Origin of the sequence: Janthinobacterium lividum, from assembly GCF_011601275.1 — a bacterium.
Taxonomy (GTDB): Bacteria; Pseudomonadota; Gammaproteobacteria; order Burkholderiales; family Burkholderiaceae_D; genus Janthinobacterium; species Janthinobacterium lividum_E.
Genome location: NZ_JAAOLY010000010.1, coordinates 115,344 through 230,686, shown reverse-complemented (window position 1 = coordinate 230,686; position 115,343 = coordinate 115,344). Strand labels below are relative to the sequence as shown.

82 protein-coding genes and 1 pseudogene (2 of these 83 cut by a window edge) are annotated in these 115,343 nt (G+C 64.9%); 33 read left to right on the top strand and 50 right to left on the bottom strand.

Features of this window, described 5'->3' with window-relative positions; all coding sequences use genetic code 11:
• The 3 genes in view from GYK42_RS17035 to GYK42_RS17025 are tightly spaced (at most 3 nt apart) and all read right to left on the bottom strand, a layout consistent with a single transcriptional unit that may run on beyond the window.
• Positions 1-1,572, bottom strand: partial view of a glycoside hydrolase family 15 protein gene (locus tag GYK42_RS17035; RefSeq protein WP_166448448.1) — the 5' portion only. It extends 270 nt beyond the left edge of the window; the window shows 1,572 of its 1,842 coding nt (coding positions 1-1,572); it begins with the start codon at positions 1,570-1,572; its stop codon lies off the left edge, out of view.
• Between the two features lie 3 nt (positions 1,573-1,575).
• Positions 1,576-2,337 carry a trehalose-phosphatase gene (gene otsB / locus GYK42_RS17030; protein WP_166448447.1) on the bottom strand — a complete coding sequence of 254 codons (762 nt, stop codon included), beginning with the start codon at positions 2,335-2,337 and terminating at the stop codon, positions 1,576-1,578.
• Entirely contained in the window at positions 2,337-4,622 is a 2,286-nt protein-coding gene (locus GYK42_RS17025) for an alpha,alpha-trehalose-phosphate synthase (UDP-forming) (RefSeq protein ID WP_166448446.1), read from the bottom strand. Before GYK42_RS17025 ends, otsB begins: the two co-directional genes overlap by 1 nt.
• A 237-nt stretch (positions 4,623-4,859) precedes the next feature.
• Between GYK42_RS17025 and GYK42_RS17020 the strand changes: the two genes are divergently transcribed.
• From GYK42_RS17020 to GYK42_RS17005, 4 genes are all read left to right on the top strand, one after another.
• Positions 4,860-5,987 (top strand): mechanosensitive ion channel family protein, encoded by a 1,128-nt coding sequence (locus tag GYK42_RS17020; RefSeq protein ID WP_166448445.1) that lies wholly within the window; start codon positions 4,860-4,862, stop codon positions 5,985-5,987.
• Between the two features lie 50 nt (positions 5,988-6,037).
• Positions 6,038-7,333, top strand: a complete 1,296-nt coding sequence (locus tag GYK42_RS17015; RefSeq protein ID WP_166448444.1) for a cation:proton antiporter — start codon at positions 6,038-6,040, stop codon at positions 7,331-7,333.
• A 108-nt stretch (positions 7,334-7,441) separates the two neighbouring features.
• Positions 7,442-8,623 carry a serine hydrolase domain-containing protein gene (locus GYK42_RS17010; protein WP_166448443.1) on the top strand — a complete coding sequence of 394 codons (1,182 nt, stop codon included), beginning with the start codon at positions 7,442-7,444 and terminating at the stop codon, positions 8,621-8,623.
• A gap of 91 nt (positions 8,624-8,714) precedes the next feature.
• Positions 8,715-8,894 (top strand): hypothetical protein, encoded by a 180-nt coding sequence (locus GYK42_RS17005; protein ID WP_166448442.1) that lies wholly within the window; start codon positions 8,715-8,717, stop codon positions 8,892-8,894.
• Here GYK42_RS17005 and GYK42_RS17000 read toward each other — a convergent pair.
• A complete protein-coding gene (locus GYK42_RS17000; RefSeq protein ID WP_046685558.1) occupies positions 8,891-9,274 on the bottom strand; it encodes a YkvA family protein in 384 nt (127 codons plus the stop codon). The two genes, GYK42_RS17005 and GYK42_RS17000, sit on opposite strands and share 4 nt — an antisense overlap.
• 92 nt (positions 9,275-9,366) lie before the next feature.
• Here GYK42_RS17000 and GYK42_RS16995 point away from each other — a divergent pair, with 92 nt between their 5' ends.
• Positions 9,367-10,464 carry a DNA topoisomerase IB gene (locus GYK42_RS16995; protein WP_166448441.1) on the top strand — a complete coding sequence of 366 codons (1,098 nt, stop codon included), beginning with the start codon at positions 9,367-9,369 and terminating at the stop codon, positions 10,462-10,464.
• Here the strand turns inward: GYK42_RS16995 and GYK42_RS16990 are convergent.
• The 3 genes from GYK42_RS16990 to GYK42_RS16980 form a co-directional block, all read right to left on the bottom strand.
• A complete protein-coding gene (locus GYK42_RS16990; RefSeq protein ID WP_166448440.1) occupies positions 10,418-10,648 on the bottom strand; it encodes a hypothetical protein in 231 nt (76 codons plus the stop codon). The two genes, GYK42_RS16995 and GYK42_RS16990, sit on opposite strands and share 47 nt — an antisense overlap.
• A 425-nt stretch (positions 10,649-11,073) precedes the next feature.
• Positions 11,074-11,517, bottom strand: coding sequence for an RICIN domain-containing protein (locus tag GYK42_RS16985; RefSeq protein ID WP_058050424.1), 444 nt, complete (start codon positions 11,515-11,517; stop codon positions 11,074-11,076).
• 158 nt (positions 11,518-11,675) lie between these two features.
• Positions 11,676-11,888, bottom strand: a complete 213-nt coding sequence (locus GYK42_RS16980; protein ID WP_166448439.1) for a hypothetical protein — start codon at positions 11,886-11,888, stop codon at positions 11,676-11,678.
• Between GYK42_RS16980 and GYK42_RS29300 the strand changes: the two genes are divergently transcribed.
• Positions 11,887-15,261 (top strand): hypothetical protein, encoded by a 3,375-nt coding sequence (locus GYK42_RS29300; RefSeq protein WP_240943624.1) that lies wholly within the window; start codon positions 11,887-11,889, stop codon positions 15,259-15,261. The two genes, GYK42_RS16980 and GYK42_RS29300, sit on opposite strands and share 2 nt — an antisense overlap.
• 6 nt (positions 15,262-15,267) lie before the next feature.
• Here the strand turns inward: GYK42_RS29300 and GYK42_RS16970 are convergent, their stop codons facing one another.
• The 3 genes from GYK42_RS16970 to GYK42_RS16960 are packed head-to-tail and all read right to left on the bottom strand — an operon-like array spanning position 15,268 to position 18,381.
• A complete protein-coding gene (locus tag GYK42_RS16970; protein WP_166448438.1) occupies positions 15,268-16,083 on the bottom strand; it encodes a ferritin-like domain-containing protein in 816 nt (271 codons plus the stop codon).
• Positions 16,084-16,126: 43 nt separating this feature from the next.
• On the bottom strand, positions 16,127-17,029 hold the full coding sequence (dsdC, locus tag GYK42_RS16965; protein ID WP_166448437.1) for a DNA-binding transcriptional regulator DsdC: 903 nt from the start codon (positions 17,027-17,029) through the stop codon (positions 16,127-16,129).
• Between the two features lie 20 nt (positions 17,030-17,049).
• Complete coding sequence (locus GYK42_RS16960; RefSeq protein ID WP_166448436.1) at positions 17,050-18,381, bottom strand: D-serine ammonia-lyase; 1,332 nt, start codon at positions 18,379-18,381, stop codon at positions 17,050-17,052.
• A gap of 264 nt (positions 18,382-18,645) precedes the next feature.
• On the opposite strand from GYK42_RS16960, the gene GYK42_RS16955 reads away from it, so the two are divergent.
• Positions 18,646-18,870, top strand: a complete 225-nt coding sequence (locus tag GYK42_RS16955; protein ID WP_092716366.1) for a hypothetical protein — start codon at positions 18,646-18,648, stop codon at positions 18,868-18,870.
• An 82-nt stretch (positions 18,871-18,952) separates the two neighbouring features.
• On the opposite strand, the gene GYK42_RS16950 is transcribed toward GYK42_RS16955, so the two are convergent.
• From GYK42_RS16950 to GYK42_RS16935, 4 genes are all read right to left on the bottom strand, one after another.
• On the bottom strand, positions 18,953-19,498 hold the full coding sequence (locus GYK42_RS16950) for a hypothetical protein (RefSeq protein ID WP_166448435.1): 546 nt from the start codon (positions 19,496-19,498) through the stop codon (positions 18,953-18,955).
• An 84-nt stretch (positions 19,499-19,582) separates the two neighbouring features.
• Positions 19,583-21,661: a TonB-dependent receptor gene (locus GYK42_RS16945; RefSeq protein ID WP_166448434.1), complete on the bottom strand. Its 2,079-nt coding sequence runs from the start codon at positions 21,659-21,661 to the stop codon at positions 19,583-19,585.
• 94 nt (positions 21,662-21,755) lie between these two features.
• Positions 21,756-22,151 carry a DUF2946 domain-containing protein gene (locus GYK42_RS16940; RefSeq protein WP_166448433.1) on the bottom strand — a complete coding sequence of 132 codons (396 nt, stop codon included), beginning with the start codon at positions 22,149-22,151 and terminating at the stop codon, positions 21,756-21,758.
• A gap of 56 nt (positions 22,152-22,207) precedes the next feature.
• Positions 22,208-24,352: a TonB-dependent siderophore receptor gene (locus GYK42_RS16935; RefSeq protein ID WP_166448432.1), complete on the bottom strand. Its 2,145-nt coding sequence runs from the start codon at positions 24,350-24,352 to the stop codon at positions 22,208-22,210.
• A gap of 245 nt (positions 24,353-24,597) precedes the next feature.
• Here GYK42_RS16935 and GYK42_RS16930 point away from each other — a divergent pair, with 245 nt between their 5' ends.
• A complete protein-coding gene (locus GYK42_RS16930; RefSeq protein WP_346768107.1) occupies positions 24,598-28,047 on the top strand; it encodes a DUF748 domain-containing protein in 3,450 nt (1,149 codons plus the stop codon).
• 66 nt (positions 28,048-28,113) lie between these two features.
• Here the strand turns inward: GYK42_RS16930 and GYK42_RS16925 are convergent, their stop codons facing one another.
• Complete coding sequence (locus GYK42_RS16925; protein WP_166448431.1) at positions 28,114-28,470, bottom strand: hypothetical protein; 357 nt, start codon at positions 28,468-28,470, stop codon at positions 28,114-28,116.
• 97 nt (positions 28,471-28,567) lie between these two features.
• Positions 28,568-31,018: a membrane-bound PQQ-dependent dehydrogenase, glucose/quinate/shikimate family gene (locus GYK42_RS16920; RefSeq protein ID WP_166448430.1), complete on the bottom strand. Its 2,451-nt coding sequence runs from the start codon at positions 31,016-31,018 to the stop codon at positions 28,568-28,570.
• Positions 31,019-31,345: 327 nt separating this feature from the next.
• On the opposite strand from GYK42_RS16920, the gene GYK42_RS16915 reads away from it, so the two are divergent.
• The 7 genes from GYK42_RS16915 (at position 31,346) to GYK42_RS29575 (ending at position 38,912) form a co-directional block, all read left to right on the top strand.
• Entirely contained in the window at positions 31,346-31,978 is a 633-nt protein-coding gene (locus GYK42_RS16915) for a hypothetical protein (protein ID WP_166448429.1), read from the top strand.
• A gap of 127 nt (positions 31,979-32,105) precedes the next feature.
• Complete coding sequence (locus GYK42_RS16910) at positions 32,106-32,732, top strand: response regulator (protein WP_058050435.1); 627 nt, start codon at positions 32,106-32,108, stop codon at positions 32,730-32,732.
• Between the two features lie 33 nt (positions 32,733-32,765).
• Entirely contained in the window at positions 32,766-33,128 is a 363-nt protein-coding gene (locus tag GYK42_RS16905) for an Hpt domain-containing protein (RefSeq protein ID WP_166448428.1), read from the top strand.
• Positions 33,125-33,559 carry a response regulator gene (locus tag GYK42_RS16900; RefSeq protein ID WP_240943623.1) on the top strand — a complete coding sequence of 145 codons (435 nt, stop codon included), beginning with the start codon at positions 33,125-33,127 and terminating at the stop codon, positions 33,557-33,559. The genes GYK42_RS16905 and GYK42_RS16900 overlap by 4 nt, the downstream gene beginning before the upstream one ends.
• A gap of 51 nt (positions 33,560-33,610) precedes the next feature.
• Complete coding sequence (locus tag GYK42_RS16895; RefSeq protein ID WP_166448427.1) at positions 33,611-35,329, top strand: sensor histidine kinase; 1,719 nt, start codon at positions 33,611-33,613, stop codon at positions 35,327-35,329.
• A gap of 48 nt (positions 35,330-35,377) precedes the next feature.
• Positions 35,378-38,770, top strand: coding sequence for a response regulator (locus tag GYK42_RS16890; protein ID WP_166448426.1), 3,393 nt, complete (start codon positions 35,378-35,380; stop codon positions 38,768-38,770).
• Between the two features lie 16 nt (positions 38,771-38,786).
• The gene (locus tag GYK42_RS29575; RefSeq protein ID WP_260687154.1) at positions 38,787-38,912 is read left to right on the top strand and encodes a hypothetical protein; all 126 of its coding nucleotides are present in this window, start codon (positions 38,787-38,789) and stop codon (positions 38,910-38,912) included.
• A gap of 7 nt (positions 38,913-38,919) precedes the next feature.
• Here GYK42_RS29575 and GYK42_RS16885 read toward each other — a convergent pair whose 3' ends face one another.
• The 9 genes from GYK42_RS16885 to GYK42_RS16845 all read right to left on the bottom strand — a co-directional run bounded on the left by GYK42_RS16885 (position 38,920) and on the right by GYK42_RS16845 (position 51,334).
• Positions 38,920-40,131, bottom strand: coding sequence for an NnrS family protein (locus tag GYK42_RS16885; protein WP_166448425.1), 1,212 nt, complete (start codon positions 40,129-40,131; stop codon positions 38,920-38,922).
• Positions 40,132-40,224: 93 nt separating this feature from the next.
• Positions 40,225-40,887: a response regulator gene (locus GYK42_RS16880; RefSeq protein WP_166448424.1), complete on the bottom strand. Its 663-nt coding sequence runs from the start codon at positions 40,885-40,887 to the stop codon at positions 40,225-40,227.
• A 22-nt stretch (positions 40,888-40,909) separates the two neighbouring features.
• Positions 40,910-42,796 carry a type IV pili methyl-accepting chemotaxis transducer N-terminal domain-containing protein gene (locus tag GYK42_RS16875; RefSeq protein ID WP_346768106.1) on the bottom strand — a complete coding sequence of 629 codons (1,887 nt, stop codon included), beginning with the start codon at positions 42,794-42,796 and terminating at the stop codon, positions 40,910-40,912.
• Between the two features lie 44 nt (positions 42,797-42,840).
• Positions 42,841-43,827, bottom strand: a complete 987-nt coding sequence (gene moaA / locus GYK42_RS16870; protein ID WP_166448422.1) for a GTP 3',8-cyclase MoaA — start codon at positions 43,825-43,827, stop codon at positions 42,841-42,843.
• Between the two features lie 102 nt (positions 43,828-43,929).
• Positions 43,930-44,676 carry a peptidylprolyl isomerase gene (locus GYK42_RS16865; RefSeq protein ID WP_166448421.1) on the bottom strand — a complete coding sequence of 249 codons (747 nt, stop codon included), beginning with the start codon at positions 44,674-44,676 and terminating at the stop codon, positions 43,930-43,932.
• A gap of 15 nt (positions 44,677-44,691) precedes the next feature.
• Positions 44,692-45,378 carry a respiratory nitrate reductase subunit gamma gene (gene narI / locus GYK42_RS16860; protein ID WP_166448420.1) on the bottom strand — a complete coding sequence of 229 codons (687 nt, stop codon included), beginning with the start codon at positions 45,376-45,378 and terminating at the stop codon, positions 44,692-44,694.
• Between the two features lie 27 nt (positions 45,379-45,405).
• The gene (gene narJ / locus GYK42_RS16855; RefSeq protein WP_166448419.1) at positions 45,406-46,062 is read right to left on the bottom strand and encodes a nitrate reductase molybdenum cofactor assembly chaperone; all 657 of its coding nucleotides are present in this window, start codon (positions 46,060-46,062) and stop codon (positions 45,406-45,408) included.
• A gap of 21 nt (positions 46,063-46,083) precedes the next feature.
• Positions 46,084-47,634, bottom strand: a complete 1,551-nt coding sequence (narH, locus tag GYK42_RS16850; protein WP_046685048.1) for a nitrate reductase subunit beta — start codon at positions 47,632-47,634, stop codon at positions 46,084-46,086.
• Between the two features lies 1 nt (position 47,635).
• Positions 47,636-51,334 (bottom strand): nitrate reductase subunit alpha, encoded by a 3,699-nt coding sequence (locus GYK42_RS16845; protein ID WP_166448418.1) that lies wholly within the window; start codon positions 51,332-51,334, stop codon positions 47,636-47,638.
• A gap of 241 nt (positions 51,335-51,575) precedes the next feature.
• On the opposite strand from GYK42_RS16845, the gene GYK42_RS16840 reads away from it, so the two are divergent.
• Positions 51,576-51,947, top strand: a complete 372-nt coding sequence (locus tag GYK42_RS16840) for a ribonucleotide reductase subunit alpha (protein WP_092716324.1) — start codon at positions 51,576-51,578, stop codon at positions 51,945-51,947.
• Positions 51,948-52,038: 91 nt separating this feature from the next.
• Here the strand turns inward: GYK42_RS16840 and GYK42_RS16835 are convergent, their stop codons facing one another.
• The 3 genes from GYK42_RS16835 to GYK42_RS16825 all read right to left on the bottom strand — a co-directional run bounded on the left by GYK42_RS16835 (position 52,039) and on the right by GYK42_RS16825 (position 55,488).
• Positions 52,039-52,731, bottom strand: a complete 693-nt coding sequence (locus GYK42_RS16835) for a carbonic anhydrase (protein WP_166448417.1) — start codon at positions 52,729-52,731, stop codon at positions 52,039-52,041.
• 61 nt (positions 52,732-52,792) lie between these two features.
• A complete protein-coding gene (locus GYK42_RS16830) occupies positions 52,793-54,190 on the bottom strand; it encodes a NarK family nitrate/nitrite MFS transporter (RefSeq protein ID WP_166448416.1) in 1,398 nt (465 codons plus the stop codon).
• Positions 54,187-55,488 (bottom strand): MFS transporter, encoded by a 1,302-nt coding sequence (locus tag GYK42_RS16825; RefSeq protein WP_431190177.1) that lies wholly within the window; start codon positions 55,486-55,488, stop codon positions 54,187-54,189. The genes GYK42_RS16830 and GYK42_RS16825 overlap by 4 nt, the downstream gene beginning before the upstream one ends.
• Positions 55,489-55,713: 225 nt before the next feature.
• On the opposite strand from GYK42_RS16825, the gene GYK42_RS16820 reads away from it, so the two are divergent.
• Entirely contained in the window at positions 55,714-56,160 is a 447-nt protein-coding gene (locus GYK42_RS16820; RefSeq protein WP_166448415.1) for a GNAT family N-acetyltransferase, read from the top strand.
• An 87-nt stretch (positions 56,161-56,247) separates the two neighbouring features.
• On the top strand, positions 56,248-56,625 hold the full coding sequence (locus GYK42_RS16815; RefSeq protein WP_166448414.1) for a SirB2 family protein: 378 nt from the start codon (positions 56,248-56,250) through the stop codon (positions 56,623-56,625).
• A gap of 15 nt (positions 56,626-56,640) precedes the next feature.
• Here GYK42_RS16815 and GYK42_RS16810 read toward each other — a convergent pair whose 3' ends face one another.
• The 4 genes from GYK42_RS16810 to GYK42_RS16795 form a co-directional block, all read right to left on the bottom strand.
• A complete protein-coding gene (locus GYK42_RS16810; RefSeq protein WP_166448413.1) occupies positions 56,641-59,103 on the bottom strand; it encodes a TonB-dependent siderophore receptor in 2,463 nt (820 codons plus the stop codon).
• An 85-nt stretch (positions 59,104-59,188) separates the two neighbouring features.
• Positions 59,189-60,163, bottom strand: a complete 975-nt coding sequence (locus tag GYK42_RS16805; RefSeq protein ID WP_166448412.1) for a FecR domain-containing protein — start codon at positions 60,161-60,163, stop codon at positions 59,189-59,191.
• Positions 60,163-60,675, bottom strand: coding sequence for a sigma-70 family RNA polymerase sigma factor (locus GYK42_RS16800; protein WP_166448411.1), 513 nt, complete (start codon positions 60,673-60,675; stop codon positions 60,163-60,165). The genes GYK42_RS16805 and GYK42_RS16800 overlap by 1 nt, the downstream gene beginning before the upstream one ends.
• Before the next feature lie 103 nt (positions 60,676-60,778).
• Positions 60,779-61,420: a hypothetical protein gene (locus GYK42_RS16795; protein ID WP_166448410.1), complete on the bottom strand. Its 642-nt coding sequence runs from the start codon at positions 61,418-61,420 to the stop codon at positions 60,779-60,781.
• 268 nt (positions 61,421-61,688) lie between these two features.
• Between GYK42_RS16795 and GYK42_RS16790 the strand changes: the two genes are divergently transcribed.
• On the top strand, positions 61,689-62,201 hold the full coding sequence (locus GYK42_RS16790; RefSeq protein ID WP_166448409.1) for a hypothetical protein: 513 nt from the start codon (positions 61,689-61,691) through the stop codon (positions 62,199-62,201).
• Between the two features lie 3 nt (positions 62,202-62,204).
• Here the strand turns inward: GYK42_RS16790 and GYK42_RS16785 are convergent, their stop codons facing one another.
• The 3 genes from GYK42_RS16785 to GYK42_RS16775 form a co-directional block, all read right to left on the bottom strand.
• A complete protein-coding gene (locus tag GYK42_RS16785; RefSeq protein ID WP_240943622.1) occupies positions 62,205-63,512 on the bottom strand; it encodes a DUF3472 domain-containing protein in 1,308 nt (435 codons plus the stop codon).
• A gap of 128 nt (positions 63,513-63,640) precedes the next feature.
• Entirely contained in the window at positions 63,641-65,032 is a 1,392-nt protein-coding gene (locus tag GYK42_RS16780; RefSeq protein ID WP_166448408.1) for a Gfo/Idh/MocA family protein, read from the bottom strand.
• A 66-nt stretch (positions 65,033-65,098) separates the two neighbouring features.
• The gene (locus GYK42_RS16775) at positions 65,099-68,140 is read right to left on the bottom strand and encodes a TonB-dependent receptor (RefSeq protein WP_166448407.1); all 3,042 of its coding nucleotides are present in this window, start codon (positions 68,138-68,140) and stop codon (positions 65,099-65,101) included.
• A 27-nt stretch (positions 68,141-68,167) separates the two neighbouring features.
• On the opposite strand from GYK42_RS16775, the gene GYK42_RS16770 reads away from it, so the two are divergent.
• The gene (locus GYK42_RS16770) at positions 68,168-68,458 is read left to right on the top strand and encodes a hypothetical protein (protein WP_166448406.1); all 291 of its coding nucleotides are present in this window, start codon (positions 68,168-68,170) and stop codon (positions 68,456-68,458) included.
• Between the two features lie 175 nt (positions 68,459-68,633).
• Here the strand turns inward: GYK42_RS16770 and GYK42_RS16765 are convergent, their stop codons facing one another.
• Positions 68,634-71,594, bottom strand: a complete 2,961-nt coding sequence (locus GYK42_RS16765; protein WP_166448405.1) for a TonB-dependent receptor plug domain-containing protein — start codon at positions 71,592-71,594, stop codon at positions 68,634-68,636.
• Positions 71,595-71,693: 99 nt separating this feature from the next.
• Positions 71,694-75,044, bottom strand: a complete 3,351-nt coding sequence (locus GYK42_RS16760; protein WP_166448404.1) for a TIM-barrel domain-containing protein — start codon at positions 75,042-75,044, stop codon at positions 71,694-71,696.
• Between the two features lie 348 nt (positions 75,045-75,392).
• On the opposite strand from GYK42_RS16760, the gene GYK42_RS16755 reads away from it, so the two are divergent.
• The 9 genes and pseudogenes from GYK42_RS16755 to GYK42_RS16715 all read left to right on the top strand — a co-directional run.
• Entirely contained in the window at positions 75,393-76,529 is a 1,137-nt protein-coding gene (locus GYK42_RS16755) for an SIS domain-containing protein (RefSeq protein ID WP_166448403.1), read from the top strand.
• A complete protein-coding gene (locus tag GYK42_RS16750) occupies positions 76,516-77,463 on the top strand; it encodes an ROK family protein (protein ID WP_166448402.1) in 948 nt (315 codons plus the stop codon). The genes GYK42_RS16755 and GYK42_RS16750 overlap by 14 nt, the downstream gene beginning before the upstream one ends.
• Before the next feature lie 5 nt (positions 77,464-77,468).
• Positions 77,469-78,812 (top strand): D-tagatose-bisphosphate aldolase, class II, non-catalytic subunit, encoded by a 1,344-nt coding sequence (locus tag GYK42_RS16745; protein WP_205711433.1) that lies wholly within the window; start codon positions 77,469-77,471, stop codon positions 78,810-78,812.
• Between the two features lie 35 nt (positions 78,813-78,847).
• A complete protein-coding gene (locus tag GYK42_RS16740; protein ID WP_034781637.1) occupies positions 78,848-79,615 on the top strand; it encodes a DeoR family transcriptional regulator in 768 nt (255 codons plus the stop codon).
• A 3-nt stretch (positions 79,616-79,618) separates the two neighbouring features.
• Positions 79,619-80,713 (top strand): N-acetylglucosamine-6-phosphate deacetylase, encoded by a 1,095-nt coding sequence (locus tag GYK42_RS16735; RefSeq protein ID WP_166448401.1) that lies wholly within the window; start codon positions 79,619-79,621, stop codon positions 80,711-80,713.
• A gap of 51 nt (positions 80,714-80,764) precedes the next feature.
• The gene (locus tag GYK42_RS16730) at positions 80,765-82,552 is read left to right on the top strand and encodes an MFS transporter (protein ID WP_166448400.1); all 1,788 of its coding nucleotides are present in this window, start codon (positions 80,765-80,767) and stop codon (positions 82,550-82,552) included.
• Positions 82,553-82,763: 211 nt separating this feature from the next.
• A complete protein-coding gene (locus GYK42_RS16725) occupies positions 82,764-84,161 on the top strand; it encodes an amino acid permease (RefSeq protein ID WP_166448399.1) in 1,398 nt (465 codons plus the stop codon).
• Between the two features lie 59 nt (positions 84,162-84,220).
• A complete protein-coding gene (locus GYK42_RS16720; RefSeq protein ID WP_166448398.1) occupies positions 84,221-85,507 on the top strand; it encodes a DUF445 domain-containing protein in 1,287 nt (428 codons plus the stop codon).
• Between the two features lie 22 nt (positions 85,508-85,529).
• Positions 85,530-85,911, top strand: a pseudogene (locus GYK42_RS16715) (LysR substrate-binding domain-containing protein); the annotation flags it as partial.
• Here GYK42_RS16715 and GYK42_RS16710 read toward each other — a convergent pair.
• Complete coding sequence (locus GYK42_RS16710) at positions 85,908-86,147, bottom strand: hypothetical protein (RefSeq protein WP_166448397.1); 240 nt, start codon at positions 86,145-86,147, stop codon at positions 85,908-85,910. The pseudogene GYK42_RS16715 and the gene GYK42_RS16710 sit on opposite strands and share 4 nt — an antisense overlap.
• Positions 86,148-86,416: 269 nt before the next feature.
• Between GYK42_RS16710 and GYK42_RS16705 the strand changes: the two genes are divergently transcribed.
• Positions 86,417-88,222 carry a PHA/PHB synthase family protein gene (locus GYK42_RS16705; RefSeq protein ID WP_166448396.1) on the top strand — a complete coding sequence of 602 codons (1,806 nt, stop codon included), beginning with the start codon at positions 86,417-86,419 and terminating at the stop codon, positions 88,220-88,222.
• A 35-nt stretch (positions 88,223-88,257) separates the two neighbouring features.
• Complete coding sequence (locus GYK42_RS16700) at positions 88,258-89,103, top strand: universal stress protein (protein ID WP_166448395.1); 846 nt, start codon at positions 88,258-88,260, stop codon at positions 89,101-89,103.
• Positions 89,104-89,117: 14 nt separating this feature from the next.
• Here the strand turns inward: GYK42_RS16700 and GYK42_RS16695 are convergent, their stop codons facing one another.
• Positions 89,118-89,495 (bottom strand): c-type cytochrome, encoded by a 378-nt coding sequence (locus tag GYK42_RS16695; protein WP_205711439.1) that lies wholly within the window; start codon positions 89,493-89,495, stop codon positions 89,118-89,120.
• Positions 89,496-89,720: 225 nt separating this feature from the next.
• On the opposite strand from GYK42_RS16695, the gene GYK42_RS16690 reads away from it, so the two are divergent.
• Positions 89,721-90,419 (top strand): alpha/beta hydrolase, encoded by a 699-nt coding sequence (locus GYK42_RS16690; RefSeq protein WP_166448393.1) that lies wholly within the window; start codon positions 89,721-89,723, stop codon positions 90,417-90,419.
• Positions 90,420-90,428: 9 nt separating this feature from the next.
• Here the strand turns inward: GYK42_RS16690 and corA are convergent, their stop codons facing one another.
• The 3 genes from corA to GYK42_RS16675 form a co-directional block, all read right to left on the bottom strand.
• On the bottom strand, positions 90,429-91,415 hold the full coding sequence (corA, locus tag GYK42_RS16685) for a magnesium/cobalt transporter CorA (RefSeq protein WP_166448392.1): 987 nt from the start codon (positions 91,413-91,415) through the stop codon (positions 90,429-90,431).
• Between the two features lie 187 nt (positions 91,416-91,602).
• Complete coding sequence (locus tag GYK42_RS16680) at positions 91,603-93,264, bottom strand: carotenoid 1,2-hydratase (protein WP_166448391.1); 1,662 nt, start codon at positions 93,262-93,264, stop codon at positions 91,603-91,605.
• 240 nt (positions 93,265-93,504) lie between these two features.
• The gene (locus GYK42_RS16675; RefSeq protein WP_166448390.1) at positions 93,505-94,383 is read right to left on the bottom strand and encodes a TonB-dependent siderophore receptor; all 879 of its coding nucleotides are present in this window, start codon (positions 94,381-94,383) and stop codon (positions 93,505-93,507) included.
• Positions 94,384-94,496: 113 nt separating this feature from the next.
• Here GYK42_RS16675 and GYK42_RS16670 point away from each other — a divergent pair, with 113 nt between their 5' ends.
• Entirely contained in the window at positions 94,497-95,714 is a 1,218-nt protein-coding gene (locus GYK42_RS16670; RefSeq protein ID WP_205711432.1) for a serine hydrolase domain-containing protein, read from the top strand.
• Between the two features lie 18 nt (positions 95,715-95,732).
• Here GYK42_RS16670 and paoC read toward each other — a convergent pair whose 3' ends face one another.
• From paoC to GYK42_RS16630, 8 genes are all read right to left on the bottom strand, one after another.
• Positions 95,733-97,937 (bottom strand): aldehyde oxidoreductase molybdenum-binding subunit PaoC, encoded by a 2,205-nt coding sequence (gene paoC, locus GYK42_RS16665; protein WP_166448389.1) that lies wholly within the window; start codon positions 97,935-97,937, stop codon positions 95,733-95,735.
• A 4-nt stretch (positions 97,938-97,941) separates the two neighbouring features.
• Positions 97,942-98,901 (bottom strand): FAD binding domain-containing protein, encoded by a 960-nt coding sequence (locus tag GYK42_RS16660; RefSeq protein ID WP_166448388.1) that lies wholly within the window; start codon positions 98,899-98,901, stop codon positions 97,942-97,944.
• Positions 98,898-99,554, bottom strand: coding sequence for an aldehyde dehydrogenase iron-sulfur subunit PaoA (paoA, locus tag GYK42_RS16655; protein WP_046685019.1), 657 nt, complete (start codon positions 99,552-99,554; stop codon positions 98,898-98,900). Before paoA ends, GYK42_RS16660 begins: the two co-directional genes overlap by 4 nt.
• Before the next feature lie 76 nt (positions 99,555-99,630).
• Complete coding sequence (locus GYK42_RS16650; protein WP_166448387.1) at positions 99,631-100,335, bottom strand: RNA polymerase sigma factor; 705 nt, start codon at positions 100,333-100,335, stop codon at positions 99,631-99,633.
• On the bottom strand, positions 100,332-112,961 hold the full coding sequence (locus GYK42_RS16645; RefSeq protein ID WP_166448386.1) for a filamentous haemagglutinin family protein: 12,630 nt from the start codon (positions 112,959-112,961) through the stop codon (positions 100,332-100,334). The genes GYK42_RS16650 and GYK42_RS16645 overlap by 4 nt, the downstream gene beginning before the upstream one ends.
• 141 nt (positions 112,962-113,102) lie before the next feature.
• Positions 113,103-114,080 (bottom strand): FecR family protein, encoded by a 978-nt coding sequence (locus tag GYK42_RS16640; protein ID WP_166448385.1) that lies wholly within the window; start codon positions 114,078-114,080, stop codon positions 113,103-113,105.
• A gap of 8 nt (positions 114,081-114,088) precedes the next feature.
• A complete protein-coding gene (locus GYK42_RS16635) occupies positions 114,089-114,664 on the bottom strand; it encodes an RNA polymerase sigma factor (protein ID WP_166448384.1) in 576 nt (191 codons plus the stop codon).
• Positions 114,661-115,343, bottom strand: partial view of a hypothetical protein gene (locus tag GYK42_RS16630; RefSeq protein ID WP_166448383.1) — the 3' portion only. Its footprint extends 52 nt past the window's final position; only the last 683 of its 735 coding nucleotides appear in the window; the start codon falls outside the window, past its right edge; the stop codon is at positions 114,661-114,663. The genes GYK42_RS16635 and GYK42_RS16630 overlap by 4 nt, the downstream gene beginning before the upstream one ends.

The following is a 115,343-nucleotide window of genomic DNA, read 5'->3' as shown; positions in this document are numbered from 1 at the left end:
GTAGCGGCGCATGTAGGGGCCGTCGCACAGCGATGCTTCCAGCGCGTCGACGGTGGCGATGAAACGCGGGTCCATGGGGTCGATGAAGTTGACTTCCGCCATCAGCAGCACGGAGGCGTCGAGGTCGCGCCCGCCCAGGCTTTCCGCGAAGGCCTGGCGTTCCTCGCTCCACGCTTCGCGCAGCAGGCGTTCACGGATCAGCACGGCGCGGCTGTTCCAGTGCTCGGCGCGGTCCGGCAAGCCCAGTTTATGCGCGACTTTCGCCAGGCGGTCGCAGGCGGCCCAGCTCATCAGCATGGACGAGGTGTGGACCCTCGCCCGCGTGCGCAGTTCCCACATGCCCGCGTCCGGTTCCGCGTGCAATTTGAAGGCCTGGTCGCCCACGGCTTCCAGCGCGGCGAACTCGGCCTTGCCACCGCGGTGGAACAAGCGGTGATCAAGAAACGCCTGCGCGGCGCCCAGGACGATGTTGCCGTAGACGTCGTGCTGGAAATGTTCCTGCGCCTGGTTGCCCACGCGTACGGGACCATTGCCCCGGTAGCCGGGCAAGTGCTCGAGTATCGACTCGGGCAACTGTTCTTCCAGCCCGATGCCGTACAGGGGCTGGATATGGCCGCCCTTCGAGCGGGCGACGATATTCGTCAGCCAGCGCAAATACTCTTCCATCGTGCCCACTTCGGACAAACTATTGAGTGCGCGCACGACAAAGAAGGCGTCACGCAGCCAGCAGTAGCGGTAATCCCAGTTGCGGCTGCTGCCGGGCGCTTCGGGGATGCTCGTCGTCATGGCGGCGATGATGGCGCCCGTGTCTTCATATAAAGACAGTTTCAAGGTGATGGCCGCGCGGATGACCACGTCCTGCCATTCCAGCGGCACGGCCAGGCGGCGCGTGTAGGTGCGCCAATAGTTGATGGTTTCCTTTTCGAAGATGCGCGCCGTCTCGTCGATGCCGCCGGCCAGGGTTTCATCAGGCCCCAGCAGGAAGTTGGCCGTGCCGCCCAGCACGAAATACGTTTCGCTCAGCACATAGTTGAGCGACACATCGGTGTTCAGCCGCAAGGTTTGTTCCGGCCCCACGTAGCGGATATGGTGGCTGCCCTGCGTGACCTGCGGCGCCAACTTGCCCCAGTCGTAGCGGGGGCGCAGGCGCACGCGGATGCGCACGGCATGATCGAGCGGGCGCACGCGGCGAATCAGCATCAGCGGGCGGAACATGCGGTCGCGGCTGAGGAAGCGGGGCGCGAAATCCGTGATTTCCACGCCGCGCCCATCCGTGTCGTACAGCCGCGTGCGCAGCACGGCCGTGTTCGGCTCGTAGAATTGCTCGCTGCGGGCAAAATTCTCGATGTCGATGCCCCACACGCTGCCGTTTTGCGTATCGTCCAGCAAGGTATTGAAGACGGGGTCGCCATCGAACCGGGGCATGCAGGACCAGACAACCTGCCCCGCCTGGTCGATCAGGGCGCTGAAGGCGCAATTGCCCACCACACCGCAGTTGAGGGATGCTTGCGCCGGCGGCGCACTGGCGGCAGGGGCGTTGGCGCCGCTGGGGGTGTCATACGATGTCGTCATCGGCTACTCCTTGAACGGGGATACGGACGCGGCCAGCAATACGGTACGCAAGGCGTCCGGGCTGGCCAGGCGCAGGCTGGCGGCGCTGGGGCCGCTGCCCACTTTCACGCCCTGCCCCCCAATTTGTTGAACATAGGCAAAGCCTGCCTCGTCGGTGGTATCGTCGCCCGCGAACACGGGCCGGCGTCCCTTGAATGGCACCTCGGCCATGAAGGCGGCAATGGCGCCGCCCTTGTCCGTGGCGGCCGGCTTGGCTTCCAGAACCATTTTGCCATGCAACAGCAAAAGACCGGGGCACGCTTGCACGGCGGTCGTCATTTCCTGCAGGCACAGCTGCTCCAGTTCCGGCGCCAGACGGTAATGGAGGGCCACGGCGCCGCGCTTGTGTTCCACCAGCAAGCCGGGGTACATCGCCGCCAGTGCCCGGGCATGCGCCAGCACGGCGGACACGTCAGGCGTGGCCGCCACATGCCGTGCGCCATCAGCGCCTCGCCGCTCCACGCCGTGCACGCCGGCCACAGGCAGAATCAGGGGCGCCAGCATGGCGTCGATCTGCGCCACGGGGCGGCCGGAAACGAGGGCCAGTGCGCCGCCATGCCAGCGCGCCAGCACCATCAGCGCGTCGACCACGCCCGCTTCCAGGCGCACGCCGTCGGGCGTGGGGGCCAAGTCGACCAGGGTGCCGTCGAAGTCGAAGAAGACGGCGCTGCCAGGCGCACTCAGCAGTTGCAGCAAGGCTGCGCTATCGTCAGGAAGATCGGCCATCAGATCCCCTTGCGCCGCTTGATGCGGCTGTGGGCGTCGATCTTGGTCATGACCTTGTCACGCTGGCGCAAACGGGCCGCGTCGAGCAGCATGCGTCCGGCCCAGCGGTAGACATTGAAATGTTTGACCCTGGCCCGCATGCTCTTCATGCGCTCACGCTGTTCCACGGGCGGCATCACGAGGGAGCGGTACAGGGCTTCGGCGCCCTGCTCGATGTGGTACGGGTTGATGATCAGCGCTTCGTGCAGCTCGCGCGCCGCGCCCGTGAATTGCGACAGCACCAGCACGCCCAGCTCGTCGTCGCGCGCGGCGATGAATTCCTTGGCCACCAGGTTCATGCCGTCATGCAAGCTCGTCACCATGCACACTTCGGAAGCGCGGAAATAGCGCTGCAAATCGTCCTGTCCATGGTGTTCGGCTTTCAGCAGGATGGGCACATAGTCTCCGCTGCCGAAGCGGCGGTTGATGCGCTCGACCATCTTGCGCACCCTGGCGTCAAAACTTTGATATTCATCGAGCGAGGCACGGCTGGGGGCGGCGATTTGCACGAAAGTAAAATGGCCCACCATGCCGGGCTGCTGTTCCAGCATGCGCTCGACGGCCTGGAAGCGCTCGACGATGCCTTTCGTGTAGTCGAGGCGGTCCACGCCGATGCCCAGCAAGTGGTCGGCCGCCACGCCCAGTTCGCTGCGAATTTGCGCTCGGCATGTTGCCACGTCGGGCTGGTCCGGGTTGTCTTCCGGCCAGGCGATGGAAATCGGGTAGTCCTCGACCTGCGTCATCTCGCCGCCATAGGAAATGGTCGACGCTTCCGGTTCGATGCGGGTTTCCAGGTAGCGGTCCACCGTTTCGAGGAAATTCTTGCGGTGGAATGGCGTATGGAAGCCGAGGATTGTGCTGCCCAGCAAGCCGTCGAGGATTTCCTCGCGCCATGGGCAAATGCCGAACGATTCCGAGTTTGGCCAGGGGATATGCCAGAAAGTAATAATCGTCGCCTTCGGCAAGGCTTCGCGCACCATGCGCGGCAGCAAGGCGAAATGGTAATCCTGCACCAGCACGACGGGGTTGTCCGTCTTCGCTTCCGCGATCACGGCGTCGGCAAAGCGGCGGTTGACCTTCACGTACTGCTCCCAGTCGGACGAGCGGAACACGGGGCGCACATGGGCGATATGGCACAGCGGCCACATGCCTTCATTGGCAAAGCCATAATAATAGCCCTGCTCCTCCTCTTGCGTCAGCCACACGCGGCGCAAGGTATAGCTGGGATTGTCGGGCGGCACGGGCACGTGGTCGAGCTTGTCGACCGTCTCGCGGTCGGCGGAACCGGCGCCATGCGCGATCCACGTGCCGGAACATGCGCGCATCACGGCTTCCACGGCCGTCACCAGGCCGCTGGCGGGACGCTGCACTGCAACACCGGTCTCCGTTTTGGTGTGGATGTACGGCTCGCGGTTCGACACCACGAGCACCTGGTCGCCGGACAAGTCCGCTTCGAGCAAGGCGCGCAGCTTGTCCGGCGTCCAGTCGGACGACCAGCCGTTATCGCCCTGGCGTTCCAGGTGGTATTCCTGCAGCAATTCGCGCAAGTCGCCGATCAGCGGCTGCATTTCCGGCGGCGGCGCGGGCGCGGCGGCCGGTGCGGCGGCGGCAACGGCGGGATTGTTCTTCGATAGCAATTCGCCGCGCAGGATGTCCTTCACGGCCGCCAGCCAGCCGCGCCAGCTCAGGTGCGCCACGAACACTGTCATCAGGGAAATCAGCACGGCCAGCACGGCCAGGAAAGCAAAGATAAAACGCTTGGTATCCGTATTGCGGCGCTCGACAAAGCTCATGTCCTGCACCAGCACCAAACGGCCCAGCTGGGATGCATCCTGCATCACGGGCGTTTCGCTGAGGTGGACTTGGCCTTGGGGCAATTGCGCCAGGGATTTGTACAGGCCGCCCGTGGGCGGCGTGCTCCAGCAACCGATGGAAGCGGGGTATTGCGCGGATTGGTACAGCAAATGGCCCGCGTTGTCGCAAAAGCCGATGGCGATCAGACGCTCGTCGCGCGTGGCGCCCTGGAACAGCTCGCTGATGCGGGTGGCGTCTTGCGCGGGCAGGTATTCGGTCAGCGAGGGCCGTAGGGTTCCGGCGAGTAATTCTGCCCGACTGTCGAGATCGCGCACATACCAGCGCAGGGTGATATTGTCGAGCAGGGGTACTACGATATAAGCAAACAGTCCCAGCACCAGGGCCAGTGGCAGGATGAAGCGCAAGGACATTCTGAGTGATCGTACTATCATCGTTTTCCTTTGCAAAAACAAAAAGCATGGCAAGTATGACTATGTTTCCACCGCGGCGACGCCCGTTTGCTTTCCGTATTGAAACGTCAACGTGACATGGCGCAGCGCAGCAATTTCATCCAGTATCCACGTTGACGCAAGTCTTATCCGTACGGCAACGCACGCCCCCGTTACGCCATCTGCCCGTAAAATACCCGCTTCCGACATCCCCCCACCAATTTCAAGGAGTTTTCGCCTATGGATCTCAGCACGTTCCACTCGCTGATGGGAGGCCCGCTGCGCTCGGCGCTGACCGTGCTCGTTTCCGCCCTGCTCGTCACCTTGGTCGCCATCGGCATGCACCGGGCCGGCATCAGCCTCCTGAGAAGGCTGGCCAATGGTCACCCGCTTGCCAGCAACGTCGCGCGCGTGGCATTCCGCGCCAGCCAGCTGTGCCTGATCGTCTTCGGCTTGCGCATGGTGCTGGCCAGCGCGCCCGACGATACGCCGGGCCTGGTCGCCATGTCGCACCTGGCCAGCGTGGCGCTGATCATCGCGCTGACCTGGCTGGCCATGCAATGCATCGAGTCGCTCAGCATCACGATTTCCCAGATCAATCCCGTCGATGCGGCCGACAACCTGCGCGCGCGGCGCCGGATCACCCAGGCCCGCGTGCTCACGCGCAGCGCGCACGCCATCGTGGTCCTCCTGGGCCTGTCCTTCGTGCTGCTGACCTTGCCCGGCGCGCGGCAGATCGGCGCCAGCCTGCTGGCCTCGGCCGGCGTGGCGGGCCTGGTGGCCGGTATCGCCGCCCGCCCCGTGCTCGGCAACTTCATCGCAGGCCTGCAAATCGCATTCTCCCAACCGATCCGTATCGACGACGTGCTTATCGTCAACGGAGAATGGGGCACGGTCGAGGAAATCAAGGGCACCTACGTGGTCGTGCGCGTGTGGGACGAGCGCCGCCTGATCGTGCCGCTGCAGTGGTTCATTGAAAATCCGTTCGAGAACTGGACGCATACCTCCTCGGATATCCTGGGCACGGTGTTCCTGTGGCTCGATTTCAGCATCCCGATCGAGCCGCTGCGCGCGGAACTGACGCGCATTTGCGGGTCCGCCAAGCAATGGGATGGCCGCGTCTGCACCGTGCAGGCGACGGATTCGAACGAGCGGGCCGTGCGCGTGCGTTTCCTCATCAGCGCTGTAGACTCAGGCACGGCGTTCGAATTGCGCTGCATCGTGCGCGAGCAGATGCTGGCCTTCATCACCACCCATTATCCGCACGGCCTGCCCCGCTTGCGCTCCACGCACGACCCCATCGAGCTGCATGGCATGCAGGCGCAGAACGACAGCGTGTCGCTGTACAAGGCTGGGAACAAAGCGTAAAAAACCGTGCGGCGCGCTGCCCTTGCCCGCGCGCCGCTACAATGGTTCGCATGAGCACCACCGCCTGGTTCATCCTGATCGGTTGCCTGATGCTGGCGCGCGGCTTGGGCGCCGACGGCATCGCGCGCCTGCCATTGACCTCGGCCATGGCTTACCTGGGCGTGGGTCTGCTGCTGGGCCCCATGTTCCTCGGCCTGTTCTCGTTCGATCTGGTGCAGCAAGCGCCCCTACTGGAAACCCTGACGGAAATCGCCGTCCTCATCTCCCTGTTTTCCGCCGGCGTCAAGATGCCCGTGCCCTTCAGCCTGGCCCGCTGGCTGCCGCCGCTGCGCCTGGCGTGGCTGTCGATGGCCATTTCCGTGGCCCTGGTGGCGGCCTTTGCGTGCCTGGTGCTGGGCCTGCCCCTGGGCGCGGGCATACTGCTGGGCGCCATCCTCGCCCCCACCGACCCCGTGCTGGCCACCGACGTGCAGCTGCGCCATGCGGGCGACAGCGAGCAATTGCGCTTCACCCTGACCAGCGAGGCGGGCATGAACGATGGCAGCGGCTTTCCCTTCGTGATGCTGGGCCTGGGCTTGCTGGGCCTGCACGAGCTGGGACCGCATTGCGCCACCTGGCTGTGGCGCGACCTGGTCTGGGCCAGCGCGGGCGCCATCGGCCTGGGCGCGGCCGGCGGCGCGCTGCTGGCCTGGCTGGGCTGGCAGGTGCGCGCGAAGGAGCCGAAACACGCGATGCTGGACGATCTGGCGGCCCTGGGCTTGATCGCCCTCGTGTATGGCGTGGCCACGTGGCTGCACGCGTGGGGCTTTTTGGCCGTGTTCTTTGCAGGCGTGGCCTTGCGCCAGACGGAACTGCGGCTGGCCGACGCGCCGAAAGACCGGCAAGGCTTGCTGCAGGCAGAGGAAACCCATGCCGTGTCCGCCGCCAAGCCGCACGACAGCGACGTGACGCTGACCGTCAGCGGCGAAGCCCTCGTCTTCAAGGAACACCTGGAACGCCTGTCCGAACTGACCTTGGTGCTGCTGCTGGGCGGCGCGGTCACGGCCGCCGCCTGGAGCTGGCAGGCGTGGAGCGTCGCCCTTTTCCTGCTGCTGGTGGCGCGCCCTGTCAGCGTGATGCTCGGTTTGCTGGCCTCGGGCACCAGCGTGCGCCTGCGCGGGCTGGCCGCCTGGTTCGGCGTGCGCGGCATCGGCTCGCTGTATTACCTCAGCTATGCCACCGCGCATGGCTTGCCGCGCGGCCTGGCGCGCGAACTGGCCGACATCACGCTCGTTGTCGTCATCCTCTCCATCGTCGCGCACGGCCTGACGGTCAAACCGCTGCTGGAACGCTACTGGCGCAAATAGCACCGGTGGCACCCATTTGTCTCTGCTTCAAAGCAATGTTTTGTCAATCGCCCCTATGCCGGGCAGAAATATTGTTAAGATAATTAAAAATGGCAAAAGAGAGAATCAATGAAACGAAGAAGCGTGCTGGGACTGGGCGTCTCGATGGCCCTGCTGCAAACGGGCTGCGCCACCGATCCGGCCCGGCTGGCGTGGGAAACGGCATTTGACGGCTTCATGCGCGATGGCCTGGCCCGCACGGAAACACCGGGCATGAGCGTGGCCGTGGTGCGCGGCGAGGAAACGATTTTTGCGCGCGGCTATGGCTGGGCCGACATCCAGGCCGGCAAGAAGGCCGATGCCAACACGGTGTTCCATGTCGCCTCCGTCAGCAAGCTCGTCACGGCTACGGCCGTCATGATGCTGCTGGAACAAGGCGCCTTCCAGCTCGACGACAAGGTGGCGGCCTACCTGGACTTCCCGTTCATGCATCCGAAGTTTCCCGACGTGCCCATCACCTTTCGCCACTTGCTCAGCCACACCTCGGGCATTTCCGACGCCGTGTACGAAAAGACGACGACGTTTGCCGTGCAAGGCGACCCGCGATTGCCGCTGCGCGACTTCGTCAAGGGCTATCTGTCGCGCGGCGGTGCATGGTACGACGCGGACGTGTCGTTTGCGGCGCGGCCCGGCACGGAATGGCGCTACAGCAATGTCGGCATCGCCCTGCTCGGCTATCTGGTGGGCCGTTTGAACCCGGATGGCCTCGACGGCTTTACGCAGGAGCAGCTGTTCGAACCGCTGGGCATGGACAACACGGCGTGGAAACTGGCCGGCTTGCCGCGGCGCGCCGTTGTCGCCCAGCCTTACGCGCACAAGGAACCGGGCCTGCAAGTGCTGCCGCCCGTCGGCTATCCGGACTGGCCGGCCGGCCTGCTGCGCAGCTCGGCGCATGATTTTGCCCGCTTCCTGGCCATCTTCAGCAATGGCGGCCGGGTCGATGGCCACCGCTACCTGCAAGATTCCACCCTGCAATCGTTTTTCGCCCCGCAAGCGGCCCCCGTCGTGCCTGCGGACTCGTCCGTACGCCAGGCTTTGGTGTGGCTGCTGCGCGACGTCGACGGCAAGGCGCTGGCCACGCACAGCGGCGGCGACCCGGGCGCCGCGTCCGTCGTCTGCGTTGACCGCGCCAGCAAGACGGCCGTGCTGGCCTTTGCCAACGTCAGCGCCGACAAGGAGTTTCGTTCATTCCAGAAGGACGTCGTGCTGCGCCTGCTGGCCCATGGCGGCAGCGGCGCGCAAGCGCGCTAGGCATGCCGCTTGTGTGAGCGGGCGCACGGTGGCGCCCAAGCAAGAAAGTATGCTGTGCTGGTCAGATTTGACGCTCAACGAGGAGACCGGCATGACGAACCGCATCGGCAACAAGGACGTGGCGCAGCAGCGCAGCAAGAGTGAAAAAGCCCGCATCAAGGCGCAGAACATCGCCAACGAGGCGGTCAAGAAGTCCGAGGCCAGGGCCAAGTATCGCAACGCCATAAAGGGCCAACCGGACCAGCCGGGCCAGCCCGCTCCAGCAAGCTAGGCGCCGAACCAGCCGCGCAATTTCTCGGCGGCCCGTTCCTTGACCTCGGCCGTGATGTAGGTGGCGACCGTGGCGACGGCCGCCGCCAGCACGGCCAGGTCATCCGCATAGCCGACCACGGGCGTGATGTCGGGAATCGCATCGATGGGCGAAATGAAATAGCCGAGCGCGCCATAGATGGCCGTCTTGGCCCACAGCGGCGTATTCGGCTGCTGCGCCGCGTAGTACAGCCACAGGGCTTTCTCGATGACTTCGCGTCCTGCCGTCTTGGCGAACTTGACGACCTTGTCCCAGAAGCTGTCATCCGTGTATTTCTTTTCATACTGCTTGTCGGCCTGGGGGGCGTGGTCTTCTTCCAGATTCTTCTTTCTGCCAAACATCTGCTGCTCCTGTCTGCCGCGCACGGCGTTACGAATGCGCACCTTAGCATAACGGCGCGGCAGGTGCGCGGCGTACAAGGTACGCTATATCCATGGAAATATCCGCCACCACTACGGCCCGCGCCGCCGGCCTGCGCTACACGGGCGACCATCAAAGCGGCATCGCCCGATCGGGCAAGCCCGGCAAGTTCCGCTACCGCGACGCGGATGGCAAAGTCCTGCGCGATGCCGCCACCCTGGCGCGCATCAAGGCACTGGCCATTCCACCGGCCTGGACGGAAGTGTGGATCTGCCCGCACGCCAATGGCCACCTGCAGGCGACGGGACGCGACGCGCGGGGCCGCAAGCAGTACCGCTACCATGCGCGCTGGCGCCAGGTACGCGACGAAGTGAAATATGAACGCATGCTCAGCTTCGGCCGCGCCCTGCCCGCCATCCGCGCCGCCGTCGCGCGCGGCATGCAGTTGCCGGGCTTGCCCCGTGAGAAAGTGTTGGCCACCATCGTGCACTTGCTGGAATTGACGATGATGCGCATCGGCAACGAGGAATATGCACGCACAAATAAATCGTTCGGCCTGACCACCCTGCGCACGCGCCACGTGCAGGTCGACGGCAGCGCCGTGGCCTTCCACTTCAAGGGCAAGAGCGGCGTGCGCCACGATATCCGCCTGAGCGACCGGCGCCTGGCCAGGGTGCTTGCGCGCATGCGCGAACTGCCGGGGCAGGAACTGTTTCAATATGTCGATGAGCACGGCGCGCGCCACGGCATCGGCTCGGGCGACGTCAACGATTACCTGCGCGAGGTGACGGGCGAAGACTATACGGCCAAGGATTTCCGCACCTGGTCCGGCACCCTGCTGGCCGCGCTGGCCCTGCAGGCGTTCGAACAGGTCGATTCCGATGCGCAAGCCAAGAAAAACATCGTGCAGGCGATCGAGTCCGTGGCAAAGAAGCTGGGCAACACGCCGACGATCTGCCGCAAATGCTATGTGCACCCGGCCGTGCTGGAATCGTATCTGGATGGCAGCTTATTGGAAGGCATGCGCGCACGGGCGCGGCAGCAGATGCAGGATGATTTACAGGCGCTGGCGCCGGAGGAAGCGGCCGTGCTGGCCTTGCTGCAGCAGCGCCTGCAGGGCGCGGTCAAGCCTGGCGCGCAGGCTGGGGCTGGCACTGGGCCGACAGTGTAAGGGCGTCGCTGCTGCAGACGGGCAAGGCACCGTGGCCCGCTTCCCGCGCCACGGGCGCCGGCGCGGCATCGCTTGCCGGCGCCTCGCCCGTAGTCATCAAGGTGGCCGCCAGGGTCGAGAAGGTGAACAGGCAAATCAGCAGGAAGGGCTTGTTCACGTGGATAGACTGGTCTGGCTTTTGCATCGCATACTCCGTCGGACTGGTTGGCTGTTGCAGCATGGACACGATCATCGCGTGTTTCCGCAAGGCATACAATCAGACAGTTTCGACAAGACGGGTAGGACAGCGCTGACAGACTCAGCCATGCATCAGCTGGCGCGCATTTGAAATGGCAAGGTGAATAAAGCAGGCATGCCGGGATTATCAATAAGTGACGGGCGCGAATATTCCAGCCAATATAAAAATATCGACAGGAAATGGAATTGAATTGAAATAAAACAAGATCTTATTTATTTTAATTTCCTTTGAAATAAATATCGTCCGGCCGTCCGCATAAAATGGCGCAAGGTAATCGCGCGCACCCTCATATAAAAGAAACGGAATAAAACGCCGCACCTTTCAAACAGGCGCGGCTGTTTATTTTCCGGCATGTCAGCATGCAAACAACCTTACGCCGCTTCCAGCATGGCCTTCAGGGCTGGCACGGCAAGGCAGCTCCACTTCTGGTTCTGGCCGCCGTTATATGGCCACACGAGGATGGCATTGCCAGGGCTGGCGTTGTTGTTGGCGTTGTCCAGCACCATTTGCGGGTATTGCACGTTCGAGATGTTCGGCGCACGGCCCACCCAATTCCACAACTGGCTGGTGCGGCCCAGGGTCATCGTGCTGACGATCACCTGGCCTTGCTGGCCATCGTAGCCTTGTACATCGAGGCACAGGCTGGGGTTGGCCGCCAGCGTGATATAGCCGGTATTCGGGTCCATATTCCATTGCGAAGTCGTGCCGCCGACGCCAGAAAGAACTTGCAGGGTAACGAGGGAACCTGCCGCGGCGCTGGTGACGCCGATGCACAGATTCGTATTTTGCAAGCTTTGGATTACATATGCAGTCATGCTATATCTCCAATGGGGTTATCGACGTTAATATATCGGGCTGGCAGCAAAATATATTAACGGAGCTGTTTTACAGCAAAGTCAGTATGGACTCTATTTTTTGATTTATTGTCACGCTTTGTCACTTTGAAAAATATATATTAACGGGCTAACGCTAATTAAATTTCTAAATTGAAAAAACAAACGCCAGCCACGCGGACGGCCTGGACCGGCACCGGGACAGGACTGTCAGCATATTTGACAGTGCGCCCGGCAACAAAGGGAGCGCTGTAGCCAAGTCCTTGTTTTACAAACGATAAATTTTCAGGAACGCTTCCTGCTTGACCTCCTGCCTGGGCACGCTTGGCGCCAGTCAACGGAGGAACGATCATGAGCTTTATCAAACAGGCGCTGCTGGCGCTGCTGCTGTGCGCAATGTCTGCCGCGCACGGCGCCAGCATCGGCTACACGGCCACATCGCTGGGCGGCACGCAATGGCGCTACGACTATACGGTCAGCAATACCACCCTGGCCGTGCCCATCGAGGAATTCACCTTGTTCTTCAGCGTGGGCCAGTACGCCAACCTGCACAGCGCCTCCACGCTACCCGGCTGGGACCTGCTGCTGGTGCAGCCCGATCCCGCCATTCCCGCCAGCGGCTACCTCGACGCGCTGGCGCTGGCCGGCGGCATCGGCCCCGGCGCCACGGCCACGGGCTTTTCCGTCACCTTCGATTATCTGGGCGCGGGCAGCCCCGGCGCCCAGCCGTTTTCCATCCTCGACCCCGTCTCCTTCATCGCGCTCGAGACGGGCATCACGCAGGCGGCCGCCATCGCCCTGCCCTCCACCTCGTGGCTGCTGCTGGCGGGCTTGCTGGCCATGGCCTGCCTGCGGCGCCGGCAACTGGCGGGCGCCGCGCTGGCCACGGGGCTGGCACTGAGCCTGTGCGCCTGCGGCGGCCCGGACAATTCCATGCAGCCGCCCGCGCCGAAGGTCATGCTGGCCGCCGCCGCGACCGCCACCCAGGCCGCCGGTGACCTGGAAGTCACCTTGCTGGAAAAAGTGGCCGAGCAGCGCGTCAACCGCACGGCCTGGGATTACACTTACCGCGTGAGCATCCGCAACAATGGAAGCGAAGCGGCCGGCAATGTGCAAGCCGTGCTGGACAGTACGCCTGCAGGCAGCACCATCATCGATGGCGACGTGCTGGCCGGCAGCATCGGCGCGGGGGCCACCGTCACGCCCGCCGACACCATCACCCTGCGCATCGAGCGCAGCATCGCCTTCCAGAGCGCCGGGTTGACGTGGACCTTCAGCACCAGCGACGGCATCGTCCTCGACCCCGTGCGGCCCGCGCAAGTGGTCGTGCTGCCGCTGGCCGAGCTGGGCTTTCCCGACGGCGCCGACAGCGTCAAGGCCAGCGGCGCCGTCACGGACGTGCTGCTGCAGGACGGCAGCCTGCGCTTTTCCACGCCCGGCGACACGGGCGTGGACCAGCACGCGCAATTTTCCCTGAGCAAGGGCGGCAAGATCACCATCCTGGACCTGCTGATCCAGACGCAACTGCCCACGGCCGTGGAAACCTATGTGGAGCCGAACGACGACGGCAGCGTGCCGACCACGGCGCCCGTGCTGGCCATCACGGGACTGGGACCGAACAACCGCCTGCAGCCAGGCGCCCTGGGCTTCCGCCTCGTGGGCGCGGCCCCCATGGCCCTGCAGGACGACAGCGACGGCCTGCTGTCCACTCCGGGTGGCGTAGCTGTCAGCCTCAAGACCTACTGGACGTTCGATGCGGCCAGCGGCATCTTCAGCATCAGTGCCACGGCCATGCAGCAACTGCTGGCATCCTTGCCCAACGGCAGCTATGACCTGAATCTCAATTTCGTCTCGCAAGATGGCGAGTTCACGGCCAGCTATGCCTTGATCGTCATCAAGTCCGGCATCGTGCTGCAAGGGCAGTTGCGCACGCCCGCGGGCGGCAACGCCACGGGACTGGCCGGCAAGAAGATGCTATTGGCCGGCTACAACAATCACCAGCGCCAGGTGGCCGTCGTCGATGTCACGGGCGCCTTCCATTTCGATGGCGTGCTGCCCGATACCTACCAGCTGACCTTGAACGACCTCGTCCACCCGAACGTGGTCAGCGTCAGCGCCGTCGTTTTTGAGAGCAGCAGCAACGTCAATGTCGACATCGTCTATCCGTATGGAACTAGCCTGGCTCTGCGCGCCGGGGCGCAGACCTACGCGGCCGGCAGCGTCACGCAGGATGGCGCCGGGCCGCCCGCGCGCGCGGTGCCCGCCAGCCCCCGTGCCGCGGGCGACGTCACGCCGCAGGATGACGAGGGCAGCAAGACCTTCACGGCCACGGCGGCCGCGCAAAATCAGACCATCACCTCGCCCATCGCCTTCACCGTACCCAAGGGCACGAAAACCGTGGGCGTGAAAATCATCGTCAGCACGGCCGAATATCCCACCTACACGACGGCGCAAAGCCAGTACAACGATACCTGGTCGTACGCCGTGACCGGGCTGCCCGGGGTCAACCTGGCCGCCACGGGCGCCGTCAACCAGACGCACTTCACGCAAGGCACCATCGTCAGGACGGAGTGCATCGACGTCAGCAAGCAAACCAAGGATGGGGCGTTAAGCTTGGGCGGCAACGTCAGCGCCACGAATATCGGCGACAGCGCCCTGGCCACCGTGACGACGGTGGAACTGGGTCTCGCGTGCAAGGGCTTGAAGGTGACGCAGGCAAAATTCCTTTCGCCCAACCAGGCCGCCCATCCCGTGCTGCAGCCGATCAAGCTGACGGGCAATTTGGCGGGGCCGTATGTCTCCGTGTCGCAGGGAGCGGCCACGGCCACGCACACCGTGCCGCTGGAATTGCACTACACGCCGGCGGCGGCGACGATTACGGAAGTCAATATCGGCATCTCGTCGGGCGGCGGCGATCCCGCCTTCAGCACGGAGAATTTATTGTCCCAGACGAATACCAAGACTGCCGGCAGCGTGAAATTTTCCAGCCTGGTGCTGCCCGCCTTTGCCGGCGCCAAGCTCGACAAGAAGGCAGTCATCACGGTGCGCCTGAAGGGCCGCATCGACAATGCCGATGCCAGCTCCGACCCGGCCGAAGGGGGACAAGTGGAATTCAAGGGCGACACGGCCTACATCCCCCTGTACCTGGCCAACGACGAGGCGGCGCTGGCGGCGCGGCGCTACGGCACGCGTGACGCTGGCGGCGATTCGTGGGCCACGCGCCTTGCCATAGCCTGGCTGGCGGGCAAGGCTTACCGTTTCGACGACATCAGCGGCCAGCATGTGACGCAAACGGCAACGGGCCGCTCCATCCTCGGCCACAGCGGCCACAGCGATGGCCAGCAGATCGACTTGCGCTACGCGGACGGCGCGGGCGGCTACACGGACGCGCTGGGCGGCCAGAACGATGGCGCCGCCATTCACAAGCTGATCAATGATGCGAAGGCGGAAGTGGTGGCCAATCCCGCGCAAAAGCCGAAACTGGCGTCCCTGCAGGCGTGGATCGCGGCGAACCGGGCCATGCTGGCCCAGGAAGCGGCGCCGGCCAGCACGCGCGTCATCTACATCGGCCCCAGCTTCATCAAGCTGGCCCTCGTCGACGGACGTTTTTCCGCCGCCTCCACCGACAAGATCCCGGGCGCAGGCGCCTGGACCAAGCCGGCAAAAGTGCACATCGAGGCGGGACACCTGAGCCACTGGCACATCAGCATCACGGCTCACCCTTAGCTGGATTCAGGCGGGCAGATCGGACAGTTCCAGTTCCGAAAAGCCCGCCCGGCGCCGCGCCTCCAGGTTGAACGGGCCGCGCAGGGTGGGCGCTTCGTAGCACAGCGCCAGCTCGGCATAGGTGGCGCGCAGCTCCAGGCCCCTTTGATCGCACAGGTAGCCATACCAGCGGTTGCCGATTTCCACGTGCCCCACTTCATCGCGCAAGATGATGTCGAGGATGGCGGCGGCGGCCATGTCGCCCGCCTGCGCCAGCTTGGCGCGCAGCGGCGGAATCGCGTCCAGTCCCCGCGCTTCCAGGGTGCGCGGCACGAGCGCCATGCGCGCCAGCACGTCGCCGCGCGTCTTGTCGACCATTTCCCACAGGCTGTCATGACCGGGGAAGTCGCCATACGTGTGACCCAGCACCTGCAGGTGCGCTTGCAGCATGGCAAAGTGCGTGGCTTCCTCCTTCGCCACGCGCAGCCAGTCCGTGTAGTAATCAAAGGGCAAGTCCGGGAAGCGCCACAGCGCGTCGAGCGCCAGATTCATCGCATTGAATTCGATATGCGCGAGCGCGTGCACGAGCATGGCGCGCCCTTCCGGCGTGATCATCGAGCGCCGCCCCACGAGGCGCGGCGGCACCAGTTCCGGGCGTTCGGGACGGCCCGGCACGGGGCCGGTCGGCGCCAAAGGCGCATGCGCATCGAGAGATAGCTGCGCTTCGGCCATGGCCGCCACCATCGCCACCTTGGTTGCCGGGTCCGGTTCGAGCAGGCAGGCCAGCGCAGTCGTGCGCAATTCCTGTGGCGGCGTGGAGGTCAGTGGGGATGATGCGTGCATGGTGCTTCCTTCGTGCGCTTTCTTGAACAAGGCGCGCAGTGTATCAAATTGCCTGCCCCAGCAGCCAGTCGGACAAGGCCTGCACTCTTGCCGGCAGCGCGGCACGCCCGCTGTGCACGAGGTAGTACGCCTGCGGGCTGGCCAAGGCAAAGCCGCCAAACGGCAGGATCAGCTGGCCGCTATCTAACCACGGCTGCACCAGCTGGCGCCGGCCCACGGCCACGCCCGCGTGGTGGATGGCCGCCTGCGCGCACAGGTCGGCACGGTCGAAACGCAGGCTGCGCGCGGACAAACTCACCTCCGGCGCCTGCCCGCCCAGCCACAGCCGCCACTCGGCATCGGGCGCGCAGGCGGGCCAGGCCAGGGTGTCGTGCAGCACCATCACGCCTGACAATTTGTGTGGCGCATCCTGCAAGCCATGCTGGCGCGCATAGTCCGGGCTGCACACGGGCGCCAGCCATTCGCCCATCAGCTTGCGCGATACGAGGCCGGGAAAGTTGCCGTCGCCGTAATGCAAGGCCAGGTCGACCTGGCCCGCGCGAAAGTCCACGCTATCATTGCCCACGCGCAAATCGATCGACACGTCCGGATACTGCGCCGTAAAGCCTGCCAAGCGCGGCACCAGCCAGCATTGGGCGATGGACGGGCGCGCATGCACGGTGATGCTGCCCGTGAGCGCATCGCCGCCGGCCAGCGCCGCATGCAAGCCATCCCAGCCAATTTGCAGGGCGGCAAAGATGCGTTCGCCATCCTGCGTCAGCTTGACCTGCCGCGTCAGGCGCTCGAACAAGCGCAGCCCCAGGCCCGCTTCCAGCCGCGCGATGCGGTGGCTGATGGCGCTGGGCGTGAGCGCCAATTCCTGCGCCGCCAGCGCGAAGCTGGCGTGACGTGCCGCCACGAGAAACGTGTGCAGGTTGGAGAACTGGCTGGCCGTCAGCGTCGCCATGCGCGGTGCGCCGGGCGGCATCAGGCGGCGCCGGCCGCCAGCAGCGCGCGGCCGCGCGCCACGTAGGCCGCCATTTCCGCCTCGGGAACCATGCTGCCGCCCGTGCCCCACACCAGGTGCGTGGCCGTTTCCAGGTGCGGCTGATACTGCGGCGCGGCCAGCACGGCAGGAATGCCCGCGAAACCGGCAACGGCGGACGGTTCCAGGCGCAGCTGCTCCGTCTGCTCCAGCAGGGCCAGCAAGCGGTACAGCTCTTCATCCGTGACGGTGGCGTAGCCATCGATCAGCCGCTGCATGGCGCGTCCGACGAAGCCGGACGGGCGTCCCACGGCCAGGCCATCGGCGGCCGTGAGGTTGTCGATGCCGATCTCCTGCACGCTGATCCCTTCATGCAAGCCCGTATGCACGCCCAGCAGCATGCATGGCGAATGGGTCGGCTCGACGAAGACGCAGTGGACAGCATCGCCAAAGGCCAGCTTCAAGCCAAACGCCACGCCGCCGGGGCCGCCACCCACGCCGCACGGCAGGTACACGAACAGCGGGTGGTCCGCATCGACCGTGACGCCGCTAGCTGCAAATTGGGCTTTCAGGCGCTGGCCCGCCACCGCGTAGCCGAGAAACAGATCGTGCGAGTTTTCATCATCGACGAAGTGACAGGTGGGGTCGTTCTCCGCCTGTTTGCGCCCCGCTTCCACGGCCACGCTGTAATCGGTCGCGTACTCGACGACGGTGACGCCGTGGCCGCGCAATTTATCCTTCTTCCATTGCCGTGCGTCGGCCGACATGTGCACGGTGGCACGAAAGCCCAGGCGCGCGCTCATGATGCCGATCGACAAGCCGAGGTTGCCCGTGGAGCCGACGGCGATCGCATACTGGCCGAAAAACGCCCGCACGGCGTCGCTGGCCAGCAGGCTGTAATCATCACCCTCTTTCAGCAAACCGGCGTCCAGCGCCAGCATTTCCGCGTGTTTCAGCACTTCATAGATGCCGCCGCGCGCCTTGATCGAGCCGGAAATGGGCAAATGACTGTCCTGCTTGAGCCACAGCTGACCGCTTGTCATGCTTGATGCAGAACCCAGCGCCGCCTGCATGGCGGGCAGCGGCACGACGGGCGACTCGATGATGCCGCCGCTGGCCTGCGTTTCCGGGAACGCCTTGGCGAGATACGGCGCAAAGCGCGCCAGGCGCGCGCTGGCCTGCGCCACGTCGGCCGCCGTCAAGCCCACGTCGTTCAGCCCCTCGGCCGCTGGCGCGATGCGGGGATTGAACCAGTTCAAGGGCTGCAAGGCCATCAATTCTGTAATCAAGGGAAATTTTTCGCGCAGCGCGGCGATGGCGGAAGTGGGCAGCATGTCAACCTCGTGAAAGAACAAGCCATGATTAGACCGCATCCGGGCGCGGCTGGCAAAGGATGGTTGATCAGGCAATGGATGACGGGAGATCATCTATGCCGTATTCATCGTCCGCGCATGCCTGGGCCATGAACTTGGACGATAGATAAATTTAATTCCTCAATGCACTATCGATTAAAGAAAAATTTCCACAAAGTCACAAAAATAAGTTATCTTAAAGGCAAATAAAAGGAGACATTTTTTCTCTTTTCTACCGAGGCAAAAATGCGCTCCAAGAATGACAAGGTCACTGCTACGAATATGGATATCCTCGACTGCGCAAGGCAGGACGATTTGACGGCCCAAAAGGTCGAAGTCGGCATTATTTTCCAGGAAATGCTCGATACGGCCACGGCCGCCGCCTACCTCGCCAAGAACAAGGTACCGATCGCCACCGCGCTGCGCGTGCTCACTGGGTCGCGGCGGAAAAAGAGCGGCGGCGGGAATTGATGGCCCTGCGTCGGATCAGCTTGTGTAGCCTGCTTGAACAGGTCAAGACGTCTTGTTCGGGACACAACGATTGCCATTATTGTTAATGGCCGTGCTTACGCGCCAGCACCTCGTCCAGCGCCACCCATTCGCCATCGCCTTGCGTGGCGGAGGCAATGCCAGCGACACTGCGCAGGCGTTTCGGATCGATGAAAATCTTCCCATTCCGATTGTCCACAAAAGACCAGGAGACCTTGCCGCCTTCTTCGTTGACCACGATTTGTTTCTCCGTCACGGGGAAACTGGGGCCAAATTCACCGATGCGCGACGCGAACTGGCGTGTCTGCGACTGCACCACGCCGCGATAGACGTGGTCCACTTTGACCTCCATCATTTGGCAGCCGCCGGTGTTCGAGATGCAGACCGCCTGCGGCTTGCCGGCAACGGCTGGTAACGCGGGAGGACAAGGCGGAGGGCAATGCTCGGTGCCTGACGGTTGCAGAACGACCCGCTGCACGTGTCCGGCAAGCAGGACGTCCTGGGCCGAGGCGATGGAGCAAAGACTAAACAGCATGGCGGCAAGGCATGTGGATTTTCTCATTTTTATTTTTGCGGATGGCGGTTGTTGATAGTCTATTATTAAAATCATGGGAAAGTCCACCTATTACTTTCATTCCCGATAACGCGCCCCGTCCACCGTTTGACGAGCAGGAAGAAGGCGCGTTATTTCCGTTTAGAACTTCAGCTGCAGCCCCAGATCAATCGACCTGCCCTCGGCCGGCAAGGCTTGCAGCCCCCCGCCGTTCGCCTTCAAGCCTGACAGGTACACGCCGCCCAGCGGGTCCGCATACGCGCGGTTGAACAGGTTGCTCACGCCCGCGCTCAAGCTGGCCATCTTGCCCAGCGCCACGCTGCTGCGCAAGTTGACGAGCGCATAGCCGCCCGTTTCCGGTTCGAAGCGGCGCGCGTCGACCTTGTCCTTGCGGGCCACGATCTTGGTTTCGATGCGGTTGCTCCAGGCACCCAGCTTGTGCTCGACGGCCAGCAAGGCGTTGAACGGCATCATGCGGTACAGGTCGCCGCCATCGCTGCGCTTGCCCCGCGTGTATGCGGCGTTACCCGTGGCCATGAAGCTGCCCCAGCGCGCGCCGCGCGCCAAAGGCAGCTGCCACGTCAGATTGGCGCCGTACAGCTTGGCGTCGTGATTGGCAAAGCGCAGCAAATTGCCGTTCGCGCCCATTTTCATGTAAGGGTTGAAAGACGCCAGCACGTCGACGTCGATGTAATTGTCGACCTTGCTGTAGTAGGGGTTGAGGCGCACGAACCAGCCCTCCTCGCCGCCGCCATGCCAGTCGGCCGTGAATGCCGCCGTGTAGGCCGTTTCGGGCTTGAGGTCGATATTGCCCACATAGCCGTTGCCATCGCCAAACCAGTTGGTCATGGTCATGGCCATCGAGCCGCGCCCCCACGAGTAGCGCTCGTACAGGTTGGGCGAGCGCACCTTGCGCGCCAGCGCGAATTCATAGCTGCTGGCTGCGTCTAGCGTGAACGTGGCTTGCGCGGAGGCATCGATATTCGTGTCGCGCTGGCTGCGGCTGCGCGCATTGAAAGCCCTGGCGGCCATCACGTCCGGCATGTTCATCATGTTGGTGCCGTACGATTGCACGTCGCCCGACTCCATGCGCACGGATTCGCCGCGCAAGCCCAGCACGCTCGTCCAGCGCGCGTCATGGCGCGTTTCCAGTTCGCCAAACAGCACGGTGCGGTCGCGCCTGCCGTCGTTGATGTTCAGGTAGGTGCGCGGCCCCATCATCATGGAACCGGGCACGGCCGGCCAGTAATCGTCAAGGCGGAAGCCGTGCCACTCCTGGCCCAGGCGCAACTCGCCCGCAGCGGTCGGCAAGCTGGCCATCAGCGCATAGCCCGTGTTGCGCCCGTGCGTGATCATCGGCATCGTGCCCGCGCGCTCGGGGGTAAAGAAACCCATTTCATGGTCCGTCTGCTGCCAGTAGGTGCGCGCGTCGAGCACGCCCCAGCCGAACTCGCCCTTGTAGGCCAGGTTGGCGAACTGGCCGTGGTTATCCGTCATGTCCATGTACTGGTTCGGGAAACCCTGGTACGGGATATGCTGCACGCCGGCGCGCAGGGTCAGCTGCTGGCCATCGCGCTTGGCCGCCAGCACAATGGACTGATTGATGCTTTCAAACATGCTTGCCAGCACGGTATTGCCGCGGCCATCTTCATAGCTGTGTCCGCGCGTATAGGCGCCGCTGTAGCCGATGCTGAGCACATCGCTGGCGGCCGACGCGTTCACGCTGGTCGCCACGCTGTTGTTGACGCTGCGTCCCGACACGGCAAAGCTGCCTTGCGTGAGCAGGCCCGCGCCGGGCTGGGCAAACACGGGCGGGTTCGACTGCACTTCGATGGTGCCGCCGATGCTGTCGCCGCCCGCGCTGACGGGTGTCACGCCCGCGATCAACTTGATGCGCTGCACCTGCTGCGGATCGATATACGACAGCGGCGCATTCATGTGATTGGCGCAGGCCGACGTCAGTTCCATGCCGTCGATGCGAATCTTGATGCGGTCATCGGCAAAGCCATTCACTACCGGCAAGCCGGACACGCCGCCACCGGCCGCCACGCTGTAGCCGGGCGTACTCGACAGCATCAGCGCCGTGTCGGCGGCGGGACGGTAGCCGTCGCCTATGGCCGTGACGATGACTTTCATCTCGGGCAGGACATCTTCAGTACGGGTTTGCGCCGCGGCAGGGACGGCGATGGCGAGGGAAATCAATAAAGGGAAATGTTTCATGGTGCTGCTTTCAGATTCTGTATGGGTAAAACGAACGGACGCAGGCGCACAGCGTCGTGCGGCGCGGCGCAAGGCAGTTCAGGAAAAGGACAGATCAGAAAGCGGCGGGCGGCCCGCGCGGCTGGACAGGCGTCCAGGCAAACAGCCGTGTGGCGGACTGGTAGAACAGCGTGGGCAGCAAGCCCGTGATGAGCTCGCCGGAAGCAAGCACGAGGCTCGTGGGCGGCACGTCCAGGGTGGCCGCATGCATGCTGCAGCAGGGGCAATCGCCCATGCGCATGCCGCCCTTGGAGGTATCGGGCGCGTCCGTGGAGAATGTCGCGGGCAGCATATTCATGCCACCCGCCACCGAGCAGATTTCCAGGCTGGGCACGGCCAGGCCGCTGGCGACCGTCAGCGCGCGCGACACCGTAGGGGCGAGCGTGGCCAGGAAGATGGCGATACACGCGATCCACAGGACAATGCTGGCCTTGCCTTTGCTGATGAACATGGCAACATTGTATCAGCGCAGGTCACTCTGTGGACAGCGCGCAGGTCAAACCATTCTTACAAATCCACCTTCATGCTCAGCTTGATGGCGCGCGGCGCACCGGACGCCAGGCGCGTGCCGGCGCCAGCCCAGTAGCGCTTGTCGGCCGCGTTTTCCACGTTCAGCTGCCACACGACGGCCTTGTCCATGACGCGGCTTGCATAGCGGGCGCCCGCGCTGAACAGGCTGACGCCGCCGAGGAAGGCCTGGTTCAGGTCGTTGACGGGACGGGCGCTGTAGTAATACGCACCGCCATTGACGGACAGGCCCGGCACGGCGTCAAACACGTAAGCGAGGAAGGCGCTGGCCGTGCGTTTCGAGGCGTTTTCCGGCGCCTTGCCGTTATAGTCCGCGTTGATGTGCGCAAAGCTTGGGTCGAGGAACTGGGCCGACGTCTGCCACGACAGCTGGCGCGTCAGCTTGCCCTGGGTCGACAGTTCCAGGCCACGGTAGCGCTGTTCGCCGTCCGACGTAAACACATTGCTGGCATTCGTGTAGTAGCCGGGACGCGTGATGTCAAACAAGGCGGCGGAGAGCAAGGTGCCTCCCGGCGTCAGCCAGCGCGCGCCCAGCTCTTTCTGCTTGCTCACGCCAGGCGCCATCTTGACGCCCTGGTTCACGGTACCCGTCGGGCCCGTCTCGCCCTCTTCCAGCCCGCGCGCCGTGGATGCATAGAACGACAGCTCGGGCGTGGCCTTGTAGATCAATGACGCCATCGGCGTCGTCTTGCTGACGTCGTAGTGGCTGGCGCCCTGGTCGCTCTGGTAGCTGCTGCGGCGCACGCCGATGACGCTTTGCCATTGCGGGCCGAATACCATGCGGTCGAGCGCATACAGGCCCGTGTCGCGCGTGTCGAGCCCGGCCGTCGTAGGCGCCGTGGGCTTGGGGCCGAACACGACATTCGTCACGGGCACGGGGTTATACAGGTTTTGCGAGGCGATCGTGTAATTGCTCTGGTAGATAGGATCTTGCGACTTGTCCGTGCGCGAGGCTCCCAGGGTCAGTTCATGGGCGATGAAACCCGTATTGAAATTGCCGGCCAGTTCCGCGCGCAGCAAGTCCGACGCCATTACGCTGTGCTGGATATTGCCCGTGATGCGGCCCGCGCCCGTGGCCAGCGCGGCCGCGTTGTTCAGGCGGAAGATCGCCAGGCGGCGGTCGCGCGCCGTTTCCGAGTGGCCCGCCTCCACCGTCAAGGCCCAGCCATCCGTGATGGCGTAGTCGGCGCGCAATTGCGCGTTTTTCGTTTGCGCATCAAAGTTCGACCAGTCGGGGCCGATCAGCTTGCGCGGATCGACGGCGCGCGGCAAGCTGATCACGCCTTTCACGGCCGCAGGCAAGGCCACGCCCGCCTGCTCCGTCACCCTGCGGCGCTCGTATTCCAGGTCGGCCTTGAGCAGCAATTTGTTCGTCACTCTCCAGTCGAGCGCCGTGGAAATGAAGCGGCGGTTGCCGTTGCCGACATGATCCAGGTAGGAACCGAGGGTGCCGCCGGCCGCGTTGACGCGCACGCCAAACTCCTGCTGCGCGCCAAAGCGGCGGGCCACGTCGACATTCGCCACGGCACTGCCGCGGTCGTCGACGCTCAAGCCCATGCTAGTGACAGGCTGGCTGCCGGCCCGCTTGGTGACGAAATTGACGACGCCTGCCGGCGAGGTAAAACCGTAGTACAGGGCCGAAGCGCCTTTCAGCACTTCCACCCGTTCCTTGTTTTCCATGGGCACTTGCGAGAAGTTCATGATCGGCATGGAACCGTTGAGGCGGTAATTCGTGCGGTTTTCCACGGCGATGCCGCGTATTACCAATTGATCCCACGTCTCTCCCCCGTTTTGCTGGCGCGTCACGCCGGCCGTGTTGCGCACGGCGTCGTACAGGCCGGACACGGCTTGCTGCTCCAGCAATTCGCGCGTGATCACGTTGACGGTGGACGGCACGTCCATGATGCTGGCGCCCCTAAAGCTGCCCGCCTCCGTGGTCAGCGGCACCAGGCCTTGCGCGCGGGCGCCCGTCACTTGCACTGCCTGCATGACTTTCTCATCGCCAGCCGTCGGCTCGTCCTGGCCGCTGGCCGCATTGGCAGCCAGCGCGGCGTGGGAAGCGAAGGCCAGCGACAGGGCGGCGGCGACTGGAAGTAAACGGGTGCGGGGTGTGACGACAGGCATGACATCGGGCTTTCAATGAGAAAATATGTGCAAATGAGAACTTACGGTTAGCGGACATGATACCGATAATGAGAATCATTATCAAGTAAGAGTGAGTTTGTGTGAGTTTCATAAGGGAAATTAGTTCCCCTAGGCGCCTGTTATCACTTGAACACGTTTGGATTTTGCAGACGAGGCCGCAAAGAGGCATACTGACAGTCACGGCGCGCACGGTGCGCCGCCCAACAAGATCAAAAGGTAAGTTCGTGAACACAATCGACAACAAAAGCGTGCAGACGAAAACATTTCGCTGGAAACGCTGGCAGCGCTGGGCCCTGGGCACAGGCTGCGCCCTGGCCGCCTACAGCGCGGCCGGCTTCTGGCTGGTGCCCTACGTCATCAAAAACCAGCTCCCAAAATTTGCCGAGAAAGAACTCGCGCGCCAAGCCAGCATAGCCGAGGTACGCTTCAACCCGTTTACCCTGCGCCTGGAAGCGGACCAGATCGCTTTCAAGGAAGCGGCCAGCGCAAACAATGCGCCGCTGCTGTCCATCGGCGCCCTGGCCGTGCAGCTGGAATGGAAATCCATCGTGCGCCGCGCCTGGAGCCTGGCGGAAATCCGCATCACGGCGCCGCAGGCGCAGCTGACGATCACGCCGGATGGCAAGTTCAACCTGGCCGAAGTGCTGGCCACCTGGCAACGCAATCACCCGGAAAAGAGCGAAGGCGGCATGCCGCGCCTCGTCATCGCCCACTTTGCGCTGGAACAAGGCAAGGTGGACTGGCACGACCAGAAGGCGGGCTACGCGGACAACTTCACGCCAATCAACTTCACGCTCGACAATATCTCGACCTTGCCCGACGCCAACGGCAGCTACAGCCTCAGCGCCGATGCGGCGCGCGGCGGCAAGCTGCACTGGCGCGGCACGGCTTCGCTCAGCCCCATCCGTGGCGAAGGCGAACTGATACTGAACGACGCCTCCCTGCCCGGCCTGGCCGCGTATTTAAAAGCGTACACGCGCGCACAAGTGACCAGCGGCAAGCTATCGGCGCGCCTGCCCTACGCCTTTTCCTATGCCGACGGCAAGCTGGAAGCGACCGTCAAAGGCGCGGGAATGGCCTTGCGCGACCTGGCCCTGGCGCAAGATGGCAAGGGTACGCCGTTCACCTCGCTGAACACCCTGGGCATCGCCGGCGTGAACGTGGACCTGGAGCGCCAGAACGTCACGGTCGACAAGGTCAATCTATACGGCGGCAAGGTGGCCGTGCGGCGCGACAGCAAGGGCGAAATCGACGTGGCGAACCTGATGCTGCCGGGTAAGCCCGCACCTGCAACAGCGACGCCCGCCGCACCAGCCAAACCAGGAAAATGGAAAGTGGACTTGAAACAGCTGGCTCTGGCCAATGTGGACGTGTCCGCCATCGATGAAACCGTCTCGCCTGCCTTGCAACTGAGCGCCAGACAGCTGCAATTGCAGCTGCAGCTGGGCATGCAGCAGCAGCCATCGGGCATGGCCACCGTCATCGACGGCGCACATTTTGGCCTGGCCGACCTCACCATGCAGCGCGGCGCGCAAACGCCATTCAAGCTGGCCCAATTGGGTTTTACCGAAGGCAAGATCGACCTGGCCGCACATACCGTGCACCTGGGCGCCGTGACGGCCAGCGGCGCGCAGATCGACCTGGCGCGCAACCGCCAGGGCGAATTTGCAATTGCGCAAAAGCTGCCCGTGTTTTCCTCCGGCAAGGCCGACCCGGCCAAGGACGCCCCATCCGCGCCCTGGTCCACCAAGGTAGACAAGGTAGAACTGAGCAAGTTCGGCGCCCATTTCGATGACGCTGGCACGGGCATCAAGGGCACGCTGCAGGATGCCCGTTTGTCCCTGCAAAACCTCAGCAACGACATGAAACAGACGCTGCCGTTCGAGCTGGGCGTGGGCCTGCGCGAAGGCGGCTTGCTCACGGCCAATGGCAAATTCATACCGGGCACGGGCGCCGTCGATGCGCAATTGAATTTGAAACAGCTGACCCTGGCGCCCGTGCAACCGTTGCTGGCGCAGCATATCAAACTAAAACTGGCAAGCGGATCGCTCTCCGGCAGCGGCCGCCTGACGACGGGCGGCGGCGCGCCGAAAGCGCCCAAGGTCCGCTATGAGGGCGGCGTCGATATTGCCGGCCTCGTGCTCAATGAAACGGATGGCAAGCGCTTTGCCTCGTGGAAAAGCGTGCGCGCCGACAAGCTGACGGCCAGCGTGGGTCCCGACTTCGTCGACATCCCCGAGCTGCGCGTGGTCGAACCGAACGCCCAGCTGATCATCGAAAACGACCGCAGCCTCAATGCGCAGCGCCTGCTGGTCAAGGCGCCCGAGCCGGCTACCGCACAAGCAACTGCAGCCACGCCGGCGGCCGACGCCGCCTTCCCCGTGCGCGTGCGCCGCGTGCGCCTGCAGAATGCCAAGCTGGACTTTGCCGACCTCAGCTTGCGGCCCCAGTTCGCCGCCAAGATCTATGAACTCAACGGCGTCGTCACAGGACTGTCGACCAAGCGTGATGCGCGCAGCCAGATCGAACTGGACGGCCGCATCGATGAATTCGGCCTGGCCCGCGTGCGTGGCCAGCTCAATCCGTTCGCCCCGACCGACAACACGGACTTGAACGTCGTCTTCAAGAATGTCGACATGGTGTCCGCCTCGCCGTACACGATGAAGTTCGCCGGCTACAAGGTGGCCGAAGGCAAGATTTCGCTGGATTTGCAATACAAGGTGCGCAACCGCCAGCTCGACGGCACCAACCAGATCGTGCTCGACAAGCTGACCTTGGGCGAGCGCATCGACAGTCCGGACGCCTTGAAGCTGCCTTTGGAATTGGCGCTGGCCATCCTCAAGGATAGCGATGGGCGCATCGACCTGGGCTTGCCCGTGTCGGGCGACATGAACGACCCGCAATTCAGCTATGGCGCCCTGATCTGGAAAGCCGTGGGCAATGTGCTGACGAAAATCGTCACGGCGCCGTTCCGCGCGCTGGGCAACTTGCTGGGCATCAGCGCCGACAAGCTCGAATCGATCGACTTCGATGCGGGCAGCGCCGTGCTGCTGCCGCCCGAGCGGGAAAAACTCAAGCAGGTGGCGCAGATCCTCGCCAAGCGTGAACAGCTGAAGCTGGCCGTGCCTGGCCAGTACAGCGACACGGACGGGGCCGCCCTGCGCGCCCAGGCCGTGCGCCGCGCCGTCGCCGCCAAGGCCGGCATCAAGCTGGAAGCGGGCGAAGAACCGGGGCCGCTGAACCTGGGCGAACGCAAGATACGCGGCGCCCTGCGCGAGCTGTACAGCGAACGCTTCGGCAAGGCCGAGCTGGACAAGCAGAAAAAGGCGGCGGAATCGGCCGCGCCTGCGGCGGCGTCGGCAACAGCGGGCGCCTCCGCAGCGGCGACGGCAAAAATCCCCGTCCTGCAACGCCTGGGCAAGCTGATCGAGGGCGAGCCGCAAGTGGCCGACACGGGCGCTTTCTACAACGGCTTGCGCGAGCAACTGGAAGCCAAGCAGCCGCTGCCTGCCGATGCCTTGAACAAGCTGGGTGCGCAGCGCAGCGCGGCCATCCTGGCGGCCCTGCAGCAGGATGGCACGCCAGCGGCCAGAGTCAGCGCGGGTGCGCCGGAAAAAACGGAAGCTGCGCCGGGCAAGCTGGTGGGTTTGAAGCTGGGATTGGCGGCGCAGTAATCGATGGACGTTGCCGTAACAAGTTTGCGGCAACGCCGTGCAAGCGCCAGCAGTGCCGGCGGCTCGCTATGCGGGCCGGCAAGCCGACGCGCGTAGATGGCTGCCCAGTCTGGCACCGAAGAACACCAGCAGCGCAAACGCAGCCAGCAGGGGCAGTGCCAGCAAGGCAAAGCCGTAAGTAACAAACACCACCGGGAGCCATAAGATCAACAGGCCGGCGAAGGTCGCCATGCCGATGGTTCGATGTTGTGGACGCTGGATAAGAAAACCCTGGCATACGCCGATGACTAATCCGCATGCAGCGATGGCCAATACATTCACCATGCCCGGGAAATTTTCAAAGCTCGTGTAGACGAGAAATACCGCAAGAAAGCTCAGGACGGCACTGAGCGCCCCGATCAATCCCGTCCTGGCTGTACTCATGGGTGCCTTTCAAATAAAACAAACATAGGTGGCCGCGTGCCGCCATGCGCAATTTAATGCGGCACCATCCACAGGATGGCGCCGCTGCGTCCATGCGCTATTTCGTTTTCCCCGCCTCCTTCACCGCCTCATCCGGCAACGCAAACGCCACCAGACTATCCCCCATCTTCGTGCCCAGCGAACCGTGGCCGCCGGCCATGACGACGACATATTGCTTGCCCGTTTTGTCCGAGACATAACTCATCGGCGTGGCCTGGCCGCCGGCCGGCAGGCGGGCTTTCCATACGGTCTTGCCGTTGCTGACATCGTAGCCGCGGATGTAGTAGTCGAGCGTGCTGCTGAGGAAAGCCACGCCGCCGCCGGTGGTGCTGATGCCGCCCAGGCTGGGCACGCCCAGCGGCAAGGCGATGGGCACGGGGGCGCTGTCGCGCGTCGTGCCGTTCTTGTGCATCCACACTTTTTTCATGGTGCGCAAGTCGACGGCGGCGATATAGCCCCACGGCGGCGCCTGGCATGGGAAGCCCAGCGGAGAAAGAAAAGGCTTGATTTCCACGGCAAACGGCACGCCCGTCTGCGGCTGCAAGCCCATTTCCGTGCCAGTGCCGCCCGGCGCATTGGCTTGCGCACGCGGTACCAGGCGTTCCAGAAAGCCCATGTAGTCGGGGTTCACCAGCAGTAGCTGGCGCACGGGATCGACGGCCGCCCCGCCCCATTCGAAGATGCCCAGCGGGCCGGGCGAGATGATGGCGCCCTTGATCTTGCCTTCGGCCACCGTTTGCGGCGTGAACGGGCCTTCATAGCGGTGCTGGCGGAAGATGATGCGGCAGGCCAGCTGGTCGAACGGCGTCGTGCCCCACATATCCGTTTCGCTGATGTTTTTCTCGGGCAGGAAAGTGAGAGCCGAGAATGGCTGCGTGGGCGACAAGCGGTCGCCCGGAGCGGGGTTGTTCGTCGGCACGGGTTTTTCCGGCGCCGGCACGACCAGGCTGCCGTCGCGGCGGTCGATCACATAGATGTCGCCCCGCTTGGTCGTGGCGACAACGGACGGCACTTTGCCTTTCGGCGTGTCGATGTCGACCAGGGTGGGCTGGCCGCCAATATCCATGTCCCAGATATCGTGGTGCACGGTCTGGTAAACCCAGCGCACCTTGCCGGTCGCCAGGTCCAGCGCGACGATGGCGCTATTGTATTTTTCGCCATGGGGATTGCGGTTGCCGCCCCACGTGTCCGGCGTTTCATTGCCCATCGGGATGTACACCATGCCCAGCTTTTCATCGATGCTGGACACGCCCCAGGAATTGGGCGAGTTGTTGGTGTACGTCTTGCCGTCGGCAATCGGCGCCGTGTCGTCGGGGTTCGAGGCATCCCAGTTCCACATCAGCTTGCCGGTGACGGGATCGTAGCCGCGGATGACGCCCGATGGTTCTTCCGTGGAAAAGTTATCGGTGACGCTGGCGGCCATCACCACCACGTTTTGCGCCACGGCCGGCGGCGACGTCGGCATCAGGAAGCCCCGCTTCTTCATGCCCATGCCGTGGTACAGGCCGATCACCCCGTTTTCGCCAAAACTTTTGCAGGCTGCGCCCGTATCGGCGTTGACGGCGATCAGGGTGGCATCCATGGTGGGCGCGAGGATGCGGCGCGGGCACTCCATGCCGGCCGCCTCGGGCGCCGGGTCGCCCTTGGCGCGGCCCGCGTTGACGTCCCAGTAGGCCACGCCGCGGCAAATCATGTGCTGATAGCTCGATGCGTCGCGGTTGATCTTCGGATCGTGGCGCCAGATCTCCTTGCCCGTGTCCGGGTCCAGCGCGATGACGATGTTATGCGGCGTGCACAGGTACAGCATGCCGTTGACTTTCAGCGGCGTGACTTCGTTGGCGATCTCGCCCGGGTCGTTCGGCCCCTTGAAGTCGCCCGTGTTGTACAACCACGCCTGTTTCAGCTGCGATGCGTTGGCCGGCGTGATCTGCGCGGCCGGCGCATAGCGGTCTCCGTAGCCGGAGCGGCCATACGCGGCCCAGTCGTTGGGCGCCACGCCGGGCGCGAAATCGCCTTGCGGCGTGGCCGCCATGTTTTCGGCCGGCACTTCGCCGTGCAGGGTGTAGTAGTCCTGGAACAGCGAGAACACGCCCACGGCAGCCGTCAGTACCACGGCGGCGGCCAGTGCGCTCTTGCCCGCGTCGCGCGGTTTGGCCCCGGCCGTCAATGGCGGATCGAGGCGGCGGTCGACGAACGGCAGCAGCAGCCAGACGGCGGCGGCGAACCAGATATCGAGGCGCGGCAGCAATTGCCACCAGTCGAACTTCACCTCGATGACGGACCAGATCAGGGTGGCAAACAACAGCAGCGCGAGAAACAGCTGGGTGCTGCGCCGCCCTTTCCACACGAGCGCGCCCGCGATGAGCATGCCGATGCCGGCCACGACGTAATACCAGGAACCGCCGAGGCTGACGAGCCAGGCGCCGCCGCCGGCAAGCGCCAGGCCCAGCAAGATGAAGATGACTGCGGTGATGACAAGCAAGGGTCCAGGCCGGGCAGAGGCAGTCATGATGCTCCTTTACAAGAGTCAGTCGGCGGCACGCGCCTGCGCACCGTATTTGATGGCGATCAACGAAATTCCATTTTTTCACTAATCGCTAAAGCGTGCCACACGCCACAACGCCCCGTGCGTACGGTGTGGCTTTTTATACACGCGCTGACTGTCCAGCCCGCCACAATTATGCAATTTTTATGGAAAACATTAAATCAAGTAAATAAATAACAAATTTATCGAATAAAACGAATTTTTATCGTAAAATGAAAAAAACATCCAAGCCAAGCATGTCAGGTCCGCCATCGCGCAGACCACTTGCATCGACCGCACTGGAGCACTGCCATGACCGCCTTCCTCGCCATTCACCCCTTCCTTCGCTGCGAAGACCTGTCGCTGATGCGCCCGGCGCTGGCGCTGGCAGGCCTGCTGTTGCTGCTGGCCGCCCTGCTCTGGCGACGCACCCGCTGGCAGGCAGGCAGCGGGCCAGCCGCCAGCGCGGCGCCGGCCGATCTGCATGCGCTGCTGCAGCTGCGCAAAGCGGCCCCGCCGGCCAAGGTGGCTGACAGCGCCCCGCCTGCGCCCAGGGCGCCGGACGCGCCGCCGTTCGAGCAAGCCCGCCTGGACGCCATGTTCGGCCACGACCGCCGCCTGCAAGGGGAAATTCTCGCCCTGTTCGTGGCAGAGACGCGCGACCGCCTGGCCGGCATCGCCCATGCGCTGCGCTGCGAGCGGACGGCCCCGGCAAGAGTGCTGGCACAGGAAATCCTCGACGGCAGCCAGTCCATGAGCCTGCTCCCCTTGCAGGCACTTTCGCGCCAGGCCGTGCATGCGGGCTTTTCCAACGATATCGGCGCGCTGCGCCGCCTGCACGCTGAGCTGCTGATGGCGCTCGATGTGCTGTCGCAAGCCGTCACGGTCCTGCAAACGGACGCGGCGCTGGCCGACGACCGCAGCGGCGTGGGAAGCCGGCCATGAGCGCGCCAGGCCACGGTCCGCGACATGCCAGGTTTTTTAATGAATTCATCTAATTCGTTGAAATTGATTTTTTAAGGCCGATTGCGTATCATTCCCTTCAACTACATCCGCGACCATACAGCCCATCATGCACACTGCAGACGTTTGCACTACCCAAAAGGCCGCCGAAATCCTCGGCATTTCGGTGACATCGGTGCAGCAACTGGTCGAAGCCGGCGTGATCGAAGCCTGGAAGACCAAGGGCGGCCACCGGCGCATTCCCCTCGCGGCCGTCGAGGCCTACAAAGGCAATCCCGGCCAGCCGGGCCAGGACCAGCGCGCGGCACGCGCCAGCCGCCCCGCCCCATCGGGCCGCCCGCCGTCCATCCTGGTCATCGAAGACAATCCCATCGAGCGCGCGCTGTATGAAAAGCAGATCGGTTCATGGGGTTTGCAGGCGGGCTTGCGCTTTTGCGAGAACGGCTACCAGGCGCTGATGGAAATCGCCCGCGACCAGCCCGACATCCTGCTGGCCGACATCATCATGGAAGGCATCGACGGCTACGAAGTGATCCGCACCATCCTGGCCGACCCGCTGCTGGCGGACATGCACATCGCTATGCTGTCGAGCCTGACGCAGGAAGAACTGGAAGAACGGGGCGGCGTGCCGCCCGGCGTCGTGTTCTTTGCCAAACCCGTCAATTACGACGAGCTGCGCGGCTACCTGCGCGCCTGCTGCGCCGGCCATGCGCGGCGCAACAGCCTGGCCGCCTGACCCGCCACCGCATCCCCTCCCCCCGGAGCCCCCATGCCAGCCTATCGCCACATCGATCCTGCCGTGCTGTTCCAGGCCACCGGCCACGACCTGGAGATGTTCCGCGCCCTGTCGCAGACCTACCTCGATACGTCGCCGGCCATGTTTGCGCGCGTCGAGCAGGCCGTGCGCGGCGGCGCGGCGCAAGCCATCGTGCATAGCTGCCATACCTTGCGCGGCACCGTGGCCCTGCTGGGCGCCAGCGTCCTGGTGGCGCGCCTGGCGGCACTCGAACAGCTGGTGCGCCACCAAGGTGTGGCGGCGGCGGGCTGGCTGGACGATACGGCGGCGCTGGTCGGCGCAGTGGAGCAGGAAGTCCGCCGCAGCATGCTGGAATATACGGGAGCCCAGGCATGAACGAGCGCGAGGAAGCGGCGCATGCCGCCAAGCCGGCCCCCGCCTCGGAGCCCGGCGCGCGCATCCTGCTGGTCGAGGATACGGCGCTGAACCGCCAACTGGTGTGCCTGCAGCTGGCCGCCCGCGGCTACGGCATCGACACGGCTGAGAACGGCGCGCTGGGCTTGCAAGCGCTGGCCGGGCAGCAATACGACCTGGTGCTGATGGACTGCATGATGCCCGTCATGGACGGTTACCAGGCGTGCCAGGCCCTGCGCGCCAGCGAAGCGGCCAGCGGCGCGCCGCGCCTGCCCGTCATCGCCCTCACGGCCGGCGTCACCGACGACGACCGGCAGCGCTGCGTGGCGGCCGGCATGGACGATTACCTGTCCAAGCCGTTTACGGCCGCCCAGCTGCGCGACATGGTCGACCGCTGGCTGGCGCGCCGGTGACGCCGGACATCCACGCATAACGGCAAACCTGGCAGACCTTGCGGAGGCAGCATGCGGCGGCACAGAGACTGGAAGGCCCTGGTCTGGGAGCGCTGGGAGCGCTGGGAGCGCTGGGAGCGTTGGGAGCGTTGGGATACGCGCGCCCTGCTGTCGCTCTTCATGGCCGTCCTGCTGGCGGGGCTGTGGAGCATCACCGCGCTGCAACTGCGGCACGCCTACGACGCCGCCATCGCCGGCGCCGGGCGCGACGCGCGCAGCATGGCGCGCGTCTTCGACGAGCACGCGATCCGCACGATCGAAGCGGCGGACCAGACTGCCACGTATTTGCGCGGCCGCTACCAGGCGCTGGGCAATAGCCTCGACATCGTGGCGGACCTGCGGCAAGGCCTCAAACCCGGTCCCCTGTACAACCTGTTTACCATCGTCGACGAACAGGGCGACATGGTGCTGTCGAGCCGTCCATTCCAGCCGACCAGGCTTGCCGACCGCGAGCACATCCGCGTACACATGCGGCGCGACAGCGGCGAACTGTATATCAGCAAGCCGGTGCTGGGCCGCGTATCGAAAAAATGGTCGATCCAGATGACGCGTCGCATCAACCATGCCGATGGCCGATTCAAGGGCGTGGTAGTGGTCTCGATGGACCCGTATTACTTTACGCGCCTGTACGACGAAGTCGACCTGGGCGACAACAGCTCCACCGAACTGGTCGGCAGCGATGGCGTGGTGCGCGCGCGCCGGGTCGGCGCCGTCGACACCATCGGCCAGGATATCGGCGGCAGCCAGGTATTTTCCCTGATGCAAGGTAAAACGCGGGGCGGCTTCACCGAGCGCAGTCCCGTCGATGGCACCCTGCGTTTGTACGCTTTCGAAAAACTGGCCGGCTACCCGCTCTACATGCTGGTCGGGCTGGACCACGACACGGTATTGGCCGACTACGTCTCGCGCCGCAACCAGGCCTTGCAGATGGCGGCCATCACGAGCGCGCTGATCGTGCTGGCATGGGCCGCGCTGGTGCTGCTGATCGGCCGCCTGGTCGACAGCCGCGCCAGGGCCATCGCCGCCAGCGAAGCCAAGTCGCGCTTCCTGTCGAACATGTCGCATGAATTGCGCACGCCCCTCAACGGCATCCTCGGCTTCTCCGAACTGCTGCAGGAACAGCTGCGCGAGCCGGAACAGGCCGCCTACGCGCAAACGATACACGACAGCGGCCGCCAGTTGCTGGCCATGGTCGAGGCGGCGATGGAATTGAGCGCGCTCGAGCACGACCAGGTGCGGCTGGAGCGGGCCGCCGCGCCATTGGCCCAGTTGCTGGAACTGGCGCTGGCGCCGCACCGGCCGCGCGCGGCATACAAGGGCTTGCAGCTGGCCGCGCAGGTCGCGCCCGCCACGCCGCCCAGCATCGATTGCGACCGCGTCCGCCTCGTGCGCGTGCTCGATATCCTGCTCGATAACGCCATCCGCTACACGCCCGCGGGGCGGGTCGACGTGCACGTCATGCACAGCGGCGCGGACCTGCAGATCGAGGTGCGCGATACGGGCATCGGCATCGCGCAGGCGCAGCAGGGCGTCATCTTCGACAAATTCTCGCAGGCGGACGACTCGCCCAGCCGCGCCCATGACGGCGCCGGCATGGGCCTGGCCATCGCGCGCCAGCTCGTCGCGCTGATGGGCGGCAGCATCGGCGTGGCGTCCGCGCCGGGCCAGGGCGCCGTCTTCCGCCTGCGGCTGCCGCTAGGCGGCAAATTGACCACACTATCATCTGCGTAGTGATGCGCAAAAGTTGTTCTACGTGCATATCGGGTATAGCATCGCCAAATGAGCTATCACACAGATGCGGCGGCGCTGCGCAGACAATGGATCGAATGGCTGTTCCTGCTCCTCGGGCTGCTGATCGTCGCTGCCGCCCTCGCCTATGCGCATCTGGCCGAAGCGACACGGCATGACGAGGCCGAGCGCGAGCGCCTGAGCGTGCTGACGGCGCTGCTGGCAAAAAATATCGAAGTCGACCTGGAGGCAACCAACCTGGTGCTCGGCGGCGTGATCCGCGACTATCTTGCCGCCGGCGCCGCCCCGGACGCCGGGCAAGCCTTGCCCCGGCGCCTGGCCGCGCTGGTCGACGCCATGCCGGGCGTGCGCACCATGCTCGTCATCGATGCGCAGGGCAAGCCGGTCGCCACCAGCGTCCCGGAACTGGCGGACCAGGATTTTTCCCGCCGCGGCTACTTCCAGACGGCGCGCGACGCCCCCGATGCGCGCATGCTGTACATTTCGGCGCCCTTCCATTCCTTCAAGGGCGACCTGGTCATCACGGCGTCGCGCATGGTGCAGGATCAACAGGGACGCTTTGCCGGTGTGGTGGTGGCCACCTTCGCCCCCGAATACTTTACGGCCAAGTTCCGCACCGCCATGTACGCCCCCGACGTCTGGGCCGTGGTGCTGCATGGCGATGGCCGGCAATTCCTCAACTATCCGGCCAGGATTGCCAATGGCGGCAACATGGACGTCCCCGGCAGCTTCCTGCGGCGCTTTCGCGACAGCCGCTACCAGGCTGGTGTCCTCAACGGCGTCGAGATTGCCGGCGCCGCCCCCCGCGTCATGGCCATGGCGACCATCGCCCCCGCCGTGCTGCACATGGACCGCTCCCTGATCATTGGCCTGAGCCGCGAAGAAGCGGCCATCGCCGCTCCGCTGCGGCGCCAGGCGCTCGGCTACATCCTCTCCTTTGCCATGCTGGCGCTGGCCACGGCCAGCCTGCTGTTCTGGAGCCAGCGGCGGCGCCGGCAGCAGGCCGCCTGGCATGCGGAACAGGAAAGGGAGCGCCAGGCCATGCAAGCCGTGTCCGACAGTGAAACGCGCTTTCGCACCCTGATCGAAGATGCGCCCGTGGCCATCGCCATCCTGCGCCACGGCCGCTTCATCTATTCGAACCCCCGCTACCGCAAGCTGCACGGCTACACGATGGAAGACAATCTGAACGGCCTGCCCTGGTCCGCCATGATTTTCGAACCATCGCTGGCGGCGCTGGCAGCCAATGAAGCGCTGATCGAGGCGGACTCGCCCAGCGAACAGGTATTCGAGGCCGTCGGCCTGGGCAAGCAGGGCCTGCCCGTGCCCATGTTCAAGACCACCACGCGCGTCATGCTCAAGGATGGATCGGCCACCCTCATCTTTGCCCAGGATATCTCCGCGCAAAAGCAGGCCGAGGAAGCCATGCTGCTGGCGCGCGACGCGGCCGAAGCGGCCAACCGCAGCAAGGCGGAATTCCTCGCCAACATGAGCCATGAAATCCGCTCCCCGCTCAACGCCATCCTCGGCATGGCCTGGCTGCTGGAACGGAACGGCCTCGATGGCGAAGCGCTGCAGATGGCGCGCAAGATCCGCGCCGCCGGCCAGTCCCTGCTGGGCATCATCAACGACGTGCTGGACGTATCGAAAATCGAGGCGGGCCACATGACCATCGAGCAGGCGCCGTTCCGCCTGTCCGACGTGATCGAGAAAATCGCCGCGAGCATGGGCGTGGCCGCGCATGACAAGCCGATTGCGGTGCGCATCGGGCCGCTGCCCGATGGCGTCGACCACGTGATGGGCGACGCGCTGCGCCTGGAACAGGTACTGGTCAACCTGACCAGCAATGCCATCAAGTTCACCGCGCAAGGCACGGTCGAGCTGACGAGCACACTGGAAAGCCGCGACGGCGACGCCGCCGTGTTGTGCTTTTGCGTGCGCGACACGGGCATCGGCATCGCCCCCGAAGTGCAGGAAGCGATCTTTTCCGCCTTCGCCCAGGCCGACACCTCCACCACGCGCCGCTTCGGCGGCACGGGCCTGGGCCTGACCATCTGCCGCCAGCTGGTACGCCTGATGGGCGGCTCCTTGCGCCTGACAAGCGGCCTGGGCCAGGGCAGCGCATTCAGTTTCACGGTGCCGCTGCAGTTGCTGCCCGCCAGCGCCCCGTCCTCGCCCGACATGCAGGGCTTGCGCGTCTTGCTGGCCGATGGCAAGGCCGACACGCGCGGCGCCGTGGCCGCCGTGGCGCAAGGCCTGGGCTGGAGCGTGCATGCCGTGTCCGGCGGCCAGGCGGCCTTCGAGCATGCGCTGGCCTGCGCCGAGGATGCGCGGCCCGGCGTCATCGTGCTGGCCGCGCGCATGCCGGACATGGACGGGGAGACCACGGCGCGCGCGCTGCGCGAGCACCTGCCGCCGCAGGATTGCCCCATCGTCATCCTGGCGGCCAGCGGCGCGCCGGCGGCAGCGCCCGCGCGCCGCCATACGGACACGGCCAATCCGGCCGACGCCATCCTCAACGAACCGGTGACGGCTTCCAGCCTGTACAACGCGACGATGGAAGCGCGCCAGCGGCGCGCCGAAGCGGCCGGCCTGGGCTCTCGCCACGCAGCGCCGGGTGAGCGCGTGCTGGCCGGCGTGCGCGTGCTGGTGGTCGACGACAGCGACATCAACCGCGACGTGGTCAACCATATCCTGTGCGACCAGGGCGCCTTGCCCTCGTTCGCCTGCGACGGCCAGCAGGCGCTGGACTGGCTGCAGGCCCACCCGACCGACGTCGACATCGTGCTGATGGATGTGCAGATGCCCGTCATGGATGGCTTGCAGGCGACGCGCGCGCTGCGCCAGCTGCCGCAGTTCCAGGACTTGCCCGTGGTGGCGCTGACGGCCGGGGCGTTCCAGACACAGCGCGCGGCGGCTATCGAAGCGGGCGTGAACCATTTCATCAGCAAGCCGTTCGACGTGCCGGAGACCATCGCCCTGATCGCGCGCGCGCACCGGCGCCATGCGCACGGGCTGCCGGCCGTGGCCGAAATGGCGATGCCCGCGCCTCCGAACGGCGCGGCGCCCGCGATCGACCTGGCGCAAGGCATGGCGCAGTGGCTCGATGAAACGCCCTACCGCCAGCACCTGTCGCACTTCGGCAGCACCTACCGCGACACGGTGGACGCCATGCGCGCGCTGCTGGCGGCCAATGCACGGGGCGACGCCGCCGCGCTGGCGCACCAGTTGGCCGGCGTGGCCGGCAGCCTGGCCCTGCCCGCCACCCTGCATGCGGCCCAGCAAGCCGAACAGCTGCTGCATGCGGGCGACGATGCCTCAGCCGCGCTCGATGCCCTGGAACAGGCGCTGGCGCACGCCATCGAGGCCGTCGCCGTATTCACGGCACAGACGCCCGTGCCAATGCCAAACCTGTCAACATGAACTTTCGGGAGACGCCATGATCTGGTGCAGAGATTTGCTGTTGAGAGCCTTCATGCTGGGCATGCTGCTATTCGTCGTGGGCGAATCGCTGTCCTACTGGGCGCCGGAAATCAGGGAACTGCTGGCCTGGCGCCCTTCCTGATACCAGCCTAGCCTTCGCGGCCATCCACCCTGGCGCGCCACAGGTAGGGCGCATACACGCACGCATACAGGCCAAAGGCCAGCGACCAGCAGACGCCCGCCGCCAGCAGCAGCGGCATGGACAGCGCGGCGGGGCCGACGGCGGCCAGCAGGCGCGCCAGCGCGCCCAGCTGGATCAGCCAGTACATCGCCGCTTCCGCCCTGCCGCCCTTGAGCGCACGGCCCGTGTGGCCCAGGGTGGTGCGCGTCATCATGCCGATGATCAGGCCAGCCATCGAGCCCACCGTCAGCGCGTGCAAGGCGGCGCTGGCCGGCAGCAAACCCAGGCTGGCCAGCGCAAGCAGCGCGAAGCCGATGCCTATCCACGCATACGACAGGTGCAAGATCCACAGCAGCGGCACGCGCACCGTGCGCTGGGGCTGCCATGCCAGCAGGTTGGCCAGCGACACGCCGGCGGCACAGAAGGCCAGCGGCGCCATCAGCCAGGCCGGCGCACCGGCCAGCCACGCGACTGCGGCGGCCGCCATGCAGGCCACTGCCGCCAGCGCGCGCTTCGGACTGGCCACGGGCGAGCTGCCCGGCGCGCCATTGCGGGTAAACATGGGGATCACGCGCGCGCCGATCACCGATTCGATCAGCACGATGATGAAGATGGCCGCCTGCACGGGCAGGAACAGCGACAGCGGCAGCCAGCCCAGCACTGCCGCGTGGAACAGGCCATTGGCCAGCGCCAGCAAGGCCAGCAAGCCGACGAGGAACAGGTTGCGCGTATTGCCCGAGCGGCGCAGCACCTGGTACAAAGGCCAGGCGGCCAGCGGCAGGAACAGCCAGTCGACCAGCGCCACCACGAGGCCGGGGCCGCACAGCATGGCCACGCGGCCCGCCAGCCACAGCCCCACGAGCGCCATCAGCTGGGCGCCGTGCGGCGTGGGCAAGCCCGTCCAGTTGCGCCCCGCCGTGTAGAGGAAACCGACGACGACGGCCAGCGCGAAACCGAACACCATTTCGTGCATGTGCCAGCCCAGACCCACCTGCAGGCCGCCCGTCAGCCAGCCCGCATAACTGGCCAGCCACAGGGGAATGCCGATGGCCGCAAACACGGCCGCCAGCAAATAGAACGGGCGGAAACCCAGTTGCCAGACGGCGTGGCCGGCTTGCCAGGGCGCCGCGCCCGATGCGGCGCGGCGGGCGGATGGTTCGCTGATGGGAGTAATGGCCATGATGAACTCGCTATTAAAGATATATTCAATATACTACTTTAAAAGCGCAGCGACGGCCATCGGCAAAAAGGACTAGACCGGGGATAACGGCGGCTACTTGCCCTGCCGGTGCTCGACCGCGTACACGGCCGCCTGCACGCGGCTGGTGAGATTGAGTTTTTTCAGCACGTTCTGCACGTGGATCTTGACCGTGCTTTCAGCCAGGTCCAGGGTGCGCGCGATGCCCTTGTTGCTCTCGCCGCGCGACAGGCAATCGATGATTTGCTTTTCACGCGGCGTGAGCTTGTCCAGTTCCGACACGGGTTCCTCGCGCCGCGTGCCCGCCTGCAGCTGCGCCACCAGCTTGCCCGTCATGGCTTCGGCGATGACGACTTCGCCGGCGGCCGCGCGGCGGATGGCGCGCACCAGATAGTCGGCGTCGATGTTCTTGATCAGGTAACCGCAGGCGCCCGCACGCAGGGCCGTGGCCAGGTCTTCCGCGTCTTCCGACACGGTCAGCATGACGATGGCCGTATCGGGGCAGTCGTGCTGCATCAGCTGCAGCGCTTCCACGCCGGACATGCCGGCCATGTTCAAGTCCAGCAGCACCACGTCGGGCTGCAGCTGGATGGCGCGCTTGATGCCTTCCACGCCATCGGCCGCCTCGCCCACGACGGAAAACTCCGTATGCCGCTGCAGCAGCGAGCGTATGCCGCTGCGGAACAGCGCGTGGTCGTCGACCAGCATGACGGTGATCGGTTTATCGGGTGTCTCCATTTTTTTACTTTCAGGTAGTTACTCAGGCGGCGCGGCGCTGCTCGCGCGACAGATGCAGTTCGACCGTGGTGCCGCCGCCCTGGCAGGCATGCACGTCGAACGTGGCGTCGATGCGCTGCGCGCGCTCGCGCATGATGTGGATGCCGACATGGCTGTCGCCCTTTTCCAGCACGGCGGCAGCGTCGAAGCCGACGCCATTATCGCTGATCGTCAAGGTAAAGTCCTGATGATCGGCGAGGCGCACTTCGACGTGGCTGGCCTGGGCGTGCTTGCGGATGTTCGACAGCGCTTCCTGCACGATGAATAATAGCTGCAATTGCTGCTCGCGGGGGAATGGCGCGCCGTCCACATCGGCCAGCAGTTCGGCGTCGATGCCCGTCTGGCGGCGGAATTTGTCCACGGCCGCGCGCAGGGAGCCGATCAGATCGTCCTCCATCAGGCGGCTGCGGAAGTTGGCCAGCAGTTCGCGCACGTCCTCGTAGCTTTCCTTCACGCCCGCGTGCAGGGCCGGCACGATGCCCGCCACCTCGTCGAAACGGGCGTTGCGCACGGAGTCGTCGAGCATCTGTACTTGCAGGTTGAGGAAATTGAGGCTTTGCGCGATGCTGTCGTGCAGGCCCTGCGCCACCAGGTTGCGCTCTTCGGAAATGGCCATTTCGCGTTCGCGCGCGGCCAGGCGCAGGTTTTCCAGCGCGATGCCCAGCAACTGGCCCAGGGTTTCCAGCAAGGCCAGCTCGCGCGCGGAAAACACGCGCGCATGGCGGAAATGCAGGTTGAAAAAGCCCAGGTGCTGCTCGTGCGCATGGATATGGAAGACGGATACCGTGGCAAAGCCCTCGCGGTGGCAGCGCAGCTCGTGCGCCTTGTCGATGCGGCGCATGTCGTGCACCTTCGCCACCTTCATCTCGACGGCCGTGCCGCACAGGCAGTCGCCCACCTTCAGGCAGTGTTCCGACGCCACCAGTTCCTCGGACAGGCCCGTATGCACGACCATGTGCAGGTTGCCCCGCTCGGCGTCGAGCACGCGCACGGTGGAGCCGTCCGCCTCGAAATAATCGACGATGCGCTGCATGAAGCCGCCGCAGATGTCGGCCAAAGGCTGCGGGCGCTGCAAAAAAGCGGCGCTTTCGTACAGCAGCGCCAATTCGCGGTTGCGGTATTCGAGGGTGGCCGTCTTGCTGCGCACGCCCTCTTCCAGGTTGCCGTACAGCGCCTGCAGGCGGTCGGCCATCTGGTTGAAACCGCTGGCCAGCTGGCCAAATTCGTCATTGCTTTCCACGGCCAGGCGCACGCTGAAATCGCGTTCCTTCATGCGCTGCATGCCCAGGCGCAGCCGCGTCACCGGTTCGATGATGAGCATGAACATCAGGTAAATCATGCTGACCGTGCCGATGACGGCCATGCCGACAAGGATCAGCTGCGAGGCGCGCAGCCAGAAAGTGCGCTGTTCGCTATCGTGCTCGATCAGGCGCACCAGTTGATCGACCTGGCCCACGAAGGTATCGGCGTCGTGCTCGAACTGGCGCGCGCGCGCGGTGGAGTCGGCGGCCAGGGCGGCCGGGCGCAAGGCGCCGCGCCAGGCCGTGCCGATGCGCTCGAATTCGGACTTGATGGCCATGCTGGGGGGCAGGAACAAGGGACGCTGCGGGTCGCCGTGGCCGATCTTGGCCAGGGTTTCGTCGATCAGCAGCACTTGCTGACGCGCCTGTTCGCGCGCGTCGCTGGCAAGCAGCAGGGTCAGGCGGTAGGTCTGCATGCGCAGGCGGCCCGTCTCGTTGATGGCGGCCGAACTGCCTTCGAGCTGCCATGACAAAAACAGGGTGCAGCCGATGGCGCTCAAGGCCAGCACCAGCATGAGCAGCAGCGCCCCGACGATCTTGGTCGACAGCTTCTGCCAGGAGGAAAACATCGCCTTGAATTTCATACCGCCCTTGAATGTAAATGCAAACTGCCTCAGCCGCCCGTCTGCGCCATAAAACGGATAATCTTGTCCGGCTGCGTATTGAAATCATGCTGCTGCGGCTTCAGTTCGATGGCGGCGCGGATCGCCGCCTCGATCTCCATATCCGTGGCCCCGCCGCGCAGCATGGGGCCGAGGGCGAATTTCTCTTCCTGGCCCAGGCACAGGTACAGCGTACCATCGACGGACAGGCGCACGCGGTTGCAACTGGCGCAAAAATGCTGCGACATGGGTGTAATGAAGCCGATGCTCGAGCGTCCATCGGCTGTCGCCATGTAGCGCGCCGGCCCGCCACCGAGCTCTGTTGCCTGCGGCACCAGGCCAAAACGGGCCGCCAGGCGCTCGCGCACGGGACCGAGCGGCATATAGCTGGCATTGCGGCCCGTGCTGCCCATCGGCATGGCTTCGATCAGGCGCAGGATGAACTGCTGCTCGATACAGAAGGCCGCCATGGCCTCGATCTGGCCGTCATTGATGCCGCGCATGGCCACCATATTGATCTTGATCGGGTCGAAACCGGCCGCCTTGCCCGCCATCAGGCCATCGAGTATCGGCTGCAGGCTGTCGCGCCCCGTGATCTGCTGCATGCAGGCGCGGTCGAGAGAGTCCAGGCTGACGTTGATGCGGTCCACGCCCGCCGCGCGCAAGGCCACGGCGTGCTTGCCCAACTGGGTGGCGTTGGTCGACAGCGACAAGTCCTGCAAACCAGGCAATGCCGTCAGCCGCTGCGCCAGCTCCGGCAGATTGCGCCGCAACAGCGGTTCGCCGCCCGTCAGGCGCACGCGGCGCGTGCCGAGGCGCACGAAGATGCCCATCAGGCGCTCGATCTCGTCGAACGTCAGCCAGTCCTTCGGCTCCTCGAAGCCGCGAAAACCCTTGGGCATGCAGTAACTGCAGCGCAAATCGCAGCGGTCGGTGACGGACAGCCGCACATAATCGATCGAACGGCCAAAACGGTCCTGCAACTTGACGCTACCCATGACGCTACTCCTGTTTCTTCCTTGATTGTAAAGGCTGGGGCACGATCTGGCTGTGCCCCAGAAGGCCTAGCGGCCTACGCCTTTCGGCCTACGCATTTCTACCTACTGAACCAGCGGGCTGGCCGTGCCTTCGAGCTCGATCCCGCCGATGTCGGCGCGCCCCACCAGCAAATGCAGATACTGGTGCACGGCCCGCTGCCACGCGGCGCGCGACAGGCGGTCGGCGATCTGCGCCTGCACGGCCTCGTAGGCGATGGGCTGGCCTTCGACCCGGCGCAGCACTTGCACGATGTGGTAGCCGAAGCGCGTTTCCAGCAAATGGCCGGCCAGCGCGCCCGCTTCCAGGCGGAACAGCAGCGCGTCGAATTCCGGCACGCTCTGGCCCGGCGACAGCTGCCCCAGGTTGCCGCCCAGGGCGCCCGACGGGCAGTTCGAATACTGCGCCGCCAGTTCGCCGAAGCGCTCGGGCGCCAGTTTGAGGGCGTCGAGCACGGCTTGCGCCGTCGTGCGCAGCAGCTCCAGGGGCGCGTCGGGCGTCACCTGGAACAGGATGTGGCGCGCCTCGGCCAGGGCGCCGCTGCTAAACAGCTGCGGGCGCTGCGCATAGAAGGTGCGGCAAGCCGCATCGTCGGCGGGCGGCACGCGCACTTCCTGCGCGAACAGCGCTTCGATGCGGTCATCAATACTGCCGCCCTGCACGCCGAGGCGCTCGGCTTCTTCCAGCAGCAGCCGGCGCAGCACCAGTTCATGCACGGCCTGCTTCAAAGGGTTGCCGGCGCCGTCGTGATGCGGCAGTTCCTGCGCGATGTCGGCATCGTCGATATCGATGCCATTGACGGAGATTCCCATGATGTGACTCCTTTCTTAGCGGCGGCGCACCAGTTGATAGGCACGGCCCAGGTAAGCAACTGCGCCAAAGCCGCTCCACACGTGCACCAGGCGAGTGAACGGGAAGATGACGAACAGCGACATGCCCATGAACAGGTGCAGCTTGAACACCAGCGGCGCGTCGACGATGAAGCTGGCCGCGTCGCCGCGGAAGGTCACGATGTGCTGCGCCCAGTTCATCAGCAAGACCATCATGTGGCCATCCATGTGCGAAGCCGAGACGAAGATCGAGGACAGTCCCAGCAGCAAGGTCAGCAAAATCCACAGCATCACCAGCTTGTCGCCGGCCGTGGTGACGGCGCGCAGCCGTGCATTGCCGAAGCGGCGCGCCAGCAGGATCAGGATGCCGACCAGGCACAGCCCGCCCATCACGCCGCCGGCCGCCATCGCCACGCCCTGCTTCAGGCTGTGCGACACGCCCAGCGTGTCCCACACCCAGACGGGGGTGAGCAAGCCGGCCGCATGGCCGAACAGCAGGCCGATGATGCCGATATGAAACAGGATATTGCCCAGGCGCAGGCTGCCGCGGTGCAGCAGCTGGCTGGAATCGGACTTCCACGTGTATTGCTCGCGGTCGAAACGGATCAGGCTACCGAGGAAAAAGATGGCCAGCGCGATGTATGGATAAATGCCATACACAAATTGATGCAAGTAATTACTCATGATGTACTCTCCTCATGCGGACGCGCTTCAAGCGGCGCGCCGCGGCTGCGGGTGAAAATGCACGGGATGGACGCCGCCCGGCGCTTGGCGCAGCAAGGGCTCGACGCCGTCCGCACCGGGACCGAAGGTTTCCAGCGCTTCATCCATGTCGCGCACCGGCGGTTCGGCCAGCATTTCCGCCGCCACGGGGCTCAGGCGTTCGAGCAAGGTGAAGACGGGTGCATACGGGCTGCCGTTGGCGGTCAGTTTGCGGCCGATGTGCGCCAGCACGTGGACGGCGTCGCCCAGCAGCGGTGCCGAGACTTCCTCGTCGAGCTGCGCGAGAAATTCCAGGAACAGCGGCACGAAGTCGGGCAAGTCGTCGCCCACCATCTGCAGGCCGTGACGCTTGTATTCCTCCATCAGGTCGACCATCGCCTGGCCCCGGTCGCGCGATTCGCCGTGGATATGCTCAAACAGATGCAGCGAGTGCGAGGGGTTGCGGTCGAACGTGGCCACGTACTGCTGCTGCAGGTCGATCAGGCTGCTGCTTTCCAGGTGCGCCAGCAAGGGCCGCAGCAAGGGGTACATAAAGGCGTGCTGCTCCGGCACGGCCGCCAGCGCGGCGTCCAGCTGCGGCAGGTGGGCGATCAGCTCGGGCTCCGGATACAGCAGCAGGCGCGAGAGGATTTGGTAGTGATGCATAGCGTGTTCCATATCAGATCCTTAAGCGCCTGGCGCCGTTTTGCGCGACTTCGGCATCTGCATGAAGATGGCCGAACCGTGTTTTTTCTTGCCGAACAAGGTCGGTTCGCTGGTGCCGTCCGAGCAGCCGTTGCCGAAGCTGAAGCCGCACGAACCCTTCTCGTTGAAGCTGTCCTCGGCCATTTCCTTGTGGCTGCTGGGGATGACGAAGCGGTCTTCGTAATTGGCGATGGCCATGATGTGGTACATGTCCTCCACCTGCGCCTTGCTCAAGCCCACCTGTTTCAGGACCGTGAGGTTTTCCACCTTTTCCACCGTCTTGCTGCGCATGTAGGCACGCATGGCCAGCATGCGGTCCAACGCCGAGACGATGGGCGGCTGGTCGCCGGCCGTCAGCAGATTGGCCAGGTACTGCACGGGAATGCGCAGGCTTTGGGTGTCTGGCAGCATGCCGTTCACGCCCAGCTTGCCCGATTCCGCAGCCGCCTGGATCGGCGACAAAGGCGGCACGTACCACACCATCGGCAAGGTGCGGTATTCGGGATGCAGCGGGAACGCCACTTTCCACTCGACGGCCATCTTGTAGACGGGCGACTTGACGGCCGCTTCCAGCCAAAGGTCGGGGATGCCCTGGCGGCGCGCCTCGGCAATGATGGCCGGGTCGTGCGGGTCGAGGAACAGGTCGAGCTGCGCCTGGTACAGGTCCTGCTCTTGCGGCACGGAGGCGGCAGCCTCGATCTTGTCGGCGTCGTACAGCAGCACGCCCAGGTAGCGGATACGGCCCACGCACGTTTCCGAGCACACGGTAGGCTGGCCCGCTTCGATGCGGGGGAAGCAGAACGTGCACTTCTCCGCCTTGCCGGACGACCAGTTGTAGTAGATCTTCTTGTACGGGCAACCGGAGATGCACATGCGCCAGCCGCGGCACTTGTCCTGGTCGATCAGCACGATGCCGTCGTCTTCGCGCTTGTACACGGAGCCCGATGGGCAGGACGCCACGCACGTCGGATTGAGGCAATGCTCGCACAGGCGCGGCAGATACATCATGAAGGTGTTTTCGAACGTGCCGTACATCTCCTTCTGCATGTTGTCGAACAGCTTATCCTTGCTGCGCTGGGCAAACTCGCCGCCCAGGTCATCTTCCCAGTTCGGACCCCACTCGATTTTTTCCATCTTTTTCCCCGTCAGCACGGAGATCGGACGGGCCGTCGGCGGCGTCTGCGACAGCGGCGCGCTTTGCAGGTGCTCGTAGTCATAGGTGAACGGCTCGTAGTACTCGTCGATGGCGGGCAGGTTCGGGTTGGCGAAGATATTCGCGAGGATCTTCAAACGGCTGCCCTGGCGCGGCTCGATCTTGCCTGCATCCGTGCGGCGCCAGCCGCCGTTCCACTTGTCCTGGTTTTCCCACTGCTTCGGATAGCCGATGCCGGGCTTGGTTTCCACGTTGTTGAACCATGCGTACTCGACGCCGTCGCGGCTGGTCCATACGTTCTTGCAGGTGACGGAACAGGTGTGGCAGCCGATGCACTTGTCCAGGTTCAGCACCATGCCGATTTGCGCTCTGATTTTCATACTATGCTCCTTGTTCCTGCAACGGGCCTTCGAGCCAGTCGACCTTGTTCATCTTGCGCACCAATACGAATTCATCGCGGTTGGAGCCCACCGTGCCGTAGTAATTGAAGCCGTACGCCAGCTGGGCGTAGCCGCCGATCATGTGCGTCGGCTTGGGCACGGCCCGCGTCACCGAGTTATGGATGCCGCCCCGCTTGCCCGTCATCTCCGCGCCGGGCACGTTGATAATCTTTTCCTGGGCGTGGTACATCATCGTCATGCCGGCCGGGATGCGCTGGCTGACGATGGCGCGCGCCGTCAGGCTGCCATTGACGTTGAAGACTTCGATCCAGTCGTTGTCGACGATGCCGGCAGCTTGCGCGTCCGTCTCCGACAGCCACACGTGCGGTCCGCCGCGCGACAATGTCAGCATGCGCAGGTTGTCCGAATACGTGGAGTGGATGCCCCACTTCTGGTGCGGCGTCAAAAAGTTCAGCGCCAGTTCCTTGTTGCCGTTCGGCTTGGTGCCCAGCAGCGCTTCCGTCGTCTTCGTGTTGATGGCCGGTTTGTAGACGCACAGTCCCTCGCCGAAATCGCGCATCCATCGGTGATCCTGGTAGAACTGCTGGCGGCCGGTCAGGGTGCGCCAAGGGATCAGTTCATGCACGTTGGTATAGCCGGCCGTGTAGCTGACTTCTTCGCTTTCCAGGCCCGACCAGGTGGGCGAGGAAATGATCTTGCGCGGCTGCGCCTGCACGTCGCGGAAGCGGATGCTGTCATGCTCGCGCGGCAGCGCCAGGTGCGTGTGGTCCCTTCCCGTGATGGACGTCAGCGCGGCCCAGGCTTTCACGGCCACGTGGCCATTCGTTTCCGGCGCCAGCGACAAAATCATCTCGGCCGCATCGATGGCCGTGTCCAACCGCGGCTGGCCCTTGGACACGCCTTCGTCCAGCACCGTGCGGTTGATGCCGCGCAGGACGTCTACTTCATGCCCGGTTTTCCAGGAAATACCCTTGCCGCCGTTGCCGATGGTTTCCAGCAGCGGGCCGATCGAGGTGAACTTCTTGTAGACGTCGCGGTAATTGCGCTCTACCACCGTCATGTTCGGCATGGTCTTGCCGGGAATCGCTTCGCATTCGCCGGCGCGCCAATCCTTGGGATCGAAAGGCTGGCCCAGTTCACCGGGCGTGTCATGCATCAGCGGCGTGAGGATGATGTCTTGCTGGGTACCCAGCAGCTCGCCGCCGATTTCCGAGAATTTCTCGGCGATGCCCTTGTAGATTTCCCAGTCCGACTTCGATTGCCACAGCGGCTGCACGGCTTCCGACAGCGGATGGATGAACGGATGCATGTCCGACGTGTTCAGATCGTCTTTTTCATACCAGGTGGCCGTCGGCAGCACTACATCGCCATACAAACACGTGGTCGACATGCGGAAGTCCAGCACCACCAGCAGATCGAGCTTGCCTTCGGCGGCCGGGCGCACTTTCACCTGTTTCGGCGTGAGGCAGTCTTCTTCATCGCTGAGTAAACCATTCTGCGTGCCGAGCAGGTATTTCAGGAAGTACTCGTGGCCCTTGCCCGAGCTGCCGAGGATATTCGAGCGCCACACGAACATATTGCGCGGGAAGTTGGCCGGGTTGTCCGGGTCGTCGCACGAAAACTGCAGCTGGCCCGCCTTGATCTGGTCGAGCGCATATGCGGCCGGCTTCTGGCCCGCGGCGGCAGCGGCCTTGGCCACTTCCAGCGGATTGGTTTGCAGCTGCGGCGCCGATGGCAGCCAGCCCATGCGCTCGGCCTTGGCGTTGTAGTCGAGCAGGGTCAGGTCGCCCGTGCCGCCGGCCGCCGATGGCGAAGCGATGTCGCCCGTTTCCAGCTTTTCATGGCGCCACTGGCTCGTGTGGGCATAGAAGAACGAAGTGCCGTTCATCTGGCGCATCGGACGTACCCAGTCCTGGGCGAAGGCCAAAGGCGTCCAGCCCGTTTGCGGACGCAGTTTTTCCTGGCCCACGTAATGGGCCCAGCCGCCGCCCGACTGGCCGATACAGCCGCACATCATCAGCATGTTGATGATGCCGCGGTAGGTCATGTCCATGTGGTACCAGTGATTCAGGCCGGCGCCCACGATGACCATGCTCTTGCCGCGCGTCTGGTCCGCGTTTTCCGCGAACTGGCGCGCCACGGTGATGACGTCGGCGCGTTTCACGCCAGTGTGCTTCTCTTGCCACGCGGGGGTGTACGGCACGTCGTCGTCATAGCTCTCGGCCACGTTCTCGCCACCGAGGCCACGGTCGATGCCGTAGTTGGCCAGGGTCAGGTCGAACACCGTGGTGACGAGGCCCGTCGTGCCGTCGGCCAGGCGGATGGTTTTCACCGGCACCTTGCGCAGCAACATGTCGGACGCGTCCTTGCCGCCGAAATAGGCGAAGCCCACTTCCGTGACGGCGTCGCTGTCGTTGATCATGGAAAGCATCGGCACGATGGGCGCGCCGCTGCCGCCTGCCTTCTGTTCCAGGTTCCACTTGCCCGACTCACCCCAGCGGAAGCCGATGGAGCCGGCCGGCGCCGTGATCGCACCCGTCGTTTCATCGATGACGAGGGTCTTCCATTCCGGATTGTTGGTTTCGTCGAGGTTATTGTCCAGGTGCGAGGCGCGCAGGAAGTAGTCGGGCACGAGGGTGCCGTTATGCTCCTTGAGCAGGACCAGCATGGGGAAGTCCGTGTACTGGCGCGCATAGTCGCGGAAGTAGGCGCTCTGGCCTTCCGAGTGGAATTCCTTGAGGATGACGTGGCCCATGGCCAGCGCCAGCGCGGCGTCCGTGCCCTGCTTCGGCGCCAGCCAGATGTCGCCGAACTTCACCATTTCGCCGTAGTCGGGCGAGATGGCCACGGTTTTCGTGCCCTTGTAGCGCACTTCCGTGTAGAAGTGGGCGTCCGGCGTGCGCGTCATCGGCACGTTCGAGCCCCACACCATCAGATAGGTCGAGTTGTACCAGTCGGCCGATTCCGGCACGTCCGTCTGTTCGCCCCACACTTGCGGGCTGGCTGGCGGCAAGTCGCAGTACCAGTCGTAGAAGCTCAGGGCCACGCCGCCGATCAGCGACAGGTAGCGCGTGCCGGAGGCATAGCTGACCATGGACATGGCGGGAATCGGCGAGAAGCCGACGATGCGGTCCGGGCCGTATTTCTTGATCGTCAGCGCATTCGCGGCGGCGATGATTTCATTCGATTCTTCCCACGTGGCGCGCACGAAGCCGCCCAGGCCGCGGATGGATTTGTACTGCTGCGAGCGCACGGGGTCCTGGCTGATCCAGTCCCAGGCCGTGACGGGGTCCATGGTCTTGCGCGCTTCGCGCCACATTTCCATCAGGCGGCCGCGCACCATCGGGTATTTCACGCGCTGCGCCGAATACACGTACCAGGAATAGCTGGCGCCGCGCGGGCAGCCGCGCGGCTCGTGGTTGGGCAGGTCGGGCCGCGTGCGCGGGTAATCGGTTTGCTGGGTTTCCCAGGTGATCAGGCCATTCTTGACATACACCTTCCAGCTGCACGAGCCGGTACAGTTCACGCCATGCGTGGAGCGCACGATCTTGTCGTGCTGCCAGCGCTGGCGGTAGGCGTTCTCCCAGGTACGGTCTTCATCGACCACGGTGCCATGGCCGTTTGAAAACGGCTCGGCGGGCTTGCTAAAAAATTTCAGGCGGTCCAGAAAGTGACTCATGCTACCTCCACATTGCGCCGCCGACAGCGGCGCCAGGTCTTAAAAAACGCTGCAAGCAGGATGGCTCAAGCGTCGATACAAACAGTCTATCGACGCGCCGCGCCCGGCGGTATTGGCAAGAAGTCGGTTTCCGGCACCAGGAATGCATAGGCGCGTAGTCACCCGGATAGTCACTATTGCCTATGGGCGGCAAGGCGGAGCTGCGGTATACCTGTCGCCATCGTTCAATCAGGAGAAAAAAATGAGCATTACCGATTACGCCAGCCTGCTGCGCAGCGCCCGCAACCAGGAGCAGCCGCAACGCCTGCTGTTCACCTTTACCCAGGCGCAGGCCCAGCCCGGCGGCCAGGGCAAGTCGCTTACGCCCGTGATGTGCGCCGACAAGCTGCCCGAGGAACTGGACAGCTTCGAGACGTTGAAGGAGGAGTCGAAACAGATGCAGACGCACTGGGACGTGGTCTTCGTGGCGGGACTGGCGGGTCGCGAGGGCCAACCACCCGCGGCACAGGAATGCGAGGCGCCCCTGCGCGCCATGGTGACGGCCATCGAGCAAGGCCGCATCGACAGCCTGCTGGCGTTTGACCGCAGCGGGGATTTATTGCGGTTCAGTTGAAGTAACGTAGGTCGGATTAGCGGGGCGGCGCCACGCGTAATCCGACACATTGTTGACGGCGCCTTGTTGGATTACGCTACGCTAATCCAAGCTACTTGCCTGCATCCGGCCAAGGGCGCTCATGCAAATGACGCGCCCTTTCTATTGGACAGACCAGCGGCAAAAACTGCTGCTGGCGCGCGGAATACGCCATCAGCGCCCCGCTGTCGATGTCGAAATACCATCCATGCAGTTTCAACGCCCCCTGCTCCACCCGGCGCTTGAGCCACGGGTAAGTGAGCAGGTTGTCCAGCGACTGCAATATGCTGGCCAGCTCGCACGCGTGGTGCTGTTCCGCCGACGAGCGGTGCGCCAGTTCGCGCCGCACGCGCTGCGCCACCGGTTCGGCGATGCGCATCCACTGGCCCACGAAGTCCGTTTCCTGACCCTCCGCGCGCGGCTGCGGTTCCAGCAGCGCGCGGATGCCGCCGCAGCGCGCATGTCCGAGCACGATGACCCTGGCCACTTCGAGCTTGCAGACGGCGAACTCGATGGCCGAGCTGACGCCGGGCGGCGCATCGGGCGTGCACGGCGGCACCAGGTTGGCGATATTGCGCACGACGAACATGTCGCCCGGGTCGCTGCCCGTCAGCAGCATGGGATCGACCCGTGAATCGCAGCAGCCGATCAGCAAGGTCGAGGGCCGCTGCCCGTCGCGCAGGCTGTCGTACAGGGTTTGCGGCTCGCTGAAGTACTGCTGCTGAAACAGGCTGAAGCCGTTGACGAATTTTTCCAGTTCTTCCATGACTACCTCTTACTGTGTTCGACACCGGGCAAGCAGGACTCGCCCGGCGTTCTGACGCTAACTAGCAAGGCATCGGCGCATTCTTGCGCGCATAGCACCACCAGGTGATCGCGATGCAGCTGACGTAAAAGCCGATGAAGCACCACAGGGCCGCGTCGGGGCTGCCCGTCAGCGCAATCGAAGTGCCATAGCTTTTCGGGATGAAGAAGGCGCCGTAGGCCGCCACGGCCGACGTGAAGCCCAGGACGGCAGCGCCTTCCTTGTTGGCGTCGACGATGGCTTGCTCCTGTACCGCCTTGCCCTTGCCGGCGGCCGCGCGCTGGTGTTCCGTCAAAAAGATCACGGGAATCATGCGGAAGGTCGACGCGTTGCCGATGCCCGTGCCGGCGAACAGCAGCATGAACATCCAGAAGAAGCCGCTGAAGCTTCCCGCAGTGTGCACACCTTCGCCCGCTTGCGGCATGAAGTACAGCACGCCCAGCACGGCACCGATCATCAGCAGGAAGGACCACAGGGTAACGCGGGCGCCGCCCAATTTATCGGAAATCACGCCGCCGGCCACGCGCGCCAGCGCGCCGACCAATGGTCCCAGGAAGGCGTAATCGAGCGGATTGACGTCGGGGAACTGGATCTTGATCAGCAGTGGAAACGCGGCAGAATAGCCGATGAAGGAGCCGAAAGTGCCCGTGTACAGCCAGCACATGAGCCAGTTATGCTTGCGCTTGAAGATCACGGCCTGCTCGGAAAACGAGGCCTTGGCCGAAGCCAGGTCATTCATGCCGAACCAGGCCAGCAAGGTCGACAGCGCGATGAACGGCACCCAGATGAAGCCCGCGTTTTGCAGCCACATCTCCTTGCTCACGCCATTTTTCACCCAGGTGAGCGAATCGCCGCCCCAAGCGCCGAAAACGGCAAACGTGATTACCAGCGGCACGACGAACTGCACCACCGACACGCCCAGGTTGCCCAGGCCCGCATTCATGCCCAGCGCGAAACCCTTGCTGGCCTTCGGGTAGAAAAAGCTGATGTTGGCCATCGACGAGGCGAAATTGCCGCCGCCGAAGCCGCACAGCAAGGCCAGGATCAGCATGGTCGGATAACCGGTGTTCACATCCTGCACGGCCAGGCCGATGCCGATGGCGGGAATCAGCAGGGAACCCGTGGAAATGGCCGTCCAGCGGCGCCCGCCGAAGATCGGCACCATGAACGAATAAAAGATGCGCAAGGTGGCGCCGGACAGGCCCGGCAAGGCCGTCAGCCAGAACAGCTGGTTGTTACTGTAGGTAAAACCGATGTTGGGCAGGTTGACCACCACCACGCTCCACACCATCCACACGGCGAACGCCAGCAGCAGCGCGGGAATGGATATCCACAGATTGCGCGCGGCCGTGGCCTTGCCCGTGTTTTGCCAGAAGCTCGGGGTTTCCGGCTCCCACGTATTGATCATGTAGCGGCTCATGCTTTTGCTCCTGCAGGTTGATTGGTAGGTGCCGCGCGCAGCGGCTTGAACGAGAAATACATCCAGACGAGGGAGACGCAGACGGTGCCGTACAGGAGCATGAAGGAGCTCGAACGCACGCCCGTGAAGTCCACCAGGGCGCCGAACATCACGGGCAGGATGAAGCCACCGAGGCCGCCGGCCAGGCCGACCACGCCCGAAACGGCGCCGATGTTGTCGGAAAAGTCATCTCCGATGAACTTGAAGACGGACGCCTTGCCCACGGCCATGGCGATACCGACGATGAACAGCAGCACGGTGAACCACAGCGGCGACAGGCCGATATGGAAGGCCAGCGGACCGGTGACGGTTTCCACGACCATCTGTGTTTGCGGATACGACAGCAGGAAGAAGCACACCCAGCACACCCACATCACGGCCCAGGTGACTTTCGCCGCACCGTATTTGTCGGAGATCCAGCCGCCCATGGCGCGCAGCACGCCGCCCGGCAGCGAGAAGCAGGCGGCCAGCAGCGCCGCGTGCTTCAGGTCGAAGCCATATTCGGCCACGTAGTACTTCGTCATCCACAGCGCCAGCGCCACGTAGCCGCCAAACACCACCGAGTAGTACTGGCAGTAGCGCCACACGCGCGGGTCCTTCAGCACCTTCATCTGTGCGCTGAAGCTTTCGCCCGATGGCGCCAGATGCGATTTGTCCGTGTACGAAAACAGCCAGAAGATGATGGCCGTGGCCAGCATGGCTACCGCATACACCTTGGGCAGCATCTGCCAGCCGAAGGCGGCGACGATGCCGGGCGCGACGAACTTGGTCAGCGCGGAACCGGAATTGCCGGCGCCGAAGATACCCATCGCCAGGCCGCGGCGCTCCTTTTCATACCAGCGCGCCACGTAGGGCGTGCCGACCGAAAACGAGCCGCCCGCCAGGCCCACGAACATGCCCAGCACGAGGAAGTGCCAGTAGGCGGTGGCGTAGGAGATCAGGTAGATCGGCAGCACGCTGGCCAGCATCAGCCAGAAGAAGACGCGGCGTCCGCCGTATTTGTCCGTCCAGATGCCCAAGGGCACGCGCACGAGAGAGCCCGTCAGCACGGGCATGGCGGCCAGCAGGCCGAATTGTGTTTCAGTCAAGCCCAGGCTGGTCTTGATGGGGATGCCCAGTACGGCAAACATCATCCATACCGCGAAGCAGATGGTGAAGGCGAAGGTGCTGCTGATCAGCACGGACGCCTGCTTGCGCCGCTTGCCGGGTTCGACTGCCTTGTTACTACTGTTGTTCTTAGTGCCATCTAGGGTAGCCACGATGTTTCTCCATGAATGCACTGGCCGTCTGGCCAGCCGTCCCGACCAGCTTACGTGGCAGAGTCGAAAGGCACTATCGGCCACAGGGTGATTCTGGGAAGGCAATCTGGATAGCCGCATCGGCAAAAGTGACTAGATGGCGGGGTATCAACCTAGCCTGGATGGCGGGTGTTTTACAAACGGACGCATTTTTGGCACACTCGGCGCCTGGAGAAAAGGAGCGGCATGCGGAACAGAGACGAAACAGACGGGATCATCACGCGTGCGGCGCTGCCAAGCGATGTGGAGGCCATGCTGGCCTGCGATGCCTATGCGCAGGCGCACGCCAGCCGGGGCGAGGCCGTGCGCACCGCCGTCGGCAAAGGCCATTGCCAGGTGGCGATGCGTGCCGGCCAGGTGGCCGGCTATGTCCTCACGCACGACGATTTCTTCGATTACGGCTTTGTCTCGCTGGTGATGGTCGCTGCCGGGCAGCAGCGGCGCGGCGTGGGTGTGCGCCTGCTGGCGGCAGCCGAAGCCGCGTGCACGACGGCGAAGCTTTTCACGTCGACGAACCAGTCCAACCTGGCCGCGCAACGGCTGTTCGCCAGCGCGGGTTTCGTGCGCAGCGGGCAGATCGACCATCTCGACGAGGGAGACCCGGAACTCGTGTACGTCAAATTCCTGCCTTAGGCCCGTCTCCTCCCGACGGTGTATGGCGCGGCGCGCCAAAGGCGGCTATGCTGGCGCCACCGTCAATCAACGCCCACCACATCACGCATGGACTATCTGAGCCTCAAGCATTTCCACATGGGTTGCGCCGCCGCCAGCGGCTTTCTTTTCCTCTTGCGCGGCGCATGGATGCTGCGCGCCTCGCCCGCCTTGCAGCAGCGCTGGGTAAAAATCCTGCCGCACCTGGTCGACACGGCCTTGCTGGCCAGCGCCATCACCCTGGCCGTGTGGAGCGGCCAGTCGCCGGGCAGCCAGCCCTGGCTGGCCGCCAAGCTGTGCGCGCTGGTCGCCTACATCGTGCTGGGCACCATCGCCCTGAAACGTGGCAAGACGCCGGCAGTGCGCGGTACAGCCTTCGCGCTCGCCGTGCTGGTATTTGCCTACATCGTTGCCGTGGCCGTCACCAAGCAGGCCTGGCCGCTGTAGTACCAAGTAACTGCATCAAAAGATGTAGCGCAGGGTCACGCTGGCGTTGCGCGGCGCGCCCCAGTAACCCTGGTTGTACATGCCAAGCTGGCTGTAGTAATGCTTGTCGAACAGGTTGTTGACGTTCGCCTGCAGGGACAGCTGGCGCGACAGCGCGTATTTTGCCATCAGGCTGGCCACGGCGTAACCGCCCTGCTCCACCCTGTCGACGCCCTTCGGTCCCGTGGCATCGCGGTAGGCGCCGCTCTGCCAGTTCACGCCGCCGCCCAGCGACATCGCGCGCCAGCCGCCAGGCAGCTGGTACGTGGAAAACACGCGCGCCAGGGTCTGTGGCACATAGCTGTTCAGGCGCGCGCCCTTGTTGTCGTCGGCCGCCGCATGCGACAGACTGGCCGACAGATTCCAGCCCTGCGCCAGCTCGCCCGAGACGTCCAGTTCCACGCCCTTGCTGGTGGAGCCGGCCGCCGCGTAATACGCCTGCGTCAGCGAACTGCCGACAAAATGGCCCGTGTCTTCCTGCGCCAGGCCATCTTGCGCGATGCGGAACACGGCCAGCGCCGCATTGAGCTTGCCGCCGAAATACTCGCCCTTCACGCCCACTTCCACATTCTTGCCCTGCACGGGATCGAGGTAGCGGCCGAACCGGTCCTGATTACCCTGCGGCTTGAAGATCTTGCTGTAGCTGGTGTACAGCGCATGCCGCGCGTCGATATCCCACACCAGGCCCGCATACGGCGTGACGGCATGCTTGGCATAGGCGTAGCTGCCGCCCCAGTCATCGACGTGGTCCGCCTTGTAGCGGCTGTAGCGCGCGCCGAGGATCAACTTGAGCGGATCGGCCAGCGAAAAACGCGCCGTGCCATAGATGCCGCGCTGCTGCACCGTGTCGAGCAGCTTCCAGCGGTAAAAGTCAGGGTTGTTCCAGTCAGGCTCCAGCGCCATGCCCTGCCATTGATGGAAATTGCCGTAATCGACGCTGCCACCCGAAATGCCCGGATTGCTGGCGAACTGGTTGCTGCCCGAGACGCCGAACGCCAGGTCGTGTGCGCGCCCCAGCAGCTGCACGGGACCCTGCACATACGCGTCGACGCTGTCCTGGCGTCGCGTGCCCGAGTAAAAACCGGGGCTACCCGTCACGCCCTGCCCCGTGGCCTTGTCCGCCCAGGTGTAGGCGAAGGTTTCGGCCGCCGAGTAATCGCCCCACCCGTGATTCAGCATGGCCGTCAGATTCCAGCCCTTGCCCAGTTCTTGCTCCAGGCGCAGGAAAGCCGTCTGGCTGGTGCTGAACCAGCGGCTCCAGGTGGCGGCCGTGGTGGTGGAACGGGAAAACGTGGCGCGCTCGCCATCCGCATGCCACAGCGGCAAGCCGCCATACATGCCGCCGCGCGGGCGGTTGTCCTGGTATTCATAGCCGGCGATCAGCACGCTGCCGGGCGCCAGGTCCGCTTCGACGGTGGCGTAGGCCATGGCCTTCTTGGCGTGATACAGGTTCACATACGATTCGCTGTCCTGGTAGCTGACCACGAGACGGCCACGCACCTTGCCGTCGCTGCTCAATGGCGTGGAGAGGTCGGCGCTGGCGCGCGCATTGTTCCAGGAACCCAGGCTCAGGGCCGCATTTCCGGCCAGCTGCTTCGATGACGCGCGCTTGCGCACCAGGTTGATGGTGGCCGACGGCTCGCCGGCGCCCGTCAGCAGGCCCGTGGCGCCGCGCACGACCTCGACCCGGTCGTAGGCTGTCATGTCCAGCGTACTGTCACCCACGTTGTAGGCATTGTCGACCATGGTGGGGATGCCGTCGTACTGGTAGCTGGCGATGGAAAAGCCGCGCGCGAAGAACGAGGTACGGTCGCTGTCGTAGCGGTTGATGGCCACGCCGGTCGCGTTTTGCAGCACCTCTTCCACCGTTTGCAGGTTCTGGTCATCCATCTGCTGGCGCGTGACCACGCTGACGGCTTGCGGCGTCTCGCGCACGGACAGGCCCAGGCGCGTGGCCGAACGCATGCTCTGCGTCGTATACGAGCCACTGCCTTCCGTCGCGCCGTTCGCTTCGGCGCTGGCGCTGACCTTCATCTCGGGCATGGTCTGGCCGCCATCGGCCGCTGCCACGTCGAGCACATAGCCGCCATTTGCCTGCGGCACGGCGCGCAAGCCCGAGCCGGCGACGATGGCGCCCAGCGCCGCAGGCACGCTGTAGCTGCCCGTCAGGCCGGCGCTGCGCTTGCCGGCCACGGTGGCGGCCTGGTAGGAGATCATGGTGCCCGTCTCCTGGCCAAAGCGCACCAGCACCTGTTCCAGGCTGCCGGCTGGTATCGCCAGCGCGATGCGCGCCGCATTGGCGGCCTGGGCAAGGGGCGCGGCAGCCGAGGCGCCGCTGGCGGCGAGCAGCCACAGGGCGTGGCCGACGGCCAGCGCGGCCACGCTGTGGCGGCATGTACGGGAAGCGGAAGAGGTGTAAATAGGTGTTGTGCTGGGCATGCGGACTGTTTTCCTGGAAGTGAATGAAGGGTTCACTCGCTATGTCACGCGAGAATCGAAAACCCCTCGGTTTTTCAGAAAATAATTATGGATTCTTCCGATGCGGCACCACGCTCACCCAGAAACGCGTGGTCTGGCGCACGTCGACGGGCAAGGTGCGCGTCAGCATGTCCAGCACTTGTCTGGTGTCGGCCAGCGGGTAGATGCCGGACACGCGCAGGTGGCCTATGGCCGGATCGCAGGCCAGGCGGCCATGCCGGTAGCGGGCCAGATCGCCGACAAAATCGGCCAACGGCATGTCGTGCGCCACCAGCATGCCGGCCGTCCACGCATCGGCGCCGGCAGGCAGAAGCTCGACGGAGCCAACGCTGCCCGCCGTAAACGTCGCTTGCTCACCCGCCTGCAACCTGCGCGCCGCTTCGGGCGCTTGTTCCGGCAGCATGTCGACGGCGCCAGCAAATACGCCCAGGCGCGTACGCTCCCCTTCCACGCGCACGGCAAAGCGCGTGCCCACGGGTTGCAAGCGGCCTTGGGCCGTGCGCACGAAAAAGGGCCGGCCAGCCGCATCGTGCGCGGTCGTGACCATGATCTCGCCTTTGAATACCGTCACCAGGCGCTGGCCCGCATCGAAACGCACGTCGATGCTCGACGCCGTATTGAGGGCGATGCGCGTGCCGTCTGCCAGCACGATGTGGCGCAGCTCGCCCGTGCCGGTGCGGTAATCGGCCAGCCAGAACCGCGCCTGCTCATCGCCACCCGCCAGCCAGGCGCCGCCACCCACGGCCAGCAGCGCCAACAACTTGAGCGACTGGCGCCGCGCCGCATTCGCTTGCGCGTGCAGCGGCTTGCGGGCCAGCGTGCCGTGCGCCAGCGGCGCAGGCAAGGCACGCATGCGCGCCATGCAGCCCTCCACGTGCTGCCACGCTTGCTCGTTTTCCGGGCCGCTGTCGCGCCAGACGCGCCAGGCTTGCTCCACTTCGGGCGTGGCGTCGCCCGCCTGCAGGCGCACCAGCCATTCCACGGCCTGCAAGCTGACCGCTTCCGGCGTGAGGGTACCCATCACGGCCCCAGCGGGGAAAAGAAACACTGGTGCATGGCTTTGACCAGGTAGCGCTGCACGGTGGCCAGCGAGACTTGCAGTTCGGCGGCGATGGCCGCCTGCGGCATGCCATCGAGCTGCGACAGCAGAAAGGCGCGGCGCACGGCAGGCGCCAGGCCATCGAGGCGGCGGTCGATGTCGAACAGGGCTTCGAGCAAGATCGCCTGCGCCTCCGGGTCGGGCGCGCATTGCGCCGGCAGGCTGGCCAGGGTTTCCAGATAGGCCGCCTCCAGGTCGCGCCGGCGGTACAGATTGCCCAGCACGCCTTTGGCCACCGTCGTCAGGAAGGCACGCGGCTCGCGCGCGGCAATGGTCTCGTCGCGGTTCAGCAGGCGCATGAAAGTGTCGTGCGCCACGTCGGCCGCATCAAACGCGTTGCCCAGCTTGTGTTTGAGCCAGCCTTGCAGCCACCGGTGGTGATCGTGATACAGGCTGCCCACCTCCTGGTGGACGCCGGATTGGGCAGGCGGCACGTCGCATACTCCCTAGCTTGCAAATAATAATGATTCGCATTCTATCTCTATGCGGTGCTGCGGTGCAAGCGACCTGCCAGCCGCTGCCCTACCCTGCAGATGCTTACTTGGCGCGGTTTCTTTCCAAAATTTCCTTGCCAAGGGCGTCCTGTAGCCACCATTCACGCACCTCGAGCGCCTTGTTCTCGATGCTGGCATTGGCCAGCAAGGGATTTTTCTTCAGGTATACGATATCTTCCTCGAAATTGTCGTGTATCGAAGCCACTTGCAGGAAACGGTTGGCATCCAGACGTCCGAGGTAGATGACCTTGCCAGCCACGACGTCAAACTCGATCGCCTTCGGCGACGCTTCGGAGTACCTGGACCTGATTCCATATTCAAGCAGCCAGATGATAACGCTGTAGCGTCCCGGCGTCAGCTGCAGCGCAAAGGTACTGCCCTTGCCCGTAGGCACTTTTGGCAAGACATTCTGCAAGGCGACCTGACCGGCGGGAGCATGGCTGGATAACCACAGACTTTTGTCCTCGAGGGCGGCAGGGTCGCTGCTGACAATGCCGAACCTGGCGCCATGCGTCTCGAAGACGGAGCTCTCGAACACGGTGCCGACGACAACGCCCTTGGCAAGGTCGGGGGTCGTGTAGGTAAACGCAGGCGCGCTATTGCGGCCGATAACGCAGGCGGACAACAGCGCAGGCAGCAAGACGGCGCACGCCAGCGCGCGCAGCATGGTGGTTCGGACAAACATGGATGATCCTGGATGAAATGAAGAAATGGGTAACAAGTAATGGGCAAAGGCCGACAAGCGCACATACGCCTGCCCAAGCATCGATAAATATTTCTACATAGAAATATTTCCAGTGTAGCCGCCTGGCACGAAAATGTCTAGTTGACAAGTAGGCGAAGGTCGCCGTACGACTTCTGCGGAACGCGGCAAGCTGCACGGCAATGATAGTATTGGCAACTTCATCGACAAGGCAGCCACCGTGGCCATGCCCCTCGCCTGAAAGGCAACCATGCTCTTATCCGAACTTTTGACCAAGCTGACCTGCGGCGACCTGGAAGGCGAGGAGCTCGATCACGCCGTCGCCGCCATCACCGATGCGCCCTCCGCGCCACGCGACGAGTGGATCGACAGCGATGCGCAAGCCTACGCGCTGGAACTCCTCTCGCAACTGGGCGGCTACATGGCGTCGAGCGACAAGATCGATGAACTGCACGAACAGATACAGGACATGTTCGACGAATTCCCCGACTTCCCGTACGCACTGCTCAAGGAAAGCGGCGGCAGCGTGCTGCCCTATTTCGAGTGGCTAGACACGGAACTGGCGCAGCGCGCCGTGGACGAAGGCGGCTATGACCTGATCCAGATCGACGGCAACGGCTCCGATGAAATGGATGCGCTGATCGTCTATCGACGCGACACGGACGACATCATCCAGGCCGCGGCACTGATGGGCGTGACGATAGGCCGGCCGCTAACCTACTATCGCGGCATCGATGCGATGGTGGGCAAGCGGCCAGGGTAAGACTTACTGCATCGGCAAGGCGCTCACGTCGACGGCAGGCGCCTGGCCCGTGGCCGGGCGCGTGAAGTTCTGGCTGGTTTTCACGAAATCGGCAAAAAAACCGCCGTTATGCAGGTAAAACTTGCCGTTTTCCAGCCCGCCCGCATAATCCATGCGCTGCGCATTCGTGGCCGTGGCGTCGCCCGTGAACCTTCCCGCCGTCACTTCCGACCACGTGCCCGATGCATTCCTCGCCCACTGGTTGCCGAACTGGACGCGGCGCTCCGTGTAGCCCAGGGTATCGATGAAGTTCTCGAGGAAGGAATGCACGCCCGTCAGGTACGTGGAGATCGCGGGCCGCTTCCACGTGGCGATGTAGCGCCACTTGCCCGTTTCGGGCGCGAAGAACCAGGCCGAGTAATCGCTGCCGCCATTGCCGTCTGGCCGCGCGCGCGTGATGAAGCGGTACGTCGTGCCGGCCGTCCAGTTATATGAAAGGTACGTCTGCCCGCCCGTGCCCTCGCCGCCAAACGCGTTGTCGACCACGCCGGCGCCCTTGCTGACCAGGGTGGTCTTGGCGCCATTGTCGGCATCCCACACGGAGAACAATATCCAGCGCTCGCTCGGCGATTTCACCTGGATGCCCATGTAACCCTGGCTGAAGCCGTTGGCCATGAAGTAGGAGCCGATGGCGTCCTGGCCCTGGGGAATCGTCATCTCGTTATAAAAATACTCGGTATTGGCCGGCACCGTGTAACCCATGTGCACGGACGGGCCGCGCCGCGACCAGTAGTAATTGGCCGGGTCATTCGCGTAATTGAGCGCCGCGTTCGACGTCACCTTCAGCGCCGCGATGTCGCCAAACGTGCCCTTCACGCGCTTCAAGCCCTGCATGTCGACCTTCACGTAGCCGGCCGCCGGCACATTGACCGTGCCGACGGCATAGGTCTTGCGTTCCTTGCCGGCCAGCTTGACATCGAACGGCGTGCCGTTGATCTTCACGCGGATGGTGCTGTTGCCGCCATCGGCCAGGCTGGCGTCGAGCGCCACCTGCACGGGACCCGCCTCGGCCACGCGGAAATACGTGCTGGCGACGGCATTCGGATCACTCCAGCCGGCCAGGCCACGATCGTTGATGACGGCGCCCGCGTTCCCGCTGGTGATGAAGGCGTTGCCGGCCAGCTCCACGGTTGCCGTCGTGGCCGGTGCCGCCACACTGGCGGCCAGCAAGGCCGTATTGCCGTTGCCCGTGGCGGTGGCGCCGCCGCAAGCTGCCAGCAGCAAGGGCATGGCGGGAAGGATGGCATAGAGTAATGAACTTCTGTGTTTCATCAACGTCTCCTGGTGGTACAGCTTTGCGGCGGGCGAACACGGGCCTGCGCGCCTGCGCCGCGGTTGAAAAACTGGGTGGATAGAAAAAACCCGCTACGGCAACTGGTGCGGTAGCGGGTTGTGCAGGCTTAGTACTTGCCGTCGAGGGCGAAGATCGGCTTGCGCGATTTCCACTGCCCGCCCGTGAAGTCAGGGAAGTCCAGGGTCTGGAAGTTGGCGGCGATCGACTGTTCGGACAGCGGCGTGATGGCGCTCCACGTCACGGCATCGTAGATATCGATAGGCATCGGCGCGTTGGCCTTGAGCGCTTCGACAAAGGCGTGGATGACGAAGAAGTCCATGCCGCCGTGGCCCGCGCCTTCCGCTTGCGCCGCGTATTTGCGCCACACCGGGTGCTCGTACTTGTCCTGGTAGGCCTTGAAGTCGTCCCACTGGTGCGGCTTGCTGACGCCTTCGATGTGGATCGAATTGTTCAAGTCCATCCACAGGCCGTCCGTGCCTTGCACGCGGAAGCCCAGCGAATATGGGCGCGGCAAGCTCGTATCGTGCTGCAGGATGATGGTTTCGCCGTTCTCGCACGCCAGCGTGGTGGTGACGACGTCGCCCAGCTTGAATTTCACCTTGGCATTCGCGTGCTGCGCGCCGCCCGGCTGCTTGACGATGTAGTCGTGCAAGCCGCGCGCCTTGGTGGCGAAGGCGTTGATGCGCGTAAAACGGTTGCCGCGGTTGATGTTGGTGTACATGGCGCACGGGCCGATGCCGTGGCTCGGATACAGCTCGCCATTGCGCTCGACCGAGTGCTGCGTGCGCCAATGGGCTTCCGACCAGCCCTTCTCGCCGAATTCCACGCCGCCGCCATACGGCTTGGCCGGATTGCCGCTGTTGAATTTCACGGCACGCAAATCGTGCTGGTAGCCGCCCTGCAGGTGCAGCAGTTCGCCGAACAGGCCCGCGCGCACCATCTGCAGTGCAGCCATCACGTCGCGGCGGTAGCACACGTTTTCCAGCAACATGTACGGCGTGCCCGTCTTCAGCTGGGTATTGAGCACATCCCAGTGGTCTTGCAGGGTGATGCCGGCCACCACTTCGCAGCCGACGGCGATCTTCGCCTGCATGGCGGCAATCGCCATCGGTGCGTGGAATTCCCACGGCGTGGCGATGATCACGCCATCGAGGCCGCCCGCATCCAGCATGCGCTTGTAGGCTTTCTGGTCGCGGTCTTCGCCGTACGTGCGGGGACGGGGCTTGCCGGCTTTTTCCACCTGGCCCAGCGCATGTTTCAGCATGATCGGTTCGATATCGCACAGGGCAACCACTTCCACGTCGTCGCGGCGCACCAATTCAGCCAGCAGCACCTGGCCCCGCATGCCCGTGCCGATCAGGCCCAGGCGGACTTTGTCGCGGCCGGCGGCGGGGGCGGCGTTGGCCTCGCCAGGCAGCAAAGTGCTGCCTGCCATGGCGCCACCGGCCAGCGCGGCGCTGGCGGACAGGAAATTGCGTCGATTGAATTGTGTCGTCATTGGTCTCTTCTCGCTTCCATTGGTAATGATCGTCGCCGGCCCGCTGCGCAGCAGGCCGGCTGCAGTTTAATAGGTGTATTCCGCCGTGAAGCGCACGGAACGCGGCGCCGTGCGGCCAGCCACCTGCAGATAGCTGCGGGCGATGGCGCCATGGTCTTCGCGCGTTTCGTTATAGCGGGTCACGGTCTGGCTGTTGAACACATTGAACACGTCCACTTTCAGGCTAAGTCCCTTGACGGCGCTGGGAGTATAGGCCAGATTCATGTCCAGCTGGGCTTGCCAAGGCAGGCGGCCCTGGCTGCCGCGCGGCGCCGGCTTGCCATCGCAATAGAAGTAGGAATCGCCGTAGTCGTTTTCGAACTTCAGGTTGTCGGGCAGCGCGCCGATGCAGTTGCGCGGCGCACCCGAGGTCAGCGACAGGTTGGCGCCGACCATCACGTCCGGGATGACCTGCATGAAGCCGTAGGCCTTGAAGGCGTGGCGGTGGTCGCCCGGCAGGTAGCCATAGGCGTTGTACATCAGTTCCTTGTGGTCGTCGCTGACCGTCAGGCCCACGTCGCCGCCGCCGATGCTGTCCGTCTGGCCTTCCATATTGCCCTTCAGGCCGGACAGGGTGTAGGTCAGCTTGCCGTACCAGCCGTTCGTGTACGGGTGCTCGATGAACATGTTCAGGGCGCGGTAGGTGCGTGCCGGTTTCGGATTGCCCCACTCCGCCGCCGAAATATCCACGCGGCGCAAGCCCTTGCCGTCGTCAAAATCGACCATCAGGCTGTTGTCGCGGCCCGGGTTGATGATGGCGCACTGGAAGCCGCCCCAGTTGCTCGTGTCGACGCCGTTGCGCGTGGCCCAGGCTTGCAGCGGACGCGCATCGCAGGTGTCGTCGTTGGTGTCATTGAGCTTGCGGTACAGGACGCTGGCGCCCACCACCAGCTTCTTGCTCAGGGCGCGTTCGAAGCCGAGCGAGAATTCATCCTGCGACAGCGGTTTCAGGCCGACGGCCGTCACTTCGCGCGCGTCGCGGCTCTGGCCATACGCGTTGTTTGCCGAATACGGCTTGCTGATCGCGTGCAGGCCCGTCGGCGCGCCCGTCACGGGATCGATGCCCGTGTACGTGTACATCTCGCTCGTGGCCAGGAAGGGGCTGGCCATGTTGCTCGACAAATTCGATGGCACCGGCAGGTGGTAGCGGCCGCCGTTGGCGAAGAATTTCAGCGTGCCGTCGCCCAGGTAATCCCAGGTGGCGCCCACGCGCGGGGCGATCATGTTGCGCTGCGAAATGAAGGCCACGCCATCGGTGCTGTAGTTGGTGAACTGCTCGCGGCGCAGACCCAGGTCCAGCAGCACCCGTTCCGTGACCTGGTAGTGATCCTGGATATATTGCGCCGATTGCACGCTGGTCGGACGCGCCAGGTTGGCGTTCAAGTCCTTGCTGACGTAATAGCCCTGCGCACCGTAGCCGCCGCCCTGGGCCGGCGTCTCAAAGGCGCCGTTGATGGCCCGGTTCGGATCGGTCGCGCGCTGATAGCTCCAGCGGTAGCCGCCGGCCAGGCTCAGGCCCACTTTCGATTCCACGTCGATGCGGTCGATGCCGCCGCGCAGCGAGTGCTTGCCCAGCTTGTATTCGAGATCCAGGCGCTTGGCTTTCTGGCGGTCTTCCGACGACGGGTCGACCAGGGTGCCCGTCACCGTTTGCGGATTGGCGTACGTCAGGCCAGGTACCTGGGTCGACGTATTCGACGACGTTTGCGCCAGCAGCGGATTGTAGCCATTCGGCGTACGGATGTGCGAGGTGCGCGATTCGCCCATCATGGCCGTCACGGTCAGGTTGTCCGTCAGGTAGCCCGTGTACTTGAAGATGTCGATGTTGGCGCCCGGCGCGGCCGAGGAACCGCAGCAATTGACCGTCGTCTCGCCCTTGCCTGCCTGAACGCCATTGCTCGCATGCGTGGCGTAGCTGTAGCCATACGCCTGGCTGTCTGTTTTCGTGCGGTCATACAGCTTGGTGTATTCGAAGTGATGGTCGTCCGTCAGGTTGTAATCGAGCTTGGCCATCATGCGGTCCACCTTGCTCTGGCTCGTGCTCCAGCCGCGCGCCAGGGCCGTGCCCGAGTCGGCGGTGGCGGCAACGGACTGGCTGTCCGTGCGCGTCTGTTCCAGCGCCACAAAGGCGAACAGCTTGTTTTTGATCAGCGGACCGCTGCCGTACAGGCCCACCACCTTGCTGGTGCTGCCATTGTCGCGGTTCCAGTACAGCAGATTGCCGTCCGTCTTGGGATTGGCACCCGTGTTCGGGTAATAGGTGTTTTCCGGCTCGCCTTTGAGCGAACGTGGGATGATCGAGACCTTGCCGCCGAATTCGACCTTGTTGCCGCCGCTCTTGGTGGTGATGTTGATCACGCCGCCAGTGGAGCGGCCGAATTCCGAACCGTAGCCGCCCGACAGCACCTGCAGGTTCGAGATCGCGCCAAATGGCAGCTCCGACGCGCCCACCTGCGTCAGGATGTTCGTGATGGGGAAACCGTTGACGTAGAACGCGTTTTCAGACTGGCCCGAGCCGCCGATCGATGGCGCATTGCCGTACACGCTGTTGGTGCCGCGCGAAACACCCGGCGTCAGCTGCACGATGGACGCCACGTCATTGCCGACCGGCAGCGCCTTGAGTTCCTTGGCCGTGAAGATCACGCCATTGTTCGTGTTCGACACGTCGATCGGATTGCGCGACGCTTTCACCACGACGGTCTGCTCCTGGCCCACGGCGCCAGCCGCGCTGGCCGGACCGAAGTTCGCTTCCGCGCCCGCGCCGATCAGGGCTTCGACTTCCTGCGATGCTTCCACCGAACCGGCACGCAGCACGCGCACCGCATAGCGGCCTGGCGGCATGGAGTTGGCCACATAGCGGCCCGACGTATCCGGCGTCAAGGTGCGCTGTACGCCCGTCGCCAGGTTTTCCAGCACCACGGTGGCGCCGGCCGGTGCGCTCACTTCACCGAAAATGGTGCTGGTGGCGTTCGACTGTGCCCAGGCCTGGCCTGGCACGCCGGCCGCCAGGGCGATCACGATCGCGGCGGCGCGGCTGATGTCGCGCAATTTGAGTCGGGTGGTATGCATGGTGTCTCTCCGTCTATATCGAGGGTTATGCGCGCCCTCCCCGCTCCAGGGCGAAGTCGGGGGGATGCAATTTTTATGGTGGTGTCGGCTGGTGCAGCCAGGCAATTGCACCTTCCGGGAAATCAGTCCGTATCGGCTGATTTTCGTTTTCTTGGGATTACTTTAAAAAGAAAAATAAGTATCGTCAACAAAAAGAAAGTTATAACGGCAGTTTATCGCGAAATTTGGAAAATAACTGCGTTTTATCTTTCGTTTTACTTGGCGATGCCGCATATAACTTTCGCTATCGTGGCGCGGCGGATACACGCCACTGCATGAAGGTGAGCGGGAATGGTGAACCGGTGCAAAAAACCGGGGATAAAAACGCGAAAGCAGGCATGGCAATCTGCTTTCACTTACGTTTATCTTTCGTATTATCCGTTTCGGAATATTGTCTTTTCATTTCCATGAAAATACCCCAGCCCGCATCCACGGGCCGGGGCATCGTCACGCGTTAAAAGAACTTGTAGCTGGCCGACAGGGCAAACTGGCGGCCGAACAGGTCCTGGCTATGGTTGTAGCCTTCCCAGCCGTTCGGGTCGTAGTACGGCTGCTTGTTGAACGCGTTCTTCACGTTCAGGCCCACGTCCAGGTGCTTGATCGGCTTCCAGCTGAAGGCCAGGTTGACCGTCGTGTACGACGGCGCGCCCTTGCACTGGCCGGCAGGCAGGGCCACCGAGGCAGCGGTGCAGTTTTCCGGCGTGTTGTCCTTGTCCCAGGGACCATACGCCCAGCGCGTCTTGCCCGAGTAGTTGACGAACACGCTGCTGACGAAGTTGCGGTAGCTCCAGTCGGCGTTGACGGTGGCGCGGTAGCGCGGCGAATCGTAGTAGCCGACGGTATTGCCCTTGATGTCGCTGCCGTCTTCGCTGTCGTGGGTGTCGCGCTTGCGGATGGTGGCCGCGATGCCCGTACTCAGCTTGCCCCAGTCACCGAGCGCAAAGCGCGTGCGCGCGTCGATGTCCACGCCGTCCATCAGGGTCCGGCCACGGTTCGAATACGAGTTGATCAAGCCGCCCAGGTTGCCCACCGAGTAGCCGGGCGCGCCGCCCGTGCACACGCCCGCGTTGGCGGGATTGGCGCACATGGCCGCCACCGCCGCCACGTTGCCCCGGTCCGTATCCGTCAGGCCGTTGCGGATGGCGCTCGATGTGCCGGCCAGGGTCGGGCCGTACTTGTCCACCAGTTCCGTAAACAGCTCGTTGAAGTCCTGGCGCACGATTTCGTCGCGGCGGTTGATGAACCAGTAATCGATGGAGATGCTCACGTCCTTGGCCGGCTGCAGCACCAGGCCCACGGTCGAAATCTTGGCCTTCTCCGGACGCAGGTTCGGGTTCGGCGGCGTCAATCCGCCCACCGTCGTCGAGCAGTTCGAATTGAGCAGGCTCTTGCCCAAGTCCGCATCCGTCGCCACCTTCGATTTCATCAGGGCGCGCGCCATGGCGTTCGTTTCATCGCAGCGCACCGTGTCGCGGATGCCGCCCACCTGCGCAAAGACGCCACCCGAACCCGATTCGGCCAGGTTGGGTGCGCGGAAGCCTTCCGAATACGTCCCGCGCAGCATCAGGTCGGGCCGCGCGCGCCAGATCACGCCCAGCTTGGGCGCCAGGTTGGCCGAAAAATGCGGATACTTGTCCAGCCGCGCGGCCGCGTTGACTTCCAGGGTGTCGGTCAGCGGCACCACCACTTCGCCAAACAAGGCGCCGATGGTGCGCTTGCCGTCGAACCACGAACCGCCCTGCTGCGTGATAAGGCCATTCGCCGCATCCGCGTTGCCGGGCGTGAGGAAGCTTTCGCGCATGATGTTGGTGCCCACGGCGGCGCGCACTTCGCGCTCGCCCAGCTTGAACAGGGTGCCTTCCAGCTTGGCGTCCCAGGTCATCAGCTTGGTCCAGGATTCGATGGCGAAGGTCGGGTAGGCGCTGCGCAGGAGCGCCGCATTGGCCTCGCTGATTTCGCCGAACTTGTAGGCGGGATTGTCCGAGATATACGTGCGGCCGCTGACGGGATCTTTCGTAAACGGGCCGAACGCCTGCTTGAAGCCATTGATATTCAGGTTGGCTGTCTGGAACAGCGTGGAATGGCTGCCCGCCACGCTCAGCGCCGTTTCAAAATCCCAGCCGCCGCCGATGCTGCCGCGCAGGCCGACGAGCGCGCGGTAGTTTTCATCGATGTTCTTCTGGCCGAAGTGGCCCGTCGCATCCTGCAGCAGGTAGTTCAAGCCTGCCGCGCCGCCCATCTTGGCCACCATGTCGGCATCGAGCTTGCCCTTCAGGTAGACGTTGTTCGGGCTCAGGAACGGCGTGGCGAACGTGTTCAAGTTATTGCCCGTGTTACGCGCGAACCAGTTGTTGGTGCTGCCGCTATTAAAACTGGACGGGCCATTCTCGCCGCGCATCTTGATGTGGGTGAAAGCGCCTTCCGCGAAGGCTTCCATGTCGCCACCGAGTTTCAGCCGGCCGCTCAGGTAAGCCGTGGCGCGTTCCGAGGTCGGACCAGTATCGAGCTGGTTGGGCAGCGCATTCCAGACACAGCGCGTACCCGACGCTTCGGTGATGCTGTTGCTGCAGCCAGGCGCGGCGCGCTGCGTGCGCGCATTGTTGCTGGCCTTGTCGAAGACAAAGAAGGTGCCCGGATTCATCACGCCCGGTTCGCTACCCACGCCCACGCGCATGTTGGGAATGAAGTTCGGATTGTTTGCATAAAAATACGCGGGGCGCTTCTGCCAGGTATCGGCCAGCGCGATGCGGTCGCGCTGATACACGTTCACGGAACCGTAGACGTTGTAGCCGTCGCTGGCCAGGTCGCCCACGCCATACAGCACGCTGGCCTGGCGCTCGCCATAGGCTTTCACGCTGGGCGAAAATTCGCCGTTGGCGCGCGCTTCCAGGCCCTGGTAGCTCTTTTTCGTGATGACGTTGATGACGCCGGCGACGGCATCCGACCCGTACACGGCCGATGCGCCATCGGTCAGAATTTCCATGCGCTCGATGGCGGCGGCGGGAATGGCGTCGATATTGACGAACATGGTCTGGAAGCCAGCCGGCGCGCCATAGAACGACAGGCGGCGGCCATTCAGCAGTACCAGCGTACCCTGCGCGCCCAGGCCGCGCAGGTTTGCCTGCGAGCCGCCATCCGAGCCCGTGAACATGGAGCGGAAGTCCTGCTGCGCCGGACGCGCGGCAGGCAGGTTGTCGAGCACTTGCAGCAAGGTGAGCGCACCCATGTTCTCGATCTGCTTGGCGTTGATCACCTGCACGGGCGACGCCGTTTCCGCGTTGATGCGCTTCAGGCTGGAACCCGTCACTTCGACGCGCGCCAGTTTCTCCTCCTCCGCCGCGAATGCCGTTGACACCAGCGCCGTTGTAGCCAATCCTGCCGCCACCATGGCGGCCATCAGTTTTTTCAAGTGCATTCCCAACTCCCCTTTTATAAGTGATTTGTTTTCGCAAGGCTGCAAGAGCCCCTCCCCGGTCCGAAGAGGGGCTCGTTTTTTGTGAAATGATTGAGGTAGTTAGCGCGGCTTGACTGTCGCGCCTTCCGTGCCGGTCAGCACGGCGTTGGCCCAGTTGCCGCAGACCTGGGCCGGGTGGGCGCCGCGCGCGCCCAGGGTGCGCAAACTGAGCTGGCTCAGGCCGCGCACATCGATTTCGGGTTTGACCACCCCGGGAGCCGTGACCAGGCCGCTGTCGTACAGCAGCCGTTCACCGCTCCAGACCTGGAATTGCAAGCCGCCCGCGCTGCGGCAGCTATCGTCCACGCCCAGGTCGGCGCGCAGCAGATTCCAGTTGCCCGCCAGCTGCAAGTCGATGCGGCTGGCAGGTCCCACGCCGAGGCCCTTGCGGAACCACAGCCCGTTCATGCGCATCTCGGCAGCCTTGCCGGCCGGCCGGTCACGCGCGATATTCTTCGGCAGCGCCAGATCCGACAGATAGCGCTGCACCTCTTCGCCTTCGGCCACGCGGTGCTCGAGCACGCGGAACTCGGACAAGGTGACAGGCGCCACGTCGGTGGCCAGCGCCGCGTCAAACGCGCGCGCCACCGGCGCACTTTGCGCCGCCGTCACCATCGGGTCCAGGGATGCCGCGCCATCGCCTTCCGGATTTTGCGTGCTCATGACGCGGAAGCGCAGCAAACGCCCGGCCGTGGCAGGGAAATTGATCGTCTGGGTTCCTTCCTGCAGCTTGAGCGTGCCTTTCTGCAGCGGCGCGCCCCACTCGCCGTTGTTGTCGCCGATGTAGATTTCATAGTCGCGCACCTGGCCATGCTTCCAGTGCTGGTCGTTGCGCGGCGCCAGTTCGATGCCATCGACCAGCCGGCGTTCCGTAAAGCCGATCACCCATTCATGCGGACCGCTCTTCACGGAAGGGCTGCGCACGGTGCGGAACCAGGTCTCGGGCTTGCCATCGAAGGCGTTTTCCAGCGGATAGCCGCTTTCTTCCGCAGGACGCGCCACCACCTGCATGGCGTCGGCCGGCAAGGCGCGGCCCGGCACGGGGGCGGCCGGGAAGTCGGCATCCGCGCGTGCCACGGCCAGCGCGCCGGCCACCTGCAAGGTCAAAGGCTGGCGGATATCGTGCGCCGCCACTTTCACGTGCAGGGTGCCTTGCCTGTCTGCCGCATCGAAGAACCAGCCTTCTTGCGCCTTGTCGTAGGCGGCGCGGTCGCTGGACGCGGCGATCAGGCGCTCACCAGCGCGCACGGTGGCCGGCGCCTGGCCCGCCAGCATGCGCAGCGCATAACCGCGCCGTGCTTCCTGGCCCTGGTACTTGCCATCGACGGCGCCGATATCAACGCGCACATCGCCGCCCTGCTGGTGCATGCGGATGACTTGCTGGCTGTAGGCGCCGCCCTGGTACTGGCGCGTGTTGCCGTCGTCTTCATACAGGGTGTAGTCGGAATCGCCGTGCGGGTAGATATCGAGCGTGAGCTGGTCCTTCGGCTTCTGGCCGTCGTACAGCATTTCCGGATACATGGGCAGGATGGCGCCGGCGCGCACGAACACGGGCAGCTTGTCCAGCGTGACCTGCATATCGAGGTCGCGCCCCTTGGCACCGGCCGTGGCCTGGCGGCCATCCCAGTAGTCGTACCAGGTGCCCTGCGGCAGGTGGATGCCCTTGCGCCAGCCGCCACTGACGGCCTGGCTGCGGTAGACAGGCGCCACCAGCACGTCGCGCCCCAGCAGGAACTGGTATTTGTAGGCTTCCGTGTAGGCGGCCGGGTCCTGCGGGTAATCCCACATCAGGCCGCGCACCAGCGGCGCGCCCGATTGCTCGGCCTCGCGCACCAGGGTATACATATACGGCGTCAGACGCATCTTGAGTTTCAAATAGCGGCGGTTGATGTCGCGGTACGGTTCATCGAACCACCAAGGATGCTTGCGCTCGGCCGCAGCCCAGCCCGACATGCCCATCAGGACGGGCGTAAAGCTTTTCCACTGCAAATCGCGCAAATAGGTTTCCGGGCTGCCGCCAAAGATGGCGTCCACGTCGCCCGATGCATACGCCTGGCCCGACAGGCCCGAGCCGATCAGGGTAGGAATGTGCCAGCGGATGTAGTCCCAGCTGGCGCTCTGGTCGCCCGTCCACGCCACGGCGTAGCGCTGGATGCCGGCCCAGCCCATTACCGTCCACAGGAACGGCCGGCTGTCGGAGTTGTTCAGGATGCCGTCATAGGCCGACTTGTTCGCATCCATGGCGAACTGGTAGCCCTTGCCCGTCCACGCCACATCGAGCTTTTGCACGCGGCTGCCCGCCTGGCCCACTTCCCAGGCGATCTTGTCGACGCCGTTTTCCGTCCACAGGCCCGTGCGGAAGCCGTAGCCGGCCAGGCCCTTCACCGTTTCCGGCAAGTTCGTGTAGCCGCAGCCGTAGCCGTCGTTGGGCAGTATCCAGCCGCCCGGCATATCGTGTTCGCGGTACTGGCGCGCCACGGTTTCCACCACATCCGGCGTCTTGCCCGTGGGGCCGTCGCTCCAGCCCTTCGGCACGGAACCGGGCTTTTTCACGTTGTCGCCATCGTTGTAGCAGTCGGCGTCGCCGTATTCCAGCGCCCAGCGGGGCAGCATGCGCGCGCGGCCCGTCAAGTCCGTGTAGCGGGCGACGACGTCGCGCAAGTCCTTGCCGACAAAGAAATACGCGTCGAAGCGGCCTTCCGCGTGCTGCAGCGAGATCTGCTCCTTGTCGCGCAAATCGTAATTGCCGTCGGACCAGGTATTGCGCAGCATGCCCCAGCCCCTTGAACTCATGAGAAATGGCGCGGGATTCGGCCGGTCGCCCTCTTCCCAGCCGCCCGAATACGACACGGGCACCTGCTTGCCCTTGAATTCGAAGCGGCCATTTTGCTGGCCGCCGCCAAAGTAACGCTCGCCCGGCAAGCTCGATAGCACCTGCACACCCTGCTTGTCGTCGAGCGACAGCGGCTGCACCTCGCGCCACAGCGGCACCGCATCGCCTGCCCGCAGCAAGGTAAAGCGCAACGGTTTGCGGTCGATGCGCAGGCTCAGGGCTTCGGTGCTGATCAGGATATGGTCGGGCTGTTCCTTGATCTGGTACGCCACCTGCGCGGCAGGCTGGCCCACGACGATGGGCGCGGCCTTGTCGCCGGGCCCCGTCAAGCCGGCCTTGCCGCCCGCCTGGATGCGCAGCACGTCCGCCTGCGGCAGGCTGACACGCAGCTGCATGCCCGTGTCGCTGCGCAGGTCCCAGCCCAGCGCCTCGCCTTTGGCCATGTCGGCCGCGTGCACGGCACTCAAGCTGGCCAGGTTACCGATAGGCGCGGCCTGCAGGCCCGGTGCGGCCAGGGTGGCAAGGGCGGCCAGGACACAGGCGGCAAGGGCGCGGCGGGGAAGCGGGAGAGGTTTCATCAGGCGGCTTTCAGAAAATCAAAGTGATGGAAATACTTTAAGAAGAAAAATAAATATCGTCAATCAAAAGAAAGTTAAAGCGGCAATTTATTAATAAAATGCCCAGAATTAGCGCATTTTTCTTACGTTTCACCAAAATGTCACAAAACATACTTTCGTTATCGTGGCATTTCAGCGACAGGCCGCGCCGCCACGGGCTTTTGCGCTGCACCGCAACATGTTTCAGGGCCGTTAAAACGACATTATTTCGCAAGACAGAAAACTATTTACTTTCGTTTTACTTTCGTATTTGACTTTTCGAAATTTAGTATTTATGCTTTATCACAACAAACACTTTACTGACCTCTCATGACTACCCTTCTTCAGCGTGACATTCAAACCTGGCGCGACATCGGCGGCTTGCACACGGCCGAGGAGATCGCGCAGCAGCCAGCCATCTGGCGCGCGCTGTCTACCATCTTGCGCAAGGAGCAGGCAGCACTGGCCGCCTTCCTCGGCAACGCCCTGTCCAATCCGCAGCAGCGCGTCATCCTGACAGGCGCCGGCAGCTCGGCCTATGTAGGCGAAATCGTCGTCGATACCTTGAATGCGGCCTGGCCCGCGCAGATCCGCGCCATCGCCACCACGACGTTGCTGACGCACCATGAGCTGTACCTGGAAGCGGACGCGCCCACCCTGCTCGTCTCGTTTGCCCGCAGCGGCGACAGCCCGGAAAGCCTGGCGGCCGTGGAACTGCTGCGCCAAGTCGTGCCCGGCGCGCGCTTCCTGAACATCACCTGCAACGCGGATGGCAAACTGGCGCGCCAGGGCGCGAACGACAGCAATACCTATAACCTGCTGATGCCGGAAGGCAGCTGCGACCGCGGCTTCGCCATGACTAGCAGTTTCAGCAGCATGCTGCTGGCGGCCCTGTCGGTACTGGGCAAGGACACGGATCTGTCTCGCATGGACACCTTGGCGCAGCTGGGTGAACAAGCCTTGAGCGACTGGTCGGCCCCTGTGGCGGATCTCGGTTCGACACCCGTACGGCGCGTCGTCTACCTGGGCAGCGGCCCGCTGGAAGCGCTGGCCAAGGAAGCCGCATTGAAAATCCTGGAATTGACGGGCGGCAGAGTGATGGCGATGGCGAATACGCCGCTGGGCTTTCGCCACGGCCCGAAATCGGCCGTCACCACGGAGTCGCTCGTGATCCTGCTGCGCAGCGGCAAGCCGCTGGCGCGCCAATACGAAGACGACCTATTCAAAGAACTGCAGCGCGACAGCGTGGCGCAGACGTGCCTGACGGTGGGTATCGGCGGCGACCTCTCTGCCGATGCGCCGGCCTGGCCCGACGCCTGGCTTGCGCCATTGTGGCTGCTGATGGCCCAGCAATATGCGCTGCACCAGTCCGCGCTGCTGCAACTGCGTCCCGACAATCCATTCGCCGGCGGCATCGTCAACCGTGTCGTGCAAGGCGTCACCATCTATGGCCATGACCAATTCTAATCACACAGCCGGTTACCACGGCATCGACATCGGCGGCAGCAAGATGGAGCTGGTCGCCTTTGCCGACCGCGACGGCGCGCTGACGGAAGTGTTCCGCGAACGGGTGGCCACGCCCGGCGACGATTTTGCCGCCTTCGTGCAAGCCATCGTCGACCTGGTGGCGCGCGGCGACGCGGCCCTGGGCACGACGGCGCCCGTCGGCATCGGCTTGCCCGGCGTGATCGACAGCGCCAGCGGACGCCAGCTCAGTTCCAACGTACCGGCCCTGAACGGCCGCCTCGTGGCGCAAACCCTGCAGCAAGCCTTGCAGCGCCCTGTCGCCATCGGCAACGATTGCCAGTGCTTCGCCCTGTCGGAAGCGCAAGGCGGCGCGGCAGACAATGCCGCCAGCATGTTCGGCGCCATCCTCGGCACGGGCGCCGGCGGCGGCTATTGCGTGGGCGGCCAGCTGCTGCGCGGCTTTAACGGCGTGGCCGGCGAATGGGGTCACTGGAGCCTGCCCGCCACCCTGATGGCGCAGCACGGCCTGGCCGATTACGCCTGCCCGTGCGGCAAGGCGGGCTGTCTGGAACGCTATGTCTCCGGCCCCGCCATGCGCAAACTCCACGCGCATTTCGGCGGCGACGGCGCCGAGCCGCTGGCCATCGTCGCGCGCGCCAACATGGGCGACGCCGTGGCCCAGCGCACGGTGACCGTGCACCTCGACGTGCTGGGCCACGCGCTGGCCGGCCTCGTGCTGGCCTACGACCCGCACGTCATCGTGCTTGGCGGCGGCCTGTCCAAACTGCCGCACCTGTACGACAAGCTGCCGGCCGCCGTGAAGCGCCATCTGTTCCCCGGCGTGCACGTGCCGCCGATACTGCCGCCCCGCTTTGGCGACGCTGGCGGCGCGCGCGGCGCGGCCCTCTTGATACGACAACATACAAAGGCGTAACCATCATGAAACAAGCGGAAAACCCGACTTTTACCCTGTCCCCGATCCAGCAAGTGATCAAGGCGCACCGCCGCGGCGAGCGCGTGGGACTGTACGCCGTCTGCTGCAGCCACCCGAGCGTGCTGCGCGCCGCCATGCGCGTGGCCAGCGAGTACGACACGGTGCTGCTGGTCGAGGCGACATCGAACCAGGTCGACCAGTTCGGCGGCTACACGGGCATGACGCCGGCCGTTTTCCGCGACACCATGCTGGCCCTGGCCCGCGAACAGGGTTTCCCCGCCAGCCGCCTCGTGCTGGGCGGCGATCATCTGGGTCCGAACGCCTGGCAGCACCTCGATGCGGCCACCGCGATGAACCACGCCGAAACCCTGATTGCCGCGTATGCGTCGGCCGGCTTCCATAAAATCCACCTCGATTGCAGCATGCGCTGTGCAGACGATCCCTTGCAGCTCGACGATGAAACCGTGGCCGCCCGTTCGGCCCGCCTGTGCATCGTCGCCGAGGAAGCGGCAGCGGCCGCCGGCTTCGCGCCGCCCGTCTACGTGATCGGCACGGAAGTGCCGGTTCCCGGCGGCGAAGCGTCGCTGGCGCAGGCCGGCGCCGTCACCAGTCCGCAGGCCGCGCGCCGCACCCTCGACGTGCACCGCCGCGCTTTCCTCGACAAGGAATTGCATGGCGCCTGGCGCCGTGTCATCGCCATGGTGGTGCAGCCGGGCGTCGATTTCGACCAAAGCAGCATCCAGCATTACGACGCCGATGCCGCCGCCGAACTGTCGGCCTTCGTTGCCGAGCAGCCCGGCCTCGTCTTCGAAGCCCACTCGACCGACTACCAGCGCGAATCGGCGCTGCACGCCATGGTGCGCGACCATTTCGCCATCCTGAAAGTGGGCCCGGCCGCCACCTTCGCCCTGCGCGAGGCGCTGTTCGCGCTGTGCCAGATCGAGGAAGAACTGCTGCCGGCGCACGCCACCTCGCAGCTGATGCAAGTGCTCGACGACGTGATGGTGGCCAAGCCGAAGAACTGGATCAAGCATTACCTGGGCACGCCGGAAGAACAGCGCTTGATGCGCCGCTACGGCTTGAGCGACCGTTGCCGCTATTACTGGGGCGAGCCGGAAGTGGCGGCCGCCGTCGCCAAGCTGCTGGCTAACCTGGACACCGTGGCCATTCCGCTGCCGCTGTTGAGCCAGCATTTGCCGGAGCAATACCTGGCCGTGGTGCAGGGCAGCTTGCCGGCGCAGGCGCAGGCCCTGATCGAGCACAAGATCGGCAGCTTGCTGGCGCAATATGCGCGCGCCTGCAACCGCAATGCGGCAGTCCCCGTCATTGCCGAAGCGGCAATCTGTTAAGCTCGGTATTTTCACTTTTTACCGAGCCCGCCACCATGCGAAATACCAGCCAACGCCGTGAATCCATCCTCCAAATGCTCGCCCAGCAGGGCTCGGTGCAAGTGACCGACTTGGTGGAAAAGCTCGGCGTGTCCGCTGTCACCATCCGCAGCGACTTGAATGCGCTGGAAGCGCAAGGCATGGCCACGCGCAGCCACGGCGGCGCGACCCTCACGCGCACGCCCCCGCCCGAGCACACGATACGCCAGAAGGACGCCATCAACCACGAGCAGAAGGAGCGCATCGGCGCCTATGCGGCGCGGCTGGTGGAACCGGGCGACAACATCATCATCGACTCGGGCACCACGACCATCTCGCTGGCGCGCCATCTGCGCGACGCGACCGGCGTGACGGTGGCCACGAATGGCCTGAACATCGCGTGGGAACTGGCCGACGCACCCGGCGTGGACCTGATCCTCACGGGCGGCCTGCTGCGCAAGCAGTCGCTGTCGATCCAGGGCAGCCAGGCCGAAACCTGCTTGCAGGCCTACAGCTTCGACAAGCTGTTCCTGGGCGTCGACGGCTTCGACCTGCAGTTTGGCGTGACCACCCACCACGAAGCGGAAGCAAGCCTGAACCACAAGATGGTGGAACGGGCCAAGAAAATCATCGTCCTCACGGACGCCTCCAAGTTCGGCCGCGTCAGCCTGCACCGCATCGTGCAGCTGGACCGCGTCGATACCGTCATCACCGATGCCAGCATCAGCCAGGAGTACCGCGAAGGGCTGCAAAAGCTGGGCATCGAACTTTTTATAGCGGAATAACACATGCTGAGCGGCAGAATCCTTACCCCATCTGGCTGGATCACGGGCACCATCACCTTTGACCAGCGCATCGTCCAGATACAAGAAGACCCTGCCGCCGACAGCGCGCTGACCATCCTGCCCGGCTTCATCGACCTGCACGTGCATGGCGCGGCCGGCGTCGACATCATGGAAGGCGGGAACGCGGGCGCCACAGTGGCGCAGGTCCACGCGCGCCATGGCACCACGGCCCTCCTGGGCACCACGCTGACGGCGAAAGAACCGTCGATCCTGCGCGCCCTGCAAGGCCTGGCCGGCGTCATCGCCGAGCGCCCCGCCAACGGCGCGCGCATGCTGGGCGTGCACCTGGAAGGCCCGTTTCTGAACCTGCACCGCCTGGGCGCGCAGCCGCCCGACGTGGTGCAGGCGAGCCTGGCGCTGGTGCAGCGCTTCCACGCCATCGCCCCCATCAAGGTCCTGACCATGGCGCCGGAAATCCCCGGCCACCTGGAACTGATCCCGCAGCTGGTCGCCATGGGCATCCGCGTGCAGATCGGCCACAGCGCCGGCACGTATGACGAAGGCGTGGCGGCGCTGCAGGCCGGCGTCTCCGGCTTCACCCACCTGTACAACGGCATGACGGGCATGACGCATTACGACCCGGGCATGGTGGGCGCGGCGCTCGCGCATGCCGAATACGCGGAAATCATCCCCGACCTGCAGCACGTGGCCAAGGGCGCCCTGCGCGCGGCCCTGCGCGCCATCCCGCGCCTGTACGGCGTGACGGACGCCACCTCGGCCACCGGCATGCCCGATGGCGAATACGGCCTGGGCACGCAGCGCGTCTACAAATGTCTGGGCTGCGTGCGCCTGGCCACGGGTTCCCTGGCCGGCAGCGTGCTGACCATGGACCAGGCCCTGCGCAATTTCGTCGACCTGGGCCTCGACCTGGCCGACGCGTCGAACCGCTTGTCGCTGTACCCGGCCGATTATCTGGGCGAATCCGAACGGGGCCGACTGGCGCCGGGCGCCTGGGCCGATATCGTCGTCCTCGATTCCACACTACAGCCAGTGTCCGTCTTCGTCGAAGGCGCGGCCATCGATCTTTCCACCCGCTAGATTCAGTCTCCAGACTCATCCCCCCAACCTCAACCCCGTCCCGGAGTTACCATGCACGACACGTCACACAAGGCCCCCGTGTGGGCCATGCGCTACCTGCTATTTATTGCCGGCATGGGGGGATTGCTATACGGCATAGACATCGGCATCATCGCCGGCGCCCTGCCCTACCTGGAATCGACGGCCTCGGTGGCCTGGAAACTGACGGCCCAGCAGCTGAGCTTTATCGTCGCCGCCGTGCTCCTGGGATCGGTCCTGTCGTCGCTGTTCGCCGGCGCCCTGGCCGATCTCCTGGGCCGGCGCTGGGTGATGTTCCTGGCCGGCGCCCTGTTCAGCGCCAGCATCCCGCTGATCGCGCTGGCAGACGGCTACACGCCGCTGCTGCTGGGCCGCCTGCTGCAAGGCATCAGCGGCGGCTTGATCGGCGTCGTCGTGCCCCTGTACCTGGCCGAATGCCTGCCCGCGCAGCAACGTGGACGCGGCGCCGCCCTGTTCCAGCTGCTGCTGACCATCGGCCTGGTGGCGGCCGCCCTGATCGGCCTGCTGCAGGCGCAGACGGTGGAAACGGCGACGCAGGCGGCGCAAGCCTTGCCGGAAGCGGGCCGCATCGCCGCCATCTTCACGGCCAAGGACCATGCGTGGCGCAGCATCTTCTGGGTCTGTTTGACGCCGGGCCTCGTGTTTACCATCGGTGCCCTGCTGCTGGCCGAGTCGCCGCGCTGGCTGGCGCAACGGGGCCGCATCGAGCAGGCGCGCCAGTCACTGCTGCGCACGCGTTTGCCCGCCGCCGCCGACATCGAACTGCGCGAGATGCAAGATACGCCGGAAAATACGGCCAAGGCCAGCGGCAAGGCGAAAGACCCGCTGCTGAGCCGCCGCTACGTGCTGCCCTTCCTGCTCGCTTGTTTGATCCTCGCCTGCACGCAAGCGACGGGCATCAATTCCATCCTCGCCTATGTCGTCAATATCCTGAACCAGGCGGGCCTGTCGGGCGCCTCGGCCAACATGGCCGACGTGTTATTAAAGGTGCTGAACGCCGTGATGACGGTGGTGGCCGTGCTGCTGGTGGACCGCAAGGGCCGCAAGTTCCTGCTGATGCTGGGCACGGGCGGCATCGTCGTCTCGCTGCTGGCGGCCGGCCTGCTGTTCCGCGGCGCCGAAGCGCACCTGGCCGACGTGCGCCCCGCCATCGCATCACAAGTGCAAGCGGACGGCCTGACCCTGCACCTGGATGCGGCCACCTTGACGGCCCTGGGCGCGGCGGCCGACGGCACGCCGCAGCAGCTGACCATCGCCTACGCCTACGGTCCGTTCACGAATGTGAAAAGCCTGCGCAGCGACGACCCCGTGCTGCGCCAGGTGACCATCGCGCGCGACGACGCCGTGCAGCCTGACAGCGTGATCGGCGTGTTCTTCCGCAAGCTGCACCTCAATCCGTTCGCCGACCCGGCCGCCGGACGCGAGGCGCCGCTGCGCATCGAGAAGGCCAGCCTGGGCCCCGTGCCCTCATCCACGCACGGATGGCTGGTAGCCATTGCCATTTGCGTGTTCGTTTCCAGCTTTGCCGTGGGACCGGGCGTGTGCGTGTGGCTGGCCCTGTCCGAGCTGATGCCGACGCGCATCCGCTCAAACGGCATGAGCATCGCCCTGCTCGTCAACCAGTTCGTCTCGACGGTGATCGCCGCCATCTTCCTGCCGACCGTGGGCTTGTACGGTTATTCGACCCTGTTCTTCTTTGGCGCCGGCTGCACGGTGCTGTATTTCCTGGCCGCCGCGTTCCTGCTCCCCGAGACCAAGGGCAAGACGCTAGAAGAGATCGAAGCGCACTTTGCAAAGTAAGCCAGAGTAACCAACTGTAGCAGTCTCCTTTACGGCCCCGGTCCATCATCCCGGGGCTTTTTTTTGCCCGCCGGACAAGTTTACAGGGCTGGCGCACCCGGCACCGTACGGTTTTCCTTCTGGAATCAAGGGCGCGTGGGCTAGAATCTGGCTGCGTCGTGCCACTCACGAGGCGGCAATGGCGCCATGACAAAAACCACCAGGAGACACAGTGAGCTTATTTAGAACCAAGAATTTGGATGACATGATCGCCCACAGCAAGAAACCGGGAGGTCTGGCGAAAGTGCTGGGACCGTTCGACCTTGTCCTCATGGGCATAGGCGCCATCGTCGGCACGGGCATTTTCGTGCTGACCGGAACGGGCGCGCTGACGGCCGGCCCCGCCCTGTCGCTGTCGTTCGTCGTGGCCGCCGTCGCCTGCTGCTTCGCCGCCCTGTGCTATGCGGAATTCGCTTCCACCGTGCCGGTCGCCGGCTCCATCTACACCTACAGCTACGCCACCCTGGGCGAACTGGCCGCCTGGATGATAGGCTGGGACTTGCTGCTTGAGTACGGCCTGGCCGCGGCAGCCGTCTGCGTCGGCTGGTCCGGCTACTTCCAGTCGCTGCTGTCGGGCTTTGGCATAACGTTACCTGTCGCCCTGACTGCCGCGCCGGGCGCCCTGCCCGGCGTGACGACCTTCATCAACCTGCCCGCCCTCGTCATCATGCTGCTGCTGACGGCCATGCTGGGCTGGGGCGTGCGCGAATCGGCGCGCCTGAACAACATCATGGTCGCCATCAAGGTGGGCGTGGTGCTGCTGTTCATCATCTTCGGCGCGCGCCATGTGCAGCCGGCCAACTGGCAGCCCTATATGCCCTTCGGCTACCACGGCATGCTCTCCGCCGCCGCCCTCGTCTTCTTCGCCTTCATCGGCTTCGATGCCGTCACCTCGGCCGCCGAGGAAGTCAAGAAGCCGTCGCGCGACCTGCCGATCGGCATCATCGGCTCGCTGGCCGTGTGCGCCGTGCTGTACGTCGTGGTGTCGGCCATCATGACGGGCATCGTGCCGTATCAAAAATTCCTCGGTGTCGACCATCCCGTCTCGCTGGCCCTGCAATATGCGGGGGAAAACTGGATCGCCGGCTTCGTCGACCTGGGCGCCATTCTCGGCATGACCACCGTGATTCTCGTGATGGCCTTCGGCCAGACGCGCATCATCTTCGCCATGTCGCGCGACGGCCTGCTGCCCAAACGCCTGTCGACTGTGCACCCGCGCTTCCACACGCCATTCTTCGCCACCTGGCTCGTCGGCATCGTGTTCGGCCTGATCGCCGCCGTGATCCCGCTCAACATCCTGGCTGAGCTGATCAACATCGGCACCCTGGCCGCCTTCACCATGGTGTCCGTTGCCGTGGTGGTGCTGCGCAAGCGCCGTCCCGACTTGCCGCGCGCCTTCCGCTGCCCCGGCGTGCCGTATGTGCCGGCGCTGGCCGTGCTCCTGTGCGTGGGCCTGATGACCTTCCTGAGCTGGTTCACCTGGATGGCCTTTTCCATCTGGCTCGTGATCGGCCTGGCCATCTACTTCGGCTACGCGCGCCGCCGTTCGCTGCTGCATCCGCAACAGTAATCCTTCCACTGCGCCATCGCAGTAAGATGGCGGTCTCGCAACCCTGCAGACCGCCATCCATGCAACCTTCCCCCGACCTCATCAAACAGCTGGACCACAGCACGGACCAGCTCAAGCGCGCGCGCCTGCGCAGCATGCAGCTGCTGGCCGTCGGCTTGCTGCTGCTGGCCGCGCTGGTGTTTGCCGTGGCCCGCTCGCAGCGGGGCGGCCACCCGGCCTGGGGCTACGTGGAAGCGTTCGCCGAAGCGTCCATGGTGGGGGCGATCGCCGACTGGTTCGCCGTCGTCGCCCTGTTCCGCCACCCGCTGGGCATCCCCCTGTGGCATACGGCCATCATCCCGAACAGCAAGGCCGACATCGGGCGCAGTCTGGGCGCCTTCGTGGAAAACCATTTCATTACCGAGCAAGGCATCGCCGAGCGCATCGCGCAGGCCGACCCTGCCGCACGCCTGGGCGCCTGGCTGGCGGACGAGGCCCACGCGCGGCAGCTGGGCATGGCCAGCGCCGGCGTGGTGAAGCAACTGCTGGCGATGGCCGACCACGACAAGCTGGGGCAACTGCTGCGCGAACAGGCCAGCAGCTATCTTGGACAATTGAATCTGTCGGACGTGGCGGCCGATTGCATCGATGCGCTGATCGCCGACGGCAAGCCGCAAGAATTGCTGGACTTCCTGCTCGACCGCGGCGCCGCCTACCTGGACGACGAGACCCACCACGCGGCCATCGGCGACTTCGTGCTGGGCGCCTTCCAGATCGAGAACGCGCTGATAAAAAAGGCCGTGAAAGCGTACGAGCCGCGCATGATCGCCTCGCTGCAAAAATTCGCCCTCGTCGTGCGCCTCGATCCCGACCACCCGCTGCGCCAGCGCATCGCCGGCTGGATCGCCGACAGCGCGCTGCACCTGAAGGCCGACCCGCAGTGGCAGGACACGGTGCGCCGCTACCAGCTGCAGCTGGTCGCCAGCGACACGGTGCAAGCCATGCTGGGCGACGTGTGGCACCACATCGGCACGCGCGTGCTGGCCGACCTGCACGCGGACCAGCCCGTGCTGGCGCAAGCCATCACCGGCGTGGCGCGCAACACGGGCCAGGTGCTCGGCACGGACGACCATGCGCGGGCATGGCTGAACGGCGCCATCGTCGCCGGCAGCGGATCGCTGGTGCGCCGCTACCGGGGCGAAGTGGGCGCCTTCATCGCCGCCCGCCTGGACCTGTGGAGCAAGGAAGAAATGAGCGAGCGCATCGAACTGGCCATCGGACGCGACCTGCAATTCATCCGCATCAACGGCACCATCGTGGGCGGCCTGGCCGGCTTGCTGATTTATTCAGTCAGCCAGGCATTCTAGCCATGCCTACCAGCGTGGCACCACGCTGGCCGTGCTGGATGCCCAGCGCCGCATGGTTGACACCCGCTTCGCGCCATTCACCGAGCAAGTCGATCTGGGAGATTATCCGGGCTTGCAGGTGACGCGCTTGATGGCTTCCGTGCTGGTGCCCGTCGCCAGCCACGCCCGGCGATTGCCTGCGCTACCCGCTGCTGCACGATACGGACCGCGCCGACTGGTCCCTGTGGCTGGCCGCGCATGGCGCCGCGGACGGCAGTGCGGCGGGACGCCTGGTGCAAGTGCTGGACTTGCCCTGGCCCGCGCGCTTTGCCTACTATCTGGTGACGCGGCCCGACGCGGCCAAGCGCCCCGCCGTGCAGGCATTCATGGCATGGATGCGCGAGGAAGCGCAGGCAGCGCGCTAGAACACATGGTCGCCTGCCGCGCACGACACCACGCCGCACATGGCGCTGAACGGCACCGGAACGCCGGCGCGGCCCGTGGCGATGCAGCTTGCCGCCGGCACCACGGCCAGCAACAGCGCCAGGTAGGCTATCGCCTTCAGGCGCCGCACGGAAAAACGACTGACGCCCGCAGCTGCCCCGCGTGGATAGCCCCTGCCCGCCTCTTCGCTGCCGCTTGCCGACATTTTCGTATGCATGTCCATCTCCGCTATCCACTGTGATCGGTCTTGCTTTACTGTATTTTGCTACATAAATTTACCAAATACAATAAATAAATTCATGAATAAATGGTTTTTCTTTGTTACAAGAAGAAAATCGCTGGAATAGCAATATTCGTTTAAATCATTTTTATTCGAAGTTCATCCAGATGGCAAGCCACGCCGCACGCATCCGGCCAAAGTTGATGTAGATCATAATTTTTTGAACAAGCTATTGCTATCCTGTAAAAAAACGACAGGAGCCCTCGATGAGCAAGACGCAGCCGAGCGACGCGCAGCACAACGTTGAACATGAGCGCCTGGGCAGCGCCTGGCAAGGCCTGCCGGTGACCGATTATCCGGAGACCGCACCGGAAGGCGCCACCCTGGACCTGCTGCTGAACGCCTGGCTGGGCAAGCTCACGGGCGGCATTTCGCCGGCCGCGCTGGGCAACGCGTATGCCGACTGGCTCAGCCACCTGGCGCTGGCGCCATCGAAGCAGCAAGCCCTTGTGCAGGAAGCGTGGAGGAAGATCGGCCGCTGGCAGCAGTACGCCATGCAATCGGCACTGGCTGGCGGCGCCGCCGAGACGCCGTGCATCGCGCCGCTGCCGCAGGACCGGCGCTTCGACGATCCGGCCTGGCGGCGCTGGCCGTACAACCTCGTCTACCAGGGCTTCTTGCTGCAGCAGCAATGGTGGCACCGCGCCACCACGGGCGTGCGCGGCGTCGCGCCGCACCACGAGGATGTCGTCACGTTCACCGTGCGCCAGTGGCTCGACATGCTGGCGCCGTCGAACTTCATGCTGACCAATCCCGTGGTGCAGCAAGCCACCGTGGAAAGCGGCGGCGCCAGCCTGGCGCGCGGCCTGGTCCACGCGGCCGAGGACTGGCAGCGCGCCGCCATGGGGCCGTACGCGCCCGATACGCGCCGCTACAAGGCGGGCGAAAACGTGGCCGTCACGCCGGGCAAGGTGGTCTACCGCAACGACTTGATCGAATTGATACAGTACGCGCCCGCGACCGCCACGGTGCATGCGACGCCCCTGCTGTTCGTGCCGGCGTGGATCATGAAGTTCTACATCCTCGACCTGTCGCCGCACAATTCGCTGGTGCGCTACCTGGTGGGCCGGGGCCACACGGTATTCATGATTTCCTGGAAAAACCCCACGGAGGAAGACCGCGAACTGTCGCTGGAAGACTACCGCCAGCTGGGCGTGATGGACGCGATCGACGCCGTTGTCCGCATCACGGGCGCGCCGCACGTGCACGCGGCCGGCTACTGCCTGGGCGGCACCCTGCTGGCGATCGCCGCCGCGACGATGGCGCGCGATGGCGATGCGCGTCTGGCCAGCCTCACCATGCTGGCCGCGCAGGTGGACTTCAAGGAGCCGGGCGAATTGTCGCTGTTCATCGACGAGAGCCAGGTCAGCTTCCTGGAAGCGGCCATGTGGAAGCAGGGTTACCTCGATACGAAGCAGATGGCGGGCGCCTTCCAGCTGCTGCGCTCGAATGACTTGATCTGGTCGCGCCGCCTGAATCACTATCTGCTGGGACAAGACGAGCAGGACAGCGACCTGATGGCCTGGAACGGGGATGCCACGCGCATGCCCTGCCGCATGCATTCGGAATACCTGCGCCGTCTGTTCCTGCACAACGACCTGGCCGAAGGCCGCTACCGCACGGCGGGCCGCCATATCGCCCTGCCCGACATCGATGCGCCCATCTTTGCCGTCGGCACCTTGACGGACCACGTGGCGCCGTGGCGCTCCGTGTACAAGCTGCAGCTGCTGACCGACACGGACGTCACCTTCCTGCTCACCTCAGGCGGCCACAATGCGGGCGTGGTCTCGCCGCCGGGCCAGCCGCGCCGCAGCTACCAGCTGGCCACGCACCGCCACGACGCGCCCTACATCGACGCGGACAGCTGGCAGCGCGATGTGCCGCACCATGACGGTTCGTGGTGGCCCGCCTGGCAAACCTGGCTGGCGCAGCGCTCCGGCGTGCAAGCGGCGCCGCCGTCCATGGGGCCGGACCTGGGCGATGCGCCGGGCCGCTACGTGCTGCAAACCTGACAACCGACAACCGCGCGACAACCGAGGAAAACGCCATGCCCTACACTACCCTGCTGGTCCACGTCGACAATTCCCGCCACTGCGCCCAGCGCATCCGCCTGGCCGTGCGCCTGGCCATTGCCGAAGGCGCGCACCTGATCGGCTCGGCCATGAGCGGCATCTCGCGCTATGCGTATGGCGGCGGCGTCAACGCGCTGCAGTTTGCGCCGGCGCAGATGCAGACGCTGCGCACCCAGGCCAGCGAGGCCTTGCACGACTTCGAGCGCATCGCCCGCGAGGAAGGCCTGGGCACCTATGAAACGCGCTTCGTCGACGACGACGCGCAAGGCGCGCTGCTGCTGCAGGCGCGCTATTGCGACTTGCTGATCCTGGGCCAGACGGATGCGCAGGATACGCCGTCGCGCGTCATCGCCGGCACGCCGGAATACCTGATGCTCCATTGCGGCCGGCCCGTGCTGATGGTGCCGCACGCGCTTTCCGCCGCGCCAGCGGGCATCGCGCAGCATCCGCTGCTGGCCTGGAACGGCAGCGCCGAAGCGCTGCGCGCCATCACCGATGCGCTGCCGCTGCTGCAAGGGGCGCGGCAGGTGACCCTGGCCGTCGTCAATTCGCACGCGCAGCCGGCCGCGCACGGCGAACAGCCGGGCGCCGACCTGGCCCTGTACCTGGCGCGCCACGGCGTCAACGTCGAGGTGCTGCAGCACGACACGCCGCCGGGCCAGGACGTGGGCACGGCCCTGCTGGCCATGGCGGCCCAGCGGCACTGCGACCTGCTCGTGATGGGCTGCTACGGCCACATGCGCCTGCGCGAAGCGCTGCTGGGCGGCGTCACGCGCACGGTGCTGCAGGAGATGACGTTACCGGTGCTGGTGTCGCACTAGGCGGCCGTGCGGCGTCACCTGTTTTTTAAAATCACGCCGCTCATGTATTGATTCAGATCGCGAAAATCCTTCACGCTCCAGGCGTGCGGCGCAATCTTGACGCCATTCTCTTTCAATGTCTTTGGAATCAGGTCGCCATTCGGACGAAGGATGACCGACGACACGATCACGCCGGGATAATCATTGAGCCGTTTCTTGAAAGCGGCGGTGGTCAGATCGGGTGTACGGGGATTGCTTTTATTCGCCAACGGCCCCGTTCCCTTGATCTCTGCTCCGTGGCACACGGCGCATCGCTGCATGTAGAGATTTTTTCCATTGACGTTCTCAGCGAAAGAGGACGATGTTTGCAGCAGCGAAAAAAGGCCAAGCGTAGCGATAAATACTAATTTCATTGTCATGTAGTTTGTTATGGATATCAATCGGAGCGGAATCAGGACAACCCACGCAAGGGTCGATGCTCCCGGCGATATTTTAACCGGGATTGCTCATTCAATAAGCGACACGTGCAGCCGGGGAACGGCCTACAATAGCCAGGCTGGACACTGCGCGGCCGCCTGCTGACAGGCCCCGCAGCCCGCGTCGCCCCTGTCAGCGCCACCGCCACAAGGAGTATTCGCATGAGCAAGCAAGCCACCATCGTCCTCGTCCACGGTTTCTGGGGCGGCGCCGCCCACTGGAGCCGCGTCATTGCCGAATTGCGGCGCCAGGGCCACACGGCCATCCGCGCCGTCGAACTGCCCCTGACGTCCCTGGCCGACGACGCCGAACGCACGCGCAAGATGGTGGCGCAGGTCGATGGCCCGGTATTGCTGGTGGGACACTCCTACGGCGGCGCCGTCATCAGCGTGGCGGGCAATGCGCCGAATGTGGCGGGCCTCGTCTACATCGCCGCCTTCGCGCCCGACGCGGGCGAAAGCCCTGGCAGCATCACGCAGGAACACCCGCCCATCGGCGCGGCCAGCCTGGAAGGCGACAGCGACGGCTATCTGTGGGTCAAGCCCGAGCAGTACCATGACAGCTTTTGCCAGGACCTCGATGCCGAAGAAGGCGCCGTGCTGGGCGTGGTGCAGAAAGCGCCGCTGGCCAGCACCTTCGGCGACACCGTCAGCGACCCGGCCTGGAAGCACAAACCCAGCTGGTACCAGGTTTCCACTGCCGACCGCATGATTTCCCCCGTCAATCAGGAGCGCATGGCGGCGCGCCTGGGCGCAAGGAAAATCATCAGCCTGAATGCCAGCCACGCGTCGCTGGCTTCGCGCCCCGTCGAAGTGGCGGCGCTGATACTAGAGGCGGCAGGCGCGGTGGCAGGCGAATAAGGCTGCTGCCTACAGCCACCCTTCGCGCTTCAGGCGCCGGTGCAGCCAGAAGCAGCCGGCGATGATGACGACGATCACGGCCGGATAGCTGCCGCGCCACTTCAGTTCCGGCATGAATTCGAAGTTCATGCCGTACAGACTGAAGACCATGGTGGGCACGGCCAGGATGGCGGCCCAGGCGGCCAGGCGCTTGACGACCTCGTTCTGGCGGATCGAGATTTGCCCCAGCGCCACCTGCATGGCCGAGTTGACCAGCTCGCGCATCTGCCCCGCAGTGTGCGTGACCCGTTTGACGTGGTCGAGAATGTCGCGGTAATAGATGCGGTTTTCCTTGGGCACGATGTCGCCATGGAAACGGATCAGCTGGGTGCAGATGTCGTGCAGGGGATTGACGGCCGCGTCGAGCTTGAGCAGCTCCGTCTTGAGCTGGTAGAAATCCTGCAGCTTGTCTTCGCTCAAACTGGGCTTGAACAGCTGCAGTTCGTAGTGCTGGAAGCGGGCCTGCAAATGGTCGATGCAGGGCTGGTACTGGTCGACGATGAAATCGATGATCGAATACAGCACGTAGCCGGGGCCGCTGGCCAGTTTCTCGGGCACGCTTTCCTTGCGCTCGCGCAGCTTCGCATAGCCGGCGGAAGGACCATGGCGCACCGTGATGATGAAGCGTGGGCCGAGAAAGACGTGGGTTTCGCCGTAGACGATGGCCTCGCCATCGAGGGTGGCCGTGTGCATCACCATGAACAGGGTGTCGCCGTACTCTTCCAGCTTGGGCCGCTCGTGCGCGCCCTGCGCATCCTCGACGGCCAGCTCGTGCAGACCGAACGCCGATTGCAGCGCCTGCATGGCCGTGGCGTCGGGGCTGGCCATGCCGATCCAGACGAAACAATCGGGGTCGCCGAGAAAGTCGCCCACCTTGTCGATGTCGAAATGGGCGATCTTCTTGCCGTCGCGATACGCTTCGCAATTGACGACGGCGGCGTGGTGGCTTAAATCCATATACATGTCCAAAAGTAAAAGTGGCTGCCGCTGGCAGGACGCGGCGAAAAATACGTTCAGGCGTAGTATGGAGGAAACTCGCCAAAAAAACGTACCTTGCCTTCACTCAATGGAAATGCTGTATCGATAGGCCAGCGGCAGTCACTACGCCAGGGCGGCCCCGCAAGCGGGCGCCCTGGCGTAGTGACTAGACCATGCCCCTGGCTGCGGCGAGGATCGCTTTCAGCTCGTCCGCGTTGGCATACACATAGGCCTGGCTTTGCGCCACCAGCTGCGCAGATGGAGGCAGCGGATCGAGCAAGGCGCGCGTCTGGTCGTTGGGGGCCAGCCCGGCAGCGCTGACGACGGTATCGGCCGAATGCGCCCAGTTCGTGCCTTCGGCAAAGCCGCGGCCGATCTCCACGCCAGCCGCGTCACGGGCGATGGCGCCGCCTTCCGTGTATTGCAGGCCGGTGCCGAAAAAGCCCGACTGGCCCGTGGCGATCAATGGCTCCAGGGTAAAGGCGCGCAGGCGCTGCGGCAGTTGCTGGTCGATGGAAAACTGGTAATGCGCGGGGTACCAGGTGTCCGTCGCCGGATACACGGCGGGGTTGGGCGAAGTGTCGTCCTTGACCCAGGCCGTCACGGTCATGGTGCCCGTCAGGTCCAGGGTGGCGTTGTCGGCATCGATGTACTTGCCATTGAATTTGGCCGTCATGGGCTTCGGCGGCGTCGGTCCCGTCTGCCAATAGAACTGCTCGTTGTCCAGCGAGTGCAGCGCGGAGATCGTCATCTGCACTTCCTGCAAGCCTGGCGCCAGTCCGGCCTGGAACTGCACTTCAAACCAGTCCCATCCGCCAGGCGGCGCCGGCGTCAGGTTGGCGGCGGCGCGCAGCACCGCATGCTGGGCGCCGCCTTTCGGCATGAAACCCGCCGTCCATTGATGGTCGTACCACATGCTGCCATCCGTCAATTCGATGCGCTTGCCGTCGATGGTAATCACATTCGCTGCGCCCGGACGCAGCTTGAGCAGCGAGGCCGAGTAATACAAGGTGCCCAGTCCATCGATGCTGGGCGAACAGCCGCCGTCTCCCTGCATGAAATAGCCCTTGGGATTATCCAGCGAGATATCGATGCCGAATTCCACATCGACGGGCTTGCCCATATCCCAGCCGCGCGCCTGCAGGCGCACGGGAAACAGGCTGCCGCCCGCATCGAGCCCTTCGATGGCGTTGCGCCCGATGCGGTAGGCAAACGGCTTGGCCTCCACCTCGACGAGGCCCGTGGTGCCGGCCACGACCACCGTGTTGGCGCGGTACTGCAGGCCCGTCTGCGGATCGCAGATCGCCAGGTGCATCTCGAGCGACTGGTTTTCAATATCGCTCAGGCCCAGTTCGGCGGCCAGCAGCGGCGGCAGCAGCGCGTATTGCCAGAACATCAGCTCGACGCTGTAGTGATGGCCGCCGGCATCCGTAAAATTGCCGACAAAAAAATGCCAGCCCAGCTGGTATTGCAGTTGAGGCAAATCAATTTGCGGGAAGGAAAACTGCGGGTCGAGGGAAACTGGCGCATAGCCCGTATTCGATTCCGGCCCGAGGAACAGGCAGCTGGCATAAAACTCGCGCGGGCTCATCGCCTTTGTCTGCAGCAAGTGCTGGCGCAGCAAGGCATAGCGCTCCGTGCGCTCCTGCACGAAGGACAGTTGATGGTCCTCCAGTTGCTGCAGGCGCAGCAGAAAACGGTCGGCATACGCCGCTTCGCTATTGGCGGCGCTCTCTATGCGCCGCAACAGCTCAGGGGGAATCTTGCTGGCATCATAGTCTTTCATCCACAGGGCTTGGGCGATGTTTTGCAGGGTGATGGGGTTCATGGTGGCTCTTGCTGGAGGGAATAGCACGACAGGAGCGCGCCGCCGCAGGACTTGCCTGCAATGATGCGGCCGCATACAACAACAGCATGTCAGCTTGGCGCGCCGGACGCCGCCCCCTTTCCCGTATTGGCAGACGATTCTGCCAAGCCAGTGTACTGACTGCGCGCGGCGCAATGATCTCCAATTGTCACCCGCGCAACATGTGTTCAGGCGGCCCGGCTGGCACCGCCCAAGCCACAATCAATAGCGGTAGTTCAAACTCAGCATCGCATTGCGCGGATCGCCGTAACTGACCCTGCGGCCCGTGCTGATACCATAGTAAGTACGATCGCCCAGGTTGTTGAGGTTGAGCGACAGGGCCAGACTGCCCGATATCTGGTAGCGCGCCATGGCGTCGAACACGGCATACGCGCCCTGGTGCACGGTGGTGGTGCCGCCCCGCACGGCCCGGGTTTGTTGCCAGGTGCGCGATTGGCAGCGGGCGCCGCCGCCCACCGTCAGGCGCGGCATCGGCTGCCAGGTGCTATACAGGCTGAGCTGGTCTTCGGGCGCCAGGGTATTGACCTTGCCGGCCGCGTCGCGCGCGATCTTGTGCGTGTAGCCAGCCTGCAACTGCCAGCCCGGCATGAGCTGGCCCGACACTTCCAGCTCCACGCCGCGCGAGCGCACGCCGTCAATGGCGCGGTAGGCGTCCATGCCCGTCACCTTGTTGACGGCGTCGACAGACTCGGCAAAGTTATCCTGGCGCACCTCGAAAGCGGCCGCGCTGGCGTTCAGGCGGCCGTTGAGGAACACGCCCTTCACGCCCGCCTCGATATTCTTGCCCAGCACGGGATCGAGCGTCTTGTTGTCGACGTCGCGGCTGTTTTGCGGACTGAAGATGTCGCTGTCGCTGGCAAACGCCGTCAGGTTTTGCGCGAAGTCCCACGTCAGGCCCGCATACGGCGTGAAGACCCACGCTTCATCGATCCCGGCCGTGGGATTGACGTAGGACGACACGCGCCCGCCCAGTATCACGTGCACGCCCTGCCGCAGCGAGAAGCGGCCCGTCGCATACACGGACTTTTGGCGGCTGGCGGCCAGGGTGGCGTCATTCGAGGGGAAAGGCAAGGCAGACAAGAGCGGATCCGGCGGCTTTAATGATAATGATTCTCATTATATTGCAGGAGCCGCAGCATGTCTTCGACTTTCGCTGTTCTTGTCATACACTAGCAACGCTTTCCTGCGCATGCATGCAGGCCAAGGCAATCATGCAGGTGTACGGCCGCGTGGGCAAGGTCATCGGCGACGCGGATAGCATCCTCGCACAAGCGGTTCAGCGCTTGCCTGAAAATAATCAACCAAGCCACGACATTCCCATGAAAACTCCTCGCACTGATAGAAAAACGATTTTTTCACTCGTGACGGTTTCTTTTTTATTGGCCATCTCCACATTCGTGCATGCGCAAGCTGCCGCTCATTCACCGGCAGAAAAGGCAGATGACTATACTGCAAAAATTGACCATCTGATACAGCAAACAAGCCCAAGACCTTTTAATGGGGTGGTTCTGATCACCCAACATGGAAAAACGAAATACTCGAAAGCCTTCGGCTATTCCGATTTTGAGAATAAAACGCCATTAACGCCAGAAGACAATTTCAGGATCATGTCGAACAGCAAGCAAATAACGGCTGTCCTGATTTTAAGAGAAGTTGAAAAAGGCAAAATAGACTTGCAAAGTCCCGTTCGGCGATACCTGCCTGATTTACCGCAGGCCTGGGCCGACCAAGTGACGGTGCATCAATTGCTCAACTTTTCGGCAGGAATCACTGAGATTGACAAGCCGCTCAGTTTCGCCCCCGGAACGGATTTTTTGTATGGCGTAACAACCTATACAATGCTGGGCAATATTTTTGAGAAAACCAGCGGGAAGACGTATATCGAGGCAGCGAATGACTTGTTCAAAGAACTGGGAATGCACAACAGTTTTTGCTATGAGGAAGATAAAAACAATAAGGTCATCAATGGCTATGTCAATGCAAACAATACATTTGAATTGAAGCAGCACCCCGTCCAGGGAAAGGGCTGGGTGGACTTCATTCCGGCCGGTGGCATTGTGTCGAATGCCAGAGACCTGGCTATCTGGGATGAAAAACTTCATCAGGGGAAAATCTTGAAGCCGGCAAGCTATAAGCTGATGACGAGTTACGACATATCGAGCCAGCATGTTGCCTTCGGCAGCGAGAAACATGGCTATGGTTACGGCGTGTATGTCAGCGACAAGACGCCCGTCATATACATAGGACACTCCGGAAAAGGCTTGGGATTCGCATCGATCAAAGTCTATTTTCCTGAAAAAGATGTCGATGTGATTGTGCTGGAAAACCAGTTCAGCGAAGACAGCGCCCTTCACTACTATTTTGAAATAAAAATACGAGAAATAGTGATGAATAGCAATCTTGTGAAATAGGTCTCCCAGCCGGCAAGTCTACGCCGTCAGCTTTTTATCGAACTTGACTATCAGCTTGTCCAAGGTCACCGGATAGTCGCGCACGCGCACGCCGGTGGCGTTGTAGACGGCGTTCGCGATGGCCGCCGCCACGCCGCAGATGCCCAGCTCACCCACTCCCTTGGCTTTCATGGGCGAAGACATCGGGTCTGTTTCATCGAGGAAGATGACGTCCTGGTGCGGAATGTCGGCGTGCACGGGCACTTCATAGCCGGCCAGGTCGTGGTTGACGAAGAAGCCGTGGCGCTGGTCGACCACCAGCTCTTCCATCAGGGCCGCGCCCACGCCCATGGTCATGGCGCCGATCACCTGGCTGCGGGCCGCTTTCGGGTTCAGGATGCGGCCGGCCGCGCACACGGCCAGCATGCGGCGCACGCGCACTTCGCCCGTGTCGCTGTCCACGGCCACTTCAACGAAATGCGCGCCAAACGTCGATTGCTGGAATTTTTTATCGAGGTCGCCGTATTCCATGTGGTCTTCCGCGACGACGTCGCCATGATAGGCGGCGGCAGCGAGCGGCACGCTGCGCTCGCCCTCGCTCACTTGCCCATCGGAAAAGCGCGCCTCTTTCTCGTCGAAACCCAGCTTGCCGGCAATGGCCTGGCGCAGGCGCACGCAGGCCGCGTACACGCCGGCCGTGGAACTGTTGCCGCCCCACTGCCCGCCCGAACCGGCCGAGATGGGAAAATCCGAGTCGCCCAGGCGCACGACCACCTTGTTCAAGGTCACGCCCAGCATTTCCGCCGCCGTCTGCGCGATGATGGTGTAACTGCCCGTGCCGATGTCCGTCATGTCCGTTTCCACCGTCACGATGCCGTTGCCGTCCAGGCGCACGCGGGCGGCGGATTGCATGACGAGGTTGTTGCGGAAGGCGGCGGCCACGCCCATGCCCACGAGCCAGCGGCCGTCGCGCCGCATGCCGGGCTGGCTTTGCCGCTCTTTCCAGCCGAATTCCACGGCGCCCGTGCGCAGGCAGTCGATCAGGCGGCGCTGGGAAAACGGTCTACTCGGCTTTTCCGGGTCCACTTTCGTGTCGTTCAGGATGCGGAAGACGATGGGGTCCATTTTCAGCTTGTCCGCCATCTCGTCCATGGCGATTTCCAGCGCCATCATGCCCGGCGCCTCGCCCGGCGCGCGCATGGCGTTGCCTTCCGGCAGGTCGAGCACGGCCAGGCGCATGGCCGTCATGCGGTTTGGCCCCGCATACAGCAGCCGAGTTTGCATCACGGCCGTTTCCGGCTGGCCCCCTTTCAAGTCGCCGGACCACGATTCATGGCCGATGGCCGTGATCTTGCCGTCGCGCGTGGCGCCGATGCGCAGGCGCTGGATGGTGGCGGGTCGGTGCGTCGTGTTGTTGATCATCAAGGGCCGCGTCAGGGCGACCTTGACGGGACGCTGCGCCGCGCGCGCACCCAGCGCCGCCAGCAAGGCTTCCGCGCGCACGAACAGCTTGCCCCCGAAACCGCCGCCGATATACGGCGACACGATGCGCACCTTGTCCTTCGCAATGCCAAGCGTGCGGGCCAGGTCGCCGCGGCCCCAGTCCACCATCTGGTTCGCCGTCCACACCGTCACCTTGTCGCCTTCCCAGGCGGCAATCGAGGCGTGCGGCTCCATCATGGCGTGCGACTGGTCAGGCGTCGTGTAGATGGCATCCAGGCGCACGGGAGCATGGGCAAAGGCGCCGGCGAAGTTGCCCGTCTTGCTGTCGGGCTTGCCCTCCTTCGGCTTGGTGGCGCCGCCTTTGGCCTTGGCCAGGTCGAACACGCCCTGCTGCTCGACATATTTCACATCGAGCAGTTGCGCGGCCGAACGGGCTTGCTCGAAGGTTTCCGCCACCACCAGCGCGATGGCCTGGTGGTAATGTTCAATGTCCGGGCCACCCAGCAGCGTCGCCGTGTTCATCTTGCCTTTGCCCAGCTTGCCCGCCGATTCCGCCGTCACCACGGCCAGCACGCCCGGCGCGCGTCGCGCCGCGCTGGTGTCGATCGAGGCGATGCGCCCCTTGGCGATGGCCGCGCCGACGACATGGCCATAGGCCGCGTGCGGCGCAGCCTTGTTCTGCTCGTACGCGTACGGCGCCGTGCCCGTGGTTTTCAGGGGGCCGTCGATACGGTCCGTGGGACGGCCCACGACTTTCAGCTGGTCGATGGGATTGGTGGTCGCAGGTGTCGTAAATTTCATGGCCCTAGCCTTTCTTCGCTTGTGCTTCAGCCAGCACCGAGGCAATCGTGCGCTGCGCCAGGGTCACCTTGAAGGCATTGTCGTCAGTCGGTCTGGCGCCGGCCAGCAGGCGTTCGCTGAAGGCGGCGGCGCCCTCGGGCATGACCTGCTCGGCGCCAGAAATTCTCCACGGTTGCGGCGCGACACCGCCCAGGGCCAGCCTGCCCGTGCCATTGGGCAAGATGATGGCCGCCACGGACACCAGCGCGAACGCGTACGAGGCCCGGTCGCGCACCTTGCGGTAGACATGCGTGCCGCCAACGGGCCGGGGCAAGGTCACGCTGGTGATCAGTTCTCCCGGCTGCAGCACGGTTTCCACGTGCGGCGTGTTGCCCGGCAAACGGTAAAAGTCGGCGATGGGGATGCTGCGCACGGCGCCGTCGGAGCGCACCGTATCGATGGCGGCGTCGAGCACGCGCATGGCCACGGCCATGTCGCTCGGATGCGTGGCGATGCAGGCATCGCTGCCGCCCAGGATGGCCAGCGGCCGGCTGAAGCCGCCGATGGCCGAGCAGCCGCTGCCCGGCACGCGCTTGTTGCACGCCTGGTTCGTGTCATAGAAATACGGGCAGCGCGTGCGCTGCAGCAGGTTGCCGGCCGTCGTCGCCTTGTTGCGCAATTGCGCCGAGGCGCCGGCCAGCAAGGCGCGCGACAGCACGCCATAATCGCGCCGCACCGTGGCGTGCGCGGCCAGCGCCGTATTGCGCACGAGGGCGCCGATGCGCAAGCCGCCGTCGGCCGTGGTCTCCACTTTATCCAATGCGAGGCCATTGACGTCGATCAAATGCGCGGGCGTTTCGATTTCCAGCTTCATCAGGTCGAGCAGATTCGTGCCGCCCGCGATGAAGCGGGCGCCCGGCGTATTCACGGCGGCGCCCGCCGCTTCGGCCGGCGAGGCGGCCTTCTGGTAACTGAAGACTCTCATGCCGGCCTCCCCGCCACCTCGGTGATCGCCTCGATGATGTTGGAGTAGGCGCCGCAGCGGCAGATGTTGCCGCTCATGCGTTCGCGCAATTCTTCCGGCGTCACCGAGGGGGCCGCGTTCAAGTCCACGCTGACGTGGCTGGGGATGCCCTGGCGGATTTCTCCCAGCGCAGCGACGGCCGAGCAGATCTGCCCCGGCGTGCAATAGCCGCACTGGTAGCCGTCATGCGCGATGAAGGCGGCCTGCATCGGATGCAGTTTCTCCGGCGTGCCCAGCCCCTCGATGGTGGTGACCTTGGCGCCGTCATGCATCACGGCAAGAGTCAAGCAGGCATTGATGCGCTGGCCGTCGAGCATGACGGTGCAGGCACCGCACTGGCCGTGATCGCAGCCCTTCTTGGTGCCCGTCAGCTGCAGATGTTCGCGCAAGGCGTCGAGCAAGGTGGTGCGCGTGTCGAGTTCCAGGCTGTGGCGCTGGCCATTGACGTCGAGGCTGACTTTCATCAGGACTGGTGGCGCCTGGCCGCTCGTGCTGACGGCCTGCGCCGCCCCCGCCGCTCCTGCCACACCGGGCACGGCCGCGGCCGTGGCCGACAGCGCACCGGCGATCAGCAAGCCGCGCCTACCGGCATTGATTTGATGGGACTCTGTCATCTCGCGCTTCCTCCTGGCTGTGGACTGGCTGGGTGGGCGCATGCAGGCCCGAAGCACCAGTCTGACGGCCCGATTCCTACGCGTCTGTACGCGAACGAACGTTCAGCTTCAGGCTGCGCCGGGTCGTGCCGACGCCGCCCTGCGCCGCGTAGCCCGTGTGGCGGGCGCAATGGTCGAGCGCCTGGCGCAAGGCCGTATCGACGTTGCGCAAGGACATGTCGTGCCGCTCAGCCACCTCCAGGCGGGTCAGCTCGTCCACGCGCAGCGCTTCGAGCACTTGCCGGTGACGCCGCGGCAGCAAGTCGACGGCTTGCGCCAGCAGGCGCACGTCCGCCTGCAGCTCGGCCAGGCGTTCCGGCCCCGCCGCCGTATCGGCCAGGAAATCGACGAGGCCGGCGGCGCCGTCCCCACCACCCTCGTCCGCATACAGCCAGGCGCGGTTGCCGCGCAGGCTGTCCATGGCCGCATTGCACGCCACGCGAAACACATAGGCGACGGGGCGGTGCGCCAGCGCAGCTCCGTCCGCAGCCCCGGCCGCCAGCGCGTCCAGGCGCAGCCAGGCGTCGTGCAGGCTGTCGCTGGCCAGCTCGGCACAACCCAGGTGGCGCGCCAAGCGCCGATGCAGGGCCGCGTAATTGCTTTCCAGTACGGCCTGCAGCTGGCTGCCCTGCCCTGGCGCCACGTCGTTGGCCGCCTGCAAGCGGGGCCGGATGGCGGACCGGTACCACGGCATGCCCACCATGCGCAAGGGTTCAGCCCTACGCGCCATGTCGACCATCATGGCGACAACCTGCTGCGCTCTTGCGCCGTCAGCTGACGCGTGGCCGATTCCGGCAACGGGCCCAAGCCCAGCACGCGCACGGCGCTGCGCGGGTTGTAATCGGCCGCCTCGATGCGCGCCCCATCCTGCGGCGCCGCTTGCGCGCTGTCGGGCGGGGCGTCGTTGCCAAAGCCCAGCACGCGCACCGTGAACACGGACGGCTGCGCGGCGCGGGTGGCGGCGCGCTCGCGCTGCACCACGTCCTGCGCCGCCGCCGTCGCCTGGGAAGCGGCCGCGCTGGCGTTGGTCATGGCGGCCACGTTGACGGACGCCACCGTCGGCATGCCCTTCGCTTCGCCCTTGACCTGGATGTTCGCCGCGTTCGCCACCGTCAGCGCGGCCAGGTTGACGCTGCCCGAGACGCGGATGCCCGCCTCGCCCGCGTCGATGGTGCCCAGCGGCGCCAGCAAGTCCACGTCGCCGGCCGGTACTTCGGCGATCGGCGCCAGGGTGGCGATGCCGGCGCCCGTGCTGGGCACGTCCGACGACAGGGTCACGTTGCCCCAGTTGTCATACACGCGCTTGGGCGGCGTGTAGACGATGGTCGACTTCGAACCACGCCCCGCGTTGATGTCGCCCTGCGACGACCAGCCAAGAATGTCGCCGCCAAACGTCGTCATGACGCGGCTCTGGCCCAGCAGGATGCTGCCGTGCGAGAACAGCTCGATATTGCCGCCGCCCTTGGTGATGACACCCGAGGTCGACGGCGGCGCCTCGCCTTCGATACCGAACACCTGCCTGCCGCCCGGCGTGAGCAATTGAATATCGCCGCCGAAGTTGGTGTGCACGTAGCCGCTGCGGGGAACGATGCGGTCGTTGCTCCCCGAACTCGGGTTGTAGAGGCCAAACGTGCCGCGGTACATGACGATGTCGCCCGCATACGCAATCGCCTTGCCGCCGGCGTCCGTGGCCGGCGCCAGGGACGCGATGGCGTTGCGGCTGCGCAGGAAGCTGCCATAGCGCGAGCTGTCCCGGTCGTTGTACTCGCGCCCGCCCGCCTTCAGTTCGGCGAAATACACGTCGCGGGCAAACACGCGCTGCTGCGGCTCGGCCAAGGCGAGATAAAAGGCCAGCGCCTCGGCTGCAGTGCCCTTGAAGCCGTAGCGTTCGCCCAGCCAGGTCAGCAATTCGGTTTCGTAGGATTTCACCACCTTGCCGGCCTGACCTGCCAGCGGCACGCCCGTCTGCGCCACGTTGGACGAGTCCAGGTAGGGCTTGACGAAACGCAGGTAATCGAGACCGGCCGCGCCCACGCCCGCCTGCATGGCGATGCCCGCGCCCGGGCGCTTGTCGCCCTGCACGACAGGGCCGAGGCTGACGACGCTGCCCTTGTCCTGCATCAATATGTTGCGTCCGGCGCTGATGTCGAGCGTGCCAGGACCGGCCACGTTGAAGGAACTGGCCAGGATGTCGCGCCCGGCCGAGACCACAGATACGTCATACGCGTTGTTATGCACGAACAGGTTGCCACTATTGTTGAACGCCATGCCGCTCCCGCTGTCGCTGCCGCCCACACCTTCCAGCTGCGCCGTGCCGCTGCTGACGATGTCGCGGCCCGCCTTCATCCAGACGGGTTGCGCACCCTCGTACCAGGTGATGCCCACGTGCTTGGCGTCGTTGAACTGGACGATGCGACCGACGTTGACTCCGAGCAAGTCGCCCTTGACGGCATAAATGCGGGCCGCCTGCGTGCCGCTGTTGCCGGGGCCGCCGGCCGAATCGGGACCGAAGGCGAACAGCGGATACCTGTCTTCCGTGGCCGGCGCCCCCGTGCTGGACAGATTGCTGGCCAGGGGGCCGGTCGCCCACATGCTGGGGGTGCGCGCGATGTAGGCTGGCTTGAACGGTGTCGCCATGCTGGCCGCTGCCGCGCCGGACTGGCCGATGGTAAAACCGCCGGCATAGATGGAGTCGCCGGCCAGCCATTGCAGTTGGGCATACGGCGAAGGCGCCAGCAGCAAGGGGGCGGCATAGCTGTCGACGCCATTCGGGTTCACACTCATCTTGCCGTAGTACAAACTGCCATGTGCGGCCGCAACGCGCACGATGGACGGGTAAATGGTGGCGAAGTCGGTCTCCGTGCCGATCGGCGCCGTCAACGGCGTCAGATTGCCGCCGGCGGAGAACAGATCAAGCGCCGTGTGCGGCGTCCACAGGCTGAACCAGCTGTAGCCGATGCCCAGTTCGCCCGATGGCGCAAGTGCCGAGGTCGGGTTGACCATCAGTACGCGGCCCGGATCGGCCACATCCTGCAGCACCTGGTCGCCCAGGGTCGCCACGCTGAACGTGGCGTCGCCCGGCACCAGGGTCATGCCGCCCTGCAGCGTGGCGCGCGTGGCCGTGAAGGCATCGTAGGCGCGCGTTTCTTTCGGCACGTGATCGGTATTTCGTGTGCCATATTGCAGCGCCAGGCTGCCCAGCTGCGCGGCCGACGTTTCCGCGTGGCCGCGCAAGTCGACGAGGGCGCCATTCATGTGGCCGCCGCCCGGCGCGCCTGCCGGGTTGATGGCGCCGCCCACGCGCAGGTCCAAGTCGCCGCCGCCCGTCAACAGCATGCTGCCATCGGCATGCACGCGGCCCGTACTGCCCACGGCCAGCAGCAAGCCCTGCGAACGGATATTGATATTGCCGTCGTAGCTGCTGCCCTGCGCCAACGCCAGCACACCGGCGTCGCCCGCCACGTCGGCACGCACATTGCCGCCACCCAGGGTGCCGAAACCCGTAAAGCCCAGGACGTCGTCGGCCAGGGTCTTGCGGCCCACATAGGTGCCAAAATTGACCCACCATGCCACCGGCTGCGCCAGGCCGCCGATGGCGAGACCGCCGCTGCCCTGGCGCCACAGCCAGTTGCCCACGGCCGTGCTGTCGTAGCCAGCGTCCGCCGTGACGGGACGCAAATTGGTCGCGGCACTGCGGTTCAACAAAGAACTCGTCAGGTCGCCGCCAACCTTCAGCAGCAGATTGCCGCCCTGGTCAGGGTACCAGGCACGGTAGATGCTGTCGGCGCCGCCATCGACCAGGTGTTCATGCTCACCGTCCGGATTGTTCAATACCTTGCCGTCGGCATTGCGCGCCCGCGCCTGGTTGAACGGGTCGCCTGGCAACGTCGCCGTGGACGACATGCCGGCCGTATACACGCCATACAGGCTGTCCATGCGCAAGTCGCCGCCGCTGACCAGGTCCAGGTCGCCCGTGCCCGTGCGCAGCACGCTGTAGCGCAGGCTGGACGGCTTGTAATTGTAGCTGGGGCTGGAGGTGCCGCACCAGGTGGGATTTTCCTCGCACATGGTTGGCCAGCCCAGTGCGTCAAGGTCGACCACGTCGCCCGCCTTCACGCTCGGGTCGGCGAACTCTTCGGCGCCGGCCTTGGTCCACACGTAGGCCAACTTCAGCACGCACAGGGTCGGGTCGTTGGCGCAAAATACCTCGACAGTCTGGCCGAACTGGCTGGTGAATTCCTCGGTGATGGGCTCGCCCGCCACGATGCCGGGGATGCCCTCGCGCTCGCCCAGTTCCTGCGCTTCCCTGGTCCAGTATTGCACGCCCTTCGGCGGCACCAAGATGCCATACATGCCGTAATGGCTGTCGGCCAGGCGCAGGGTGCCGTGGCTGGGGTGCGCCTGCACGCCGCGCGTGTCGGCCGCGTCGAGATCGGCGCCCGCCACCAGGCGCATGCCCCACGCTTGCGACCCTTCGGCCAGCATGGGCGCGATGGCCCACAGCTTGCCCTGGCTGCCCGCCACTTCCGGACGCAGCTGGATCGATTCCACATTCGGCATCAGCTTGACGTCGGTGCCGGACGGGATCAATGAACCCACGGCCAGCGCCAGGTTGCCGTTTAGCGCGAAGACCGAGCGTTCGCCCGCCACGCCAGGCAGCGGCACGCCCTTGGGCCAGGTCATGGAGCCCACTTTCACCGTTTGCGCCAGCACGCTGCCCGCATCGAGGCGCATGCCGGCGTCCAAGGTGAGCGCTGTGGCCAGCAGGCTGCCGGCCGCATGGACGATATGGCCGGCGCTGTCGCGTACGGCGGCCGCCAGCACCGTGCCGGCCGGCAAGGTGACGGCCTCGGCCAGGGTCACGGGCGCGGGCAGGCGCGTATTCGCCATCAAGCTGAAGCCCTTGATGGGCAGGTCGTAATTGAGCGCGATCCCGCCCGGGAACAAGGTGCCGTCGGCCACGGTCACGCCCTTGCCCGGCACGATGACGTCGCTGCCATTGATATCGCGTCCCGGCAGCAGTACCCAGCCGCTGTCATCCTTGGTGGCCGGTGGCGGCGCGAAACCGTCGTTGATGCTGCCATAGATGCTCAAGTCGCCGCCGGCGCGCAGCAGCAGGCTGCCCACCTCGCCCGAACCGCGCACATTTGTTGCTTGAAAGCGCGGATTCAGGCTGGCGTAGCGCATGCCGGACAGGTCCAGGTCGCCCTGCACCACCAGGTCGCCGTCTGGCGTCTTGCTGACGATATCGACGCCGGGACGCAGATGCAAGGCATCGGCATAGGCGGCCGTGCTCAAGCCCGCCAGCTTGATATTGCGCAAGTTCGTGTTGGCCAGCGCCGCGTCGATGAAGGCCGTGCTGTCCACGTGCTTGCTGTCGAGATACGCCTGGTTGACCACCTGGTAGGGGCGGCCGCTGGCCGACAGGTCCGTGGCGTAGGCCGCGTCGTCATAGCGCTGCATGGCGTTGACGGCGATCGATTTCGCGCCGCGTATCGTCAAACCGCCGCCGGCCGCAATGGCGATGTCGCCGAAGGTGGCCACATCAAGATCCGTGCGAACGCCGCCGCTGCCCAGGCGCGGTGCGCTCAGTTCCAGCGTGCCGCGCGCGGCGCCGTCGTGTTCGCCCTTGCCCTTGCCGGCCACGGCCGATGTGCCGTGGCGCAGGTCGATCAGCGCGCCGCCGGCCAGGTCCAAGGTGCCTACGCCCGAATTGATTTCCACCGTGGCCCGGTTCGGGCTGTCGATGATCTTGCCATAGCTGTCGACGCGCAAGACGGTGCCATGCGCGTCGAGCACGGCGTTGCCGGCCAAGGTGACGCCATGCTTGCCGGCCAGGCGGATGCTGCCCACGCGCTCGCCGCTGGCGTCGATCACGCCGGCGACGGTCAGGCTGCCATTGTCGACGGATACCTGCACTTCGCCCGCCTTGATGTCGTTACCTATCGTCAAGTCGCCCTGTTTCAGCTGGAAGCTGCGCCCGCCCGTCACGCCGCCTTCCGTCAGGCGCGTGTTCAGCGACGCGAACTGGCTGTCCAGGCTGCCGCCCGCGCCCAGCGTTTGCGCGCGCACGTCCACGCTGCCCTTCTTGTACGGCACCACGGTGCCGCCCGCGTCGTAGCTGCCGCTGGCGCCGCCCAGGATCTTGCCCTGCAGATCCACCATGCCAGCCGCGTCCTCGAGCGCCACGGCCTTCAGGCTGCCGGCGCGGTTGTTTTCGGCCGACAAGTCGATCACGCTGCCTGCCGCCTGGCGAATATTGCCGGCGCGGCTGTCCAGGCTCACGTCGCCGCCCCAGCTGTATTTGTCCACGTCGAAGAAGGTGCTCTTGCGGCCCGCCATGTCAATGCGGGCGCCGTCGGCCACGGTGATGCCGTGCTGCGCGCTGATCGTCAACTTGCCGCTAGGCAACACCACGGCCGTCGCCACGCTCACGCTGTCGCCGTTCAGCGCCAGCTGCGCGCCCAAGCCATCGTTATTCTTGACGGGGGCCGCTGGCGCCGTACCGGCCAGCGCCGCCACCGACAGCGCGCCGCCCGCCGTGTAGCTGTGCGCGGAACCGGCGTCGCCCGTCAGCAGCGGCGTGCTGATATTGAGGTTGCCGCCGCTGTACTGGTAGCCCTTGCCCGACTCGTAGGCGCCCTGCGCCTGGTAGACGGACAGGCTGCCCTTGTGGTTGGCCGTGACCTGACCCGACGCCTTCAGGTTGACATTGCCAAAACCCAGCGCCAGGCGGTCGAACGAGGCGACGCCGGCCGGCTGGGTGAACGGGCCGAAGCCGAAATCGATGCGCTGCGCTTCCAGTTTCAGGGTGCCGCTGCCCGTGCCGGCGCCATGCGCGATCACATTGCCGGCCGGCGACAGCGCGCCGCCCCAGATCAGGTTGGCCGTGCGGATGGTGGCCACGGTGCCGGCATCGCCCTGCCCATACATGGCCGGCGTGGTCAGCACCAGGCGCTCCAGCGTGGATTTCCCCGTGCTCTTGTCGTAGGTATCGAGCATCACGTCGCCATAGAAATTGACGCTGTCGGCCGCACTCAGGATCAGCGCCTGCAAGGCCGGCGCCCCGGTGCTGGTATCGCCGCGCAGCAGGCGCTCCAGCACGCCCTGGTTCATGGCCAGGCCGCTGGAACGCGTGCCGCCGGCCTGCGCCGCCGCCAGCGCCTCGCTGCTGCCCATATTGATGGCGCCCACGGACAGGCTCAGGTTGCGCGTGCCATAGCGCGCCGTGTCGTCCAGTTCAAACCTGCCATTGGTCGACAGCAGCAAGGTGCCTTCCGAGTACAGGCTCGCTGTGCTGGTGCCGGCGCAAGCGTCGCCGCACGCGCCGATGCGGATGCCGCCGCGCGCCGAACCGCCGACCGGCGCCACATTCATCAAGCCGTTCGAGGCGGCCAGCACGTGCATGTCCGCGCGGGTCTTGTAGATAAAGCCGTCGTTCGCGTCATATGCGGCCTTGCCGCGTCCCAGGGTGCTGATGCCCGCGCCAGGCGCGATATCGATCAGGCCATCGCCCAATTCGTAGTTGCCCGGGTCCTGGGCCACGAGGAATACCTCAGGCGCCGACAGCACGGCGCCCGCGCGCAGGAAGATGGCAGTCGCCGACTGGACGCCGAAGTTGATGTAGTTGCCGCCCTGGCCATACTCCACCGTGGGCGTGTTGCCCACCACAATGCGGGCCGCGCCGAGATTATTCAGGCTCGAGGCGCGCACGCTGACCTGCCCGGCGTCCTTGCTCGCTGGCGCGCCATCGGCGAGGATTTCAATCTTGCCGTTGGAGACATTGCTCGAGCCCAGCAGCACGGTGCCGCCGTAGCCGCCCTCGGCCGCGCCGAACTTGCCGGTGCCCTTGAACTGGAATGTATCCGGGCCGCCGTCTTGCACCAGGGTCAGCCTGAGCGTCTTGGCATCCGATGGCAGCTGCGCGCGGGGAATGCCGCGCGTTTGCGCATCGGCCAGGGCGAAGGCGGCATAGCCTGTTTCGTTGTACTGGGAATAGGTGCGCAAGACCTTGGCCGGGGTGAGTATCAGCTGGCTGGCCAGCGGCGCGTGGATGTCCGTGCCGGCAATCGACAGGGTGCCGGGCGCAGCCCAGGAACCGTTGCGCAGCGGCTGCGCCAGCGTGGCGGCGCCCTGGCCCGCCAGGCCGTTCAGCTCCACGCGGAAGGCGCCTGGCAGCAAGGCATAGGTCGAGGGCATCAGGGTGTAGGTGCCGGCGGGCAAGCCCGGCACGCCATTGCCTATCGTCACCTGCCGGCCCACGGCCGCATCGGATGCCGCCTTGTCTCCGCCCGAAGGTGCTTGCGGCGCCTGCACGCCCGGCACGATGGCGTACACAGGGTTGCTCGCCAGGCCCGGCAAGACAAAACCGCCATTCGCGCCCACCTGCGCCAAAGGATGATAGCGCGCGTCGGTGGAGCCGCCGCGGCCGGCGATGAAACCGGCACCCGTCAGCTCGCCGCCGCCGGACAGGTCGAGCAGCGCGCCCGGCAGCACATCGACGGCCACGCCGGACATTTCCACGCCGACGCGCATGCCGCCCTGCCCGCTGAAACCTCCCACGCCCATGAAGGCGGCCAACTTGCCATCCACATTCCAGACCTGGCCATCGACGGTACCGCCGTACGGCATGACCAGACCGGCACCGCTGACGGAGGTGATACTACCTGGCAATAGATTCACCGTCAGGCTCTTGTCATTGTCATAGCCGGCCGCGCCGATCGACAGGCGGCCCAGCGGCGCGCGCACCACGCCGCCCTGCTCGATATGCGCAGCGCCCAGCTCCAGCGAGCCCAAGGCGGAATACGGCATGGCCGGCACGCCATCGCTCGTGCGTGCAATGTTCAGGCTGCGCGCGGGGTCGTAGCCGAGCTTTCCATCGATACGGCCATAGCCGGCCCGCACGGCGGCGCCGGCGCCCGTTTCCGGATACAGCTGGACCGCCGCGAGGGTCATGTCGCCCGGCGTGGACAGCACCGTCGTCGGCTGGTTGCCATCCCAGCCCAGCGGGGACAGCAGGAAACGCAGGTCGCCGCGGCTCGTGAGGCGCACGTCCGTGGCACGGATATCGACCAGGCCGCGCACGTCGATCAGGTCGCCAACTATGCTGACCTGGCCGGCCATCGGCGACTGGCCCGCCGTGCCCGGCGTGACATAGTAGTCGCGTCCTGCCGGCTTGACGCTGGCCAGGCGTACGTACGGCGCCGCGATGCCGACCTTCGCGCCGGGCTTGCTGCCTGGCGCCAGCACGGGCGTGCCATACAGCTGGAAGCTTTGCTGCAGCGTCAGCGACACGTCACCATCGAAGGAGGCGGCGCCGAGCAGGGCCAGGTTGCCAAAGCCGCCCGCCTCCACTTGCTCCACCGAGTAGCGGCCATGGCCGTACTGCAGCAGCGGCGCCGCGTCCTGCGCATGCACGCCGCTGGCCAGGTCGCTGGCGGCCTGGCGCTGCGTGACGATCATCTGGCGGCCCTGCAGCACCTTGTCCGTCGCCAGTACTTTCAGGTAGACCGGGGTGCCCGTGGCCACGGACAGCGTGCCGCCAGCCGCGGCCGCGCCGCCCGCCCTGGCCAGCAGCTGGCCATCGAGGTACAAGCCGTTGTTCGATGCCAGCGCAATGCTGCCGCCCGCGCTGGCCACGCCGATGGCCGCGCCGTTTACGTCGAGCACGGCGTGCGCTCCGGAAGCGTCGAGCACGGCGCCGTCGCGCACGACAACAAACAGATTGACCGCCGAGGTGCTGCCCTGCGCATGGTCGATCTCGCCGCCGACGACGATACTGCCGCCGTCCGCCACCTTGCCGTAGCGCCGGCCCTGCGCGTCCGTGGCCGTGACGGCGCGCGACGCCACGTCGAGCACGGCATTCTCGCCTATCCAGATGGAACGGCCGTGGCCAGCCGCTTCCACCGCTTCGGACACGCTCACGTCGACGCCCACGCCACCCAGGCTGATCTTGCCGCCCCACGCGTTCAGGCGCCCGTCCACCGTCAGCTGGCCCACGCTGGCCAGCTTGATGGACTGGCCCGCATCGACGCTCACCACGGCGCCCTTGCCTATCAGCAGTTCGGCGCTGGCCATGTCGGCCGCGCCGGACTGGATATCGCCCACCTGCAGGGCCAGGCTGGCGCCCTTGCGCTGCGTCAGGGTGCCCTTGAGCGGGTTTTCCGTGACCTGCTCCGGCATCCACAGGGCCAGGCTTTCATTGTCCACCACGCGCAGCACGGGCATGCGCACGTCCACCTGCGCGCCGTCCGCCACCGTCACGCCCTGCTTGCCGACCAGGCTGTAGCTTGAAAAACCCTGCTCAAAAAAGTCGCCGCCCAAGTGCAGGGTGCCGGCCTCGGGTTTTTCAGTTTTGCCGATCAAAATCTTGTTTGCCTGCAATTCCAGCTTGCCGCCGCCTTGCACCCCATGGCTGCGCACTTGTGCGCCCTCGCCCAGCACCAGGTCCGATTTCGTTCCATAGCTGGCCAGGGTCACGTTGCCGCCCTTGCCGCCCTGCTGTTTCGCCTGTGACAGGATGGCCGCGCCCGAGCCGGCGTCGATCAGGATGCCGCTGCCGATGCGCACGTCGCCGTTCGCCCGCAGCGAGACATTGCCGCCATTCATATATGGCAAACCGGCGGCGGCCAGCGGATCGCGCAGCACATTGGCCAGCAGGCCGCTGGTATCGAGCGTGACGCCGTCGGCCAGCACCAGCTTGCCCGCGGGTCCGCCCGGAACGACGGCCGTATCGACCATGCCCAGCGCACCGAGCTGGTTCAGCACATTGCCGGCCATGATGCTGCCGCCATGGCTGCGCAAATTGCTATTGATGGCCACGTCATTGCCGAACAAGGTGATATTGCCGCCATCGGCCACCTGCAGCGCGCTGTCGACGGTGATCGCGCCTTTCGCGGCAATACGGATGGCGCCCAGCTGCTGGCTGTTCAGCAATCCCGTGCCGAGCAGCAGCTTGCCCTGGCGCTCTGACGCCAGCACGTCCGCCACGTCGAGGCCGGCGGCGATGCCGTCCTGTACGCGCGTCAGGCGCACCTCGTCCATGACGGCCGACAGCGCATGCTGCAGCACGCCCGTGCGCTTGTCGAACATCGGCTGGTACTGGCCGACGATCAGCTGCCCCCGCTGCGCGGCGGCGAACTGCGACTGCTGGTAGCCGTCGAGCAGGGCCTGCGGCGCCTGGGTCTGGCGCTCGCCCTGGAAGACCTCGCCCGCGATCGCCCCTTCCAGCACGGCCGAACCGGTGGCGACCACCAGCTTGCCGGCGTCGCGGCCCACCGTGTAGCCGTTTTCCAGGCGCTGTTGCGCGGCGATCAATGGATTGGCGTAGAACGCGCTGGCATCCTTGCCCCAGCGCACATGTTCTTCCTCGTAACCCTTGTACACGCCCGCATACGGCAAGTCTGCCGGGGCGCTGCCCGCCTCGTACAATTTGCCGTCCGCGCCTTTCAGCCAGGTCTGGCGCAGCGCGCCCGTCTGCACGTCGAGGGTGCCGCCCGACAGGTTGATGGCGGAGCCGGCTTGCGTGACGACGTCCTTGCCGCCGAAGCTCACCGTGCCGCCCTGCGCCATCCACTCACTGACGGAATGGCCCTGCGTGCCCAGGTAGCCGGCCACTTCCAGCAAGCCGCCGGCCGTGTACCAGCGGTCGCTGTCGTAGCCGTTCGTGCCTTTCGGTACGAACACCAGCTTGCGGCGGTCGACCCAGATATTGTTGTTGATCAAGGCCTTGCCGTCGCGGTTGACGGGCGCGTCGCGCTGCTCGTTGCCCTGCACGTTGATCTCGACATTGTTCGCCGCCATGGCCACCTTGACGCCGACGGCACCGGAGACGTCGAGCTGGGCGCCGTCGCGCAGCAGGCTGCGGCTGGCCGCGTTGACGGCGATCTGGCCGCCCGTGGCCAGGGTCAGCGAATCGCCGAGGAACTCCACCGTGCCGGCGCTGCCAATCTCGATGCGCGACTGGTCGCGGCGGTCGTTGACGGCAACGATATTTTCCGTGCCCGTCACGGCCGGGCCACGCATGGCGTCGCGCTGGCTGTCGAGCGCCGTGCTCCTGCCATTGACATCGTCTTCGAGCACGATGGCCGTGGTGGCGCCCCGTCCCACGGTGACGGCCGCATCACTGCCCAGCGCGTTCAAGTGCACGGTGCCGCGCGTGGCCGTCGTCGTCGTGGCCAGCACGACGCCTTCCTGGCGCACGTCGCGCCCGGCCAGGGTGACATCGCCTTCGCGCGCCTGTATCAGGCCCGTGTTGACGACCTTGCCCGCCGTGCTGGCGGCCGCGAACTGCGGCGTGACTTCGCTGCCGCGCGTGGTCGACAGCGGGTTGCCATCCGTGCCCACGCCCTTCTTGATGGTAAAACTGTCGCCGGCGGCCAGCATAGCCTGGCCCTTGGGCGTATTGATCTCGCCTGCATTGTGGACCTCTTTGCCCAGCAGCATCACGTAGCCGCCGCCTTCCGTGCTGCCCTTGGGCGCATTGCTGGCCAGGCGCGCGCCCGCCTGCAGCTGCACCGTGCCGTCCGCTTCCGTGAACGTTGCGGCGCCGGCCGTGCCGGGGCTGTAGATGCCGCTCTTCTGGAATTGCGCATCACTGATGCGGGCTGCGGCCGCCACCAGGCTGCGCGTGTCGACCTGGCTCGTGCCGGTAAACACGATGCCGTTGCGGTTGACCAGCAGCACCGTGCCGTCGGCCTTGATCTGGCCCTGGATTTGGCTGGGACGCGCTTGCGGATCGTTGACCCGGTTCAGCACGGCCCAGTCCTTCTGCTGCTGGAAGGTCAGGGTCGTGTCCTTGCCGACGTTAAAAGTTTCCCAGTTAAGGACAGCCTTGTCCGCCGTCTGTTGCACCAGCACGGCCGTCTTGCCTGCCGCTACCGTCTGCACGGGCGCCTGGGCGTTGAGCCAGCCGGCCGTCAGGCTGTTGGTGTCGACCTGCAAGCCGCCCTGCGCCAGGCCGTTCGGCAAGCTGGCGCCGCCAGATGCATTTTGGCGCGCCTGCGCCTGGGCCGCTTGCTGCGCGGCGATGGCGCGCGCGGCCAGGTTCAGGTTGTTGAGCGAGCGCTGCAACTGCTGATTGGCCTGCTGTTGCTGGCCCTCTGGGCGGCTGCCCAGCGGCAGCGGCTGGCCATTCGGCAAGCGGCCCGAGTTGGCCGCCGTATTTTGCGCCGCGCCCTTGGCCGCGAACCAGCCGCCGCTGAACGCCTGCTGCGCGCGGGCCGGCGTGGTAAAGGCGCCCGCCATCAGCATGGTGGTCAATGCGTAGGCGAGCGGCGTGAGCCGCAAGCGGCTGCCCAGCGTGGAGCTACGCTGCGCGCCCGTGTCGACGGTGGGGACTGGGCGCTGGGCAGTGTGAAGCTTGGTCATGGCAATGGTTTCCTGGCTAGAGAGAAGGGAACGGAGCCTGGCGGTAGCGCAGGCGTCCATGCCTCCATGACGTAGCTCGATGGCGGAAGGGATAATGCTTTGAAAAATATTTCTATGACGTGCCCTGGCACGCGCCGCGCTTCAGCTGAGCAGCACGATGCCACCCGGCAAGCTGGTCATTTGCGCGCCCGTCAGGTCGCGTATCATCGCCAGCGCGCCATCAGTCTGACGGATGGAAAAGCGCATGCGCACGAGGCGCCGGCCCAGCTCGGCATTGCGCAGTACGACCCTGCCGGGCCGGTAGCGGTTGATTTCATCGACCACGCGGGACAGCGGCTGGCCGGCAAACGACAGCGCGCCCGTGCGCCATGCGCTGGCCTCCCCGGCCGGCGCGGCCGTGGCCGCCTGCACGCCTTGCTCGTCGTAGACCAGTTCCTGCCCCGCATCGAGAGTCTGGCGGCGCTGCTGCCAGACCACCTCCACGGCGCCCGCCAGGCAGGTGACGCAAACGGCATCGTCCGTGTGGCGCACATTGAAGCGAGCCGACTGCGCCAATAAACGCCCCGCGCCCGCCAGCACCGACACGGGCTGGCGCGCGCCGCTGGCAACGATTTCCGCTTCGCCGCCCAGCAGTTCAATCGCTTCCGGCGCCCGCACGTTGATGCGCGTCTGCGTATTCATCCGCACCGTCATCTGCTGCGACAGGGCTATTTGCCGCTGCTCGCCCGTGCCCGTGCGGTAGTCGGCGCTCAGTTCCTGCAGCGACGGCCAGGCGCCCAAGGGCGGACGCAGGGCCAGCGCGGCCACGCCGGCCGCCAGCGCGCCGCCCAGGAAAACACGCCGGCCGGGACGCGCCGGGAACGCCAGCACAGCCGCCCCCTGCGGCGCGGTGGCGCGGGTCAAGGCGGGATTGAGCGCCTGCCACACTTGCTTGAGCTCGCGCCAGGCGCGCGCATGCTCGGGACTGCGCGCGCACCAGGCGCGCAAGGCGTCGGCGTCGGCCTGCGTAAAATCGTCGGCACGCAGGCGCGCCCACCAGGCGGCGGCTTGCCGGCCGATGTCAGCATCGCTGTCGGCAGTATAGGAAGGGGCGCGTGGATCGCGGTCGGGAGCAGTCATGGGATTCATCAATATTTACGCCGGCCCGACACATCACTGCGCTGGGCCGCATCGGCGTCGGCCATGCACGTTTTACAGTGTTGCAGGGCGGCCTGCAATTCTTTCTTCACCATCGCCACGGAAATGCCGAAGCGTTCGGCGATTTCCGCGTTGAGCATGCCGTCGATGCGCGCCGCCGTCAGGATGGCGCGGCGGCGCGGCGACAGGCCCGCCAGCGCCGCGTCGAGCGCCTGCACATCGAGCCGCGCCGAGACGATGCGGGCCGGGTCGCTGATGTCGTCGCCAGGCTCGTCGGCCATGTGCATCAGCTCTTCGCGTTCGCGCTCGGTGACGATGATGCGGTCGCGGCGGTAGGCATCGGTGGCGATATTGGCCGCCATGCGCAGCAGGTAGGCATCGGGATTGTGGACGGGCGCGGCGGCGGGACCCGGCGCCACCATCGCTTCGAGGCGCAGCCAGGTTTCCTGCAGCGCATCGGCCGCATGGTGCTTGCAGCCGACGACGCGCTCGAGACGCCAGCGCAGCACGGCGTAGCGCGAACTGAGGTGGCGTTTGAGCTTGGCGCGCAGGTCGGGCATGCTCATGGCACGGACATGGTCTTGGGGGCGCAATCGACTTCGCTGCCCGGCCCTTGCGGCAGCAGCAGGATGGACACGGGCTGCGGCATCGAGGGCAGCGGCGCGGTGCCCACGCGCATGCCCAGCACGACGCGCGCAATGGCCGTGTCGCGCGCGCGCAAACCCGTGCTGTCGAGCAGATGCACGCGATCCACCACGCCGGCGCGGTTCAGAGTCAGTTGCAGCGCCAGCCGGTAGCCGCCGGGACGCGTCTGCGCCGCGCGGCACAGCAGCCCCAGCAGCACGTGCTGCAAGCGGCTGACATAAGCAGCATGGTCGCCGCCGCCCTGCGTGGCGCCCGGGATGTCGGCGGCGGCCACGATGGCGGCCTGCGGCAAGTCCGCAGCATTTGCTGAAGAGCTGGACGGGGCATACACGATGACGGCTTGCGCGTCGGACAGGCGCGATTGCAGTCCCGTCCCCTCCAGCAAGGCTTGCAGGGCCGCACCCGCCGCATGGGGGCCGCGCACGGCGGCCGACTGGCGCTGCGCGTAGCGCTGGTCCATCAGCACGGCGACGCCCGTGCGGCGGCTGTACAGGTCCAGCGCGTCGCCCAGGTTTTGCGCGGCGATATCGAACTGCAAGACGGCGCCATCGGCCGGTTGCGCCCGCACGGGCCCCACCGTGGCAAGGAAACCCAGCAGTA

Excerpts from the sequence above, each read along its gene's own strand:
- GYK42_RS16645 (WP_166448386.1), bottom strand. The coding sequence starts at position 112,961 with ATGACCAAGCTTCACACTGCCCAGCGCCCAGTCCCCACCGTCGACACG.
- GYK42_RS16740 (WP_034781637.1), top strand. The coding sequence starts at position 78,848 with ATGCGAAATACCAGCCAACGCCGTGAATCCATCCTCCAAATGCTCGCC.
- GYK42_RS16910 (WP_058050435.1), top strand. The coding sequence starts at position 32,106 with ATGCACACTGCAGACGTTTGCACTACCCAAAAGGCCGCCGAAATCCTC.
- GYK42_RS16805 (WP_166448412.1), bottom strand. The coding sequence starts at position 60,163 with ATGGGTACCCTCACGCCGGAAGCGGTCAGCTTGCAGGCCGTGGAATGG.
- GYK42_RS17020 (WP_166448445.1), top strand. The coding sequence starts at position 4,860 with ATGGATCTCAGCACGTTCCACTCGCTGATGGGAGGCCCGCTGCGCTCG.
- GYK42_RS16980 (WP_166448439.1), bottom strand. The coding sequence starts at position 11,888 with ATGATCGTTCCTCCGTTGACTGGCGCCAAGCGTGCCCAGGCAGGAGGT.
- GYK42_RS16650 (WP_166448387.1), bottom strand. The coding sequence starts at position 100,335 with ATGATGGTCGACATGGCGCGTAGGGCTGAACCCTTGCGCATGGTGGGC.
- GYK42_RS16760 (WP_166448404.1), bottom strand. The coding sequence starts at position 75,044 with ATGAAACCTCTCCCGCTTCCCCGCCGCGCCCTTGCCGCCTGTGTCCTG.
- GYK42_RS16875 (WP_346768106.1), bottom strand. The coding sequence starts at position 42,796 with ATGTTTTCCTCCTGGCAGAAGCTGTCGACCAAGATCGTCGGGGCGCTG.
- GYK42_RS16745 (WP_205711433.1), top strand. The coding sequence starts at position 77,469 with ATGAAACAAGCGGAAAACCCGACTTTTACCCTGTCCCCGATCCAGCAA.
- GYK42_RS29300 (WP_240943624.1), top strand. The coding sequence starts at position 11,887 with ATGAGCTTTATCAAACAGGCGCTGCTGGCGCTGCTGCTGTGCGCAATG.
- GYK42_RS16795 (WP_166448410.1), bottom strand. The coding sequence starts at position 61,420 with ATGTTTGTCCGAACCACCATGCTGCGCGCGCTGGCGTGCGCCGTCTTG.
- GYK42_RS16925 (WP_166448431.1), bottom strand. The coding sequence starts at position 28,470 with ATGAGTACAGCCAGGACGGGATTGATCGGGGCGCTCAGTGCCGTCCTG.
- otsB (WP_166448447.1), bottom strand. The coding sequence starts at position 2,337 with ATGGCCGATCTTCCTGACGATAGCGCAGCCTTGCTGCAACTGCTGAGT.
- GYK42_RS16720 (WP_166448398.1), top strand. The coding sequence starts at position 84,221 with ATGCAACCTTCCCCCGACCTCATCAAACAGCTGGACCACAGCACGGAC.
- GYK42_RS16750 (WP_166448402.1), top strand. The coding sequence starts at position 76,516 with ATGACCAATTCTAATCACACAGCCGGTTACCACGGCATCGACATCGGC.
- GYK42_RS16915 (WP_166448429.1), top strand. The coding sequence starts at position 31,346 with ATGACCGCCTTCCTCGCCATTCACCCCTTCCTTCGCTGCGAAGACCTG.
- GYK42_RS16735 (WP_166448401.1), top strand. The coding sequence starts at position 79,619 with ATGCTGAGCGGCAGAATCCTTACCCCATCTGGCTGGATCACGGGCACC.
- GYK42_RS16885 (WP_166448425.1), bottom strand. The coding sequence starts at position 40,131 with ATGGCCATTACTCCCATCAGCGAACCATCCGCCCGCCGCGCCGCATCG.
- GYK42_RS16950 (WP_166448435.1), bottom strand. The coding sequence starts at position 19,498 with ATGATTTTAATAATAGACTATCAACAACCGCCATCCGCAAAAATAAAA.
- GYK42_RS17000 (WP_046685558.1), bottom strand. The coding sequence starts at position 9,274 with ATGTTTGGCAGAAAGAAGAATCTGGAAGAAGACCACGCCCCCCAGGCC.
- GYK42_RS16890 (WP_166448426.1), top strand. The coding sequence starts at position 35,378 with ATGAGCTATCACACAGATGCGGCGGCGCTGCGCAGACAATGGATCGAA.
- GYK42_RS16790 (WP_166448409.1), top strand. The coding sequence starts at position 61,689 with ATGCTCTTATCCGAACTTTTGACCAAGCTGACCTGCGGCGACCTGGAA.
- GYK42_RS16835 (WP_166448417.1), bottom strand. The coding sequence starts at position 52,731 with ATGGAAGAACTGGAAAAATTCGTCAACGGCTTCAGCCTGTTTCAGCAG.
- corA (WP_166448392.1), bottom strand. The coding sequence starts at position 91,415 with ATGGATTTAAGCCACCACGCCGCCGTCGTCAATTGCGAAGCGTATCGC.
- GYK42_RS16765 (WP_166448405.1), bottom strand. The coding sequence starts at position 71,594 with ATGCACTTGAAAAAACTGATGGCCGCCATGGTGGCGGCAGGATTGGCT.
- GYK42_RS16810 (WP_166448413.1), bottom strand. The coding sequence starts at position 59,103 with ATGCCCAGCACAACACCTATTTACACCTCTTCCGCTTCCCGTACATGC.
- GYK42_RS16900 (WP_240943623.1), top strand. The coding sequence starts at position 33,125 with ATGAACGAGCGCGAGGAAGCGGCGCATGCCGCCAAGCCGGCCCCCGCC.
- GYK42_RS16660 (WP_166448388.1), bottom strand. The coding sequence starts at position 98,901 with ATGAGAGTCTTCAGTTACCAGAAGGCCGCCTCGCCGGCCGAAGCGGCG.
- GYK42_RS17010 (WP_166448443.1), top strand. The coding sequence starts at position 7,442 with ATGAAACGAAGAAGCGTGCTGGGACTGGGCGTCTCGATGGCCCTGCTG.
- narI (WP_166448420.1), bottom strand. The coding sequence starts at position 45,378 with ATGAGTAATTACTTGCATCAATTTGTGTATGGCATTTATCCATACATC.
- GYK42_RS16840 (WP_092716324.1), top strand. The coding sequence starts at position 51,576 with ATGAGCATTACCGATTACGCCAGCCTGCTGCGCAGCGCCCGCAACCAG.
- GYK42_RS16905 (WP_166448428.1), top strand. The coding sequence starts at position 32,766 with ATGCCAGCCTATCGCCACATCGATCCTGCCGTGCTGTTCCAGGCCACC.
- GYK42_RS16730 (WP_166448400.1), top strand. The coding sequence starts at position 80,765 with ATGCACGACACGTCACACAAGGCCCCCGTGTGGGCCATGCGCTACCTG.
- GYK42_RS16820 (WP_166448415.1), top strand. The coding sequence starts at position 55,714 with ATGCGGAACAGAGACGAAACAGACGGGATCATCACGCGTGCGGCGCTG.
- GYK42_RS16670 (WP_205711432.1), top strand. The coding sequence starts at position 94,497 with ATGCAGGCCAAGGCAATCATGCAGGTGTACGGCCGCGTGGGCAAGGTC.
- GYK42_RS16895 (WP_166448427.1), top strand. The coding sequence starts at position 33,611 with ATGCGGCGGCACAGAGACTGGAAGGCCCTGGTCTGGGAGCGCTGGGAG.
- GYK42_RS16845 (WP_166448418.1), bottom strand. The coding sequence starts at position 51,334 with ATGAGTCACTTTCTGGACCGCCTGAAATTTTTTAGCAAGCCCGCCGAG.
- paoC (WP_166448389.1), bottom strand. The coding sequence starts at position 97,937 with ATGAAATTTACGACACCTGCGACCACCAATCCCATCGACCAGCTGAAA.
- GYK42_RS16940 (WP_166448433.1), bottom strand. The coding sequence starts at position 22,151 with ATGTTCATCAGCAAAGGCAAGGCCAGCATTGTCCTGTGGATCGCGTGT.
- narH (WP_046685048.1), bottom strand. The coding sequence starts at position 47,634 with ATGAAAATCAGAGCGCAAATCGGCATGGTGCTGAACCTGGACAAGTGC.
- paoA (WP_046685019.1), bottom strand. The coding sequence starts at position 99,554 with ATGACAGAGTCCCATCAAATCAATGCCGGTAGGCGCGGCTTGCTGATC.
- GYK42_RS16640 (WP_166448385.1), bottom strand. The coding sequence starts at position 114,080 with ATGACTGCTCCCGACCGCGATCCACGCGCCCCTTCCTATACTGCCGAC.
- GYK42_RS16920 (WP_166448430.1), bottom strand. The coding sequence starts at position 31,018 with ATGACTGCCTCTGCCCGGCCTGGACCCTTGCTTGTCATCACCGCAGTC.
- GYK42_RS16680 (WP_166448391.1), bottom strand. The coding sequence starts at position 93,264 with ATGAACCCCATCACCCTGCAAAACATCGCCCAAGCCCTGTGGATGAAA.
- GYK42_RS16710 (WP_166448397.1), bottom strand. The coding sequence starts at position 86,147 with ATGCATACGAAAATGTCGGCAAGCGGCAGCGAAGAGGCGGGCAGGGGC.
- GYK42_RS16635 (WP_166448384.1), bottom strand. The coding sequence starts at position 114,664 with ATGAGCATGCCCGACCTGCGCGCCAAGCTCAAACGCCACCTCAGTTCG.
- GYK42_RS16960 (WP_166448436.1), bottom strand. The coding sequence starts at position 18,381 with ATGCTGCCCACTTCCGCCATCGCCGCGCTGCGCGAAAAATTTCCCTTG.
- GYK42_RS16935 (WP_166448432.1), bottom strand. The coding sequence starts at position 24,352 with ATGCCTGTCGTCACACCCCGCACCCGTTTACTTCCAGTCGCCGCCGCC.
- GYK42_RS16955 (WP_092716366.1), top strand. The coding sequence starts at position 18,646 with ATGCGCTCCAAGAATGACAAGGTCACTGCTACGAATATGGATATCCTC.
- narJ (WP_166448419.1), bottom strand. The coding sequence starts at position 46,062 with ATGCATCACTACCAAATCCTCTCGCGCCTGCTGCTGTATCCGGAGCCC.
- GYK42_RS16785 (WP_240943622.1), bottom strand. The coding sequence starts at position 63,512 with ATGAAACACAGAAGTTCATTACTCTATGCCATCCTTCCCGCCATGCCC.
- GYK42_RS16865 (WP_166448421.1), bottom strand. The coding sequence starts at position 44,676 with ATGGGAATCTCCGTCAATGGCATCGATATCGACGATGCCGACATCGCG.
- GYK42_RS16695 (WP_205711439.1), bottom strand. The coding sequence starts at position 89,495 with ATGAAATTAGTATTTATCGCTACGCTTGGCCTTTTTTCGCTGCTGCAA.
- GYK42_RS16815 (WP_166448414.1), top strand. The coding sequence starts at position 56,248 with ATGGACTATCTGAGCCTCAAGCATTTCCACATGGGTTGCGCCGCCGCC.
- GYK42_RS16970 (WP_166448438.1), bottom strand. The coding sequence starts at position 16,083 with ATGCACGCATCATCCCCACTGACCTCCACGCCGCCACAGGAATTGCGC.
- GYK42_RS16700 (WP_166448395.1), top strand. The coding sequence starts at position 88,258 with ATGCCCTACACTACCCTGCTGGTCCACGTCGACAATTCCCGCCACTGC.
- GYK42_RS16705 (WP_166448396.1), top strand. The coding sequence starts at position 86,417 with ATGAGCAAGACGCAGCCGAGCGACGCGCAGCACAACGTTGAACATGAG.
- GYK42_RS29575 (WP_260687154.1), top strand. The coding sequence starts at position 38,787 with ATGATCTGGTGCAGAGATTTGCTGTTGAGAGCCTTCATGCTGGGCATG.
- GYK42_RS16775 (WP_166448407.1), bottom strand. The coding sequence starts at position 68,140 with ATGCATACCACCCGACTCAAATTGCGCGACATCAGCCGCGCCGCCGCG.
- GYK42_RS16880 (WP_166448424.1), bottom strand. The coding sequence starts at position 40,887 with ATGGAGACACCCGATAAACCGATCACCGTCATGCTGGTCGACGACCAC.
- GYK42_RS17015 (WP_166448444.1), top strand. The coding sequence starts at position 6,038 with ATGAGCACCACCGCCTGGTTCATCCTGATCGGTTGCCTGATGCTGGCG.
- GYK42_RS16770 (WP_166448406.1), top strand. The coding sequence starts at position 68,168 with ATGCGCGCCCTCCCCGCTCCAGGGCGAAGTCGGGGGGATGCAATTTTT.
- GYK42_RS16945 (WP_166448434.1), bottom strand. The coding sequence starts at position 21,661 with ATGAAACATTTCCCTTTATTGATTTCCCTCGCCATCGCCGTCCCTGCC.
- GYK42_RS16780 (WP_166448408.1), bottom strand. The coding sequence starts at position 65,032 with ATGACGACACAATTCAATCGACGCAATTTCCTGTCCGCCAGCGCCGCG.
- dsdC (WP_166448437.1), bottom strand. The coding sequence starts at position 17,029 with ATGGCGACGCTGACGGCCAGCCAGTTCTCCAACCTGCACACGTTTCTC.
- GYK42_RS16690 (WP_166448393.1), top strand. The coding sequence starts at position 89,721 with ATGAGCAAGCAAGCCACCATCGTCCTCGTCCACGGTTTCTGGGGCGGC.
- GYK42_RS17025 (WP_166448446.1), bottom strand. The coding sequence starts at position 4,622 with ATGATAGTACGATCACTCAGAATGTCCTTGCGCTTCATCCTGCCACTG.
- GYK42_RS16830 (WP_166448416.1), bottom strand. The coding sequence starts at position 54,190 with ATGAGCCGCTACATGATCAATACGTGGGAGCCGGAAACCCCGAGCTTC.
- GYK42_RS16755 (WP_166448403.1), top strand. The coding sequence starts at position 75,393 with ATGACTACCCTTCTTCAGCGTGACATTCAAACCTGGCGCGACATCGGC.
- GYK42_RS16995 (WP_166448441.1), top strand. The coding sequence starts at position 9,367 with ATGGAAATATCCGCCACCACTACGGCCCGCGCCGCCGGCCTGCGCTAC.
- GYK42_RS17005 (WP_166448442.1), top strand. The coding sequence starts at position 8,715 with ATGACGAACCGCATCGGCAACAAGGACGTGGCGCAGCAGCGCAGCAAG.
- GYK42_RS16985 (WP_058050424.1), bottom strand. The coding sequence starts at position 11,517 with ATGACTGCATATGTAATCCAAAGCTTGCAAAATACGAATCTGTGCATC.
- moaA (WP_166448422.1), bottom strand. The coding sequence starts at position 43,827 with ATGGGTAGCGTCAAGTTGCAGGACCGTTTTGGCCGTTCGATCGATTAT.
- GYK42_RS16990 (WP_166448440.1), bottom strand. The coding sequence starts at position 10,648 with ATGCAAAAGCCAGACCAGTCTATCCACGTGAACAAGCCCTTCCTGCTG.